At 70.1% G+C, this 114729-nt stretch carries 98 protein-coding genes (1 of these 98 only partly in view); 37 read left to right on the top strand and 61 right to left on the bottom strand.

The window, feature by feature from the left end; all coding sequences use genetic code 11:
- Positions 1-659 carry the end of an MMPL family transporter gene (locus ACZ60E_RS21500; RefSeq protein ID WP_469442411.1) on the top strand. It extends 1612 nt beyond the left edge of the window, so the window shows 659 of its 2271 coding nt (coding positions 1613-2271); its start codon lies off the left edge, out of view; it ends in the stop codon at positions 657-659.
- Positions 660-820: 161 nt separating this feature from the next.
- On the opposite strand, the gene ACZ60E_RS21495 is transcribed toward ACZ60E_RS21500, so the two are convergent.
- The 5 genes from ACZ60E_RS21495 to ACZ60E_RS21475 all read right to left on the bottom strand — a co-directional run bounded on the left by ACZ60E_RS21495 (position 821) and on the right by ACZ60E_RS21475 (position 6693).
- Positions 821-2032: an ABC transporter ATP-binding protein gene (locus ACZ60E_RS21495; RefSeq protein WP_469442408.1), complete on the bottom strand. Its 1212-nt coding sequence runs from the start codon at positions 2030-2032 to the stop codon at positions 821-823.
- Positions 2025-3008 (bottom strand): ABC transporter ATP-binding protein, encoded by a 984-nt coding sequence (locus tag ACZ60E_RS21490; RefSeq protein WP_453792324.1) that lies wholly within the window; start codon positions 3006-3008, stop codon positions 2025-2027. The genes ACZ60E_RS21495 and ACZ60E_RS21490 overlap by 8 nt, the downstream gene beginning before the upstream one ends.
- 5 nt (positions 3009-3013) lie before the next feature.
- Positions 3014-4057 carry an ABC transporter permease gene (locus ACZ60E_RS21485; protein ID WP_469442406.1) on the bottom strand — a complete coding sequence of 348 codons (1044 nt, stop codon included), beginning with the start codon at positions 4055-4057 and terminating at the stop codon, positions 3014-3016.
- Complete coding sequence (locus tag ACZ60E_RS21480; RefSeq protein WP_384804595.1) at positions 4050-4973, bottom strand: ABC transporter permease; 924 nt, start codon at positions 4971-4973, stop codon at positions 4050-4052. The genes ACZ60E_RS21485 and ACZ60E_RS21480 overlap by 8 nt, the downstream gene beginning before the upstream one ends.
- Positions 4974-5049: 76 nt before the next feature.
- Positions 5050-6693: a peptide ABC transporter substrate-binding protein gene (locus tag ACZ60E_RS21475; RefSeq protein ID WP_469442403.1), complete on the bottom strand. Its 1644-nt coding sequence runs from the start codon at positions 6691-6693 to the stop codon at positions 5050-5052.
- 265 nt (positions 6694-6958) lie between these two features.
- On the opposite strand from ACZ60E_RS21475, the gene ACZ60E_RS21470 reads away from it, so the two are divergent.
- Entirely contained in the window at positions 6959-7543 is a 585-nt protein-coding gene (locus ACZ60E_RS21470; protein ID WP_469442401.1) for a Uma2 family endonuclease, read from the top strand.
- 4 nt (positions 7544-7547) lie between these two features.
- Here the strand turns inward: ACZ60E_RS21470 and ACZ60E_RS21465 are convergent, their stop codons facing one another.
- Positions 7548-7925 carry a VOC family protein gene (locus ACZ60E_RS21465; protein ID WP_384804601.1) on the bottom strand — a complete coding sequence of 126 codons (378 nt, stop codon included), beginning with the start codon at positions 7923-7925 and terminating at the stop codon, positions 7548-7550.
- A 180-nt stretch (positions 7926-8105) separates the two neighbouring features.
- Between ACZ60E_RS21465 and ACZ60E_RS21460 the strand changes: the two genes are divergently transcribed.
- Both ACZ60E_RS21460 and ACZ60E_RS21455 read left to right on the top strand, forming a co-directional pair.
- On the top strand, positions 8106-9734 hold the full coding sequence (locus ACZ60E_RS21460) for a PLL family lectin (protein WP_469442399.1): 1629 nt from the start codon (positions 8106-8108) through the stop codon (positions 9732-9734).
- Positions 9735-9764: 30 nt separating this feature from the next.
- Positions 9765-10310 carry a hypothetical protein gene (locus ACZ60E_RS21455; RefSeq protein WP_384804603.1) on the top strand — a complete coding sequence of 182 codons (546 nt, stop codon included), beginning with the start codon at positions 9765-9767 and terminating at the stop codon, positions 10308-10310.
- A 138-nt stretch (positions 10311-10448) separates the two neighbouring features.
- On the opposite strand, the gene ACZ60E_RS21450 is transcribed toward ACZ60E_RS21455, so the two are convergent.
- The 7 genes from ACZ60E_RS21450 to ACZ60E_RS21420 form a co-directional block, all read right to left on the bottom strand.
- Positions 10449-11561, bottom strand: coding sequence for an ABC transporter ATP-binding protein (locus ACZ60E_RS21450; protein ID WP_384804605.1), 1113 nt, complete (start codon positions 11559-11561; stop codon positions 10449-10451).
- Between the two features lie 12 nt (positions 11562-11573).
- The gene (locus ACZ60E_RS21445; RefSeq protein WP_469442396.1) at positions 11574-12635 is read right to left on the bottom strand and encodes an ABC transporter ATP-binding protein; all 1062 of its coding nucleotides are present in this window, start codon (positions 12633-12635) and stop codon (positions 11574-11576) included.
- Positions 12636-12645: 10 nt separating this feature from the next.
- Positions 12646-13623, bottom strand: a complete 978-nt coding sequence (locus tag ACZ60E_RS21440) for an ABC transporter permease (protein ID WP_469442394.1) — start codon at positions 13621-13623, stop codon at positions 12646-12648.
- A 105-nt stretch (positions 13624-13728) separates the two neighbouring features.
- The gene (locus ACZ60E_RS21435) at positions 13729-15531 is read right to left on the bottom strand and encodes an ABC transporter substrate-binding protein (protein ID WP_469442392.1); all 1803 of its coding nucleotides are present in this window, start codon (positions 15529-15531) and stop codon (positions 13729-13731) included.
- Positions 15532-15631: 100 nt separating this feature from the next.
- A complete protein-coding gene (locus tag ACZ60E_RS21430) occupies positions 15632-16669 on the bottom strand; it encodes an ABC transporter permease (protein ID WP_384804613.1) in 1038 nt (345 codons plus the stop codon).
- Between the two features lie 464 nt (positions 16670-17133).
- Positions 17134-19041 (bottom strand): translational GTPase TypA, encoded by a 1908-nt coding sequence (gene typA / locus ACZ60E_RS21425; RefSeq protein ID WP_469442390.1) that lies wholly within the window; start codon positions 19039-19041, stop codon positions 17134-17136.
- A gap of 217 nt (positions 19042-19258) precedes the next feature.
- Positions 19259-21484, bottom strand: a complete 2226-nt coding sequence (locus ACZ60E_RS21420) for an ABC transporter family substrate-binding protein (protein ID WP_469442388.1) — start codon at positions 21482-21484, stop codon at positions 19259-19261.
- A 341-nt stretch (positions 21485-21825) separates the two neighbouring features.
- On the opposite strand from ACZ60E_RS21420, the gene ACZ60E_RS21415 reads away from it, so the two are divergent.
- The 4 genes from ACZ60E_RS21415 to ACZ60E_RS21400 are packed head-to-tail and all read left to right on the top strand — an operon-like array spanning position 21826 to position 25701.
- Positions 21826-22116, top strand: a complete 291-nt coding sequence (locus tag ACZ60E_RS21415; RefSeq protein WP_384804619.1) for a hypothetical protein — start codon at positions 21826-21828, stop codon at positions 22114-22116.
- Positions 22117-22134: 18 nt separating this feature from the next.
- Positions 22135-22956 (top strand): hypothetical protein, encoded by an 822-nt coding sequence (locus ACZ60E_RS21410; RefSeq protein ID WP_384804621.1) that lies wholly within the window; start codon positions 22135-22137, stop codon positions 22954-22956.
- A gap of 19 nt (positions 22957-22975) precedes the next feature.
- A complete protein-coding gene (locus ACZ60E_RS21405) occupies positions 22976-24928 on the top strand; it encodes a fumarate reductase/succinate dehydrogenase flavoprotein subunit (RefSeq protein ID WP_384804623.1) in 1953 nt (650 codons plus the stop codon).
- Entirely contained in the window at positions 24925-25701 is a 777-nt protein-coding gene (locus ACZ60E_RS21400) for a succinate dehydrogenase/fumarate reductase iron-sulfur subunit (RefSeq protein WP_384804625.1), read from the top strand. Before ACZ60E_RS21405 ends, ACZ60E_RS21400 begins: the two co-directional genes overlap by 4 nt.
- Positions 25702-25757: 56 nt before the next feature.
- Here ACZ60E_RS21400 and ACZ60E_RS21395 read toward each other — a convergent pair whose 3' ends face one another.
- The 7 genes from ACZ60E_RS21395 to ACZ60E_RS21365 all read right to left on the bottom strand — a co-directional run bounded on the left by ACZ60E_RS21395 (position 25758) and on the right by ACZ60E_RS21365 (position 34261).
- Positions 25758-28403, bottom strand: a complete 2646-nt coding sequence (locus tag ACZ60E_RS21395; RefSeq protein ID WP_384804627.1) for a SpoIIE family protein phosphatase — start codon at positions 28401-28403, stop codon at positions 25758-25760.
- 250 nt (positions 28404-28653) lie between these two features.
- Positions 28654-29052: an ATP-binding protein gene (locus tag ACZ60E_RS21390; RefSeq protein ID WP_453792331.1), complete on the bottom strand. Its 399-nt coding sequence runs from the start codon at positions 29050-29052 to the stop codon at positions 28654-28656.
- 260 nt (positions 29053-29312) lie between these two features.
- Positions 29313-29801, bottom strand: a complete 489-nt coding sequence (locus ACZ60E_RS21385; protein WP_469442380.1) for a (deoxy)nucleoside triphosphate pyrophosphohydrolase — start codon at positions 29799-29801, stop codon at positions 29313-29315.
- A gap of 89 nt (positions 29802-29890) precedes the next feature.
- Complete coding sequence (locus ACZ60E_RS21380; RefSeq protein ID WP_210880537.1) at positions 29891-30073, bottom strand: SPOR domain-containing protein; 183 nt, start codon at positions 30071-30073, stop codon at positions 29891-29893.
- A gap of 313 nt (positions 30074-30386) precedes the next feature.
- A complete protein-coding gene (locus ACZ60E_RS21375; RefSeq protein WP_384804630.1) occupies positions 30387-31139 on the bottom strand; it encodes a GntR family transcriptional regulator in 753 nt (250 codons plus the stop codon).
- A 146-nt stretch (positions 31140-31285) separates the two neighbouring features.
- The gene (locus tag ACZ60E_RS21370; RefSeq protein ID WP_469442377.1) at positions 31286-32506 is read right to left on the bottom strand and encodes a DUF4190 domain-containing protein; all 1221 of its coding nucleotides are present in this window, start codon (positions 32504-32506) and stop codon (positions 31286-31288) included.
- Between the two features lie 147 nt (positions 32507-32653).
- A complete protein-coding gene (locus ACZ60E_RS21365) occupies positions 32654-34261 on the bottom strand; it encodes a S8 family peptidase (protein ID WP_469442375.1) in 1608 nt (535 codons plus the stop codon).
- A 272-nt stretch (positions 34262-34533) separates the two neighbouring features.
- Between ACZ60E_RS21365 and ACZ60E_RS21360 the strand changes: the two genes are divergently transcribed.
- Complete coding sequence (locus tag ACZ60E_RS21360) at positions 34534-35643, top strand: threonine synthase (RefSeq protein ID WP_469442372.1); 1110 nt, start codon at positions 34534-34536, stop codon at positions 35641-35643.
- A gap of 23 nt (positions 35644-35666) precedes the next feature.
- On the opposite strand, the gene ACZ60E_RS21355 is transcribed toward ACZ60E_RS21360, so the two are convergent.
- The 3 genes from ACZ60E_RS21355 to ACZ60E_RS21345 all read right to left on the bottom strand — a co-directional run bounded on the left by ACZ60E_RS21355 (position 35667) and on the right by ACZ60E_RS21345 (position 40883).
- On the bottom strand, positions 35667-37910 hold the full coding sequence (locus ACZ60E_RS21355) for a DEAD/DEAH box helicase (RefSeq protein ID WP_469442370.1): 2244 nt from the start codon (positions 37908-37910) through the stop codon (positions 35667-35669).
- 121 nt (positions 37911-38031) lie between these two features.
- Positions 38032-39846, bottom strand: coding sequence for a helix-turn-helix domain-containing protein (locus ACZ60E_RS21350; RefSeq protein ID WP_469442368.1), 1815 nt, complete (start codon positions 39844-39846; stop codon positions 38032-38034).
- Between the two features lie 419 nt (positions 39847-40265).
- Positions 40266-40883, bottom strand: coding sequence for a rhomboid family intramembrane serine protease (locus ACZ60E_RS21345; RefSeq protein WP_469442366.1), 618 nt, complete (start codon positions 40881-40883; stop codon positions 40266-40268).
- A gap of 232 nt (positions 40884-41115) precedes the next feature.
- Between ACZ60E_RS21345 and ACZ60E_RS21340 the strand changes: the two genes are divergently transcribed.
- The 3 genes from ACZ60E_RS21340 to ACZ60E_RS21330 are packed head-to-tail and all read left to right on the top strand — an operon-like array spanning position 41116 to position 43837.
- Positions 41116-41952 (top strand): lysostaphin resistance A-like protein, encoded by an 837-nt coding sequence (locus tag ACZ60E_RS21340; protein WP_469442365.1) that lies wholly within the window; start codon positions 41116-41118, stop codon positions 41950-41952.
- Positions 41949-43166: a sensor histidine kinase gene (locus tag ACZ60E_RS21335; RefSeq protein WP_469442362.1), complete on the top strand. Its 1218-nt coding sequence runs from the start codon at positions 41949-41951 to the stop codon at positions 43164-43166. Before ACZ60E_RS21340 ends, ACZ60E_RS21335 begins: the two co-directional genes overlap by 4 nt.
- A gap of 8 nt (positions 43167-43174) precedes the next feature.
- Entirely contained in the window at positions 43175-43837 is a 663-nt protein-coding gene (locus tag ACZ60E_RS21330) for a response regulator (RefSeq protein WP_469442733.1), read from the top strand.
- Positions 43838-43953: 116 nt separating this feature from the next.
- Here the strand turns inward: ACZ60E_RS21330 and ACZ60E_RS21325 are convergent, their stop codons facing one another.
- Complete coding sequence (locus ACZ60E_RS21325) at positions 43954-44877, bottom strand: lysostaphin resistance A-like protein (RefSeq protein WP_469442360.1); 924 nt, start codon at positions 44875-44877, stop codon at positions 43954-43956.
- A gap of 151 nt (positions 44878-45028) precedes the next feature.
- The gene (locus tag ACZ60E_RS21320) at positions 45029-45814 is read right to left on the bottom strand and encodes an SDR family NAD(P)-dependent oxidoreductase (protein ID WP_469442358.1); all 786 of its coding nucleotides are present in this window, start codon (positions 45812-45814) and stop codon (positions 45029-45031) included.
- Positions 45815-45917: 103 nt separating this feature from the next.
- On the opposite strand from ACZ60E_RS21320, the gene ACZ60E_RS21315 reads away from it, so the two are divergent.
- Positions 45918-46547 (top strand): TetR/AcrR family transcriptional regulator, encoded by a 630-nt coding sequence (locus ACZ60E_RS21315; protein WP_469442357.1) that lies wholly within the window; start codon positions 45918-45920, stop codon positions 46545-46547.
- 39 nt (positions 46548-46586) lie between these two features.
- On the opposite strand, the gene ychF is transcribed toward ACZ60E_RS21315, so the two are convergent.
- The gene (gene ychF, locus ACZ60E_RS21310) at positions 46587-47675 is read right to left on the bottom strand and encodes a redox-regulated ATPase YchF (protein WP_385835658.1); all 1089 of its coding nucleotides are present in this window, start codon (positions 47673-47675) and stop codon (positions 46587-46589) included.
- A 184-nt stretch (positions 47676-47859) separates the two neighbouring features.
- Between ychF and ACZ60E_RS21305 the strand changes: the two genes are divergently transcribed.
- Positions 47860-48417: a DUF6542 domain-containing protein gene (locus tag ACZ60E_RS21305; RefSeq protein ID WP_384814509.1), complete on the top strand. Its 558-nt coding sequence runs from the start codon at positions 47860-47862 to the stop codon at positions 48415-48417.
- Positions 48418-48545: 128 nt separating this feature from the next.
- On the opposite strand, the gene ppgK is transcribed toward ACZ60E_RS21305, so the two are convergent.
- A complete protein-coding gene (ppgK, locus tag ACZ60E_RS21300; protein ID WP_384814512.1) occupies positions 48546-49292 on the bottom strand; it encodes a polyphosphate--glucose phosphotransferase in 747 nt (248 codons plus the stop codon).
- A gap of 29 nt (positions 49293-49321) precedes the next feature.
- Complete coding sequence (locus tag ACZ60E_RS21295) at positions 49322-50338, bottom strand: 4-hydroxy-3-methylbut-2-enyl diphosphate reductase (protein WP_469442354.1); 1017 nt, start codon at positions 50336-50338, stop codon at positions 49322-49324.
- A 105-nt stretch (positions 50339-50443) separates the two neighbouring features.
- On the opposite strand from ACZ60E_RS21295, the gene ACZ60E_RS21290 reads away from it, so the two are divergent.
- From ACZ60E_RS21290 to ACZ60E_RS21275, 4 genes are all read left to right on the top strand, one after another.
- Positions 50444-51814 carry an APC family permease gene (locus ACZ60E_RS21290; protein ID WP_469442352.1) on the top strand — a complete coding sequence of 457 codons (1371 nt, stop codon included), beginning with the start codon at positions 50444-50446 and terminating at the stop codon, positions 51812-51814.
- A 354-nt stretch (positions 51815-52168) separates the two neighbouring features.
- On the top strand, positions 52169-53377 hold the full coding sequence (xseA, locus tag ACZ60E_RS21285; protein WP_384814518.1) for an exodeoxyribonuclease VII large subunit: 1209 nt from the start codon (positions 52169-52171) through the stop codon (positions 53375-53377).
- Between the two features lie 21 nt (positions 53378-53398).
- Positions 53399-53659, top strand: a complete 261-nt coding sequence (locus ACZ60E_RS21280) for an exodeoxyribonuclease VII small subunit (protein WP_469442350.1) — start codon at positions 53399-53401, stop codon at positions 53657-53659.
- Between the two features lie 248 nt (positions 53660-53907).
- Complete coding sequence (locus ACZ60E_RS21275; protein ID WP_384814522.1) at positions 53908-54498, top strand: malonic semialdehyde reductase; 591 nt, start codon at positions 53908-53910, stop codon at positions 54496-54498.
- 113 nt (positions 54499-54611) lie between these two features.
- Here ACZ60E_RS21275 and ACZ60E_RS21270 read toward each other — a convergent pair whose 3' ends face one another.
- Positions 54612-55130 carry a DUF4245 domain-containing protein gene (locus ACZ60E_RS21270; protein ID WP_384814525.1) on the bottom strand — a complete coding sequence of 173 codons (519 nt, stop codon included), beginning with the start codon at positions 55128-55130 and terminating at the stop codon, positions 54612-54614.
- A gap of 125 nt (positions 55131-55255) precedes the next feature.
- On the opposite strand from ACZ60E_RS21270, the gene glpX reads away from it, so the two are divergent.
- Entirely contained in the window at positions 55256-56287 is a 1032-nt protein-coding gene (gene glpX, locus ACZ60E_RS21265) for a class II fructose-bisphosphatase (protein ID WP_107020245.1), read from the top strand.
- Positions 56288-56624: 337 nt separating this feature from the next.
- On the opposite strand, the gene ACZ60E_RS21260 is transcribed toward glpX, so the two are convergent.
- Positions 56625-57002, bottom strand: a complete 378-nt coding sequence (locus tag ACZ60E_RS21260) for a WhiB family transcriptional regulator (RefSeq protein WP_210880556.1) — start codon at positions 57000-57002, stop codon at positions 56625-56627.
- A gap of 172 nt (positions 57003-57174) precedes the next feature.
- Positions 57175-57870 (bottom strand): DUF1707 SHOCT-like domain-containing protein, encoded by a 696-nt coding sequence (locus ACZ60E_RS21255; RefSeq protein WP_384814528.1) that lies wholly within the window; start codon positions 57868-57870, stop codon positions 57175-57177.
- A gap of 167 nt (positions 57871-58037) precedes the next feature.
- Here ACZ60E_RS21255 and ACZ60E_RS21250 point away from each other — a divergent pair, with 167 nt between their 5' ends.
- The 5 genes from ACZ60E_RS21250 (at position 58038) to ACZ60E_RS21230 (ending at position 66230) form a co-directional block, all read left to right on the top strand.
- The gene (locus tag ACZ60E_RS21250) at positions 58038-59726 is read left to right on the top strand and encodes a fumarate hydratase (RefSeq protein WP_469442346.1); all 1689 of its coding nucleotides are present in this window, start codon (positions 58038-58040) and stop codon (positions 59724-59726) included.
- A gap of 207 nt (positions 59727-59933) precedes the next feature.
- Positions 59934-61319: a class II fumarate hydratase gene (locus ACZ60E_RS21245; protein ID WP_384812297.1), complete on the top strand. Its 1386-nt coding sequence runs from the start codon at positions 59934-59936 to the stop codon at positions 61317-61319.
- Between the two features lie 72 nt (positions 61320-61391).
- Positions 61392-62084, top strand: a complete 693-nt coding sequence (gene fomD / locus ACZ60E_RS21240; protein WP_384812294.1) for a cytidylyl-2-hydroxypropylphosphonate hydrolase — start codon at positions 61392-61394, stop codon at positions 62082-62084.
- Between the two features lie 372 nt (positions 62085-62456).
- On the top strand, positions 62457-64598 hold the full coding sequence (locus tag ACZ60E_RS21235; RefSeq protein WP_469442343.1) for a SpoIIE family protein phosphatase: 2142 nt from the start codon (positions 62457-62459) through the stop codon (positions 64596-64598).
- 168 nt (positions 64599-64766) lie between these two features.
- A complete protein-coding gene (locus ACZ60E_RS21230; RefSeq protein ID WP_469442341.1) occupies positions 64767-66230 on the top strand; it encodes a catalase in 1464 nt (487 codons plus the stop codon).
- Between the two features lie 178 nt (positions 66231-66408).
- On the opposite strand, the gene ACZ60E_RS21225 is transcribed toward ACZ60E_RS21230, so the two are convergent.
- Positions 66409-68700: a transglycosylase domain-containing protein gene (locus ACZ60E_RS21225; protein WP_469442339.1), complete on the bottom strand. Its 2292-nt coding sequence runs from the start codon at positions 68698-68700 to the stop codon at positions 66409-66411.
- A gap of 277 nt (positions 68701-68977) precedes the next feature.
- Between ACZ60E_RS21225 and ACZ60E_RS21220 the strand changes: the two genes are divergently transcribed.
- The 5 genes from ACZ60E_RS21220 (at position 68978) to ACZ60E_RS21200 (ending at position 74178) form a co-directional block, all read left to right on the top strand.
- Entirely contained in the window at positions 68978-69961 is a 984-nt protein-coding gene (locus tag ACZ60E_RS21220) for an SPFH domain-containing protein (RefSeq protein WP_469442338.1), read from the top strand.
- Positions 69958-70227 carry a type II toxin-antitoxin system antitoxin gene (locus ACZ60E_RS21215; RefSeq protein ID WP_384812282.1) on the top strand — a complete coding sequence of 90 codons (270 nt, stop codon included), beginning with the start codon at positions 69958-69960 and terminating at the stop codon, positions 70225-70227. The genes ACZ60E_RS21220 and ACZ60E_RS21215 overlap by 4 nt, the downstream gene beginning before the upstream one ends.
- A gap of 329 nt (positions 70228-70556) precedes the next feature.
- Complete coding sequence (locus ACZ60E_RS21210) at positions 70557-71081, top strand: PadR family transcriptional regulator (RefSeq protein WP_384812279.1); 525 nt, start codon at positions 70557-70559, stop codon at positions 71079-71081.
- Positions 71078-71764, top strand: a complete 687-nt coding sequence (locus tag ACZ60E_RS21205; RefSeq protein ID WP_384812276.1) for an ABC transporter ATP-binding protein — start codon at positions 71078-71080, stop codon at positions 71762-71764. Before ACZ60E_RS21210 ends, ACZ60E_RS21205 begins: the two co-directional genes overlap by 4 nt.
- 113 nt (positions 71765-71877) lie before the next feature.
- Positions 71878-74178: an ABC transporter permease gene (locus ACZ60E_RS21200; protein ID WP_469442731.1), complete on the top strand. Its 2301-nt coding sequence runs from the start codon at positions 71878-71880 to the stop codon at positions 74176-74178.
- An 81-nt stretch (positions 74179-74259) separates the two neighbouring features.
- Here the strand turns inward: ACZ60E_RS21200 and ACZ60E_RS21195 are convergent, their stop codons facing one another.
- A complete protein-coding gene (locus tag ACZ60E_RS21195; RefSeq protein WP_384812273.1) occupies positions 74260-75195 on the bottom strand; it encodes a LysR substrate-binding domain-containing protein in 936 nt (311 codons plus the stop codon).
- Positions 75196-75396: 201 nt separating this feature from the next.
- Between ACZ60E_RS21195 and ACZ60E_RS21190 the strand changes: the two genes are divergently transcribed.
- Both ACZ60E_RS21190 and ACZ60E_RS21185 read left to right on the top strand, forming a co-directional pair.
- The gene (locus ACZ60E_RS21190; protein WP_384812270.1) at positions 75397-75951 is read left to right on the top strand and encodes a peroxiredoxin; all 555 of its coding nucleotides are present in this window, start codon (positions 75397-75399) and stop codon (positions 75949-75951) included.
- 3 nt (positions 75952-75954) lie between these two features.
- Positions 75955-76488 carry an alkyl hydroperoxide reductase gene (locus ACZ60E_RS21185; RefSeq protein ID WP_366788400.1) on the top strand — a complete coding sequence of 178 codons (534 nt, stop codon included), beginning with the start codon at positions 75955-75957 and terminating at the stop codon, positions 76486-76488.
- Between the two features lie 143 nt (positions 76489-76631).
- Here the strand turns inward: ACZ60E_RS21185 and ACZ60E_RS21180 are convergent, their stop codons facing one another.
- The 4 genes from ACZ60E_RS21180 to ACZ60E_RS21165 all read right to left on the bottom strand — a co-directional run bounded on the left by ACZ60E_RS21180 (position 76632) and on the right by ACZ60E_RS21165 (position 81681).
- The gene (locus ACZ60E_RS21180; protein WP_469442334.1) at positions 76632-77972 is read right to left on the bottom strand and encodes an AI-2E family transporter; all 1341 of its coding nucleotides are present in this window, start codon (positions 77970-77972) and stop codon (positions 76632-76634) included.
- Positions 77973-78106: 134 nt separating this feature from the next.
- Complete coding sequence (locus ACZ60E_RS21175) at positions 78107-78805, bottom strand: aggregation-promoting factor C-terminal-like domain-containing protein (protein WP_453794152.1); 699 nt, start codon at positions 78803-78805, stop codon at positions 78107-78109.
- A 437-nt stretch (positions 78806-79242) separates the two neighbouring features.
- Positions 79243-80568: a PhoH family protein gene (locus ACZ60E_RS21170; RefSeq protein WP_107020261.1), complete on the bottom strand. Its 1326-nt coding sequence runs from the start codon at positions 80566-80568 to the stop codon at positions 79243-79245.
- A gap of 339 nt (positions 80569-80907) precedes the next feature.
- Positions 80908-81681, bottom strand: a complete 774-nt coding sequence (locus ACZ60E_RS21165) for an isoprenyl transferase (protein ID WP_384812259.1) — start codon at positions 81679-81681, stop codon at positions 80908-80910.
- 910 nt (positions 81682-82591) lie between these two features.
- Between ACZ60E_RS21165 and ACZ60E_RS21160 the strand changes: the two genes are divergently transcribed.
- The gene (locus ACZ60E_RS21160; RefSeq protein WP_469442332.1) at positions 82592-83749 is read left to right on the top strand and encodes a winged helix DNA-binding domain-containing protein; all 1158 of its coding nucleotides are present in this window, start codon (positions 82592-82594) and stop codon (positions 83747-83749) included.
- A 51-nt stretch (positions 83750-83800) separates the two neighbouring features.
- Here the strand turns inward: ACZ60E_RS21160 and ACZ60E_RS21155 are convergent, their stop codons facing one another.
- Positions 83801-85738 carry a heavy metal translocating P-type ATPase gene (locus ACZ60E_RS21155; RefSeq protein WP_469442330.1) on the bottom strand — a complete coding sequence of 646 codons (1938 nt, stop codon included), beginning with the start codon at positions 85736-85738 and terminating at the stop codon, positions 83801-83803.
- A 67-nt stretch (positions 85739-85805) separates the two neighbouring features.
- Between ACZ60E_RS21155 and ACZ60E_RS21150 the strand changes: the two genes are divergently transcribed.
- Positions 85806-86156, top strand: a complete 351-nt coding sequence (locus tag ACZ60E_RS21150) for an ArsR/SmtB family transcription factor (RefSeq protein ID WP_189769352.1) — start codon at positions 85806-85808, stop codon at positions 86154-86156.
- 46 nt (positions 86157-86202) lie between these two features.
- On the opposite strand, the gene ACZ60E_RS21145 is transcribed toward ACZ60E_RS21150, so the two are convergent.
- From ACZ60E_RS21145 to ACZ60E_RS21070, 16 genes are all read right to left on the bottom strand, one after another.
- Positions 86203-86973 (bottom strand): methyltransferase domain-containing protein, encoded by a 771-nt coding sequence (locus ACZ60E_RS21145; RefSeq protein ID WP_469442328.1) that lies wholly within the window; start codon positions 86971-86973, stop codon positions 86203-86205.
- A 52-nt stretch (positions 86974-87025) separates the two neighbouring features.
- Positions 87026-87550 carry a GNAT family N-acetyltransferase gene (locus ACZ60E_RS21140; RefSeq protein WP_469442326.1) on the bottom strand — a complete coding sequence of 175 codons (525 nt, stop codon included), beginning with the start codon at positions 87548-87550 and terminating at the stop codon, positions 87026-87028.
- Between the two features lie 52 nt (positions 87551-87602).
- Positions 87603-88478 (bottom strand): LLM class flavin-dependent oxidoreductase, encoded by an 876-nt coding sequence (locus ACZ60E_RS21135; RefSeq protein WP_469442324.1) that lies wholly within the window; start codon positions 88476-88478, stop codon positions 87603-87605.
- 41 nt (positions 88479-88519) lie between these two features.
- The gene (locus ACZ60E_RS21130; RefSeq protein WP_384812312.1) at positions 88520-89083 is read right to left on the bottom strand and encodes an OmpA family protein; all 564 of its coding nucleotides are present in this window, start codon (positions 89081-89083) and stop codon (positions 88520-88522) included.
- Between the two features lie 62 nt (positions 89084-89145).
- Complete coding sequence (locus ACZ60E_RS21125) at positions 89146-89739, bottom strand: hypothetical protein (protein ID WP_469442323.1); 594 nt, start codon at positions 89737-89739, stop codon at positions 89146-89148.
- A gap of 15 nt (positions 89740-89754) precedes the next feature.
- Positions 89755-90291: a pilus assembly protein TadG-related protein gene (locus ACZ60E_RS21120; RefSeq protein ID WP_384812309.1), complete on the bottom strand. Its 537-nt coding sequence runs from the start codon at positions 90289-90291 to the stop codon at positions 89755-89757.
- Between the two features lie 92 nt (positions 90292-90383).
- Positions 90384-90587 (bottom strand): hypothetical protein, encoded by a 204-nt coding sequence (locus tag ACZ60E_RS21115; protein WP_384812306.1) that lies wholly within the window; start codon positions 90585-90587, stop codon positions 90384-90386.
- 141 nt (positions 90588-90728) lie between these two features.
- Complete coding sequence (locus ACZ60E_RS21110; protein WP_469442321.1) at positions 90729-91481, bottom strand: response regulator; 753 nt, start codon at positions 91479-91481, stop codon at positions 90729-90731.
- Positions 91474-92931: a sensor histidine kinase gene (locus ACZ60E_RS21105; protein WP_469442319.1), complete on the bottom strand. Its 1458-nt coding sequence runs from the start codon at positions 92929-92931 to the stop codon at positions 91474-91476. Before ACZ60E_RS21105 ends, ACZ60E_RS21110 begins: the two co-directional genes overlap by 8 nt.
- 31 nt (positions 92932-92962) lie before the next feature.
- Positions 92963-93853, bottom strand: coding sequence for a DUF5936 domain-containing protein (locus ACZ60E_RS21100; RefSeq protein ID WP_469442316.1), 891 nt, complete (start codon positions 93851-93853; stop codon positions 92963-92965).
- 13 nt (positions 93854-93866) lie between these two features.
- The gene (locus tag ACZ60E_RS21095; RefSeq protein ID WP_384812304.1) at positions 93867-94772 is read right to left on the bottom strand and encodes a type II secretion system F family protein; all 906 of its coding nucleotides are present in this window, start codon (positions 94770-94772) and stop codon (positions 93867-93869) included.
- Positions 94773-94905: 133 nt separating this feature from the next.
- Positions 94906-96246 (bottom strand): CpaF family protein, encoded by a 1341-nt coding sequence (locus tag ACZ60E_RS21090; protein ID WP_453794144.1) that lies wholly within the window; start codon positions 96244-96246, stop codon positions 94906-94908.
- Positions 96247-96288: 42 nt separating this feature from the next.
- Complete coding sequence (locus ACZ60E_RS21085; RefSeq protein ID WP_469442313.1) at positions 96289-96663, bottom strand: TadE/TadG family type IV pilus assembly protein; 375 nt, start codon at positions 96661-96663, stop codon at positions 96289-96291.
- Positions 96663-98285 carry a CpaE/TadZ family protein gene (locus tag ACZ60E_RS21080; protein ID WP_453794143.1) on the bottom strand — a complete coding sequence of 541 codons (1623 nt, stop codon included), beginning with the start codon at positions 98283-98285 and terminating at the stop codon, positions 96663-96665. Before ACZ60E_RS21080 ends, ACZ60E_RS21085 begins: the two co-directional genes overlap by 1 nt.
- A gap of 68 nt (positions 98286-98353) precedes the next feature.
- On the bottom strand, positions 98354-99067 hold the full coding sequence (gene cpaB / locus ACZ60E_RS21075; protein WP_384812221.1) for a Flp pilus assembly protein CpaB: 714 nt from the start codon (positions 99065-99067) through the stop codon (positions 98354-98356).
- Positions 99068-99177: 110 nt separating this feature from the next.
- The gene (locus tag ACZ60E_RS21070) at positions 99178-100059 is read right to left on the bottom strand and encodes a hypothetical protein (RefSeq protein WP_469442310.1); all 882 of its coding nucleotides are present in this window, start codon (positions 100057-100059) and stop codon (positions 99178-99180) included.
- A gap of 479 nt (positions 100060-100538) precedes the next feature.
- Here ACZ60E_RS21070 and ACZ60E_RS21065 point away from each other — a divergent pair, with 479 nt between their 5' ends.
- Positions 100539-102227 carry a chitinase gene (locus tag ACZ60E_RS21065; RefSeq protein ID WP_469442309.1) on the top strand — a complete coding sequence of 563 codons (1689 nt, stop codon included), beginning with the start codon at positions 100539-100541 and terminating at the stop codon, positions 102225-102227.
- Positions 102228-102331: 104 nt separating this feature from the next.
- On the opposite strand, the gene ACZ60E_RS21060 is transcribed toward ACZ60E_RS21065, so the two are convergent.
- A complete protein-coding gene (locus ACZ60E_RS21060; protein ID WP_469442307.1) occupies positions 102332-103798 on the bottom strand; it encodes an Nramp family divalent metal transporter in 1467 nt (488 codons plus the stop codon).
- 268 nt (positions 103799-104066) lie between these two features.
- On the opposite strand from ACZ60E_RS21060, the gene ACZ60E_RS21055 reads away from it, so the two are divergent.
- Positions 104067-105404: a M14 family metallopeptidase gene (locus ACZ60E_RS21055; RefSeq protein WP_453794140.1), complete on the top strand. Its 1338-nt coding sequence runs from the start codon at positions 104067-104069 to the stop codon at positions 105402-105404.
- Between the two features lie 104 nt (positions 105405-105508).
- Here the strand turns inward: ACZ60E_RS21055 and ACZ60E_RS21050 are convergent, their stop codons facing one another.
- From ACZ60E_RS21050 to ACZ60E_RS21030, 5 genes are all read right to left on the bottom strand, one after another.
- Positions 105509-106141 carry a hypothetical protein gene (locus ACZ60E_RS21050; protein WP_469442304.1) on the bottom strand — a complete coding sequence of 211 codons (633 nt, stop codon included), beginning with the start codon at positions 106139-106141 and terminating at the stop codon, positions 105509-105511.
- 66 nt (positions 106142-106207) lie between these two features.
- Positions 106208-107767: a GntP family permease gene (locus ACZ60E_RS21045; RefSeq protein ID WP_384812205.1), complete on the bottom strand. Its 1560-nt coding sequence runs from the start codon at positions 107765-107767 to the stop codon at positions 106208-106210.
- 138 nt (positions 107768-107905) lie between these two features.
- Entirely contained in the window at positions 107906-108319 is a 414-nt protein-coding gene (locus tag ACZ60E_RS21040; protein ID WP_453794138.1) for a RidA family protein, read from the bottom strand.
- Complete coding sequence (locus ACZ60E_RS21035; protein WP_384812200.1) at positions 108316-109080, bottom strand: IclR family transcriptional regulator; 765 nt, start codon at positions 109078-109080, stop codon at positions 108316-108318. The genes ACZ60E_RS21040 and ACZ60E_RS21035 overlap by 4 nt, the downstream gene beginning before the upstream one ends.
- Entirely contained in the window at positions 109077-110270 is a 1194-nt protein-coding gene (locus ACZ60E_RS21030) for a sugar kinase (RefSeq protein ID WP_469442728.1), read from the bottom strand. The genes ACZ60E_RS21035 and ACZ60E_RS21030 overlap by 4 nt, the downstream gene beginning before the upstream one ends.
- A 222-nt stretch (positions 110271-110492) precedes the next feature.
- Here ACZ60E_RS21030 and ACZ60E_RS21025 point away from each other — a divergent pair, with 222 nt between their 5' ends.
- Both ACZ60E_RS21025 and ACZ60E_RS21020 read left to right on the top strand, forming a co-directional pair.
- A complete protein-coding gene (locus ACZ60E_RS21025) occupies positions 110493-111791 on the top strand; it encodes an amino acid deaminase (RefSeq protein WP_469442301.1) in 1299 nt (432 codons plus the stop codon).
- Between the two features lie 9 nt (positions 111792-111800).
- Entirely contained in the window at positions 111801-113435 is a 1635-nt protein-coding gene (locus ACZ60E_RS21020) for an N-acyl-D-amino-acid deacylase family protein (protein ID WP_469442299.1), read from the top strand.
- Between the two features lie 23 nt (positions 113436-113458).
- On the opposite strand, the gene ACZ60E_RS21015 is transcribed toward ACZ60E_RS21020, so the two are convergent.
- Positions 113459-114310 carry a S1 family peptidase gene (locus tag ACZ60E_RS21015; RefSeq protein WP_384812192.1) on the bottom strand — a complete coding sequence of 284 codons (852 nt, stop codon included), beginning with the start codon at positions 114308-114310 and terminating at the stop codon, positions 113459-113461.
- Positions 114311-114729: the final 419 nt, after the last annotated feature.

Raw genomic sequence — 114729 nt, 5'->3', positions numbered from 1 at the left:
CGTCCGGCCTCGTCATCTATCTGATCGCCGTGGTCGGGCTCTCCCTGCTCCTCCTCACCCTCGTGTTCCGTTCCGTCCTGGTGCCGCTGCTGGCCACCGCCGGGTTCCTCATGTCCCTGGCCGCCGGCCTCGGCGTGACGGTGGCGGTGTTCCAGTGGGGCTGGGCCGGCGTGCTGGTCGGCCTGGACGAGGCCCGGCCGCTGGCCAGTCTGACGCCGCTGATCGTGGTGGGCGTCCTGTTCGGGCTCGCCATGGACTACCAGGTGTTCCTGGTGGCCCGTATGCACGAGGCACACCGCAGCGGACTCCACACCCGGGCGGCCATCGTGCGGGGCTTCGGGCAGGCCTCCCCCGTCGTCGTCGCGGCAGCCGCGATCATGGGGGCGGTCTTCGCCGGCTTCGCGTTCAGCGGCGGTGACCAGATGGTCGCGTCCATCGGACTGGCCCTGACCGTCGGGGTCCTGGTCGACGCGCTCGTCGTCCGCATGGTCCTCGTACCGGCGGCCCTGCGGCTCTTCGGTGAGGCGAGCTGGTGGATACCTCGCGCGCTGGACCGGGCACTGCCGAACCTCGACACCGAGGGCTCGTCCCTGGAACAGGAGGGACCGCCGAAGGAGGACGGGCCGCGACAGGAACTCGCGGGGTCCGCCCGGGGCTAGAGATCCCGCGGGAATGGCGACCGGCCGGGGAGACATGGCGCTCCCCGGCCGGTCTACGGCACCCGCACGGCCGTACGCTGTTCAGAGTGCCGCGTCCGTATATCGGTGCCGGGTCGGCCAAGTTGCCTGCGTGTTAACGCAGTTGCTGCATGTTTGTCAGCCTATGTCGGCCCGTCCGGCGTATCGTCCGACACCTCCCCGGGCACCTCCGCCGCCGACTCCCCCTGGGGCTCCCCCGGCAGCTCTCCCGGTGCGGCCCGCACATCCAGCGCATCCCGCGCAGGCTCCCGCGGCGGCTCCTCCGGCGGGACGACTTGCTTCTCCTCCGCAAAGTGGCAGGCGGAGTCATGGGCGGCGGGACCGGCCTCGTACCGGAACTCCGCGGGGACCGCGAGCAGCGGGACCTCCATCGCGCAGCGCTCCGCGGCCTTCCAGCAGCGGGTGCGGAAGCGGCAGCCGGAGGGGATGTTCGCGGGCGAGGGCACATCACCGAAGAGGATGATCCGCTCCCGGTGCTCACGGGCCTCCGGGTCCGGGACGGGCACGGCGGACAGCAGCGCCTGGGTGTACGGGTGCGTCGGGTGGTCGTAGATCTCGGCGTCCCGGCCGGTCTCCACGATCCGCCCGAGGTACATCACCCCGACGCGGTCGGAGATGTGCCGCACGATCGACAGGTCGTGCGCGATGAAGACGTAACTGAGGGCGAACTCGCTCTGGAGACGGTCCATCAGGTTGATCACCTGCGCCTGCACGGACACGTCGAGGGCCGACACCGGCTCGTCCGCGACGATGATCTCGGGGCGCAGGGCGAGCCCGCGCGCGATGCCGATGCGCTGGCGCTGGCCGCCGGAGAACTGGTGCGGATAGCGGTTGATGTACTCCGGGTTGAGCCCGACCACGTCCAGCAGGTCCTGCACCTGCCGCCGCCGGTCCCCCTTCGGCGCGACCTCGGGGTGGATCTCGTACGGCTCCCCGATGATGTCGCCGACGGTCATCCGGGGGTTGAGCGAGGTGTACGGGTCCTGGAAGACCATCTGGATGTTGCGGCGGACGGCCTTGAGGGCGCGGCCGGACAGCTTGGTGATGTCGTCGCCCTTGTACCTGATCTCGCCCGCGGTCGGCTTCTCCAGGTTGACGAGCATCTTGGCGACCGTCGACTTGCCGCAGCCGGACTCGCCGACGATGCCGAGGGTTTCCCCCGCGCCGAGGTCGAAGTCGACGCCGTCGACGGCCTTCACCGCGCCCACCTGCTTGCGGAACAGGATTCCCTGGGTGAGCGGGTAGTGCTTGACGAGGCCGCGGACCTGGAGGATCGGCTCGCCGACCGGGGCGTTCAGGTGCTCGGCGACAGCGCCGTTCTTCCGCTCAGCCATTGAGGCACTCCCTCCAGAAGTGGCAGGCGCTCACGCGGTCCGCGCCCGCCTCGGTCACCTCGTACAGGGGCGGTTCGTCGGTGCGGCAGACGTCCTGGGCCATGGGGCAGCGCGGGTTGAAGGCGCAGCCCGGCGGGATGTTCATCAGGTTCGGCGGCAGGCCCTTGATCGCGTAGAGCTCCCGGCCCTTCTGGTCGAGCCGCGGGATCGACTCCAGCAGACCCTTCGTGTACGGGTGCGCGGGGGCCTTGTAGATGTCGTGGACCGGGGCGGACTCGACGATCCGGCCCGCGTACATCACGGCGATCCGGTCGGCGACGTCCGCGACCACGCCGAGGTCGTGGGTGATGAGGATGAGGCCCATGTTGAGCTCGCGCTGCAGCTCGGCGAGCAGGTCCATGACCTGGGCCTGGACGGTGACGTCGAGGGCCGTGGTGGGTTCGTCGGCGATGATCAGGGCCGGTTCGAGGGCCAGCGCCATCGCGATCATGATGCGCTGGCGCATCCCGCCGGAGAACTGGTGCGGATAGTCGCCCACGCGGGAGGCGGCGCCCGGGATGCGGACCCGGTCCATCAGCTCGACGGCCTTCGCCTTGGAGTCCTTGCGGGACAGGCCCCGGTGGACGGTGAACATCTCGCCGAGCTGGGCGCCGACGCTGAGCACCGGGTTCAGCGACGACAGCGCGTCCTGGAAGATCATCGCCATCTGGGCGCCGCGGACCTTGCGCCGCTCCTCCTCCTTGAACTTCAGGAGGTCCTGGCCCTTGAAGAGGATCTCGCCCGCGGTGATCTTCCCCGGCGGGGTGTCGAGGATGCCCATCACGGCCTGCGCGGTGACGGACTTGCCGGAGCCGGACTCGCCGAGCACGGCGAGCGTCTCGCCCTCGTCCACGCTGTAGGTGACCCCGTTGACGGCCTTGGCCACCCCGTCCCGGGTCCTGAACTCCACGTGCAGGTCGCGCACTTCGAGCAGCACGTCGGTCACCTCAGCTTCGGGTCGAGGGCGTCGCGCACCGCGTCGCCGAGCATGATGAACGCGAGGACGGTGACGGCCAGCGCCCCGGCCGGCCACAGCAGGGCGTGCGGCGCGGTGCGGATGTACTGGGACGCCGAGGAGATGTCGATGCCCCAGCTCACCGTGGGCGGCTTCAGCCCGACACCGAGGAACGACAGGGTCGCCTCCAGCGAGATGTACGTTCCCAGCGCGATGGTCGCCACGACGATGACCGGGGCGATCGCGTTCGGCGTGATGTGCCGCAGCAGCATCCGGGAGTTGGAGGCGCCGAGCGCGCGGGCGGCCTGCACGTAGTCGTTCTGCTTGGTGGTGATGACCGAACCGCGGGCGATCCGGGAGATCTGCGGCCAGCCCAGCAGCACCATGAAGCCGATCACGGGCCAGATGGTGGAGCTGGTGACGACGGACAGCAGCACCAGACCGCCGAGGACGACGGGGATCGCGAAGAAGATGTCGGTGATACGGGAGAGGACCGCGTCCCACGCCCCGCCGAAGAACCCGGCGAGCCCGCCGAGCACCGAGCCAAGGATCGCCACCCCGAGCGTGGCGCAGACGCCGACGGTGACGGAGACCCGGGCCCCGTACACCGTGCGCGTGTAGACGTCGCAGCCCTGGCCGTTGTAGCCGAAGGGATGGCCCGGCTGGGAGCCCTCCTGGGACTTGGCGAGGTCGCACTTGAGGGGGTTGCCGGAGGCGATCACCGAGGGCCACAGCGAGATGACGATCAGGAAGAGGATGACGAGCCCCGAGATGATGAAGACGGGGTTGCGCCGCAGATCGCGCCAGGCGTCGGACCACAGGGAACGGGGCTTGTCCTGCGGCCCCGTGCCGTCCGGCCCGCCGATCGGCTTCCGCAGGGAGTCGGCCTCCTGCGTGGCGAGGTCCATCGCGCCGCCCATGCCGGTCGCCGCGATGGCGCCGTCCTCGGGGGCACGGCCGCCGCCGGACAGGTGCGGCCCCGGCGGCATGGAGGGCAGGGGCCGCTCCGGCGGCGTCGGCTGCTCAGGCATAGCGGATCCTCGGGTCGAGTACGGCGTACAGGAGGTCGACCAGCAGGTTGGCCACCAGGAAGACGAGGACGAGGACGGTCACGAAGCCGACGACGGTCTGCGTGTTCTGGCGCAGGATGCCCTGGTAGAGCTGGAATCCGACGCCGTGGATGTTGAAGATCCGCTCGGTGACGATCGCGCCGCCCATCAGCGCGCCGATGTCGGTGCCGATGAAGGTGACCACCGGGATCAGCGAGTTGCGCAGCAGGTGCCGGGTGATGACCCGGCGCCGGGGCAGGCCCTTGGCGATGGCCGTACGGACGTAGTCGGCGCGCCGGTTCTCCGCGATGGACGTCCGGGTCAGCCGGGTCACATAGGCGAGGGAGACGGACGCGAGGACCAGGCCGGGCACGATCAGCTCGTCGAAGGGCGCCTCGGAGGACACGGACGGGCTGATCCAGCCCCACTTGACCCCGAGCAGCAGTTGCAGCAGCAGACCGGTGACGAAGGTGGGCACCGAGATGACGACGAGGGTGATCAGCAGGACACCGGTGTCGACGGGCCGGCCGCGGCGCAGTCCGGTGACGACACCGAGCGCGATACCGATGACGACCTCGAAGAGGATCGCGACGATCGTGAGCCGGATGGTGACCGGGAAGGCGGTCGACATCAGCTCGGTGACCTCCTGCCCGTTGAACGCGGTGCCGAAGTCGCCGGTGAAGACGTTGCCCATGTAGGTCGCGTACTGCTGCCACACGGGCTTGTCCAAGCCGAACTCCCTGCGCAGCTGGGTCGCCGTCGCGGGGTCGCACTGGCGGTCTCCGCAGAGGCCCGCGATGGGGTCGCCCATCACGTTCACCATCAGGAAGATCAACAGGGTGGCGCCGATGAAGACCGGGATCATCTGCAGCAGACGCCGGATCACATACCGTCCCATGAGGGCTCCGGAGGTAGGTGGGGGCAGGCGGCGGGGGCGCGCACCTGCTTCCTGCCGAAGTGCGCGCCCCCGTGGCTCAGTTGACCTTGATCTCGTTGTAGACGGGCAGGCTGAACGGGTTCAGCGCCACGTTCGAGATCCGGTCCGAGTAGCCGGCGCTGCCGTTCTGGTACCAGAGCGGAATGGCGCCCATCTCGTCCCGCAGGACCTCCTCGGCCTGCTGGAACAGGCTGACGGCCTTGGCCTGGTCGGTCTCCGCGTTCGCCTTGTCGACGAGGTCGTCGAACTTCTCGCTGGTCCACTTGCCGTCGTTGGACGAGGCGTTGGTGTAGTACAGCGGCTGCAGGAAGTTCTGGATCAGCGGGTAGTCCATCTGCCAGCCCGCCCGGAAGGGGCCCGACATCTTGGACTGGGTGATCTGGTTGCGGAAGTCGGCGAAGGTGCCGACCGGGTTGCCCACGCAGGCCTTGTCGTTGTCCAGCGCGTTGTTGATGGAGTTGCAGACGGCGTCCACCCACTCCTTGTGGGAGCCGGTGTCCGCGTTGTAGCTGATCTTGACCTGCCCGCCGGGCAGCCCGCCGCCGTCCTCGATCATCTTCTTGGCCTGGTCGGGGTCGTACTCGCAGGCGTCACCGCACAGCCCCTCCTTGAAGCCGCCGGCCTCACCGAGCACGGGCGACGTCCAGTCGCTGGCAGGGGTGCGCGTCTTCTGGAAGATGGTCTCGGTGATCTGCTTCCGGTTGATCGCCATGGACAGACCGGTGCGGACCTTCTCCATCCCGTCCTTGCCCCAGTTCTTGTCGTAGAACGGGAACGCGAGGGTCTGGATGATGCCGGCGGGGGTGTTGATGTACCGGTCGCCGAGGTCGCTCTTGGCGTTCTTGAGCTGCGCGGCGGGCACGTCGTCGACGAGGTCGAGGTTGCCGGCCATCAGGTCCGTGTAGGCGGTGTTGTTGTCGGTGTAGACCTTCAGGTCCACCCCGCCGTTCTGCGCCTTGTCGTCCCCCGGGTACTTGTCCCACGTGCGCATCTTCATCGCCGAGCCCTTGGCGTACGAGTCGATCGTGTACGGGCCGTTGCCGACCGGCTTCTTCAGCCAGGCGGCGTGGTCGTCGAAGAACGCCTTGGGCAGCGGCGCGAAGGCGGCGTAGCCGAGGGTGTCGGGGAAGGTCGAGAACTTCTGGTTGAGCTTGATCGTGAAGGTGTTGTCGCCGGTGACCTTGAGTCCGCTCAGGGTCTGGGCGGACTGCTTGCCGCCGTCCTCCGGGTGGACCTTGTCGTAGCCGTCGATGTACCCGAAGAAGTACGCGTTCTTCTGGTTGTTCTTGAGGCTGGCGCCGTAGTTCCAGGCGTCCACGAAGGACTTCGCGGAGACCGCCTCGCCGTTGCTGAACGTCCAGCCGCTCTTGACGGTGACGGTGAAGTTCTGCGAGTCCGAGGTGTCGATCTTCTCGGCCAGCATGTCCTTGGCCTCGCCGGTCTTCGCGTCGTAGCGCTTGAGACCGCGGAAGAGCATGTCGAGGACCTTGCCGCCCTGCACCTCGTTGGTGTTGGCGGGCTCCAGGGGGTTCTGCGGGTCGCCCCACGACGAACTGAGGATGCCGGAGCCGTCGCCGCTGCCGCCGCTGTCCCCGCCGTCCCCGCCTCCCCCACAGGCCGTCGCCGCGAGGGCTACCGCCGTCGCGCAAACGGCCCATCTGGCGTGTGTGGCTCCACGCATGGAGTGCCTCCTCATCGGTGCGCTGCGGCTCCGGCGCCGGAGCCAGTTCCTTTGCGCCCAATATCGGTGCAGAACTCACATAGCGCATATTCGGCGACCCACATGGGTGCATGGGGAGAGGGCTGCCATCCGTGACCTGCGGGCCGGTGGGGGCGGGCGACGCAGTTCCCCGCGCCCCTGACGGGGCACGAAGTGCCCTCTCTTGGGGGCGCGGGGAACTGCGCGGCCAGCCCCCACCGGCCCGTACGCCGCCTACCCTGGAGCCATGGACTACGCGAAGATGCGCGCGATCGCCGAGGAGCTCACGGGGTTCGCCGAGCACCTCGAGGGGGCGTGGAATGTGGAGATCGGGCCCTCGGGACCGTTCCTCGCCATGATGAGCCCGTCCAAGCGCCATGAGGGGACAGTGCGCCGCATCCGTAACCAGCTCAACAAACAGCTTCCCGCCACACACCCGGGCTACGTGTGCGAGAACGGCCCCGAGATCGAGCACCCGTCGATCGGCCGCATGCGGCGCCCGGACGCGGTCGTCATCCCCGAGGAGGTGCTCGACGAGGAAGGCCTCGCCGTCGACGCGACACGCGTGCTGGCCGTGGTCGAGATCGTCTCGCCGTCCAACCCGGACAACGACTACACGGAGAAGCTGGCCGACTATCCGGCGATGGGCATCGGCCACTACATGATCGTCGACCCTCGCACGGGGACCATCGAGGTGCACTCCGCCCCGTGCAAGGGCCGCTATCAGGACAAGAACGCGTACATCTTCGGGGACTCGGTGCCGTTCAGCGCCTGGAAGGTGGAGACCGGGGCCTTCCGCCGTTACGGCAAAGCCGGAGACAGCGTGAGCTGACGGGTCAGTCCGACTCCCCCCTCTCCACACAGAACTCGTTGCCCTCCGGGTCCGCCAGGAGGTACCAGCCTCCGCCGTCCGGGCGTGTTCGGTCCGACAGGAGGGTTGCGCCGAGCGCGAGCGCCCGTTCCACCTCCGCCGCCCTCGTACGTCCCGTCGGCCGCAGGTCGAAGTGGATGCGGTTCTTGGCCGTCTTGCCCTCCGGAACGCGGACGAAGAGCAGCCGCGGACCTCCCTCGGGGTCCGCGATCAACGCCTCCGGATCACCCGGTTTGTCGTCGTCGTCCAGCGGCCGGCCCAGCAGCTCGCTCCAGAACAGGCCGAGGTCGTACGGGTCGCCCGTGCAGTCGAACGTGATGCTGTGAAGAGCGGGGTTCGTCATGGCGGGGAGCTTCCCTGATGCCCTTGAGGAAGTCGAACCCTTTTCACTTCCTCCCGCCGGGTCCGTTCATCCGTTGGGGCGGAAGTGTCCGAAGCCCGGCCGGGACGACGGCGCGGCCCGCCAGGGTGGGCCCGAGAGAGCGACGGCACGTCACCCCACCTCATGCCAGGAGGCCACCGCATGCCCCCCACCGCACCGGACTTCGGTCCGGGTATCGACGACTACGCGCCCCACGAGGGGCAGCGGAACTGCGACCCGGACGCGAAACCGGGCCTCCTCGCCTTCCGCGACCTGGTCCTCGCCGCCTACCCGGACACCCGGAGCCTGGGCATCAGCAGGGAGTGCGGCAGGCCGGGGGTCAGTGAGCACAAGGAGGGCAGGGCCTGGGACTGGGGTGTCACCGCCGACGGCCGGTCCGCCGACGCCGACGACCTCATCGGCTGGCTGCTCGCCACCGACCGGCACGGCAACCCCCACGCCCTCGCCCGCCGCTTCGGAATCATGTACATGATCTGGAACCGGCGGATCTGGCAGGCCGCCCGCGCGGACGCCGGCTGGACCCCGTACACCGGTGCCAGCCCGCACACCGATCACGTCCACTTCAGCTTCGGGTGGGCGGGAGCGCGCAAGGAGACCACCTGGTGGACCGGGCGCGGGACGGCCGCGCCGCAGGTCGGCGTAGGGATCCCGTCCGTCGTGGACCACGGCTCGGGCATGGTCGTGTCCGGGGTCGACGGGACGGGCGACGTGGCGCACCGCTGGCAGAACCAGGCGGGCGGCGCGTGGTCGGGCTGGACGCCCCTGGGCCGTCCGTCCTCGGGTGCGGTGGGCCGGCCGTGGGCGCTGGTCGGCCGCTACGGCAAGCTCGCGGTGTTCGTCCGCGGGACCGACGGGGCGCTGTGGCACACCTGGCAGTCGGAGGCCGGCGCGTGGGCGCCGGAGTGGGTGTCCCTGGGCGGACGCCTCGCCGGTGACCCGGCCGTGGTACTCAGCCCGAACGGCGCACTGTCGGTGTTCGCCCGCGACCCCGAGGGGCACATCACCCACACCTGGCAGCGCGGCCCGGAACACGGTCACGCCTGGCACGACACCTGGGTCGACATGGGCGGAACCGCACAAGGACGACCCACCGTCCTCGTCGGCCGCGACGGAGGCATGGTCCTCTTCACCCGCGGCACCGACAACGCCCTCCACCACCGCTGGCAGACCGGCACCGGCGGCCCCTGGTCCGACTGGAACCCCCTCGGCGGACAACTCACCAGCGACCCGGCGGTCGTACTGAGCCCGAACGGCGCGCTGTCGGTGTTCGCCCGCGACCCCGAGGGGCACATCACCCACACCTGGCAGCGCGGTCCCGAGCACGGTCACGGCTGGCACGGCTCCTGGGTCGACATGGGCGGAACCGCACAAGGGCGCCCCACCGTGCTCGTCGGCCGCGACGGAGGCATGGTCCTCTTCACCCGCGGCACCGACCACGCCCTCCACCACCGCTGGCAGACCGGCACCGGCGGCCCCTGGTCCGACTGGAACCCCCTCGGCGGACAACTCACCAGCGACCCGGCGGTGGTCCTCAACCCCAGCGGTGATCTCTCCGTCTTCGGCCGGGACGCGCGCGGCCGGGTCACCCACACCTGGCAGCGCGGCCCCGGGCACGGCCATGCCTGGAACGACACCTGGGTCGACATGGAGGGCAGCCTCGCCGCCGATCCCGACGCGCCCGCGGTCACCGGCGCACTCGCGGTCACCGGCGTACTCGCGGCTCCCCGTACCCCGGCCGAGGCCCCGGCGACCGCCCGCCCCACCCCGTAAACCGTCCGCCCCAGGATCAGGAGCCCCAGGATGGCGTGCCACATCCCGCCCCACCACGATCTCGACGTGACCAGGGCCGTCTACCGCGTCGGCCGCGAACTCCAGGTCTCGGACAAGGTGATGCTCGCCGGTTTCGAGGCCGGCTGGGTCGAGTCGCACATGAACAACCTCGACTGCGGCGACCGCGACTCCCTCGGCGTCTTCCAGCAACGGCCCAGTCAGGGCTGGGGAACCCCGGAGCAGATCAGGCACGTACCGTACGCGGCCCGGCAGTTCTTCGTCCGCGCCGTACGGGTCGAGGAGCAGTCGCCGCAGCTCACCGCGGGGCAGACGGCCCAGAAGGTGCAGCGTTCGGCCTTCCCGGAGCGGTACGACCAGGTCGCGGACAAGGCCCGCGCTCTTCTCGACGAGGCCAGGGAGGCCGCGGGTACGCCCGCGCTGCCCGCCCCGCGTGTCAGCACCGGGGTTCCGTCGGTCGTGGACCACGGCTCGGGGATGGCCGTCTTCGGCGTCGACGACACGGGCGAGGTGGTCCACCGCTGGCAGAACGAGCCGGGCGGTCCGTGGTCGGGCTGAACTGCTGCGTCCGAAAACGCCGGACGGGCTGAAGAATCGCGGCCCGTCCGCGAAATCTTCAGCCCGTCTGGGGGCACCTCCCAGCGGTAGCTGGGGGAGTCTGAGGACCGGGGGTCCGGGGGCAGCGCCCCCGCCCTCCTACTCCCCTTCCTTCTCCAGCGCCGCCAGCGCCGGGTCCAGCACGATGTCCTCGTCCCGGGCCTCCGTCGTCGGGTCCTCCGGGAAGTGACAGGCCGTCAGATGGTTCTCACGGTTGCCGGAGATCTGCACGAGCGGCGGCTCGGTCGTCGCGCACTTGTCCTGCGCCTTCCAGCAGCGCGTACGGAAGCGGCAGCCGGACGGCGGGTGGATCGGCGAGGGGACGTCGCCGGAGAGCCGGATGCGCTCCCGGTCCTCGGTCTCGTCGTCGAGCGTCACCTCGGGGACGGCCGACAGCAGGGCGTGCGTGTACGGGTGCCGGGGCCGGTTGTAGATGGAGTCGCGGTCGCCGACCTCCACCACCTTGCCCAGGTACATCACCGCGAGGCGCTGCGAGAAGTGCCGGACGATCGCCAGGTCGTGGGCGATGAAGAGGAAGGCGATGCCCATCTCCTCCTGGACCTTCTGGAGAAGGTTCACGACCTGTGCCTGGATCGACACGTCCAGGGCCGACACCGGCTCGTCCGCGACGATCAGCTTCGGGTTCAGGGACAGCGCGCGGGCCACGCCGATGCGCTGGCGCTGGCCGCCGGAGAACTCGTGCGGGAAGCGGTTGTAGTGCTCGGGGTTGAGCCCGACCAGCTCCAGCAGCTCACGGACGCGCTTCTCGATGCCGCCCTTCGGGTTGATCCCGTTGACCTCCATCGGCGACTTGATGATGGTGCCGACGGTTTGCCGCGGGTTCAGCGAGGAGTACGGGTCCTGGAAGATCATCTGGATCTCGGACCGTACGGGGGCCATCTGCCGGCGCGAGGCGTGCGTGATGTCCTGGCCCGCGTACGTGACCTTGCCGGCCGTCGGCTCGAGGAGCCGGGTGATGAGCCGGCCGGTCGTCGACTTGCCGCAGCCGGACTCGCCGACCAGGCCGACGCTCTCGCCGACTCCGACGGTCAGGTCGACCCCGTCGACGGCCTGCACTGCTCCGACCTTGCGCTTGATCGGGAAGCCGCCGTAGATCGGGAAGTGCTTCGTCAGGCCCTCGACGGAGAGCAGCGTCTCGGCTGTTCCGTCCACCGGGCCCTGCGGCTTCGGCAGGGTGAGTTTGTCGCTCATGAGTCGTTCTCCCTAGCCCAGCCGGGGCTTGATCTGCTCGATGAAAAAGGTCGACTTCTGCGCGTCGTCCAGGTGACAGGCGGCGCCGCGGCCCGCGGCCAGCTCCGGCCGCTCGGTGGCGCAGCGGTTGCCGCCGACCTCGGACGTGAAGCCGCACCGGGGGTGGAACGGGCAGCCCGACGGCGGGTTGAGCAGGCTGGGCGGGGACCCCGGGATCGGGGTGAGCGCCTGCGCCGTGTCACCGCCGAGTCGCGGCATGGAGCTCAGCAGGCCCCAGGTGTACGGGTGCTGGGGGGCGCGCAGTACCTCGCGGACGCTGCCGCGTTCCACGGCCCGGCCCGAGTACATCACCAGCAGGTCGTCGGCCATCTTGGAGATGACGCCGAGGTCGTGGGTGATGAAGATGATCGCCGAGCCGAACTCCTGCTGGAGGTCCTTGAGCAGGTCCAGGATCTGGGCCTGCACGGTCACGTCCAGAGCCGTGGTCGGCTCGTCCGCGATGAGCAGGTCCGGGTTGCAGATCAGCGACATCGCGATCATCGCGCGCTGGCGCATACCGCCGGAGAACTGGTGCGGGTAGTCCTCGAAGCGCATCGCGGGCTGCGGGATGCCGACCTTGTCGAGCATCTCGATGGCGCGCAGCTTCGCCTCCTTCTTGGAGGCGCCGGTGTGCTTCATGAAGGGCTCCGCTATCTGCCGGCCCACCGTGTAGTACGGCGAGAGCGCGGTCAGCGGGTCCTGGAAGATCATCGCGACCTTGTTGCCGCGAAGCTTCTCCATCTCCTTCTCGGTCGCGGTGACCAGTTCCTTGCCGTCGAGGACGATCTCGCCCTCGACGGTGGCGGTCTTGGGGTTGTGCAGTCCGAGGACGGTCAGGTTGGTGACGGACTTGCCCGATCCCGACTCCCCCACGATGCCGAGCGTCTTGCCGCGCTCGACGTCGAAGGAGAGCCCGTCGACGGCCTTCACGATGCCGTCCTCTGTGGAGAACCGCACCCGCAGGTCGCGGACCGAGAGGAAGGCCTCCGGCCCGCTCGGGGCCCTCTCGCCTTCGGTCTTGGTCAGTGTGGTCACGGTATTTCTCCTAGGCGAGGCGCACGCGCGGGTCGATGTAGGCGTAGGCGAGGTCCACGACGATGTTCAGGATCAGGATGAAGAAGGCGCCGAACAGCATGACGCCCATCGTCAGCGGAAGGTCCTTGGTCAGCGAGCCCTCGACCGCGAGACGCCCGATACCGGCGAGGTCGAAGGTGAACTCCGTGACCACGGCGCCCGACAGGAGCGCGCTGAGGTCCATGCCGATGATCGTGACGATCGGGATGAGTGAACCGCGCCAGGCGTAGCGGAAGAAGACGTAGCGCTGCCGCATGCCCTTGGCTCGCGCGGTTCTGACGTGCTCCTCCTGGAGCTGCTCGATCATCGTCGAGCGTGCCATACGGGTGTACTGGGCGGTGAAGATGGTGGCCATCACGGCCCACGGGATCAGCATTCCCATGAACCAGCTGCCGGGGTTGTCCGTGAAGGACACGTACTTGGGGCTCTCCAGCCAGCCGGTGTTGTAGACGAGGAGGCTGAGGACGATGGGGCCCAGGAAGTAGATCTGGAACGAGCTGAGCACCATCGAGGAGCCGCTGACCACCTTGTCGAGGGCGGTACCGCGCTTCCAGGCCGCCATCAGACCCGTACCGAGGCCGAACAGCAGGAAGATCACCAGGCCGCCGATGGTCAGCGAGAGCGTCAGCGGGAAGCGGTCCATGATGGAGTCCCACACGAAGTCGCCGCTGTCGAACGAGACACCCAGGCACGGGGCGGCGCAGTGTCCCTGCGGGAAGTCCCGGCCGGACACGATGCCCATCATGAATTCCCAGAACTGGGTGGTGATGGGCTTGTCCAGGCCGAGGTTCTCGCGGATGACCGCGATGTTCTCGGGGGAGCAGTTCTTGCCGCAGGACAGCTGCGCGAAGTCCTGGGGGATCGTATAGAACAGGAAGAACGTGAAGGCGCCGATCAGGAACATGATCACGACGGCGCCGCTCAGCCTGCGGATGAGGAACTGAAGCATGGCGGGTGGGTGCTCTCTTCGAAACGCGGCGGCAGGAGGGGGATACCGACCGCGGGGGTGCGCTCCGCCTGGCGCACACCCCCGCGGATCAGCCGAGCATGGGTGTTACGGCTGCTTCAGGAACAGGTCGTTGATGTCGATGTAGCTCGACTCCGTGCTGAACCGGGCGCCACCGATGTTCGAACCGTAGAGCTGCATCTGCTTCGAGTAGTAGACCGGGGCGCTGGGGTTGGTGTCCTCCACGATGCGGTGGTGGGCCTCTTCCCAGGTCTTGGCGGCGGCCTCGGGCTCCTCGGTCACGGCCTTCTTGATGAGGTCGTTGACCTTCGGGTCGTTGATGTGCGAGTAGTTCGGCGCACCGTCGGCGATCAGGTCACCGTCGTAGACGGGCGTGATGACCGTGGACGGCGACGGCCAGTCCTGGCCCCAGCCGGTCATGTACAGGTCGTACGGGTTCTTGAGCTTGCCGACCTGCTCGTAGAAGGTCGCGCGGTCGATCTCCTTGGCCTGGACATCGAAGCCGAGCTTGTTCAGCGCGTCCTTGATGATGACCATCTGGGCCTGGCCGCGGGGGGTGTTGGAGTAGGCGTAGCTGAGCTTGGTGCCCTCCTTGAAGCCCGCTTCCTTCAGCAGCTCCTTGGCCTTCGCCGGGTCACCGTTGGGCTTCTTCAGCTTGCCGAACGGGTCGTACTTCGGGTCGAAGCCGGGCAGGGTCGGGGCCAGCAGACCACCCGCGACCTCACCGCCGTACCGGCCGCCGTCCGCCTGCACCATGGACTGGTTCGGGATCGCGTAGGTGATCGCGTCCCGGATCTTCTTGTCCTTCATCTGCGCGCTGTCGAGGTTGAAGCTCAGGGCCCAGACGTAGACCTGGTAGCCCTGGATGGTGCGCTTCTTGGCGTCGGCGTTACCGATGACCGTCGACAGCTGCGCCGGGTCCACCGAGTCGGTGAACTGGATGGCGTTGGCGGCCTCGCCCTTGTCGGCGATCAGACGCTTGGTCTGGCTGGCCTGGTCGATGGTGTTGGTGAAGTTGTAGCCGTCGACGTACTGGTGGCGCACCGAGTCCGTCTTCTCGTCCCACTGCTCGTTCTTGACGAGCTTGAGGGACTTGCCGGCCTTGTACTCGGCGATCTTGTACGGGCCGAGGGAGGCGGGGGCCTTGTCGTACTTCTCCTTCGTGTCCTGCTTCTCGGGCACGATGGCGTAACCGGCCATGGCCAGGGCCTGCGGGAGGTCCGGCTGGGCGGTCTTGAAGTGGAAGACGACCGTTTTGTCGTCCGGGGTCTCGAGGACCGAGTCCGGCAGGTGCTTGCCCTTGTACGGGCCGTCCGGCAGCGCCTTGCGGTAGTCGGAGCCCGAGAGCCAGGTCTGGACGTAGGTCGGACCGTCGAAGATCACCTTCGAGTACTGCCGCTCGATGGTGTGCCGGATGTCCTTGGACGTGATGACGTTGCCGTCCTCGTCCTTCACGTCGTCCTTCAGCGTGTACGTCCAGGTCTTGCCGCCCTCGGACGACTTGCCCGAGTCGGTGGCGATGTCGCCGACGACGGTCAGGTTGCCCTTCGCGTCCTCCTGGAAGTTCGTCAGACCGCGGTGGATCAGGTTGGCGAACTGGCCGGCGTCACTGACGTAGATCTGACCCGGGTCCATGTGGGACAGGTCGGACTGCTGGTAGACGTTGATCGTGCCACCGGACTTGGCCCCGGCCACCGCCTCGGCCGGACCGGTCGACGCCTGCGCGTCACCGTAGGCGACGGGCTTCGACTGCGCCTTGGCGTCCTCCTTGGACTTGGAGTCGTCCTTGCCGCTGTCCTTGCCGCTGTCGCTGCAGCCGGTCAGTGCCAGCGATCCCGCCGCGACCGCGACGGTTATGGCGCGGACGGTGCGCATTCTTATCGGGTTCATGATTCCGATGACCTACCTGTCGATAGTTGTCCACGAGTGCTGCCTGACGGTCCGGACGAGCCGGAACGGGGGTGGCAGCCCCCCCACCACCAATGGACGTTTAGCGTCCGGTCTTGGGGTCGAATGCGTCCCGGACGGAGTCGCCGAGAAGATTGAAGGCGAGCACGAAGACCACCATCGCGATGCCCGGGAAGAACATGAACATCGGGTCCTGCTCGTAGATCCCGGCGCCGATGGCGAACATCCGGCCCCAGTCCGGTGTCGGCTCGACGAAGCCCACACCGACGTAGCTGAGGAACGCGATCGAGAGGATCGCGCTGGGCAGCATGTACGTGCCCTGCACCAGGATCGGCGTGACGATGTTGGGCAGGATCTCCTTGCGCACGATACGCGCCGGAGAGGCACCCGAGACCTTCGCCGCCTCCACGAACTCCCGCTCCCGCAGGGAGAGTACGGAGCTGCGCACCAGACGGGCCATGCCCATCCAGCCGAGGAACCACATCACCAGGATGATCGCCACCGCACGCAGATAGGTGGGGGTCTCGTCCGTCGGGGAGACGAACATCGCGGTGACGACCGGCATGAAGGCGATGAAGAACAGCTGCTGCGGGAAGGCCAGGAAGAAGTCGGTGATCCGGCCCAGCCAGTAGTCGACCTTGCCGCCGAAGTAGCCGCTGATCATGCCGAGGACGACACCCGTGACCACGCTGAACACCGTGACGAGCACGGCCATGTAGAGCGAGGTGCGCATGCCGTACAGCAGCATGGTGAACACGTCGCGGCCCAGCTTGGGCTCGACGCCGAACCAGAAGTCGGACGACATGCCGCCGAAGGATCCGGTGGGCATGGCGAAGTCGTCGAGCAGGAAGGGGTAGTCGGGCTCCTGCGCGTACAGCGTGTAGGGGTCCTTGCCGTACAGGGACGAGATGACCGGGGCGAGGGCGGCGACCGCGAAGAAAAAAATCACCACGCACGCGGAGATGACTCCGGTACGGTCTCGCTTGAAGCGATGCCACATCAGCTGCCCGGGGGAACGGCCTTCGAGCTGCTCGGCCTCGGCGGGCTCGGCGTTCGACGCGAGCTCGGGGTCCAAGGCCGCCGACGGCCCGGAGCCCTCGGCCTTGGTTGGACTGGTCATCTTTGTTCTTCCCCCGGGGGATGGAGAGTTGAGCGCAGCACAGATACCGGCAGGTTCTGTGGTTTCAGGGAACTTTCACCAAGTGGGTCAACGCGCGTCAAGGGCGGAAGACATAGGGATCTCCCTACCGTCGAAATTTTGAGCAAAAATTGCAGAGAATGACACCTACACGCGCTTGACAGGTGAGATGAGATTCCGGCGAATCGGTCATCTACTGCGAAAATTTCGTTTACGTGTCCGAAACTTGATTGGGCATTGACCGATATGCGAACGCCGCCGCATCCTTTACGCCGTTGTCCGAACTGAGGCGTTTTTTCGGCCCGCGGACAGGCACGTATCCGGGTACGCCGAAGGCCCGGCTCCCCGCCGTGCGGAGGGCCGGGCTCTTCTCGAACCGTCGGCGGGACCCCTGAAGGGCCCTCAGAGGCCCCGGAAGCGTGCTTCCGGGGCCCGCGGGGGCAGGGTCAGCCGTGCTTGGCGCGGCTCGCGGCGCGACCGCGCTCACGGGCGTCCAGGTTGACCTTGCGGATGCGCACGGCCTCCGGGGTCACCTCGACGCACTCGTCGTCGCGGCAGAACTCCAGCGACTGCTCGAGCGAGAGCTTGCGCGGCGGGACGATCGCCTCGAAGGAGTCGGCCGCGGCCGACCGCATGTTGGTGAGCTTCTTCTCCTTGGTGATGTTCACGTCCATGTCGTCGGCGCGCGAGTTCTCACCGACGATCATGCCCTCGTACACCTCGGTGCCGGGCTCGGTGAAGAGCACACCGCGCTCCTGGAGGTTCGTCATCGCGAACGCGGTGACGGCGCCGGAGCGGTCGGCGACCAGCGAACCGTTGTTACGGGTCGTCAGCGTGCCGAACCACGGCTCGTGGCCCTCGTGGATCGAGTGGGCGATGCCCGTGCCGCGCGTCCCGGTCAGGAACTCCGTACGGAAGCCGATGAGACCGCGGGACGGCACGACGAACTCCAGCCGGACCCAGCCCGAGCCGTGGTTCGACATGTTGTCCATGCGGCCCTTGCGGACGCCCATGAGCTGCGTGACCGCGCCCATGTGCTCCTCGGGCACGTCGATCGTCATGCGCTCGACCGGCTCGTGGGTCTTGCCGTCGATCTGCTGCGTGACCACCTGCGGCTTGCCGATGGTCAGCTCGAAGCCCTCACGGCGCATCTGCTCGACCAGGATGGCCAGCGCCAGCTCACCGCGGCCCTGCACCTCCCAGGCGTCGGGGCGCTCGGTGTCGAGGACCCGCAGCGAGACGTTACCGATCAGCTCGCGGTCCAGCCGGTCCTTGACCTGCCGGGCGGTGACCTTGCGGTCCTTGACCGCGGCCTTGTTGTCCGCGCCCTTGCCGGTCGCGCCGCGGCCGACCATCGGGGAGGTGTTCGTGCCGATGGTCATCGAGATGGCCGGCTCGTCCACCGTGATGAGCGGCAGCGCGATCGGGTTCTCGGGGTCGGCGAGGGTCTCGCCGATCATGATGTCCGGGATACCGGCGACGGCACAGATGTCACCGGGGCCCGCCTTCTCGGCGGGCTTGCGGGTGAGCGCCTCGGTCATCAGCAGCTCGGTGATGCGGACGTTCGACATGGAGCCGTCACGCTTGATCCACGTGACCGTCTGGCCCTTGCGCAGCTCGCCCTGCTCGACGCGGAGCAACGCGATACGGCCGAGGAAGTTGTCCGCGTCCAGGTTGGTGACGTGCGCCTGGAGCGGGGCCTCCTCGTCGTAGGACGGGGCCGGGACGTGCGACAGGATCGTGGAGAAGAAGGGCTCCAGGCTGTCGCTGTCGGCCGGGACCGTGCCGTTCTCCGGCTTGGTCAGCGACGCGACGCCGTCACGGGCGCACGCGTAGACGATCGGGAACTCGATCTGCTCCTCGTCGGCGTCCAGGTCGAGGAAGAGGTCGTACGCCTCGTTCACGACCTCGTCGATACGCGAGTCGGGGCGGTCCGTCTTGTTGATGCACAGGATGACGGGCAGGCGGGCCTGCAGCGCCTTGCGCAGCACGAAGCGGGTCTGGGGCAGCGGGCCCTCGGAGGCGTCGACCAGGAGGACGACCGCGTCCACCATCGACAGACCGCGCTCGACCTCACCACCGAAGTCGGCGTGGCCGGGGGTGTCGATGATGTTGATGGTGATGACGTCGCCGCCATCCTTCGGGTGGTACTTCACCGCCGTGTTCTTGGCCAGGATCGTGATGCCCTTCTCACGTTCCAGGTCGTTCGAGTCCATCATGCGGTCGTCGAGCGACTCGGCGGCGTGCGCGGCGAAGGCACCGGCCTGCTTGAGCATGGCGTCGACCAGGGTGGTCTTGCCGTGGTCGACGTGGGCGACGATGGCGACGTTGCGGATGTCGTGGCGCGTGGCCATATTGAGGCGCTTCTCCCGGAGTGAGGTTACGGCCATCCGCTTCGCGGGGCCCTGCCGGGCTGAAACGTGCCACGGCCTTACCCCCATGGTACGTGGCCGCTGCCGCTGGGGCTTCGCGGGCTGGATCGGTCGGCTCTCACAGCGCGGGCCGTGGGGGCCGGCCGCGCAGTTCCCCGCGCCCCTCACGGGGCACAGGGCAGCGGCCTCACCTGCAGGATCAGGACTTCTTCAGGAAACCCATGTCCTCGTAGAACGGGGTCTGGAAACCGAAGGCTCCTGCGTTGGCCAGACCGTTGCGGGACGCCGTCAGCTGGGGGCGCTGGTAGAGGGGGATCGAGGCCGCGGCGGCCCAGATACGGGCGTCCGCCTTGCGGACCAGGGAGCGGGACTCGTCCGCGTCCAGTTCGCCGATGGCCTGGTCGAAGAGCTGGTCCACCTGGTCGGTGCCGACCCGGGTGAAGTTCTGCTCGACGTTCAGGGAGCCGTCCGCCGCCGGTACCGGCTTGGCGTAGATCGGGCGGGCGTCGGTCGCGGGGAACGCGGACGCGGGCCAGGAGTACAGCGCCAGGTCGTACTGGCCCGAGGCGATGTGATCCTTGAAATAGCTGTCGTCGGCGACCTTGGAGATCTCCGTACGGATGCCGACGCGGTCCAGCATCCGGGCGATCCGCTCCCCGACCGCCCGCAGCGACTGGGAGCCGGGGCCCGAGGGGAGCACGAACCGCAGCGACAGCGGCTTGCCGTTCCTGGCGAGCGGCCCCACGGCCGCCGGACCGGGGGCGCGGGTGCCCCTGGGCGCGTACGCTCCCGGGGCGCCGCCTGGCTTGAGCTGCTGCTTCCCGTCCTGGGCGAGGTGCTTCTCCGCCGCGCTCGCCCCGTCCCGCTTCCTGGGCGCGAGCACGGTGGGGCTCTCGTCGTCCGCGGGCTTGTCGTCCGTCCCGCCGACGATGTACGTGCCGTCGTCCCCGGTGCCGTCCGCCTCGTCCGTGTCCTTGGCGTCCTTGGAGTCCTTGGCCTTCTTGTCCTTGGCCGACTTCGAGGCCTCGGCGCCCGCCCCCTTCTTGGGCTTCTTCTCCTTGACGGAGCCGCCCACCACCCATCCGGCGTCGGAGAGCAGGGCCTGCGCCTCCCCGGTGTCCTGGTCGCCGAGCGCTCCGCTGTTGTCGGCGTACGCCTGCTGTCCGGCGAGCGCGAGGTGGCTGCCGACCGGCTCGGCCGGCAGGCCGAGCGGCTCAAGGACGGCCTTGGCCAGCTCCTTGCGGTCGAGGGCGCGGGCCACGGCCCGGCGGACGCGTTCGTCGGCGAGCGGGCCCTCGGAGCCGTTCAACGCGAGCTGGGTGAAGGCCGGTTCGAGGGACTTGCGGACCACGTAACCGCGCAGGGCGGACTGCTGGCCGGTGTACTTCGCCACGGCCTTGGCGCGCTTCTTGCGGGCCGTGGTCTCCTTGTCGGCCGCCTCCTCGTCGGAACCGTGCGCGATCGCCCAGGAACGCAGCGCCCGGCCCGGGGTGAGGGCGGCGCCGGGTCCATGGGTGAGGGGCGCGCCTTGGCCGCCCTTCGTCTCCCGGGCGGCGGACGTGATCCGGTGGGCCTCGGTCGCGTCGATCTCGGCCAGGTCGAGCCGGCCGCCGGCGAGCGCCGCGGCACGCTTCTCCCGGGGCACGGCCCGCAGGACCAGTTCGGAGAGCTTGGCGGGCCGCCCCCACCAGCGGGGGTTGCGCTTGAGGGTGATGTCGCCCGACTTGCGGTCGACCGTGTCGACGGCGAAGGGGCCCGCGGTGACCTTCAGCCTGCGGCGGGCGCTGTCGTTGAAGGTGTCCGGGGTGCCCATGACGTCCTTCGGGTACAGCGGCGAGAAGAGGGACTGCCAGTCCGCGTACGGCTTCTTGAAGGTGACCCGCACCTCCAGGTCGTTCTTGCCGCGTTCGATCTTCTCGATGCGGTCGTAGCCGGCGTTGCGGGCGGTCCAGTACGCGGTGTCCTTGCCGGACAGGGCGCGCCACTGCGCGGCGAAGTCCGCGGCGCCGATCTCGCGGCCGTCGCTCCAGACGGCCTGCTGGTTGAGCTTGTAGAGCACGACCTGCCGGGGCTCGCGCTCGACGATCTTCGCGCTCTCCAGGTAGTCGGGGTTGCGCCGGGGGTGGCCGTTCGCGTCGAGCCGGTACAGGGAGGGCAGTACGGCGCCGGCGACCCGGGAGGTGGCGGCGTCCGCGTCCGCCTGGAAGGTGTTGAGGGTCTCGGGGACGTTGTCCACGGCCCAGTGCAGGGTGCCGCCGTCGGCGATCCGATCGCGCTGCGCGGACGCGATGTCCTGGGCGGCGGCGGGCCTGCCCGCCTCGTCCTGCTCACTGCACCCGGCGAGAGCGGGCACCGCGAGGACGCCCGCCGTGAGGAACGCTACCGAGCGCGTCACCGCGCGCAGTCCGACGCCGTCGTGGGACATGACTGGTACCTCCGGGGGGCCGCTCCACGGGTGAACACGGGTGGTCTGATCACGTATGGCGGTATTTGGAGTTGATCAGATCTATGCGGCCACTGAAGAGGAAAGGTTCCGGCACCGGGCGGCGACACGGCGACGGGCCGGGGGAAGCCCACCCGTGCGGCGCAATGCTCCGGGCCCGCGCGCCGGAGCGGGCCCGGTACCCGCACGCCCCCGGAGGGCTTCTGCCGGATCTTCCCAATCCATGCACGTCCCTTCCCACCAGCCGGTGTGACGCGCGACACTCGCAGGCGCATGAACGTTGCCGCCTTGGGCCGATGGGTCCGCGGAAGTGAGGGCAAGTCATGTCCGTGCACGACGAACTGACGTCAGTCCAGCGCTGCCTCGACGACCTGGTGAGGTCCGTGAAGCGCCTGGAACAGCAGGTGGACGGTGGCGGCCTGGAGATGCGCAGGGTGCGCACCGACGCCGATCACCTGCGCGAGAGCGTGGCACTGCTGCGCGAGGCCGCACCCGGTCTCGTCAGGCCCAAGCGCCCCGACCTCGTGTCCATCCCCGACACCCCGTACGACACGACCCTGTGGACGGACTCCGACGACGAGGGTCTCGGCGCCCGCGACCGCCACGCACCCTGATCCCGACCGGAGCTCTCCTTGGCCACTGGTACGGAACCCCAAATGAACAGCGGCGGCGTACGCAACGGTACGCGCGCCGCGATCACCGCCCCGCATCTGCGGACCGACCGCTGGTGGCTGGCGCCCGCCGCGACGGCGGCCGGGCTGCTGGCCTTCGTCGTCTACTCGACATGGCGGGCGTTCTCGAACAGCGACTACTACGCCGCCCCGTACGTCTCGCCGTTCTACTCGCCTTGTCTGGCGGAGAACTGCGTGCCGATGAGGAACGGGCCCAACTGGGAGATCTTCGGCAGCTGGTGGGGCCTGTCCCCCGCTCTGCTCGTGCTGATCTTCCCGCTCGGCTTCCGGCTGACCTGCTACTACTACCGCAAGGCCTACTACCGGGGCTTCTGGGCCTCGCCGCCGGCCTGCGCGGTCGCCGAGCCGCACAAGAAGTACTCCGGTGAGACGCGTTTCCCGCTGATCTTCCAGAACATCCACCGCTACTTCTTCTACGCGGCGGTGCCGGTCGCCGGGATCCTCACGTACGACACGGTCCTCGCCTTCCGGAACGAGGACTACGAGTGGGGCCACATGGGGCTCGGCACGCTCGTGTTCCTGGTCAACATCACGCTGATCTGGGCGTACACCGTCTCCTGCCACTCCTGTCGGCACATCGTCGGCGGCAAGCTCAAGCACTTCTCCAAGCATCCCGTGCGCTACCGGGCCTGGCAGCTGGTGGGCCGGCTGAACGCACGTCACATGCAGCTCGCCTGGGCGTCGCTGGTGAGCGTGGCGCTCGCCGACTTCTACGTGTACCTGGTCGCGTCCGGCGTCTTCGACGACCCGACCTTCTTCTAACCGACAAAAGGTGCTTCAGATGTCCGTGGTCGACCGGCAGGAGTGGGACGTCGTCGTGGTCGGTGCCGGAGGAGCCGGCCTGCGTGCGGCGATCGCGGCGCGGGAACGCGGCGCGCGTACGGCCGTCATCTGCAAGTCGCTGTTCGGCAAGGCGCACACCGTGATGGCCGAGGGCGGCATCGCCGCGGCCATGGGCAACGTCAACTCGGGCGACAACTGGCAGGTCCACTTCCGCGACACCATGCGCGGCGGCAAGTTCCTCAACCAGTGGCGGATGGCCGAGCTGCACGCCCAGGAGGCCCCCGACCGCGTGTGGGAGCTGGAGACCTGGGGCGCCCTCTTCGACCGTACGCACGACGGGCGCATCTCCCAGCGCAACTTCGGCGGGCACGAGTACCCGCGGCTCGCGCACGTCGGCGACCGTACGGGCCTGGAGCTGATCCGCACGCTCCAGCAGAAGATCGTGTCGCTCCAGCAGGAGGACTTCAAGGAGACCGGCGACTACGAGTCGCGTCTGAAGGTCTTCCAGGAGTGCACGGTCACCCGGATCCTGAAGGACGGGAGCAGGGTCGCCGGGACCTTCTGCTACCAGCGGGAGTCCGGCCGCTTCTTCGTCCTGGAGGCACCCTCGGTCGTGGTCGCCACCGGCGGCATCGGCAAGTCCTTCAAGGTGACGTCGAACTCGTGGGAGTACACGGGCGACGGGCACGCGCTGGCGCTGCTCGCCGGGGCGCCGCTGCTCAACATGGAGTTCGTGCAGTTCCACCCGACGGGCATGGTCTGGCCGCCGTCCGTGAAGGGCATCCTCGTCACGGAGTCGGTGCGCGGCGACGGCGGGGTGCTCAGGAACTCCGAGGGCAAGCGGTTCATGTTCGAGTACATCCCGGACGTCTTCAAGGAGAAGTACGCCCAGTCCGAGGAGGAGGGCGACCGCTGGTACGAGGACCCGGACCACAACCGGCGCCCGCCCGAACTGCTCCCCCGGGACGAGGTGGCACGGGCCATCAACTCCGAGGTCAAGGCGGGCCGCGGCTCCCCGCACGGCGGGGTCTTCCTCGACGTCTCCACCCGGATGCCCGCCGAGGTGATCAGGCGCCGGCTGCCGTCCATGTACCACCAGTTCAAGGAACTCGCCGACGTCGACATCACCGCCGAGGCGATGGAGGTCGGGCCGACCTGCCACTACGTGATGGGCGGCATCGCGGTCGAGTCGGACACCGCGGCGGCCCGCGGGGTGCCGGGGCTGTTCGCGGCCGGTGAGGTCGCGGGCGGGATGCACGGCTCCAACCGGCTCGGCGGGAACTCGCTCTCCGACCTGCTGGTCTTCGGACGGCGGGCCGGACTGCACGCGGCGGAGTACGCCACCGGCCTCACCGGACCCGCCGGCGGGCGCCCCCTCGTGGACGACGTCCAGGTCGACGCCGCCGCCGCGGAGGCGCTGCGGCCCTTCTCCGCCGAGGGCCCCGCGCCCGGCGAGGAGGACGGCCGGCCGCCGGAGAACCCGTACACCCTCCATCAGGAGCTCCAGCAGGCGATGAACGACCTCGTCGGCATCATCCGCCGGGAGGCGGAGATGGAGGCGGCCCTGGAGAAACTGGCGGACCTGCGGGTACGGGCCCGGCGGGCCGGGGTCGAGGGGCACCGGCAGTTCAACCCGGGCTGGCACCTCGCGCTCGACCTGCGCAACATGCTGCTCGTCAGCGAGTGCGTGGCCCGGGCCGCGCTGGAACGCACCGAGTCGCGCGGCGGCCACACCCGTGAGGACCATCCGGCGATGGACCGGGCCTGGCGGCGCGTGAACCTGCTCTGTCAGCTGACCGATCCCACCGGCGGCCTGGCGGCGACGGACCCGGTGCACGGCCAGATCGACCTAGTCCGGGAGACCACCGAACCCATCCGACCCGACCTGCTCGCTCTCTTCGAGAAGGAAGAGCTGGTCAAGTACCTCGCCGAAGAGGAGCTCTACGAGTGAGCAGCTATGAGGCCCGCTTCAAGGTGTGGCGCGGGGACGTCGGCGGCGGCGGCCTGGAGGACTTCGGGGTCGAGGTGAACGACGGCGAGGTGGTCCTCGACATCATCCACCGGCTCCAGGCGACCCAGGCCCCGGATCTCGCCGTGCGCTGGAACTGCAAGGCCGGCAAGTGCGGTTCGTGTTCGGCGGAGGTCAACGGCCGGCCGCGGCTGCTGTGCATGACCCGGATGTCGGTGTTCACCCGCGAGGAGACGATCACCGTCACCCCCCTGCGGGCGTTCCCGGTGGTCCGCGACCTCGTCACCGACGTCGGCTTCAACTACACGAAGGCGCGGGAGGTGCCCGCGTTCGTGCCGCCGGACGGGCTGGCGGCCGGTGAGTACCGGATGATGCAGGAGGACGTGGACCGGTCGCAGGAGTTCCGCAAGTGCATCGAGTGCTTCCTGTGCCAGGACACCTGCCATGTGGTGCGCGACCACGAGGAGAACAAGACGGCCTTCGCCGGGCCGCGCTTCCTGATGCGGGTGGCGGAGCTGGACATGCATCCGCTGGACGCGGCGGACGACAGCGGCCTGGACCGCAAGAAGACCGCGCAGGACGAGCACGGGCTCGGCTACTGCAACATCACCAAGTGCTGCACCGAGGTCTGCCCCGAGGGCATCAAGATCACGGACAACGCCCTGATCCCCCTCAAGGAACGCGCGGTCGACCGCAAGTACGACCCACTGGTCTGGCTGGGGTCGAAGATCGGCAGGCGCACCTCGAAGGGGTGAGGTCCACGGGTGAGGGATGAGGTCCACGCGGCTCCGGCGGTCCTGCGCAGGCCCGGTCAGAACAGGCTCAGCAGGGCCTCCGCCGGGTCCGCGAGGCTGGTTCCGCCGTTGGGCAGGGGCAGTTCGAACCACACCGTCTTGCCCCGGGGCGTGCGGCGCGAGCCCCAGGCGGCGCTGAGGAGCCCCACGAGCTGGAGCCCCCGGCCGCCCTCGTCGGTGTCGCGGGCCCGGCGGCGGCGCGGCTGGACGAGACCGGCGTCCCAGACCTCGCAGACCAGCGTGCGGTCGAGGAGGAGCCGCAGCCGGATCTCGCCCTCGCCGTAGCGCAGGGCGTTGGTGACCAGCTCGCTGACGAGCAGTTCGGCCGTGTCGACGAGCGGCTCCAGGTCCCAGCCGACCAGCTGGTTGCGGGCGAACTCACGGGCGCGGCCCACGCTCCGGGGCTCGCGCGGCAGCGTCCAGTCGCCGACCGACTCGGCGGGCAGCCCCTGGACACGTGCCATCAGCAGCGCGATGTCGTCCTCGCCGTGATGCGTGTCGAGGGTGCTGAGGACGTGGTCGCAGACGTCCTCCAGCGGGGCCGAGGGGTCCGTCAGGGCGCCCACGAAGGCCTGCAGGCCCTCGTCCAGGGGGTGGTCGCGGGATTCGACGAGACCGTCCGTGTAGAGCGCCAGGAGGGCGCCCTCGGGGAGTTCGACCTCCACCTCCTCGAACGGCTCGCCGCCGACCCCCAGCGGCATGCCCGGCGGTACGTCGAGCATGAGCGCGCTCTCGCCGGGCTCGACCAGGACCGGCGGGAGATGGCCGGCGTTGGCGAACGTACAGCGGCGGGTCACGGAGTCGTAGACCGCGTACACACAGGTGGCGAGGTACACCTCGGAGAGGTCGGCGTCCCGGGACTGGCGGGCACCGCGCGTAGATTGCTGGGTGCCGCCGGGTGTACCGAGTCCGCGGGCGATCTCGTCCAACGCGGAGAGCACTTCGGCCGGTTCGAGGTCGAGCAGGGCCAGCGTGCGTACGGCCGTGCGCAGTTCGCCCATCGCGACGGCCGCCCGCAGGCCGCGGCCCATGACGTCGCCGACGACCAGCGCCGTGCGGTGACCGGGCAGTTCGATGACGTCGAACCAGTCGCCGCCGACCTCCGTCGCCGCGTTCCCCGGAAGGTAGCGGCAGGCGATGTCCAGGCCGGAGGCCTCCGGGTCGCCCGGGGGCAGCAGGGAGCGCTGGAGGATCAGGGCGCGTTCGTGCTCACGGCGGTACAGGCGCGCGTTGTCCATGCAGACGGCGGCCCGCGCGGCCAGTTCGACCGCCAGCGCCCGGTCGCGCTCCCCGAACGGCTCGCTGCCCTTCGTCCGGGAGAACTGGACGATGCCGACGACCGTGTCGTGGGCGACCATCGGCACCGCGAGCGTGGACTGGATCAGTTCGCCCTCCTCGGCCGCGACGAACTGCGGCTTGGCGGTGCGCAGGGCGTCCGCGCAGGCGGAGTTGAAGGCGAAGCGGTGGACCGCTCCGACGCTCACGAGCTTGCGGCCACCGAGGAAGGGCGCGTCGGACACGGCGCTGGCATAGGCCACCCGGCGCAGTTCGGCACTGCCGTCGGCGAGGCCCGGCGGGGTCTCGTCACCGGCGAGCAGGCCTTGGTAGAGGTCGACGGAGGCCAGGTCGCAGAAGCCGGGGACGGCCACGTCGAGGAGTTCGCGGGCCGTGGTCTCCAGATCGAGCGAATTCCCTATACGCGCTCCCGCCTCGTTCAGGAGGGCGAGATTGCGCCGGGCCTGCGCGGCCTCGCGGGCGGCCGCGCGGCGCGCGGTGATGTCGGTACCCAGCCACGCGATCCCGATCGCACGGCCCGAACCGCCGTGTACGCGATAGAGGTTGATGGACCAGTGGCGGCGCTCGGTGGAACCGGGCACGGTGCCCGTGACCAGCATCTCGGTGACGGAGTCGCCCGTCTCCAGGACCCGGCGCAGTATCGCCGAGACACGGTCGGTCTCGCCCGGCGACAGATAGTCCTTGACCGTACGGCCGCGGTGGTCGTCGACGGTGCCGCCGAAGGTCGAGGCGAACCGCTGGTTGGCGCGGCGAATCCGCAGGTCCGGGTCGATCAGGAGGAAGCCGAAGGGAGATTGGCCGAAAATTGCCTGCGAGGCGGCGAGGTCGGTTTCGATGCTGCGGAGCGTGCGCACGTCCACCACGATGCACACGGCGGCCCGTTCGCCCTCCTCGGTGCGCGTCGGCATGACGTACACCTCGGCGAGCCCCTCGACGATCCGGCCACTGCCCCCCGGGTCGGGCAGCCGGAAGGGGACCACACCGGTCCACTCCCTGCCGTCGAGGACTTCGGCCATCTTCCGCTGGCCGAAGTCACGCCTGTCCTCGGCCACGAAGGCCTCGATGGGGTCCATGCCCACGGCACGGTCGGTCGAGATGCCGAAGAGCTGCTCGGCGCGCAGGCTCCACTGGTCGACGAGACCGTCGGGGCCGATCGAGAAGGAGGCGACCTTGATGTAGTCGTAGATCGATCCGGGCGGACTGCTCTGCCACACGACCTCGCCGGACGAGTCGCCCGACGCCCCGTCCGGCACGCGGGCCGCCGTCCTGCCCGCCGCGGGCGTGGCGTCATCGCCTGTCGTCGCATCAGCCATCGCGCCGCCCGACGGATCCTCGGACTCCGTGGCCTTCGCTGGTATCTCGCTCACGCGAACCGTCCCCTCCAGCTCACCGCGCCCGGCACCGGTCACCGAAAGCGGCTGCCCGCAGTATCCAGCACTACGGAGCCGCACAACACGGTGTTCACGATCACAGCACGGTCCCGATGCTTTTAGGACCGGCTGCGACAAACACTCCCAGTCTTCTAACCACGTGGCACCCCGTCGAACCACCTACTCGTCCCGTCTCTCCACCCGAGACGGGCCGGACCGCCCGCGGACCGTGCCGAAGGGCCGGCGATCAGCCGGGGAGGGCCAGCTCGAACCACACCGTCTTGCCCGTTTCGCCTGGTCTGGTGCCCCAGCGGCGCGCGGCGTCCGCCACCAGTTGCAGCCCCCGGCCGGTCTCGTCGTCGGGTTGGGCGGAGCGCTCCCGGGGCGGGTCGGGCAGCGGGTCGGAAACCTCCACGAGCAGGGCGTCGAGAAGACCCGAGGGACGTACGAGGCGGACGCCGATGGGGCCGGTCGCGTGCCGCAGTGAATTGGTCACCAGCTCGCTGACCAGCAGCGTCGTCACATCGCTCAGGGCGTCGAGGCCCCAGGAGCGCAGTTGGCCGCGGACCACGGCCCGGGCGGTCCTGACGGCGCCCGGCTCCGCGGGGAAGGTCCACTCGGCGACTTCGCCCTCGGTGTGAATCACGCAGCTCACTCCCAGGCCCACGTCGGACCATGTCCGATTTCATCGGGTTTATTGGCACATACCCGATATCCCGGGCGAAGTACCGCGCGCGGGGGCGTGCCGTGCCACGAACGGCGTACCCCGAGCCCGCATCACTCTCCACACGCGCCCCGCGAGGGCGAGCGTCCCACGTACGACGCGTGTATCGCATCCCCCGGGGACTCCGCCCCCGGACCCCCTGTCGCGCTCGTCCTCAAACGCCGGACGGGCTGAAGAGCCTTTCAGCCGTCCGGCGTTTGAGGACCGGGGGTTCGGGGGCGGAGCCCCTGAGTACGTGACGGGACGGGTAGGGGCGGCGGGGGCGAGGAAACCCCCCACACCACCCGCGCGACCTCGGCGACAGCCGGCACGTCCTGGTCAAGCCAGTCGACGTCCCACACCTCGTCCGCCGTCAACCAGCGCAACTCGTCATGATCCTGAAGGGCCCGAGGATCGGGCGACCCCGGCAGCAGCCGAACCGTCCACACCCGCAACACGTACGGCGCCCGCAGGGCGAACTCCCCCGGCACGCGCCGCACGACCTCCGCCGAAACCCCCAGCTCCTCCCGGAGCTCCCGCACAAGAGCCTGTTCGGAGCCCTCCCCCGGCTCGACCTTCCCCCCGGGAAGCTCCCAGCGCCCGGCCAACTCCACAGGCGCACTGCGACGCGCGGCGAGCAGACGCCCGTCGCTCAGCACGGCGGCCCCCACCACCACGATCAGTTCGGTCATGCGCGGGAGCCTACGGGAGCTGCGGGAACCGTCCGCCGCCGCTCACGGACCGCTCACGCGCCGCCTGTCCCACGCTCACCCGACGGCCGTCACCTCGCGCCGTTCTGCGCGATCCGCTCGACCCAGTACAGCTGCTTGTGTCCCCGGCCGTCGAGGCTGTCCGCGATCTTCTGGGCCTCGGCCCTGGTCGCATACCTGCCGACGCGATAGCGATTGCCGTTGTCGTCCTGTCGGACGACAAGCCAGGGAAGTGTGATCGTGCCGTCATTCATCGCGCCCCTCCACTCCCCGCCCCCGGTTCGCGCCCAACCCCGTTCCATAAGGAAACCGCAATCCGCATATGCCGGAGCCTACGCCTAACCTTCACGCAGCGAATACGGCTTTTCACAAAGAGGTACGCACGACGTAAGCAACCGGCCAGTGCAAAGAGGGCGCATCCTCATGGATACGCCCTCCGGCACCCCTCGCCACCCCAGGCGGGTCCCGCCGACGGGACCAGGACCGGCCCCGGCGCCGCCCGGAGGAGGCTGCGAGAACGACCGGAATGCACCGTCGGGCCGCCCCTCGGGCCGCCGCCGGCGGCCCCTACTTCACCGGCAGGTGATACGCGATCCGGTACCGGTCCGCCGGTACGACCACGTCCGCCGTCTCCACCGGCCGGCCCGACGCGTAGTACGTGCGCTGGATGACGAGCACGACATGGCCCGGCACTCCCCCCAGCGCCGACAACTCCTCGGCGAGACCGGGGCGGGCGCCCACCTCCTCCGTGACGTTGTCCACGACCACGTCGATGGCGGCCATGCGCTCGACCACGCCCATCCCGCCGAGGGGGCCCTCCTCGGGGAGCATCACCGGAGTGCGGCCCGTGACGGCGAGAGGCTCCCAGGAGGTGGAGAGCATCATCGCCTCGCCCGCGTCCCGGAAGACGTACTTCGTGCACATCACCCGCTCGCCGGCCTCGATGCCGAGCCGCTCGGCGACGGCGCCGCTCGCCTCCGTCTGCGCGCTGTGCGACTCCCACGTACCGCGCGCGGCCAGGTCGGCCTGCTCCTGGCGGAACGGGGTCGAGCCGCTGTCCGACCGGTATCCGGAGCGGGCGATACGGCGGGGCACCGGGCGCGCCCGCACATACGTACCGGACCCGGAGCGGCCCTCGACCAGCCCCTCGGCCATCAGCACCTTGCGGGCCTCCAGGGCGACCGTGTCCGAGACCCCGTACTCCTCGCGGATTCTGGCCTGCGACGGGAGTCTGGTGTGCGGTGGCAGCGATCCGTCGACGATCTTCTTGCGAAGATCGCCGGCGACGCGCAGATACGCCGGCTGCTCACCGAATGTCACTGGCCACTCCCTCAGGTTGTACAGACAGCTACAGGGTGGCAACCGTGGGTTGGACCAGGCAAGTAAAGGCCAAAGAATCACTCGATGTGATGACGTAGAGCCTTCGGGGGCTTTACGCAGGCACTTTCTTTCCGCTACGGGCGGCTCTACACCTCGGCGTCACCGGCGCTGCCGCCATCGCTGCCGTCGTCGCCCCCGTCCTCGTACGCGGGCGGCGGGGTCGATTCAAGGCCCAGGGCCTTGCGGGTCGTGACGGACTTCTTCGCGTCGGTGAGGTCCAGCGCCTTGCCGTAGTGCTCGTAGAAGGTGTCCACATCGGAGGTCCTCGCCGCGTCGGCCCACTCGTCCTTCGCGGACTCCAGGTGCTCGACGAGCGCGGCGACGGGCTTCTCCGCGTCGGCGGGCCACCGGTGGCCGCGCAGCAGGCCGACCTGCTCGGTGAGGGCACCCGAGACCCGGGTCGCCCACGCCTTGTGACCGGGCAGGTCGTCCTCGACGTACTCCTCCTCGGGCGCCGAGTCCATCGCCTGGTTCAGGACCTCGGCCGCCTCCAGATAGGCGACCTGGTCGGCGTCGAGGGTCGTGGCGTCCTGACGCAGGGAGCCGGTCAGGTTGCCCTTCGCGTCCGTGTTGCCGAAGACGCAGGTGATCTCGCGGTCCCCGTAGGTCCAACTGTCGCTCGTGGGCGTGAAGTAGTAGATGTCGACGTCGTCCGGGACGGCCCAGGAGTCCATCGCGTAGGCGTACTGGAGCGAGTAGCACTTGTCGTCGGCGGCCTCGGTGACGGCGTCGCCGCCGGGGTAACGGCCGTCCGGCATCGGGAAGTTCGCGAAGACCTCGCCGTCGTGCTCGCCCTCGCAGGACACCGTGTCGACGTCGTAGGCCATGCCCTCCAGGAAACCGCCCTGCGTGTCGAAGCACTGGCCCTTCTCCAGGGAGAAGACGGCGCCGCTGCCGCTCGCGTCGCGCGCGCCTTCCTTGAAGCCCTCCCAGAAGCCGGCCGCGCCGCCGGTGGCGAGCGCGATCACGAGGATCACGGTGCCGAGTCCCGACAGGACGATCCCGGCGATCGCCATGCCCTTGCCGCGCTCGCCCTTCCGCCGGATCTGCCCCAGCGCGACGATCCCGAGCACCATCCCGACCAGCGGCAGGAAGCAGAGGATGCCGAGCACCAGCGCGGAGATGGCGAGGCCGTTGACGGGCGCCGGGCTGTTGTACGGGGAGTAGCCGTGCCCCCAGGGCTGGTACCCGTACGGGGCGGGCCCCTGCGGCGGGTACGGCCCCTGGCCCGGGTACGCGCCGTACGGACCCTGCGGCTGCTGCCCCTGCGGCGGCTGCGGTGGCCCGGCGGGCGGGGGTATCTCCACGTGTGCTGTGCTCCTCGTCCGAGTGATGCGCTGCGTGCCGCCGATACGGAACTGTGTGCGACAAAGCGCATGGTAAGCGGCGTACGAGCGGGGACGGAACAACGTTTCCTCGCCCCCGCCGCCCCTACCCGTCCCGTCACTGTGTCCTCAAACGCCGGACGGGCTAGGGATCAGCCTCTCCGGCGTTTGAGGAGCGGGGGTTCGGGGGCTGGCCCCCGAGTCAGTGACGGGACGGGTAGGGGCGGCGGGGGCGAGGAATGCTGGGCCCGGGTCAGAACTGCAGGCCCCACCCACCCCGTACGCCTTCAGCGTGTACACACTCCCGTCGGGAGCGACCAACTGCACCTGGAGGTCACCGATGTACGTGTGGACGATGTTCACCGGCACGCTGAGAGCCGCGGGCGCGTTCCCGGAGACCCCGCTCACCACGACCGGCGAGTTCACCGTGGAGTTGTCGGCGATCGCATGGTCCGCGGTGTTCTCGAAGTACGAACCCGGCGGCGGAGTCGTCCCCCCGCCACCGACCCGCAGCAGCCGGTTCGGCGACCCGCTGCCGGGACTGGTGACGACCCCGCTCGTGGCAGCGGCGACCAGCGCACTCTGTACGGCGGCCGGCCCGGCGGTCGGGTTGTCCGCCAGATAGAGCGCCGCGGCCCCGGTGACATGCGGCGTCGCCATCGACGTACCGGAGATGGTGTTGGTCGCGCTGTCGCCCGTGCCCCAGGCGGAGGTGATGGACGAGCCGGGGGCGAAGAGGTCGAGGACGGCGCCGTGGTTGGAGTAGCTCGCCTTGGCGTCGGTGCTGGTGGTGGCGCCGACCGTGATCGCCTCGGTGACCCGGGCGGGCGAGCGGGTGGAGGCGTTGGTCGTCTCGTTGCCGGCCGCGACGGCGTAGGTGACGCCGGAGGCGATGGAGTTGCGTACGGCGGTGTCGATGGCCGTGTCGGCGGTGCCGCCGAGGCTCATGTTGGCGACGGCCGGCTTGACCGCGTGGGAGGTCACCCAGTCGATGCCCGCGACGACCTGGGCGGTGGTCCCGGAGCCGGAGTTGTTGAGCACCCGCACGCCGACGATCTTCGCCTTCTTGGCGACGCCGTACGACGTGCCGCCGACCGTGCCGGCGACGTGCGTGCCGTGGCCGTGGCCGTCCTGGGCGGTGTTGTCGTTGTCGACGGCGTCGTAGCCGTAGGAGGCCCGGCCGCCGAAGTCGGTGTGGGTGATACGGACCCCGGTGTCGATGATGTAGGCGGTGACGCCCTCGCCCGCGGTGTCGTCGTAGGTGTAGCTCCGGTTCGGCGGAAGGGCCGCCTGGTCGATGCGGTCCAGGCCCCAGGAGGGCGGGGTGGGCTGGGTCGTCCTGATCGAGAAGACCCGGTTCTGGACGACGGAGGCGACGGCCGGATCGGCGGCGAACCGCCGCGCCTCGGCCGCGCTCGCCTCGACGGCGTACCCGTTCAGCGCCTTCCTGTACGTACGCTCGACGGTCGCGCCGTACTCCTCGGCCAGGGCCCTGCCCTCGGCCGAACCGGCCTGCGCGGCGTCCGCGTGGAGCGTCACGATGTAGCTGTCCGCGATCGCGCCGGGCGCGCCCGCGTACTGGACGAGACCTTCGGGGCCCGCGGCCCGGGCCGGGAGCGCGCAGACGAGGCCGCCGACGAGAGCCGCCGAGCCGATACCGAGAGCGATACCGGCGAATCGTCCACCGGTGAATCTGCCACCGGCCAGTCTTCGCCGGGCATGACGCGTCACTGCCATCTGAGGGATCCTCCTCAATCGGTGGTGCGCTGGTGGTGCGCTGGTAATGCGGTGGTGAGAGGGGTGCGGTCGGGCACGCACAAGGTGGTGCGGGTCGCACGGGCGCGCCGGAGGCAGGTTCACTCCGGGTGTCCGGCGGGACGAAGCACACGCTCAGCCAGAAAGATGGCGGCTCTCACAGGCACTGCACAAGAGCCCTGCACGCAGGCAACGCAACTGCCGTCCGACGGCCATGACACCCCGTCATCAACCGGGGCATCTAACCTGCGGGAATGACTCCCTTGCCGGATTGTTTCTGCCCGGTGGACGGCACGCGCGTCCCCACGGACTCCCTCGCGTGGTGCTGCCCGGTCTGCCGCGGCCCGCTCGACCTGGACTTCGCACCGACGCCCGCGCCCCTCAAGTCCCTGACGGGCAGGGTCAATTCACTCTGGCGGTACACGGAGTGCCTGCCGCTGCCGGCCCCCTCGGTGTCGCTGGGCGAGGGCCGCACCCCGCTGGTCACGCTCCGGGAGGGCGTCTCGGCGAAACTGGACTTCCTCATGCCGACGCTCTCCTTCAAGGACCGCGGGGCCGTCATGCTCGCCGAGCTGGCCCTGCGGCTGCGGCCCCGGCGGGTCGTCGCGGACAGCAGCGGCAACGCGGGCACGGCCGTCGCCGCGTACTGCGCGCGGGCCCGGCTGTCGTGCACGGTGTACGTCCCCGAGGGCACGTCCGCCAAGAAGCTGGAGCAGATCGCGGCGCACGGGGCCCGGCTGGAAGTGGTGCCGGGCGACCGTGAGGCGACCGCGTGGGCGGCCCGGAGGGCGGCGGACGAGGAGGGCACGTTCTACGCCTCGCACGTCTTCAACCCGTACTTCCTGCACGGCACGAAGACCTACGTCCACGAGGTGTGGGAGGAGCTCGGCGGCCGGCTCCCCGAGGTGCTGGTCCTGCCCGTCGGGAACGGCACGCTCCTGCTCGGCGCGGCACTCGCCGTCGCCGAACTGCACGCGGCGGGCCTGATCGACCGCAGACCCGCGCTGTACGCGGTCCAGTCCGCGGCGGTCGCCCCGCTCGCCCGCGCCTGGCACGACGGGGCGGACGACCTGGTCGGGGTCACCCCGGCGGCCCCCACGTTCGCCGAGGGCATCGCGATCCCCCGTCCGCCGAGGGCCCGCCAGATCCTGCGGGCGGTACGCGAGTCGGGCGGCACGTTCCTCACCGTGACGGAGGACCAGATCCGCCACGCCCAGACCGACCTGGCCTCCCAGGGCCTGTACGTGGAATCCACGGGAGCGGCGTGCTGGGCAGCAACGAGAGAAACCCCCCTGACCCCCCGCACCGCAGTAGTCCCCCTATGCGGAGCAGGCCTGAAATCAGGCCCGGCAAACCCCATTTAGGGGCGCGGGGAACTGCGCAATCCTTATCGCGCGCCAGGAACGACGCGGCCCGTCAGAGCCAACCGCTCCTGCTCCTCCTCGACGATCCGCCGAGCAATCGCCCCATCGGAAACATCCACCGCGTCCGGCGAGGCCTCAGCCACATCACTACGCCGGGCGTACGCATCGAAAAGCCGCGCCTTGCTCTCAAGAATGCGCAACAACCGATCGTCCACACTGTCCGTCGCCAGCAACCGGTGCACCTGGACCGACCGCACCTGCCCCATCCGATGCGCCCGCGCGACAGCCTGATGCTCCAGCGTCGGCTTGACCTGTGGCTCGCACAGGATCACCACGGACGCGGCCTGCAGATTCAGCCCGATCCCACCCGCCTCGATCTGGCAGAGCAGCACCGCGTGCCCGGCCGCGTCCGCGAACTCGTCGACGAGCTGCTGCCGGCGCGCGGCGGGCACTCCCCCGGCCAGCGGCCCCAGCACGACCCCACCTCCAGCGTCACCGCCCCTCTCACCCAGAGCCCCCTGCACAGCAGCGAGCACATCGCGGAAGTACGAGAAGACGACGACCTTCACCTCGTTCGCCGCCGCCTCGGTCACCAGTTCACGCAAGCGCTGAAGCTTCGCCGACTTCTCCGCGTGCGCGTACGCGGCCCGGCGCATCGCCATGAAATTCCCCGCGGCGACCGCGAGCCGGTAGGCGTCCTGGTCGGCCGCGCTGAACTCCTCCCATTCGTCGACCTGGACCAGCGCGGGCAGTTCGGTCAGCACGTCCTGCTGGTTGCGCCGCAGATAGGCGGGGGCGACGGACCTGCGAAAGGTGTGCGGACCGGCGACCGCGTCGCTGCCCTGGATCCTCGGCACCAGATCGGGCTGGAGATAGCGGACGAGCGTACGGAATTCCTCCACCCGGTTCTCCATGGGCGTACCCGTGAGGAACAGGACCCGCTCGCAGCGGTTCGTCCAGCGTGCGACGGCCCGGGACCGGCGGGCCTCGGGGTTCTTCACGTAGTGGGCCTCGTCGACGACGAGCGCGGCGGGCGCGTCCAGCGGATGCTGTTCGGCCTTCTTCGGGTCCGGCAGGCTGTGCAGCACGTCGAAGGTGGTGACCGCGACCCCACCGCGCTCACGCCACTCGGCGTACGCGTCCAGCCGGTCCGGGCCGTGCACGGGCACCGCGCGCAGGGTGCTGCGGGAGCCGATCTCCCGCGTCCAGTTGATCAGTACGCTCGCCGGGCACACCACCAGGAAGTGCCGGTGCCCGTCGGCGGCGAGGTGCGCGAGGACCGCGATGGCCTGGATCGTCTTGCCGAGCCCCATCTCGTCACCGAGGACCACCCGCCGCTGGGCCAGCGCGAACCGCGCGCCGAAGGACTGGTAGCCGCGCAGCGAGACCCTGCGGTGGGTGTCGTCGAGCCCCTGCGCGTGCACCCGCTCGGCGACCTCCGCGGGCAGAAAGCCCTCGGACGCCTCGACGTCGGGTGCGCTGCCGGCGATCTCGGCGAGCTGGCTGTAGTACTCCGCGGACCGCAGTTCGAAGTCCACCCACGCCCCGGCGTCGGAGGAGGACTCCCGCAGCAGATCGGTGGAGGCCTGCGTGAGCAGCATCGGTACGCCCTTGGAGACGGCGTCGGCGACCAGGCCGCGCAGTTCGGTCGCCGCCGCGAGGGCGCTCTCCCGCCCGGCCCTGCCGAGGAGGGCCATCCGCAGACGTCCGCCGGCCGGCCGCGCCGCCGCCAGGAGCCCGGCGAGCTGTCGCTCAAGTCCCTGGGCCGCGTCCACGGCTCTGCGCAGGTCGGGCCCCGCCTCGACGATCCGCCGCAGCGCGATGACCAGGGCGGTGGTCCGCGGCTCGGGGTGGTCCACGTCGATCCGTACGGACACGGTCTCTTCCAGGGCGCGGGCGATCTGCCGGGCGGCGGCGAGCGCCTGGTCGGCGGTCTGCGCGCCGACGCCCGGAATCTGCCGCAGCTCGTACCGGCTCGCCTCGAACACCGGCCGTACGCTGCCGAATCCGGCGGTCTCCAGGGCACCGAGCCGCAGCCGCCCCTCGGTGACGTCCTTCAGCCGGGAGACGGGGATGCCCTCCAGCTCCTGGGCGACCAGTTCGGCGAGGAGCGGGGCGAGGGCGGCCCGTACCTGCTCCACCGCGCGGACGTGGTCGGCGAGCACGTTCCGGGCGAGCCCGGCCAGCCGCTCGCCGCGCGCGACGACCTCACGCGCCTTGCGCCCCACCGCCACGGGGCTGCCGCCGGCCCTCTCGCCCTCCGCCATGAAGCCCCTCATACCCCGCCGTACCCCGCAGACCCCGATCGAGCGGTCATCCTTGCACGGGGGTACGACAACCGGCCCGGACGCACGTTCCGGACCGTGGGCCCGCGGTCCGGCACCCGCGTCAGGGCCGGTCGGTGTCCGCCGGATCAGCCAGCAGCCGCCCGCACTGTGCCGCGAGCCCCGCCATGCCGTAGGCCCGTGCGCTGCGCAGTGCCTCCTGCAGCAGGCTCTGTGCCTGGGCCTCGTTGCCCGCACCGCCGACACCGCGCAGCGCACGGGCTCGGGCCAGCCGGAGCCGCGCCAGTTCCGGCTGCGACGAACGGGCCGGTACGGCGCCCTGCCGGAAGTGGCCGAGCGCGGTCTCCGGCTCCCCGGCGGCCAGCGCCAGCAGACCCCGGGCCCGCGCGGTCGAGCCGACCAGCACGGTGGGCCAGCCGGCCAGCGCGATCTGCTGTCCGTCGTGCGGCGCCAACCGCTCCCGCAGTCCCGGCACCAGCTCCCCCAGCGGGCTCTCGTACCCGCCTTGGATGTCCAGCGCCGCGCAGGCCTCGGCGAGGACGACGAGGGTGGGCACCGCCCAGCCGGAGGGCGGGAACCGGCTGAAGTCGACGGTGTCGGCGGCGAAGCCCGTCAGCAGGTCCGCCGCCTCGGCGTGCTGTCCCGTCTCGCAGAGGGCCAGCGCGAGGCCGGCCCGCCAGATGGGGAAGTAGGCGTGCCGTTCGACGTCCTCGGCCAGGTCCGAGGTGAACAGCTCCGCCATCCGGCCCTGTTCGCGCAGCAGCCAGAAGGCCTGGCCGAGGCGGGTCTGGCGCAGGGCGTCGGCGGGGACCGCGAGATCGGCGTGCAGTCCTTCGATGTACTTCGGCGACTCGCCGAGGATCCAGGCCGCCGCCGCGTCGAACCTGCCGTGCCACAGGTCGAGCAGGGCGTCCAGGGTGTGCCGCTGCCAGGTGGCGAGGACGCTGCGGGTGTCGGCGGCGTACTTGCGGTACTGGCTCGTGGTGGCCAGTGCGCTGTAGACCCTGCCGGTGCGCAACTGGTCGATGACGAGGGCCATCAGCGCCTCGCCGTGGAAGTAGGGGGAGTCGAGCCGGACCGCGGCGTCGTGCAGTTGCTGGGACAGTGCCAGGGCATCGGCCGCCGGGGTGAAGTCGTAGCGCGCCCAGCGGCATTCGGTGAGCACTTCGCAGCGCACCTCGTCGTCCCGGACGTCTTTGCCGTGGTCAACGCCGTCTCTGCCGTGCGCCGATAATCGGCTCAGTGTGTCGTCGGCGAGTCCGGCCCCCTCCTCGGGGCCCACCCGGCCGACCGCGGTGTCCTCGCTGACCGCCATGGACACCTTCTTCGCCAGGTGTGCGGTGAGGCGCAGCCGCAGGCCCACGGCCTCGGCCCCGCCGTCGCCCTGTAACTCGGCGAGGCTGTTCCTGATGAGGTGCAGCACTTCGTGGTCGACCTGCCCGGGGTCCGACCAGCGCCGGGCCATCCGGATCACGGCCTCGGCCTGCGCCCTGGGGTCCCCGGCGGCGCCGTGCAGCGCGGCCCGGTAGAGCCGGTCGGCCTCCCGCATGTCACCGGTGGTGTGGCTCAGGTCGCCGCGTCTGAGCAGTCGGTCGAACTCGTGGCGCCGCTGGGCGACGGCCCCCACCGGACGACCTCCGCCGGCCGGTCCCGCCGTCCGTCTCGCGGACCCGGTCCTGACCGGCCTCGGTAAGGAGTCGAGGCTCGGCGGAGCCAGGGCCGTCAACACCCCCTTGGCGTCCAGCACCTGGTCACACAGCTGTGCCAGCTCCACGGACGCCCGCCGCTGACCGGTCTCGACCCGGCTCAGGAAGCTGCGGCTGCAGTGCACCTTGTGGGCCAGTTCACTGAGCGACAGCCCTGCCGCGACGCGGCGGCGGCGCAGCTCGGAGCCCAAGGCGTTGTCCTCGATCGTCATCCCCCCAACAGTTCGCTGTCCGCCCCGTGTTGCCAAAAAAACGCTGGCAACAGCAGACCACTCCACATCGCCGCGGATACGAACGAACCTGTCCGTGCGGAGCTTATCGGGAGCAAGGGCTTGGTCACCGGCAGACAGGAGCACTGGCCACCCGCGGCACCAACGTGCCCGCACGGTGTCGCCCCGGCCTTGTCGAACGGTGCCGGTGACCCGCACAGGTGCGGCCTGCCCGGACGGGCCGCCCGAGTTCGTCGCCGACGGGCACTCTTTGGGGGAAGAGGCTCGTCGGCGACGTCCTGTCCACCCTGGGGCCGGAGTCGGGGCAGGGCGCATTCGGTCCGGGGCGCACGGGGGGCGCTCCGGACCGGCTCGTAGGCCTGGCCCGGATGCCCGACCTGTAGGCCCGGCCCGTACTCCGGCTAGGCGCGTATTCGGGCGTCGTCGCGGGGGCGGCGGAACGCGAAGGCCGCGGCCACTCCGCCCAGCAGCCCGAAGAGGTGCCCCTGCCAGCTGACCCCGGTCGCCGTCGGCAGGACGCCCCACAGGATCGAGCCGTACACCGCGCCGACGAGGAGTCCCACGACCACGTCACCGATGCGGCGGTCCACGAACCCCCGTACCAGCAGGTGGCCGAAGAGGCCGAACACGACGCCGGACGCGCCCGCGGTCAGGGAGTGGGCGGGCGCGGTGAGCCAGACGCCCAGGCCGCTGACGAGGATCGTCACGGTGACGACGGCGAGGAAGCGGCGGGTGCCGGACAGCGCGGTGAGGAAGCCGAGGACGAGCAGCGGCACGCTGTTCGCCGCGAGATGGTCGAAGCCGAAGTGCAGGAAGGCGGCGGGCACGATGTCGCGCAGCTCGCCGAACTCGCGCGGGGTGATGCCGAACGTGTCCAGCGCATGGCCGCTCACCGCGTCGATGCCTTCGAGCACCCAGAGCAGGGCGACCCAGCCGCCGGTCAGCACGGCCGCGCTCCTGGCCCGCTCACCGCGCGACTGCGGAGCGGGAAGGCCCACGCCCTGCCGTTCGTACGTCATCGCAGCCCCCTGCCGGTCCCTTTTCGGTCCCTCTGTACCGCTCAACGCACGGAGGGCTCGGGCCGGTTCCCGTCGCGGGGCGGAAAAAGGCGCGTACGCCCGCCGCCCGGGTCTGTCCCCCGTCCGAGCTACGCGCAGGTGTCCACCGGGCGGTGACGATTCCCGGCCGCCGGATCCATAGCTTTCTGCACAGCCCGCGGCGCTCGGCCGCGGCTCTGGTGCAGGAGTCCTCATGAGGTTCGTCTGGCAGCTCGTGGCTGTCGTCGCGGTCGCTTTCGTCGGTGGTCAGGGCATCACGGCGGCGGAGGGCAGTCCGTGGCTCCAGCTGCTCGTCGGCGTACCGGCGGCCGTGCTCGCGGTGTTCGTCTACCGGTGGGTGGTGGGGCGGACCGAGCGGCGCCCGGTCACCGAACTGGCCCTGGAGGAAGCCCCCACCGCGCTGGGCCGCGGAACCCTGATCGGCGTCGCGCTGTTCAGTGCCGTCATCGTCAACCTCTTCACCTCCGGGTACTACGAGGTCGACGGCATCGACTCGCGGTCGGGCGCGATGGGCCTGCTCGGCTTCATGGCCGCCGCCGCGGTGACGGAGGAACTGATGTTCCGCGGCGTCCTGTTCCGTATCGCCGAGGAGCGCATCGGCACCTGGATCGCGCTGGTGCTGACCGGCGCGCTGTTCGGCCTGTCGCACCTGCTGAACCCGAACGCCAGCCTGTGGGGCGCCGCCGCCATCGCCGTCGAGGCGGGCGGCATGCTCACCGCCGCGTATGTCGCCACCCGCTCGCTGTGGCTGCCCATCGGCCTGCACTTCGGCTGGAACTACGCCGCGTCCGGCGTCTTCAGTACCGAAGTCTCCGGCAACGACACCCCTCCGGGGCTGCTGGACTCCTCGATGTCGGGCCCGTCGCTGCTCACCGGCGGCGACTTCGGCCCGGAGGGAAGCGTGTACTCGGTGCTGTTCTGCGTGCTGGCGACGATCGTGTTCATGTGGCTGGCCCACCGGCGCGGCCGGGTGGTGCCGCGCGGCGGCCGTGCCGAGCGTGCCGGCGCCACCGCTACACTCCCCCGATGATCGGGATGGTCAGTCTTCGGCGGGCCCGTGACCGGTGGCCCGCCCTGGTGCGGCGGCGGGTTCCGCAGTGGTGGCGCCGCTCCGACGTCACCGTCCGGGACCTTCCGCTGGGGCTGCTGCTTCTCGCGGTCTCGTTCCTGCCGGAGGCCCACGGGACACAGATCGGCGGCCTGCCGAACCGTCCCCTCGACGCCCTGGCTCTTCCGTTGATCGCCCTCCAGAGCCTCCCGCTCGCCGTGCGCCGCCGCTGGCCGGCCGTCTGTCTGGCCCTGGTGTCGGTGGGGTTCGCCGTCGACCAGCTCCGCGGCTACCACTCGTTCGCGGGCACCGCCCTGCCGATCGCGCTGCTGAGCGTGGGGGCCCACCTGGTACGGCATCGGCGTACGGCCGCGCTCGTCTTCTCCGTGGCGTACGTGCCGTTGGCGGTGGGGTTCGCCCGGCTCGATCCGGGTGAGCCGCCGAGCGAACTCGTGACGTTCTATCTGGCGATGGTCCTGGCGTGGGGCCTCGGGGCGTGGCTGCGCTCGACGCGGGTCGCGGACGCCGAGCACCGGCTCCGGATCGCCGAGGACACCCGGACCGCCGAACGCACCCGTATCGCCCGGGAGTTGCACGACGTCGTGACCCATCACGTGACGGCGATGGTCGTGCAGGCCGAGGCGGCGCGCTATCTCACCGCCTCACCCGACCGACTCGACCAGTCCCTGACCGCCGTCACCGACACCGGCCGGCGGGCCATCGCCGATCTGCGGCACCTGCTCGACCTGCTCAACCCGGACCACGGCACGGGCCACGGCACCGACCGGGGCACCGAGCCGCGGACGCCGTCCGGCGGGGGGCTGCTCGCGCTCGTGGAGCGGACGCGGCTGGCCGGGCAGCCGGTGGAGTTCACCGAGGAGGGCACCCCGGCGCAGCCCGCCGGCAGCGCCGAACTCGTGGCCTACCGGGTCGTGCAGGAGGCGCTGACCAACGCCCTCAAATACGCTCACGGCAGCCGCACCTCGGTTCAGGTGCGGCACGCCGAAAGGGAGATCACTGTGGAGGTCGGTACGGACGGTTCCGGCTCGGCGGCCGGTTCCCCGGGCGGGAGCGGGCGGGGTCTCGCCGGTCTCCGCGAGCGGGTCGACATCCTGGGCGGCGACTTCAGCGCGGGCCCGCGGACGGAGGGCGGCTTCGTCGTCCGGGCGCGCATACCCGCCGGGAGCCCTTCGTGAGCGCACCCGTGGCCTCCCCGATCCGGGTCCTGGTCTGCGACGACCAGGTACTGATCCGCACCGGCCTGGTGACGATCATCGGCGCCCAGCCCGACCTGGAGGTGGCGGGCGAGTGCGGGGACGGGCGGGCCGCGGTCGATCTCGCCGCCCAGGTGCGCCCGGACGTCGTGGTGATGGACGTACGCATGCCGGTGCTCGACGGCATCGAGGCCACCCGCCTGCTGGCCGGCGCCGGGGTGCCGCATCCCGTCAAGGTGCTCGTGGTGACCACGTTCAACCTCGACGAGTACGTGTACGAGGCGCTGCGCGCGGGGGCGAGCGGTTTCCTGCTCAAGGACGCGCCCCCGGCCCAACTCCTGCACGGCATCAGGACCGTGGGCGCGGGCGCGGCCCTGCTGGACCCCGAGGTGACCCGCAAGCTGGTCGGCCGTTACGCCGCCCGCATCCGCCCCGCCGACAGCACCGCTCCGCGGGACATCCCGCTGACGCCACGCGAGTTGGAGGTCCTGCGCCTCATCGCGAACGGCTTCTCCAACAGCGAGATCGCCGCGACCCTCGTGATCAGCCCGGAGACGGTCAAGACCTTCGTCTCCCGCATCCTGGCGAAGCTCAATCTGCGCGACCGGGTGCAGGCGGTGGTGTACGCGTACCGCCAGGGGCTGGTGACCTGACCCGGACGCGCACGGACAGGGACGCGCACGGGCGAGGACGCGCACGGACGAAGAGCGCCTACGGATCTCCGTAGGCGCTCTTCGTCCGGCGGGGCCGGTCGTCCCGGCCCTCGCGGTCAGGACGAGGCGGTCGTCCCCGCGGACCGGAGCTGCTGCCGGGTGTAGAGGCGGCCCCGGCGCTTGGCGAGGCGCAGGAACACGACCGTGGGGACCGTGCAGACGAGGATGGCGAAGATGCTGGCCTCCGGGCCGAAGCCGCCGCCGGTGATCGCCTCGGGGCCCGACAGCACACCGTGGAGCAGGCCGGTGGGCTGGTCCTCGTTGCCGGAGACCGTGACGCCGAAGATGCCGCTCAGGGCGAAGTTCCAGCCGAAGTGCAGGCCGATCGGCATCCACAGGGAGCGGGTGGCCGCGTAGACGGCGCCGAGCATCAGACCGGCCTCGACGGCGATGGCGAGCGCGCCCCACACGGTGGCACCGGAGTTGACCAGGTGCAGGCCTCCGAACAGCACTCCCGAGATCACCATCGCGCCCCGGGTACCGGTGAGTTCCTCGACGAGGCGGAAGATGATGCCGCGGAAGAGGATCTCCTCGACGACCGCGACCCCGGCCATGATCCCGAGGACGGTCAGGGCGCCGCCGACGGACACCCCGCCCTCCGTGCCGTATCCGCCGAACAGGGCGATCAGCGCGAGCGTCGCGACGAAGAGTCCGAGGCCGGCGGCGGTACCGACGCGCAGACCGGATGCGGCGTCGGCGGGGTCCAGTTCGGGCACGGAGCGCTGTTCGAGGAACCGTACGGCCGCCGCGTAGACCGTCAGGGCGATCACGGCGGTCGCCGCGCCGAACAGCAGGGACAGCACCGGGTTGTCGCCCGCCACGCTCCTCATCCCCGCCGCGAGCCCCGTGACCAGGACGAACAGCACCACCATCACCGCGAGGCGCACCCCGGCCGGCCACACCCGGCGGGTGGGCTCGACGTGCGACTGCGTGTACTGGTCCTTGACCCATCGCACGGCCTGCGTGTTCCAGAGCGACATGACATCTTCCCCTTCTCGACCGGCGGCCCGGCCGCCCCTGCACTGAGAGGAACGCTATGAGGAGGGGGTACCTCGGAACGTCCCGCCGGGGTGGGCATTGCTTGTCGCTCGCGTGGGGGACAACGGGGTGTACGGGCGTTGCGGCGATCCGTCAGAGCTGGTTCTCTCCGCCGTCGACGTAGAGGTTGGCCCCGAGGACGAAGCTGCTCTGCTCGGAGGCGAGGAAGGCCACGGCGTCGGCGACCTCGTCCGCCCGCCCGATCCGGCCGAGCGGGACGGCCGCGGCGAACTGCGCCTTGGTGAGGGGCGGACCCGCGACGGCTGACGCCTCCGGCTCATCTGGCGTACCTCGTGTGGCGACCACGGCGTCAAGGCCGGGAGTGTCGATCGTGCCGGGAGAGATCGCGTTGACCCGGACACCGCGGTCCTTGAGCTCGTTGGCCCAGGTCCGGGCGAAGGACCGGATCGCCGCCTTGGAGGCCGCGTACGCACCGAACGCGGCGACGCCGTCGTCGGCGCGCACCGAGGAGTTGAGGATGACCGAGGCGCGGTCGTTGAGCAGCGGCAGCGCCTTCTGGACGGTGAACACCGTGCCCCGGACGTTGACACCGAAGATCCGGTCGACGTGTTCCTCGGTGATCTCCTCCAACGTGGCGAACGACGCGGTGCCGGCGTTGGCGAAGAGCACGTCCAGGCCCCGGCCCCGGGCGCGGACCGCATCGTACAGCCGGTCCAGGTCGGCCGGGTCGGAGATGTCGCCCGCCACCGCGGTGGCCCTCTCCGGACCGATGGCCTCGACGGCCCTGTCCAGCTCGGCCTCGCGCCGGCCGGTGATGAACACGTGCGCGCCCTCGGCCGCCAGCCGTACGGCGGCGGCCAGGCCGATCCCGGTGCCGCCGCCGGTGACGACGGCGGTCCTGCCTTCGACCTGTCCCATTCGGATGACCTCCGTAAACATCAGTATCGATCGGTACCGATTGACATCGAGAGGGACCGTAACACATCCGCACCGACCGGTACGGAAAGGTAGGATGGGTCGCATGGAGACGCGACAGAAGGCACCGATCGGCCGGCCGAGGGGCTTCGACACCGAAGAGGCCCTGGAGCGCGCCATGCGGGTCTTCTGGGAGCAGGGCTACGAGGGCGCCAGCCTCACCGACCTGACCAGCGCCATGGGCATCACGCGTACGAGCATGTACGCGGCCTTCGGCAACAAGGAGGACCTGTTCCGCAAGGCCCTGGAGCGCTACACCGAGGGGCCCGCCTCCTACAGTGTCCGGGCCACGCGGGAGCCGACCGCACGGCAGGTGGCCACGGCGTTCCTCAACGGCTCCGTCCGGGCGAGCACCCAGCCCGGCGGCCCCGCCGGCTGCCTCGGAGTCCAGGGCGCCCTGGCCGCCGGCGAGCCGGGACGCACCGCCCGGGACACCCTGGTGACCTGGCGCAACGAGGGCATGGACCTCCTCCACGACCGCTTCCGGCAGGCCGCGGCCGAAGGCGACCTGCCACCGGACCTGGACCCCGCCCTGCTCGCCCGCTACCTCATGACCGTCGCGAACGGCATCGCGGTCCAGGCCGCGGGCGGCGCGCCCCGCGAGGACCTGCAACTGGTGGCGGACATGGCGATGCGCAACTGGCCCTCGGCCGGAACACAGCAAACCGCCCCCTGACCCGCACGGACGCGGGTCGGGGGGCGGTTCGGGGCGGAACTAGACGTTGAAGCGGAACTCCACCACGTCGCCGTCCTGCATCACATAGTCCTTGCCCTCCATGCGTGCCTTGCCCTTGGCGCGGGACTCCGCCACCGAGCCCGTCTCGACGAGGTCCTCGAAGGAGATGACCTCCGCCTTGATGAAGCCCTTCTGGAAGTCGGTGTGGATGACTCCGGCGGCCTCGGGGGCGGTGGCGCCCTTCTTGATCGTCCAGGCGCGGGACTCCTTCGGGCCGGCCGTGAGGTAGGTCTGCAGGCCGAGGGTGTTGAAGCCGACGTGCGCGAGCCTGGCGAGGCCCGGCTCCTCGACGCCGACCGACTGGAGGAGTTCCATGGCCTCCTCGTCGTCGAGTTCCGCGAGGTCCGACTCCAGCTTGGCGTTGAGGAAGATCGCCTCGGCGGGGGCGACCAGCGCGCTCTGCTCGGCCTTGAACGCGTCGTCGGTCAGTTCGTCCTCGTCGACATTGAAGACGTACAGGAACGGCTTGACCGTGAGCAGGTGCAGGTCGTGGAGCATGGCCTCCTGGTCGGAGCCCTGGGTGATGCCCGCCGCGAACAGCGTCTGCCCCGCGTCCAGGATGTCCTTCGCCGCCTCGATCGCGGTCACCTTCGCCACGACGTCCTTCTTGATGCGCGACTCCCGCTGGAGGCGCGGCAGGACCTTCTCGATGGTCTGCAGGTCCGCGAGGATCAGCTCGGTGTTGATCGTCTCGATGTCGTCCTTGGGCGAGACCTTGCCGTCCACGTGCACGACGTTCTCGTCCTTGAAGGCGCGGATGACCTGGCAGATCGCGTCCGACTCGCGGATGTTCGCGAGGAACTTGTTGCCCAGGCCCTCGCCCTCGCTCGCGCCGCGCACGATGCCCGCGATGTCGACGAAGTCCACGGTCGCGGGCAGGATCTTCTGCGAGCCGAAGATCTCCGCCAGCTTGGTCAGCCGGGCGTCCGGGACACCGACCACGCCCACGTTCGGCTCGATCGTGGCGAACGGGTAGTTGGCCGCCAGCACGTCGTTCTTGGTCAGGGCGTTGAAAAGGGTCGACTTGCCGACATTCGGCAGACCGACGATTCCGATCGTGAGCGACACGTTGCGACTTCCCGTACGTGAGGGTGTGGGGCGATGACTGGGGCCCGGAGGGGTGCTCAGGCCGATTCATCAGTCTACGGCGTGCCGCGCCTCGCACCGGCGACGTATCGAACGCTTGGCCAAGGTCGGCCAAAGCGCGTGTCTAGGGGGTCATTCCACACATAACCCGACCTAAGTTGGACCAGTGGAGCAACACAGGACACGTCCTCCCCAGTCACAGCCGTCGCGAGGCGGCTCGCCCCTTCCCCCGCAGGCCGGACGGGGCGGTGCCCGTACGGCCCGGCAGGCCGGGGCCGGTGTCCCGCGTACCGCGAAGTCCGTCTCGCCGCTCGTGCAGGCGGTACGCCGGTTTCCCAACCCCCGGCTCACCGGACTGGGCAGCGGCCTGTTCTGCGCCGCGTCGATGTTCGCGCTGGCCTGTCTGATCCAACTGCTGTTCGGGGCGTCGCTCGTCGTCTACGGAGTGCTGTTCCTGCCGGTCTGCGTGCTGACCGCGGTGTGGGTCCGGCGGGCCGACCTCGTCACGGCGGTCGTCGCCGTACCGATCGCCTTCGCCGTCGGCCTCCTGCCCATCGCGGACAGCGAGGGCGGTTTCGGCGGCCGGGTGATGGGCCTCGTCACCGCCCTCGCGATGCACGCGGGGTGGTTGTACGGGGGGACGCTGCTGGCCGGGGTCATCGTGACCGTGCGCAAGGCTCGGATGATGACCCGGAAGGCCGCGCAGCGTCGCCGGATGGCCTGAACGGCCGGCCGGGGCCCTCCTGGCTGTCCGGCCGGCCGTCGGCACCTCGGCTGCGGGCCGGTGCGGGATGGCCGCGCAGTTCCCCGCGCCCCTGACGAAGCGGGGGTGGGGGCGGGGCGGCCGGGCGCTCAGTCCGTCTGGGCCGCGCGCATCGCCGCGCCCACGATCCCCGCGTTGTTCTGCAGTTGCGCCGGCACGATCTCCGCCTTGATGCCCTCGATCAGCGGCAGGAACTTCTGCGACTTGCGGCTGACCCCGCCGCCGATGATGAACAGCTCGGGCGAGAAGAGCATCTCCACATGGGCGAGGTACTTCTGGACGCGGTGCGCCCAGTGCTCCCAGGAGAGGTCGTGGTCCTCCTTGGCCTTCGTGGAGGCGTGCTTCTCGGCGTCGTGACCGTTCAGTTCGAGATGGCCCAGCTCCGTGTTCGGGACGAGGGTGCCGTCCACGAAGAGGGCGCTGCCGATCCCCGTACCGAACGTGAGCAGGAAGACCGTGCCCTTGCGGTCCTTGCCCGCGCCGAACTGCATCTCGGCGACGCCCGCCGCGTCCGCGTCGTTCAGGACGGTCACCGGCAGCCCGCCCAGCCGGTCGCCGAGCAGGGCGCGCGCGTCGGTGTCGATCCAGTCCTTGTCCACGTTGGCCGCCGTGCGGATGGTGGAACCACCGGTGACCACGCCCGGGAAGGTGATGCCGACCGGGCCCGTCCAGCCGAAGTGACCGACGACCTCCTTCACACCGTCCGCCACCGCGTCGGGTGTCGCCGGATGCGGCGTGAGCACCTTGTAGCGCTCCTCCGCCAGGTCGCCCTTGTCCAGGTCCACGGGAGCGCCCTTGATCCCTGAACCACCGATGTCCACGCCGAAGATCTGCATGGCTCTACGTTACGTCGTGGGACGGACAGTCACTCGGCCGAGGGGGTGGTTCCGGTGCGCTGCGCCACCAGGGCCGCCGCCTCCGCGCGCAGGTCGCGGCGCAGCTCCTTGGGCAGCGAGAACGTGATGGACTCCTCGGCCGCCTTCACGAGCTCGACGTCCTCGTAACCGTGCGTGGTGAGGTACTCCAGGACCTGCTCCACGAGGATCTCCGGCACCGAGGCCCCGGAGGTGACGCCGACCGTCGAGACGCCCTCGAACCAGCTGTCGTCGATCTCGTCGGCGAAGTCCACGAGGTACGCCTCCTTGGCGCCCGCGAGCTTGGCGACCTCGACGAGCCGTACGGAGTTGGAGGAGTTGCGCGAGCCGACCACGATGACGAGATCGGCCTGCTCGCCCATCTGCTTCACCGCGAGCTGGCGGTTCTGCGTGGCATAGCAGATGTCGTCGCTCGGCGGGGAGATGAGCTGCGGGAACTTCCCCTTGAGGGCGTCCACCGTCTCCATGGTCTCGTCGACCGACAGCGTCGTCTGGGACAGCCAGACGACCCGGGAGGGGTCGCGGACCTCGACCTTCGCCACGTCACCGGGGCCGTCGACCAGCGTGATGTGGTCGGGCGCCTCCCCGGACGTGCCGATGACCTCCTCGTGGCCCTCGTGGCCGATGAGGAGGATGTCGTAGTCGTCGTCCGCGAACCGGACGGCTTCCTTGTGGACCTTGGTGACCAGCGGGCACGTCGCGTCGATGGTGGCGAGCTTCCCGGCCGCGGCCTCGTCGTGGACCACGGGGGCGACGCCGTGCGCCGAGAACATGACGATGGACCCCTCGGGGACCTCCGCGGTCCGCTCGACGAAGATCGCGCCCTTCTTCTCCAGGGTCTGCACGACGTACTTGTTGTGGACGATCTCGTGACGGACATAGATCGGGGCCCCGTACTGCTCCAGGGCTTTCTCGACGGCGATCACGGCACGGTCGACACCCGCGCAGTAGCCACGGGGGGCGGCGAGCAGGACACGGCGGCCAGTCGAAGCAGTCATGCATCCCATCGTAAGGGTGCGCCCGACAGGTCAAAGATCACGTCCACGGAGAGACTGGTCGGGGGCCGGGGAGCGGAGCGGGGGCGGAGGCGTCACGACTCTCGGGAGGCATGGATGTCCGGTACGGATTCACCGGCCCGCACGACCGGCGGCGAACAGGGCCTGCGGCGCAGTCTCGGCTTCCGCGACCTGGTCGTGTACGGGCTGCTGTTCATCGCCCCCATGGCGCCGGTCGGTGTCTACGGGACCCTCGACGCCAGGTCGCACGGCGCGGTCGCGCTGGTCTACGTGGTCGCCACGGTCGCGATGGCGTTCACCGCGTTCAGCTACGCGCAGATGGTGCGGGTCGTCCCCCAGGTGGGTTCGGTGTTCGCCTACGCGCGCGCGGGGCTCGGAAAAGAGGCCGGGTTCATCGCCGGGTGGATGGCGATGCTGGACTATCTCCTCATCCCGGCGGTGGCGTACCTCTTCTCCGGGATCGCGATGAACTCCCTGGTCCCGGACGTCTCACGCTGGGTGTGGACGGCGCTCGCGGTCGTCGTGACGACGCTGCTGAACCTGCGGGGCGTACGGGTCGCCGCGCGCGTGGGTTTCCTGGTGCTCGCGATGGAGATCGTGGTCCTCCTCGTCTTCTTCGTGTCGGCGATCGTCGTCCTCGCGCGCGACGGGGCGCAGCGGGGCTGGCTGTCGCCGTTCTCCGGAGACGGCTCGCAGGGGGCGTTCGCGCTGTCCGCGGTCCTCGGAGCGGTGTCGATCGCAGTGCTGTCGTACCTCGGCTTCGACGCGATCGCCTCCTTCGCGGAGGAGGTCACCGGCAGCTCGGAGAAGGTCGCCAGGGCGGTGCTGTTCTGTCTCGCGCTCGCCGGGGTGCTGTTCATCGCGCAGACCTACCTCGTCGCGTTGCTGGAGCCGATGTCGTCGGCGCAGCTCGCCGACGATCCGGTGAAACAGGGATCGGCCTTCTACGACGCCGTGGACGCGTCCGTCGGCACGTGGCTGCATGACCTGGTGGCCGTCAGCAAGGCGATCGGGGCGGCGTTCGCGGCGCTGGCCGGGCAGGCGGCGGCCGGGCGGCTGCTGTTCGCGATGTCCCGGGAGCGGCGGCTGCCGCGGGCCCTGTCGCGGACGGACTCCGGGGTGCCGCGGGTCGCGCTGCTCTGCGCGGCCGTCATCACGCTGGTGGCCGCGGTGTGGGCGGCGCGGCGCGACGACGGGATGGACCATCTGGTGTCGGTGGTCGACGTGGGTGCGCTGACGGCGTTCACGCTGCTGCACGCGAGCGTGGTGGGGTGGTTCGCCGTGCGGCGACGGGGAGTGAGCGGGGCGGTTGTGTGGTGGCGGCATGTGGTGGTGCCCGTGGTGGGGGCGGGGGTCACCGTACTGGTGATCTTTGAGGCGTCTGGGGCGGCGCAGGTGGTGGGGGCGGTGTGGCTTTTGGTGGGGGCCGGGGTGCTGGTCGCCCAGCGGGCGACTGCGTCCGGCTGAACGCGCGCGCTGCCCCTGCGGGGTGGCGGGGGTGTGGGGTGGGTGCGGGTGGGTGGGGGCTGATCGCGCCGTTCCCCGCGCCCCCGAAGACCACGTTCGCCTGCGGGCCGGTGGGGGTTGCCCGCGCCGTTCCCCGCGCCCCTCAAGACCACGTTCGCCTGCGGGCCGGTGGGGGTTGCCCGCGCAGTTCCCCGCGCCCCTCGGGGAGGGGCTGCGCCCCGTCCTGCCCAGGGGCGCGGGGAACTGCGCAGTCTTTTGGCTTTGGGGGCGCGGGGAACTGCGCGATCAACCCCCCGCCGGGCGCACCCGGGCACAAGCTTCGGCTGTGTCAGAGGGTGCGGCTACGCTCGGCTCATGGCTCTCAATACGTCCGCCGACGCCCCCCTCCCCGTCGGCGAGGTGTCGCGGCTCATCGGGGGATGGATCGACCGGCTGGGCGCGGTGTGGGTCGAGGGACAGATCACCCAGCTGTCGCGCCGCCCGGGCGCCGGCGTCGTCTTCCTGACGCTGCGCGACCCGTCGCACGACATCTCCGTGGGCGTGACCTGCTACCGGCAGGTGTTCGACGCCATCGCCGACGTCGTGAGCGAGGGCGCCCGCGTCGTCGTCCACGCGAAACCCGAGTGGTACGCGCCGCGCGGACAGCTGTCGCTGAGAGCCGTCGAGATCAAACCGGTCGGCGTCGGCGAACTGCTCGCCCGCCTGGAGCAGTTGAAGAAGTCCCTGGCCGCGGAAGGGCTGTTCGCCGCCGAGCGCAAGAAGCCGCTCCCGTTCCTGCCCCAGCTCGTCGGACTGGTCACCGGCCGCGCCTCCGCCGCCGAGCGGGACGTCCTGGAGAACGCGCGCCACCGCTGGCCGGCCGTCCGCTTCGAGGTGCGCAATGTCGCCGTACAGGGCGTTCACGCGGTTCCGCAGGTCGTGCAGGCGGTCAAGGACCTGGACGCGCTCGAGGACGTCGACGTGATCATCGTGGCGCGCGGCGGCGGCAGCGTGGAGGACCTGCTCCCGTTCTCGGACGAGCAGCTCGTCCGGGCGGTCGCGGCCTGCCGTACGCCCGTCGTGTCGGCCATCGGCCACGAGCCCGACAACCCGCTCCTGGACCACGTGGCCGACCTGCGCGCCTCCACCCCGACCGACGCCGCGAAGAAGGTCGTACCGGACGTCGGGGAGGAGTACGAGCGGGTCCGGTTCCTGCGGGACCGTGCCCGCCGGTGCGTCGGGTCCTTCATCGAGCGTGAGGAGCGGGGGCTCGCGCACGCGCTGGCCCGTCCCTCGATAGAGGATCCGCACCGGATGGTGGACGAGCGCGCCGACCACGTGGCCGCACTCCTGGACCGCGGTCGCCGCACGCTCGGCCATCTCCTGGACCGCGCCGACTCGGAGCTGACCCACACCCACGCGCGCGTGGTGGCCCTCTCCCCCGCCGCGACCCTGAAGCGGGGGTACGCGGTCCTGCAGAAGTCCGACGGCCACGCCGTCCGGTCCCCGGACGAGGTGACGGCGGACGAGAGCCTGCGGGCGCGGGTCGCCGAGGGCGAGTTCACGGTACGAGTCGATGTCTGAGGCAGACCCTAGGGTGGACGCATGACCAGCAGGACCGGCACGGCCGGCACGACGGACGAGGCGCTCGGGTACGAGCAGGCGCGCGACGAACTCATCGAGGTCGTACGACGTCTGGAGACGGGCGGTACGACGCTTGAGGAGTCGCTCGCCCTGTGGGAGCGGGGCGAGGAGCTGGCGAAGGTGTGCCGGCGATGGCTCGACGGGGCCCGCGCCCGCCTCGACGCGGCGCTGGCGGAGGAAGAAGAGGAAGAGAAGGACAAGGCTGCGGCGGGCAACGGCTGACTCCGCAGCGGGTACCGGCCGGCTCCGAGCAGACGCTTACCAGGAGCAGGCAGGGCAGGCAGGGCAGGCAGGGGCGGCACGAAGGTGGTGTCGCCCTTTTCTTCCGTCAGGTAATTGGCCCGGCCATGTATATGTGAAGCGGATCACCCTGGTCCACTTTTGGTTGAAACTTAAACCTACTCGGCGTACGGTCACACGTGTCAGCCGATCCCCCGGATCCGACGCACGCTCCGAGAAGGTTTTGTTTCATGTCTCTCGTTCTTGACCCCGCCGCCCAGGACCTGCTGTTCCGCGAGGCCCGCACCGCCAACGCCTTCACCGACGAGCCGGTGACCGACGAGCAGGTGCAGGCGATCTACGACCTGGTCAAGTACGGGCCGACCGCCTTCAACCAGTCGCCGCTGCGCATCACCCTGGTCCGCTCCGCCGAGGCCCGCGAGCGCCTGGTGCAGCACATGGCCGAGGGCAACCAGCCGAAGACCGCCTCCGCCCCGCTCGTCGCGATCCTCTCCGCGGACAACGAGTTCCACGAGGAGCTGCCGGCCCTTCTCCCGCACTTCCCGCAGGCCAAGGACCTCTTCTTCGCCGAGCGCCCGGCCCGTGAGGGTGCCGCCGCGCTCAACGCCGCGCTGCAGGCCGCGTACTTCATCATCGGCGTCCGTGCCGCCGGCCTGTCCGCCGGTCCGATGACGGGCTTCGACTTCGCGGGCGTCCAGAAGGAGTTCCTCGACGGCGACCACACCCCGCTGATGGTGGTCAACATCGGCCGGCCCGCCGAGGACGCCTGGTTCCCGCGCTCCCCGCGCCTTGAGGCCGACCAGGTCATCACGACGGTCTGAGCCGAACGGCATCCCGGACAGGACCCCGGGACCCCCGGACATGCGAGAGGCCCCCAGCATCGCTGGGGGCCTCTCGCATGTCCGTCCACTGTCCGTCCGCTGTCCATCCGTGCTCACGACGTCCTGAGCGACTCCGCCATCTTCGCCAGCTTCGCGAACGACGCCGTGCCCGTGACCACGGTCGTGGAGTTCTTCTCCCGGAGCACGAGGGCGTCGTACTTCTCGCCCTTGTACCGCTTCCAGGACTTCTCGCCGATGCGCTGGGTGACGTTCGTCTCCTCGGCGCCCTGCGTGGTGTCGTCGATGAACGTGACGGGCTTCTGAGTGGACTGCTCGATCGCCACGTACTCCCCGTCGGGATCGTGGAAGCCGAGGTGCCACGCGTCGAAGTCGGCTCCACGGAACCGCACCGAGGTCGCCTTCCACTCCGTGGACAGGCCCTCGGGCGCCGCCACCGGATAGGTGGCCGCACGGCGTGCCGTGAGGAGCTCCACGCGGTAGTCGACCCGTTCGAGAGGGGGCTCCGAGTCGTCCTTCGGAATGAAGAGGTAGATGAAGCCCGCGACGATGCCGATCAGGCCCAGGGACAACACCATGTCCCGGACCGACTGCTTACCTTTTCTGCCTGCCACTCCCCCATCGTCGCAGGTGCACTGCCCCGCTCATCCGTGGGGCCCCCTGCTCATTTTGTCGGACTGAGGATAGAGTCGGTGGAAACCCTCATCCGGCCGTCGCCGTATCAGAAAGGTGCGCTCCGATGACCGAGCATCACTTGCCGTCCGAACTAGAGGTCCCCTCCGAGGCCCCCGACCGCAACCTCGCCCTTGAGCTCGTCCGGGTCACCGAGGCCGCCGCGATGGCCGCGGGCCGCTGGGTCGGCCGCGGCGACAAGAACGGCGCCGACGGCGCGGCCGTACGGGCCATGCGGACCCTCGTCTCCACCGTCTCGATGAACGGCGTCGTCGTCATCGGGGAGGGCGAGAAGGACGAGGCCCCGATGCTCTTCAACGGGGAGAACGTCGGCGACGGGACGGGTCCCGCGTGCGACATCGCCGTCGACCCGATCGACGGGACGACCCTCGCCGCGGCGGGCATGACCAACGCGATCGCCGTGCTGGCCGCCGCCGACCGCGGCACGATGTTCGACCCGTCCGCGGTCTTCTACATGGACAAGCTGGTCACCGGGCCCGAGGCCGCCGACTTCGTCGACATCAACGCGCCGGTGTCCGTGAACATCCGGCGGGTCGCCAAGGCCAAGCGCGTCACGCCCGAGGACGTCACCGTCGTCATCCTCGACCGGCCGCGGCACGACGGCATCATCAAGGAGATCCGGGAGACCGGGGCGCGCATCAAGCTCATCTCCGACGGGGATGTCGCCGGCTCGATCCTGGCGTTGCGCGAGGGCACGGGGATCGATCTGCTGCTCGGTATCGGTGGTACGCCCGAGGGGATCATCTCCGCCTGTGCGGTGAAGTGCCTCGGTGGCACCATCCAGGGGAAGTTGTGGCCCAAGGACGACGAGGAGCGGGCGCGCGCGGTCGATGCGGGGCATGACCTGGACCGGGTGCTGCTCACGGATGACCTGGTGTCCGGGGAGAACGTGTTCTTCGTGGCCACCGGGATCACTGACGGGGAGTTGTTGCGGGGGGTTCGGTATCGGCCCGAGACCGCGACGACCGATTCGATCGTGATGCGGTCGAAGTCGGGGACGGTTCGGCAGATCAGCTCCGAGCATCGGCTGGCGAAGCTGCGGGCGTACAGCGCGATCGACTTCGACCGGGCGAAGTAGCTCCGCCGGTTTTGGTCTGCGCGCGGGCCGTTGTCGGCTGCGGGCCGTGTTGCGCAGTTCCCCGCGCCCCTTATCGGGCCGGTGGGTGGCTGCGGGATCGTCGTGGCTGAGCGCGCCGTTCCCCGCGCCCCTATCGGGGACGTCGTCGGGTGCCGGATCGTCGTGGCTTGTCGCGCCGTTCCCCGCGCCCCTTGGCGGGCCGGTGGGTGGCTGCGGGATCGTCGTGGCTGAGCGCGCCGTTCCCCGCGCCCCTGTCGGGGGCGTCGTCGGGTGCGGGTGCGTCGTGGCTGAGCGCGCCGTTCCCCGCGCCCCTTGGGGCGCGGGGTTGTTTGTCCGGTTAGCCTGCTGCGGCTATCGGGCCGGGGGTTCGGGCTGTTTTCTGGAGGTCCAGGTCTCGGCGGCGGCGTCGGGCCAGGACCACTCGGCGCTCGGCGGCGGTGAGGCCGCCCCAGACCCCGTACGGCTCGGGTTGCAGCAGTGCGTGTTCCCGGCACTCGATCATCACCGGACAGCGCGCGCAGACCCGCTTCGCCGCTTCCTCGCGGGACAGCCGGGCCGCGGTGGGTTCCTTCGAGGGTGCGAAGAACAGCCCGGCCTCGTCGCGGCGGCACACGGCCTCCGTGTGCCAGGGGGCGTCCTGGTCCCTCTCGCGCACCGGCACCGGCTGGGGCGGAACGGCAGCGACCTGCAGGGACTGATGCGGCGGATGCAGCACGGTCTACTCCTGACGACGGCTTCGCGAGCGAGAGACGATGCAGCAAGGCCTACCCGCTGTACGCGCGCCTATGCACTCAGTTCGCAAGCGCCGAAGATCCCGGCAAGTGCCGGACCGGGCACGGGGCTTCGTCCCGGACCGTGCTCCTCCGGTCGTCGTGGATTCGCGACCGTCAATGTCCCAGATGTTTGCGCAACTTGGCGTTCACCTTGTCGGTGACCCGGTCGAGGATGTCCTCGATCAACTTGCCCCGCTTCGGCTTCGCCTCGATGCTCCCCAGCACCGCCAGCCCGTCCACGTAGACCACGGGGGCGTCCTGTTCGCCCGAGTCCAGCGTGTCCACCTCGAAGCTGCCGAGGACTCCCCCGCCGCTGCCGCGCAGCGACACGTTCTCCGGGACGCGGACCTCGACGCTGCCGAACACCGATATCGCCTTGATCACGACCTGCTGGTGCTCGAAGATCGCCTCGCTGAGGTCTATCTCCACGCTGCCGAAGATCGCGTACGCGTGCGTGCGGCGGCCCACGCGCCAGCGGCCTCTGCGCACGGCCGCGCTGAACACCGCCACCACGTTCTCGTCGGCGACCGGCGGGATCGCGCCCGGGGCGGGCCGGTTGGGGGCCGCCGCGAACGCGGCCGACGGGCGGGGGCGGTGGGCCGCGGGCAGGTCCCGCACCAGCGGTTCCAGTTCACCCACGGTCTTCGCGCGGAAGACCTCCTCGACCCGCTCCGCGTGCTCCTCCGCGGTGAGGCGGCCCTCGGCGTGGGCGTCGCGCAGCATGTCCGCGATCCGGTCGCGGTCCGCGTCGGACGCGCGGAGGTCGGTGTGCTTCCGAAGGTCGGGCTCGGTGTGCTTCTGAAGGTCCACGGCAGCAGCGTACCCAAACGCGATAGATCGCGACTAGAGGGTGTGGACAGCGGGTGTGGACGACCTACTGAGCCTTACCTCACAAGCTCGATGTCCGAGGCAGGTTCTACGCTGGTGGCGCCGCCAACGGAGGCCGGCCGCTGTCTGTCGATGAAGGATTTGGCGAGATGCCGCATAATTCCCCCCCGCCCAGCCCGGCGTTCGCGTACACCGATCTGCTCCCCCAGGGAGAGGACACCACCCCGTACCGGCTGGTGACCTCCGAGGGTGTGTCCACCTTCGAGGCCGACGAGCGCACGTTCCTCAAGGTGGAGCCGGAGGCGCTGCGCACGCTCGCCGCCGAGGCGATCCACGACATCCAGCACTATCTGCGGCCCGCGCACCTCGCTCAGCTGCGGCGCATCATCGACGACCCCGAGGCGTCGAGCAACGACAAGTTCGTCGCGCTGGACCTCCTGAAGAACGCGAACATCGCGGCGGCCGGCGTGCTGCCCATGTGCCAGGACACCGGCACGGCGATCGTGATGGGCAAGCGCGGCCAGAACGTGCTGACGACGGGCGGCGACGAGGCGGCCCTGTCCCACGGCATCTACGACGCGTACCTGAACCTGAACCTGCGGTACTCGCAGATGGCCCCGCTGACCATGTGGGACGAGAAGAACACCGGCTCGAACCTCCCGGCCCAGATCGAGCTGTACGCGGCCGACGGCGGCGCCTACAAGTTCCTCTTCATGGCCAAGGGCGGCGGCTCGGCCAACAAGTCGTTCCTCTACCAGGAGACGAAGGCCGTCCTGAACGAGGCCTCCATGATGAAGTTCCTGGAGGAGAAGATCCGCTCGCTCGGCACGGCCGCCTGCCCGCCGTACCACCTGGCGATCGTCGTCGGCGGTACGAGCGCGGAGTACGCCCTGAAGACCGCGAAGTACGCGTCCGCGCACTACCTGGACGAGATTCCGGACGAGGGGTCCGAGCTGGGCCACGGCTTCCGGGACAAGGACCTGGAGGAGAAGGTCTTCGAGCTGACGCAGAAGATCGGGATCGGCGCGCAGTTCGGCGGCAAGTACTTCTGCCACGACGTGCGCGTGGTGCGGCTGCCCCGGCACGGCGCGTCCTGCCCGGTCGCCATCGCCGTCTCCTGCTCGGCCGACCGCCAGGCCGTCGCGAAGATCACCGCGGAGGGCGTCTTCCTGGAGCAGTTGGAGACCGACCCGGCGCGGTTCCTGCCCGACACGACGGACGAGCACCTGGACGAGGCCGGTGACGTCGTGCGCATCGACCTGAACCGGCCGATGGACGACATCCTCGCCGAGCTGACGAAGTACCCCGTCAAGACCCGGCTGTCCCTCTCCGGGCCGCTCGTCGTGGCGCGTGACATCGCGCACGCGAAGATCAAGGAGCGGCTCGACGCGGGCGAGGAGATGCCGCAGTACCTGAAGGACCACCCCGTGTACTACGCGGGGCCCGCGAAGACCCCCGAGGGGTACGCGTCCGGGTCGTTCGGGCCGACCACGGCCGGGCGCATGGACTCGTACGTGGAGCAGTTCCAGGCGGCGGGCGGGTCTCGGGTGATGCTGGCCAAGGGGAACCGGTCGCAGCAGGTCACCGACGCGTGCGGGGCGCACGGGGGGTTCTATCTCGGGTCCATCGGGGGGCCTGCCGCGCGGCTCGCGCAGGACTGCATCAAGAAGGTCGAGGTCGTCGAGTACGAGGAGCTCGGCATGGAGGCCGTGTGGAAGATCGAGGTGGAGGACTTCCCGGCGTTCGTCGTCGTCGACGACAAGGGCAACGACTTCTTCAAGGACCCGGCGCCGGCGCCTACGTTCACGTCGATTCCCGTGCGGGGTCCTGGGCTCTAGGTTTCCGCCCCCGCCGCCCCTACCCGTTCCCGTCCACGCATGGGGCTGCGCCCCTCGCCCCCGTATCGCGCTGCGCGCTCGTCCTCAAACGCCGGACGGGCTGAAGAGCTTTCAGCCCGTCCGGCGTTTGAGGACCGGGGGTTCGGGGGCAGCGCCCCCGAGTCAGTGACGGGAATGGTTACGGGCGGCGGGGGCGATATACCTGCTATGACCGACTACCGCATCGAACACGACTCCATGGGCGAGGTCCGCGTCCCCGCGGACGCGAAGTGGCGGGCCCAGACCCAGCGCGCCGTCGAGAACTTCCCCATCTCCGGGCAGCATCTGGAGCGCGCCCACATCGAGGCCCTGGCCAGGATCAAGGCGGCGGCGGCCAAGGTGAACGCGGGCCTCGGGGTGCTGGACAAGGACGTCGCGGAGGCGATCCAGGAGGCGGCGGCCGAGGTCGCGGACGGGAAGTGGGACGCGGAGTTCCCCGTGGACGTCTTCCAGACGGGGTCGGGGACCTCGTCCAACATGAACACCAACGAGGTCCTCGCCACGCTGGCGACGGAACGGCTCGGCAGGGACGTACACCCGAACGACCACGTGAACGCCTCACAGTCCAGCAACGACGTCTTCCCGTCGTCCCTCCACATCGCCGCGACCGCCGCCGTCACCCGTGATCTCGTCCCGGCGCTCGACCACCTCGCCGCCGCGCTGTCCAGGAAGTCCGAGGAGTTCGCCGATGTGGTGAAGTCCGGCCGGACCCATCTGATGGACGCCACGCCGGTGACGCTGGGCCAGGAGTTCGGCGGGTACGCGGCCCAGGTGCGGTACGGGATCGAGCGGCTGGAGGCCTCCCTGCCGCGGCTCGCCGAGCTGCCGCTCGGGGGAACGGCCGTCGGGACCGGGATCAACACGCCGCCCGGGTTCTCCGGCGCGGTGATCGCCGAGGTCGCGCGCACCACCGGGCTGCCGCTGACCGAGGCGCGCGACCACTTCGAGGCGCAGGGCGCGCGGGACGGGATCGTCGAGACCAGCGGGCAGCTGCGGACCATCGCCGTGGGGCTCACGAAGATCGCGAACGATCTGCGGTGGATGGCCTCCGGACCGCGTACGGGGCTCGCGGAGATCAATCTGCCCGATCTGCAGCCGGGGTCCTCGATCATGCCCGGCAAGGTGAATCCGGTGATTCCCGAGGCCGTGCTGATGGTGGCCGCGCAGGTGGTCGGGAACGACGCCACGATCGGTGTCGCCGGAGCCTCCGGCAACTTCGAGCTGAACGTCATGCTGCCGGTCATCGCGAAGAACGTCCTTGAGTCCGTGCGGCTGCTCGCCAACGTCTCCCGGCTGCTCGCCGACCGGACCGTGGACGGCATCACGGCCAACCGCGAGCGGGCCCGCGAGTACGCCGAGTCGTCGCCGTCGGTCGTGACCCCGCTGAACAAGTACATCGGGTACGAGGAGGCCGCCAAGGTCGCCAAGAAGGCGCTGGCCGAGCGGAGGACCATCCGCGAGGTCGTGCTCGAATCGGGGTACGTGGAGCGCGGCGACCTCACCCGGGAGCAACTGGACGAGGCCCTGGATGTCCTGCGGATGACAAGGCCGTAACGTCGTCCGGCGAGCAGGCGAACCATGGCGCTTACCGCAGCATCGTATGCCCTGGGCACCTAATATCTGTTCATGGCAGAGGGTGGAGCGGTGACACACGTGGAAGCGGGCGGTTCGGCGGCGTACTGGAACCCCGGGAGTCAGATCCTGTGGCGGTACCGGGAGAACGCCGGCGATCACGTCCACATCGCGCGTCCCGTGACCGTCGTGCGGGACGACGGCGACCTGCTCGCCGTGTGGCTGGCCCCGGGGACGGAGTGCGTGAAACCCGTCCTGACGGACGGCACGTCCGTGCACGCGGAGCCGCTGGAGTCCCGCTACACCAAGCCGCGGACCGTGCAGCGCGACCGCTGGTTCGGCACGGGCGTCCTGAAGCTGGCGCGGCCCGGCGAGCCCTGGTCGGTGTGGCTGTTCTGGGAGCCGGGCTGGCAGTTCAAGAACTGGTACGTCAACTTGGAGGAACCGCTGGCCAGATGGGCCGGCGGGGTCGATTCCGAGGACCACTTCCTGGACATCTCGGTACATCCGGACCGGACTTGGGGCTGGCGCGACGAGGACGAGTTCGCGCAGGCCCAGCGGGACGGCCTGATGGACGAACGGCTGGCCGCGCGCGTGGGCGAGGCCGGACGCGCCGCGGTGGAGGTGATCCGCCGCTGGGGCCCGCCGTTCTCGGACGGCTGGCAGCACTGGCGGCCCGATCCCGCCTGGTCCGTGCCGTCCCTGCCCGACGACTGGGATCGCACACCGGCGCACGTGTCCACGTGAGACCCTTGATACGCCCCCGTGGTAGAACCGTAGGATCGTCCTCCGCAACGCGAACGAACAGTCAGGGTCGGTGCTCGACACCGTCGTTGAGGAGTGATGGTCGGGCGGCGGGCGGGTGCGCCACGGCAACTCCCGCACAAAGCGCTGGGCTTGACCGAACGTCACCGAGGGGCGGCAGGACGTGAGCGTGGGGTACGAGGGTCACAGCGGTACGGCCCGGCGCCGGCGAATCAGACCGTTCCCGCCGGTGTCCGAAGGTCATTCTTCTGAGAGGCTGTCTGATCACGCGGGGATTCCGTTCCTGGGGCACGCATTCCGGGTATCGGGCTCTCTGCGGGACGAACTGCACGCACGGCGCGCAGCACCGGACGGATGGATTCGACACGCGTGACGGAGCACCCCACCTCCCATGAGCGCCGACAGCCAAGCGCTGCCAGGCCCACGGCCCCCGCGGACCCTCGCGGGGCGCTTCTGCGCACCCCGGAGCCGCCCGCACAGGGCTCACCCGGTTTACCGGCGCAGGGACGGCCTGACGACACCCCCGACACCCCGGGGGCCGTCGGCATGCCCGTTCCCGACGGCCAGGGCCCGATCGGCGCACCCGTGACCGCGGACGCACAGTCCGCCGCCACGGGCGCGCCCGCCGGTTCCGGGCCCGAGCACTCCCAGCCGTCGGCCACCGAACCGGCCGGCGAACCCGATCCGCACCGGCCGCGGCCCGAGTCCCTGGGCGGCGGGTCCGGCACGGAGGCCGCCGTCCACCTGGGCGGCAAGGACCGGCGTACGGGACAGAGCCCGGCGCCCGGCGCACCCATGCCCATGCGCCGGGACGGCGACCGGCTGCGCTTCGTGGGCGCCGCCACCCGGCGGATCGCCCGAGGCATCGACCTCGACGAGATCGTGATGGGCCTGTGCCGGGCCACCGTGCCGACCTTCTCGGACGCGATCCTCGTCTATCTGCGCGATCCGCTGCCGGTGGGCGACGAGCGGCCCACCGGGCCCGTCGTGCTGCGGCTGCGGCGCACGGACCGGATCCCCGAGGACCGGGACACCGAGGGCTTCCTGCTGCCCGCGCTGCAGCCCGAGCCGGACCTCGGCATCACCGCCGAGCTGTGCACCGTACGGCCCGGTGGCGCCCTGAACGAGGTGCTGCGCGGGGTACGGCCCGTCTTCGCGGACGCGCCCGCCGCCAGGGCCGCGCTGCCCGAGCTGATCGGCGACGACCTGAGCGTGCCCGGCGGGCAGCGCGCGATCCTCGCGCCGCTGCGCGGCCGGCGGCGCGTGATCGGGGCCGCGCTGTTCCTGCGCCGCCCCGACCGGCCCGCCTTCGAGACGGACGACCTGCTGGTCGCGGCGCAGCTCGCCACGCACAGCGCGCTCGGCATCGACAAGGCGGTGCTGTACGGGCGCGAGGCGTACATCGCGGACGAACTGCAGCGCACGATGCTGCCCGAGACCCTGCCCCGGCCGACCGGTGTGCGGCTGGCGTCCCGGTATCTGCCGGCCGCCGAGACCGCGCGGGTCGGCGGCGACTGGTACGACGCGATCCCCCTGCCCGGCAGCCGGGTCGCCCTCGTCGTGGGTGACGTCATGGGCCACTCCATGACCTCCGCGGCGATCATGGGCCAGCTGCGCACGACCGCGCAGACCCTCGCCGGGCTCGACCTGCCGCCGCAGGAGGTCCTGCACCACCTGGACGAGCAGGCCCAGCGCCTGGGCACCGACCGCATGGCGACCTGCCTGTACGCGGTGTACGACCCGGTCGCGCACCGCATCACCATCGCCAACGCGGGCCATCCCCCGCCCGTACTGCTGCATCTGGGCGGGCGCGCCGAGGTACTGCGCGTACCGCCCGGTGCTCCCATCGGCGTAGGGGGCGTGGACTTCGAGGCGGTCGAGCTGGACGCGCCCGCGGGCGCCACGCTGCTGCTGTACACCGACGGGCTCGTGGAGTCGCGGCTGCGTGACGTGTGGACCGGGATAGAGCAGCTGCGCGAGCGGATCGCCGCCACCGCCCAGCTGACCGGACCGGACCATCCGCCGCCCCTGGAAGCCCTGTGCGACGAGGTGCTCGACATGCTCGGCCCGGGTGACCGGGACGACGACATCGCGCTGCTCGCCGCCCGCTTCGACGGGATCGCGCCGAGCGATGTCGCGCTGTGGCACCTCGACCCCGAGGACGCGGCGCCCGGCCGGGCCCGCCGGCTGGCCCGCAAGGCGCTGTCCCGCTGGGACCTGGAGGAGCTCACGGACTCCGTGGAGCTGCTCGTCAGCGAGGTCGTCACCAACGCCGTGCGGTACGCGTCACGGCCCGTGACGCTGCGGCTGCTGCGTACCGACGTGCTGCGCTGCGAGGTCGGCGACGACGTCCCGCAGCTGCCCCGGCTGCGGCAGGCGCGCGCCACGGACGAGGGCGGACGCGGTCTCTACCTGGTGAACAAGCTGGCCAGGCGGTGGGGTGCGACCCGGCTCAGTGCGGGAAAGGTCGTCTGGTTCGAGTTGAACCACAGCTGAGGGGTACCCAGGCGGCACTCACCCCGGCAGTGACCCGGCGAGCCCGAAAGCGAGCCGGAACACCACCGGAATTGGACCCCGTCCAAATGTTGCCGACATCCCGTCGGCGGAGTTGACTGCTGGGTGAGCGAAGCGATCAATCGACTCTTCTCGAACGGGAGGACGCTCGTGACGCAGGCACCCGACCAGGCTCCGTACACCACGAACAACGTCGGGATTCCGGTGGAGAGCGACGAACACTCGCTCACCGTCGGACCCGACGGCCCGATCCTGCTCCAGGACCATTACCTCATCGAGAAGATGGCCCAGTTCAACCGGGAGCGGGTACCGGAGCGGGTGGTGCACGCCAAGGGCAGTGGCGCGTACGGCTTCTTCGAAGTCACCAACGACGTCAGCCAGTTCACCCGGGCCGACCTCTTCCAGCCCGGGAAGCGCACGGACATGCTGGCGCGCTTCTCCACCGTCGCGGGTGAGCAGGGCTCCCCCGACACCTGGCGCGACCCACGCGGTTTCGCGCTGAAGTTCTACACCGAGCACGGCAACTACGACATGGTCGGCAACAACACGCCGGTCTTCTTCGTCCGTGACACGATCAAGTTCCAGGACTTCATCCGCTCGCAGAAGCGCCACCCGGCGACCGGGCTGCGCAGCAACGACATGCAGTGGGACTTCTGGACACTCTCGCCCGAGTCCGCGCACCAGGTGACGTGGCTGATGGGCGACCGGGGCATCCCGAAGACGTACCGCCACATGAACGGCTACTCGTCCCACACCTATATGTGGATCAACGGCGGCGGTGAGCGGTTCTGGGTGAAGTACCACTTCAAGACCGATCAGGGCATCGAGTTCCTCCCCCAGGCCGAGGCCGACGAGCTGGCCGGTGCGGACGCGGACAAGCACCGCCGTGACCTGTACGAGTCGATCGATTCCGGGAACGCGCCGAGCTGGACCCTCAAGGTCCAGGTCATGCCGTTCGAGGACGCGGCGGACTACCGCTTCAACCCCTTCGACCTGACGAAGGTGTGGCCGCACAGCGACTACCCGCTGATCGACGTCGGCCGGATGGTCCTCGACAAGAACCCCGAGGACTACTTCGTCCACATCGAGCAGGCCGCCTTCGAGCCGTCCAACCTGGTGCCGGGCATCGGGCCCTCGCCGGACAAGATGCTGCTCGGCCGGCTCTTCTCGTACCCGGACACCCACCGGTACCGGATCGGGCCGAACTACGCGCAGCTGCCGCCCAACCGGCCGCACTCGGCGGTGAACTCGTACGCCAAGGACGGGCCGATGCGGTACGTGCCGTCCAGTGCGGCGCGGCCGTACGCGCCCAACTCGTACGGCGGGCCCGCGGCCGACTTCGGGCGGTTCGGTGAGCCGGCGAGCTGGCAGACCGCGGGTGAGCTGGTGCGCGAGGCGACGAAGCGGCATCGTGAGGACGACGATTTCGGGCAGGCCGGGACGATGGTTCGGCAGGTGCTCGATGATGCTCAGCGTGAGCGGCTCGTGGCGAACGTCAGCGGGCATCTGTTGGCCGATGTTTCACAGCCTGTGCTTGAACGGGCGTTCCAGTACTGGCGGAACGTCGACAAGGGGATCGGCGATCGGATCGCCCAGGCGGTCAGGGGGGCGTGAACGCCGGTGGAGAGCTGCGGGTCCGCTGTGGCCGGCCGCGCAGTTCCCCGCGCCCCTAAAGGCAAAAGACTGCGCAGTTCCCCGCGCCCCTGGGTGGGACGGGGCGCAGCCCCTCCCCGAGGGGCGCGGGGAACTGCGCGGCCCGCCCCCACCGGGGCCGCAGGTCACTGGACGCGGGTCAGTCGTCTGATTGGGGGTCGTCGGGGTCCGGGGGGAGTTCTATGCCGCCCGAGGACGACGGGGCGCTCGTCGTCGGGGTGGGGTCCTCTTCCGTGGGGGTCTCCTCGGGGGAGGACTCCGGCGGCGAGGTGCTCGTCGGCGGTTTCGTCGTCGGGTCCTCGGTGGAGGGCTCCACGGACGGGGCAGTCGTCGTGGGCGTGACCGTCGGCGTAAGGGTCGGCTTGACCGCCGCACCCTGCTTCGTGTCCAGGTCGAACTTGGTCACGTCACCCATCGCGTCGAAGGTGTACGCCGCCCAGATCTGCGCGGGATAGCCACCTCCGTTGACGCGGCCCTTGCCCGGCAGGAGGCCGGTGGCCCCCTGCATCGTCACCTGCGCGTGGGACTTCGCGTCCTCGCCGAACATCCCGACCGAGGTGACCAGGTCCGGCGTGTAACCGGTGAACCAGGCCGACCTGTTGAAGTCGGACGTACCCGTCTTGCCCGCGACCTGCTGCCCGTCCCGGGACGGGTTGTCGCGCACGGACGTCCGGGCCGTACCGTCGTCGACCACACCCGTCAGCACCGAGGTGACGGTGTCGGCGGCCTCGCGGCTGACGACCTGATCGCCGATCGGGTCCGGGAACTTGACCGCGCGGTCCTTGTGCTCGACCTTCTTGATGACGGCCGGGGTGACCTTCTTGCCGTGGTTGTCGAGGGTCGCGTAGACCCCGGCCATCTCCAGCGGGCTCGCGCCCATCGTGCCGAGGGTCTGGGCGGGCACCGACTTGACGCCCTCGACGTCCATGCCCAGCTCGCCCGCGGTCTTCATGACCTGGTCCATGCCGACGTCCACGCCCATCTGCGCGAAGACGGAGTTGATGGACTTGTTCATCGCGGTCTGGACGTCGACGTCGCCGTAGTCGACGTCGTCCTCGTTCGGCGGGGAGAACCCGACCTTCGTACCGTCGTCGAGGACGGGACGCTTGCTGGTGCCGTCGTAGATCGTGTTCGCCGCGATCGGGTCGTCGTCCTGGGTCGTGGCGTCCTTGTCGACGGCCGCGGCCAGGATGACCGGCTTGAAGGTGGAGGCGGGCTGGTAGTCGCGGCGCGTGGCGTTGTTCGTGAAGTGCTTCACGTAGTCCACACCGCCGTACATCGCCAGGACCCGGCCCGTCTTCGGGTCGACGGAGGCGGCGCCGGCCTGGATGTCGGCGTCGACGTCCCGCTTCTTCCCGTCCAGCTTGCTGGTGAGCCTGGCCTTGACGGCCTTCTCCAGCTGGGCCTGCTTCTTCTTGTCGATGTTCAGCGTGATGGTCCAGCCACCCGCCTTGACCATCGTCGCGGCCTCGTCCATGTCGGAGGCGGTGCCCTCCTCGACGAGCTGCTTCTCCAGCGTCGAGTTGGCGGCCTCCACCAGGTAGCCCGCCTGGCCCTCCAGGCCGGGTGCGCCCTTGGGGTCCTTCGGTACGGGGAACGTCATGGCGTCGCGCTTGGCGGAGTCCAGCCAGCCCTCCTCGACCATGTTGTCGAGGACGTAGTTCCAGCGGTTCTTGACGAGCTTCTTGCTGGTGTCGCTCGCCACCGCCCAGTCGTACTGGCTCGGGGCCTGGAGCAGGGCGGCGAGATACGCGCTCTGGGCGACGCTGAGCCTGTCCGCGTCGACCCGGTAGTACGCCTGCGCGGCGGCCTGGATGCCCCAGGCGTTGCGGCCGTAGTAGCTGGTGTTGATGTAGCCCGCGAGGATGGCGTCCTTGGACTGCTGGCGGTCCACCTTCAGCGAGATGACCAGTTCCTTCAGCTTGCGCGTGACGGTCTGGTCCTGCGTGAGGTAGTAGTTCTTGACGTACTGCTGGGTGATCGTCGAACCGCCCTGCTTGCCCTTGCCGGACAGGGTGTTCAGCAGACCGCGGGCGGTGCCCCTCAGGTCGACGCCGGAGTCCTTGTAGAAGGACTTGTTCTCGGCGGCGACGAAGGTCATCCGGACGCCCTTGGAGACCTGGTCCAGGTCGACCAGCTCGCGGTTGACCTCACCGTCGCGGGCGAGCGTGTCGCCGTTGGCGTACTTGTAGATGTTGCTCTGCTGCACCGCCGCCGCGTTCCCCTTGGGGACGTCGATCATCAGGTAGAGCCCGACGAAGGCGGCCATGCCGAGCAGGCAGAGACCGAAGAACGTGCCGAGGATCTTCTTCCAGGTGAAGAGCCGGCGTATGCCGCTCTTGCCGGTCTTGCCCTCCGCCTTGGACGAGCGTTTCGGCGCGCCGCGGTGTCCACCGCGCTGCCGCGCTCGTCTCTCATCCGCTCGTCCCATGGATACGTCCGCTCCGCTTCCGTCTCTCGTGTCTCACAGGTTCATCGCTCAGGTCAGCTCAGCAAACTAACACCGCAGCTGAGGACAAACGCCTGCCGATCCGGCCTTTTACGGACGTGAGAATCAGCACCCACCCCTATGGAACCGACGATTCACGGGAGTGGAAGGTTGCCGTGCCGGGTAAAGTGATATCACTTAGATAGGCATTGATGGATCGAGCCGAGCGTCCGCACACGGGACGACGACGCCGAAAGCACCACGAAACGGGGGACCACCCATGTCCACACACGACTCTCCGGACACAGGCTCAGGAACAGGGGCAGGAACGGGCGCGGGAACGGGGGCGGGCATGGCCGACGTACCCGCGATGCCCGCCCCGCGCGTACGGGAGGTCTCCGCGCACAGCATCGGCGGCGGGCTCGCGCTGCTGCTCGGGCTCCTCGGACTGCTGCTGGGCGCCGCGCTGGTGGTCTCCGCCACCGCCGTGGACGCCACCGGCGGCAAGGCCGTGCTCATCGTGGCCGGCATCCTGATCGGCCTCGCCGCCTTCATCGCCATGTGCGGGCTGAACATGGTGGCGCCCGGCGAGGCCCGCGTCGTCCAGCTCTTCGGCCGCTACCGCGGCACGATCCGCGAGGACGGGCTGCGCTGGGTGAACCCGCTCACGTCCCGTACGAAGATCTCGACGCGCGTACGCAATCACGAGACGGCCGTCCTCAAGGTCAACGACGCCTACGGCAACCCGATCGAACTCGCCGCCGTCGTGGTGTGGCGCGTCGAGGACACCGCGCAGGCGAGCTTCGAGGTGGACGACTTCCTGGAGTTCGTCTCCACGCAGACCGAGGCGGCCGTGCGGCACATCGCCATCGAGTACCCGTACGACGCCCACGACGAGGAGGGCCTGTCCCTGCGGGGCAACGCGGAGGAGATCACCGAGAAGCTCGCGGTCGAGCTGCGGGCGCGGGTGGACGCCGCGGGCGTGCAGATCATCGAGTCCCGCTTCACGCATCTCGCGTACGCGCCCGAGATCGCCTCGGCGATGCTCCAGCGGCAGCAGGCGGGGGCGGTCGTCGCCGCGCGGCGCCAGATCGTGGACGGGGCGGTCGGCATGGTGGAGGCCGCGCTCGCGCGGATCTCCGAGCGGGACATCGTGGAGCTGGATTCCGAGCGGAAGGCGGCGATGGTGTCCAATCTGATGGTGGTGCTGTGCGGGGACCGGGCGCCGCAGCCCGTCCTGAACACGGGGTCCCTCTACCAGTGAGTTCGTCTCCGGAGGGGGCCCCTCCGACTCCCCCCGATCCGCCTCGGCGACGGCCGCAGCAGCAGCGCAAGCAGGTGCTGTTGCGGCTGGATCCGCTGGTGTACGAGGCGTTGGCGCGGTGGGCCGGGGACGAGCTGCGCTCCGCCAACGCGCAGATCGAGTTCCTGCTGCGGCGAGCACTGGGCGAGGCGGGCCGCCTCCCCGGCGGCACGGGCCCCCTCCCCCGCCGAGGCCGCCCTCCCCTCTCCGAGGAGGGTGAGGAGTAGGCGGGTCCGTTGTCGGGTGCGGCCCGGTGGGGGCCCGGCCGCGCAGTTCCCCGCGCCCCTTCGTCCGGGTGCGGGCCCGGTGGGGGTTGCTCGCGCCGTTCCTCGCGCCCCTAAAGGCGAAAAGCTGGGGCGCAGCCCCGCTTTTCAGGGGCGCGGGGAACTGCGCGGCCCGCCCCCACCGGCCCGCACCCGAAGCAGTGCGATCGACGGCGGTGCCGCGGTCGCAGAACCGTGACAATCGGTCCTGACCTGCGAGGACGCACCCTCTGGAAGAGGGTCTACACAGTGCGTATACACGGTGTGTATACGCACTGTGTAGAGTGCTCCGCATGTCCATCGGTCACACCCTTCTAGGGCTCCTGGAGTCCGGCCCCCGTCACGGTTACGACCTGAAGCGGGCCTTCGACGAGAAGTTCGGTCACGACCGGCCGCTCCACTACGGCCAGGTCTATTCGACGATGTCCCGGCTGTTGAAGAACGGCCTCGTGGAGGTCGACGGGATAGAGGCGGGCGACGGCCCCGAGCGCAAGCGGTACGCGATCACCGAGGCGGGCGTCACCGACGTCCAGCAGTGGCTCGCGACGCCGGAGAAGCCGGAGCCGTATCTCCAGTCGACCCTCTACACGAAGGTCGTCCTCGCCCTCCTGACGCACCGCGACGCGTCCGAGATCCTCGACACCCAGCGCTCGGAACACCTGCGCATGATGCGCATCCTCACCGACCGCAAACGCAAGGGCGATCTCGCCGACCAGCTGATCTGCGACCACGCTCTCTTCCATCTCGAGGCCGACCTGCGGTGGCTCGAACTCACCGCGGCCCGCCTCGGCAAACTCGCTGAGGCGGTGACCCGATGACCCCCGCAGGCTCCCTGCTCGTGGCCCACGACCTGCGCAAGGCGTACGGCCCCACCAACGCCCTCGACGGCGCCGAGTTCTCCATCCACCCGGGCGAGGTCGTCGCCGTGATGGGCCCCTCCGGCTCCGGCAAGTCGACCCTCCTGCACTGTCTCGCCGGCATCGTGACGCCCGACTCGGGCTCGATCACGTACAACGGCCGTGAGATGGCGACCATGAACGACTCCCAGCGCAGCGCGCTGCGGCGCTCGCAGTTCGGGTTCGTCTTCCAGTTCGGCCAGCTGGTGCCGGAGCTGACCTGCGTCGAGAACGTGGCCCTGCCGCTGCGCCTCAACGGCACCTCCCGCAAGGAGGCCGAGCGCACCGCGCTGGCCTGGATGGAGCGCCTGGAGGTCGACGACCTGGCGGGCAAGCGCCCCGGCGAGGTCTCCGGCGGTCAGGGCCAGCGCGTCGCCGTGGCCCGTTCCCTGGTCACCAGCCCTCGGGTGCTGTTCGCGGACGAGCCCACCGGCGCCCTCGACTCGCTCAACGGCGAGCGCGTGATGGAGCTGCTCACGGACGCCGCCCGGTCCGCGAACGCCGCCGTCGTCCTCGTCACGCACGAGACCCGGGTGGCCGCCTACTCGGACCGCGAGATCGTCGTACGCGACGGGAAGTCCCGGGACATGGAGCGCGCCGTATGAGCGCCCGCCCGTCGACGACCGCCGCCCCGCCCGAGGCTCCCCCGGAGCTGCCCGCCTGGGACGACCCGCGCCACGCGACCCCGATGCTGCGGCAGTGGTCCAGGGACCTCGCCATGGGCATCAAGTTCGCGTTCACCGGCGGTCGCGAGGGCTGGGTACGGGTCCTGCTCACCGGTGTCGGGGTAGGGCTCGGTGTGGCGCTGCTGCTGCTCACCACCGCCATCCCGAGCGCGATGCAGGCACGGTCCGACCGCGAGTACGCCCGCATGGACCTGGCGATGAACGGCGTCGAGCCGGCGAAGTCCGACAACACGGTGCTCGTCGCGAACGTCGACACCGAGTTCCGCGGCCTGGACGTACGCGGCCGTCAGCTGGAGCCGGAGGGCCTGCGGGCGCCGCTGCCGCCGGGCATCGAGAAGTTCCCCGCGCCGGGCGAGATGATCGTGTCCCCCGCGCTGAAGGAACTGCTGGACTCCAAGGACGCCAAGCTGCTGCACGACCGGCTGCCGTACCGCGTCACGGGAACCATCGGTGAGAGCGGCCTGATCGGCTCGGCCGAACTCGCCTACTACGCGGGCGGCCAGGACCTGGCGAAGTTCGACGAAGGCTCCCGCATCGTGCGCCTCGACACCTTCGGCGCGCGGAAGGGGCCCGCGGAGGAGATGGACCCGGTCCTTCTCCTGCTCGTCCTCACGGTCTTCGTGGTGCTGCTGATGCCGGTCGGCGTCTTCATCGCCGCGGCCGTACGCTTCGGCGGCGAGCGGCGCGACCGCAGGCTGGCCGCGTTGCGGCTGGTCGGCGCCGACGGCCGGATGACCCGCCGGATCGCCGCGGGCGAGGCACTCGCCGGAGCCTTCCTCGGGCTGGCCTTCGGTGTCGGTTTCTTCCTGATCGGCCGCCAGATCGCCGGTTCCCTGGAGCTCTTCGGGATCAGCGTCTTCCCGAGCTACCTCGACCCGACGCCCGTCCTCGCCGTCCTGATCGCCGTCGCCGTCCCGGCCGCCGCGGTGGCGGTGACGCTCCTCGCCCTGCGCGGCGTGGTCATCGAACCGCTCGGCGTGGTGCGTACGGCCAGGCCCGCGCGGCGCCGGCTGTGGTGGCGGCTGCTGCTGCCGCTGGGCGGCCTCGGCCTGCTCGCCCCGATGATCGGGAAGGGCAACGAGAACGGCGACTTCAACGAGTACATGGTGACCGGCGGTGTCGTCCTGCTCCTCGTCGGCATCACCGCGCTGCTGCCGTGGGTCGTGGAGGCCGTCGTGGCCCGGCTGAACTCGGGCTCGGTCTCCTGGCAGCTGGCCGTCCGCAGGCTCCAGTTGAGCAGTGGCACCGCGGCCCGCATGGTCAACGGCATCGCGGTGGCGGTGGCCGGCGCGATCGCCCTGCAGATGCTGTTCTCCGGTGTCGAGAGCGACTACACGAAGTCCACGGGCGAGGACCTCTCGCGCGCCCAGATGCAGGTCTCCGTACCGAAGTCCGTCTCCCTCGCGGACGCCCGGACCGAGCTCGCGGACACCCGCGGTGTGCGCGGCGCGGTCGCGCTGTCCGACCTCTCGCTGAGCGAGCGCGCGAAGAACCCCGACACGTCCTCGGGGATCACGGTCGGCGACTGCACCGCCCTGCGCGAGGTGGCGAAGCTGTCCTCGTGCCGCGAGGGCGATGTGTTCGCCGTGCAGGGCGCCGAGTACGACTCGGAGACCGCGAAGTTCGCGAAGCCCGGCCGCAAGCTCGTCATCGACCCCACCTACGACGATGTCGTGAAGGGCGCGGAGGTGGCCTGGACCGTGCCGAAGGGCATCAAGAAGGCCGATCCGCGCAAGGACCCGACGGGCTGGGAGCGGGGCGGTTTCCTGTTCACCACGAGCGCGTTGCCCGCCGCGGCGGTTCCGGCGAGCAGCGGGGTGATCTACCTCAAGCTCGACGGGACGGTCCCGGACGGACAGGAGATCGTGCGCAACACCGCGGCGAAGATCAACCCGCTCACCGAGCCCATGACGTTCACGGGAAGTCAGCGCTCGGACCGCTTCGACTCCATCCGCACCGGGCTGTTCGTCGGCGCCGCCTGCGTCCTCGCGCTGATCGGGGCGAGCCTGCTGGTCTCCCAGCTGGAGCAGTTGCGCGAGCGCAAGAAGCTGCTCTCGGCGCTGGTCGCCTTCGGCACCCGGCGCCGCACTCTGAGCCTGTCGGTCCTGTGGCAGACCGCGATCCCGGTCGCGCTGGGCCTGCTCCTCGCCTCGGTGGTGGGCCTCACGCTGGGCGCGGTCCTCCTGAAGATGACGGCCACGCCGGTGACGGTGGACTGGCTGAGCGTGCTGGCCATGACGGGCATCGGCGCGGTGGTGGTCCTGGCCGTGACGGCCCTGAGCGTCCCACCGCTCCTGCGCCTGATGCGCCCGGACGGCCTGCGCACGGAGTAGCCCCCGGAGGGGTCCGTCATCGCCGGTCGCGCCGTTCCCCGCGCCCCTTCAGGGGTGGCCGCGCCGTTGCCGGTGCGGGTGTCACAACACCCGTACCGGCAACGGCTTCAGCTCTTCCCGGAGCGCCCCCGCCAGCTCCCCGTACTCCCCCGCCCGCGCAGCCCCACCCCGCATCGCCAGCGCGATCCGCCGAGTGGGAGCCGGCTCCGCGAAATACCCGGTGAGCAGCTGACTGCTCCGAGCGGTCTCGACCGTGACGGCCGTACGGGGCAGCAGCGTCACCCCCAGACCACCCGCGACCAGTTGCACCAGCGTGGAGAGCCCCGCCGCGGTCGTCGTGACCGGCGCGTCCGCCCGCCCGGCCTCCCGGCAGATGTCGAGCGCCTGGTCCCGCAGACAGTGCCCCTCGTCCAGCAGCAGCAGATTCAGCTCGCGCAGCGCCTCACGCGGAATGCCCTCCCTGCCGCCCAGCCGGTGGTCCAACGGTGTGACCAGCACGAAGTCCTCGTCGAACAGCGGAAGTTCCACGACCCCGGGCACTCCGAGGGGCACCGCGAGCAGCAGCAGGTCGAGCCGGCCCGTGGTGAGCCCGTCGAGGAGGTTCGACGTCTGCTCCTCGTGGACCTGGAGGTCGAGCGCCGGATAGCGGTCGTGGACGAGTCGCAGGACGGTCGGCAGCAGATACGGCGCCACCGTCGGGATCACCCCGAGCCGCAGCACCCCGGTGAACGGCGCCCGTACCGCCTCGGCCTCCTCCATCAGCGCGCCCACCTCGTCGAGCACCGCCCTGGCCCGTACGACCAGCCGCTCGCCCGCCGGTGACAGGATCACCTTGCGGGTCGTACGCTCCAGCAGCGTCACACCGAGGGTCTCCTCCAGCGCCGAGACCGCGCCGGACAGCGCGGGCTGGCTCATGCCGAGGGCGGCGGCCGCGTCCCTGAAGTGCAGATGCTCGGCCACCGCGGCGAAGGCGCGCAGCTGCGAGAGGCTGGGCTGCCTCTTCCTGACGGGGGGCAACGGGGGTCCTCTCGCTCGTCTGTCCACTCACGCGTACCGGCGCACGCGCCTGCACCGCTCACGTGCACTGATAGCTGTTTCCGATCAACACGACCGAGTGTAGCTATTTCCCTAATCAATGCACTCTGTGCCACGATCATGGACGTCCAACCCATGGGAAAACCCCGCAAAATAGGGTTTTCTTCGTTACAAGGAGAGCGCGTGCTCACTGTCGGTGACAAGTTCCCCCCGTTCGATCTGACTGCCTGTGTCTCGCTGGAGAAGGGCGAGGAGTTCGAGCAGATCAACCACAAGACGTACGAAGGTCAGTGGAAGATCGTCTTCGCGTGGCCCAAGGACTTCACCTTCGTGTGCCCGACCGAGATCGCCGCCTTCGGAAAGCTGAACGACGAGTTCGCCGACCGTGACGCCCAGGTCCTCGGCTTCTCCGGTGACTCCGAGTTCGTGCACCACGCCTGGCGCAAGGACCACCCGGACCTGACCGACCTGCCGTTCCCGATGATGGCCGACTCGAAGCACGAGCTGATGCGTGACCTCGGCATCGAGGGCGAGGACGGCTTCGCCAAGCGCGCCGTCTTCATCGTCGACCAGAACAACGAGATCCAGTTCTCCATGGTGACCGCCGGCTCCGTCGGCCGTAACCCCAAGGAGGTCCTGCGGGTCCTGGACGCGCTCCAGACCGACGAGCTGTGCCCCTGCAACTGGACCAAGGGCGAGACCACGCTCGACCCGGTCAAGCTCCTGGCCGGTGAGTGACCCATGTCCCTCGACGCGCTGAAGTCCGCGATTCCGGACTACGCGAAGGACCTCCGGCTGAACCTCGGTTCCGTCATCGGCAACTCCGACCTTCCGCAGCAGCAGCTGTGGGGCACGGTCCTCGCGTGCGCCATCGCCTCGCGGTCGCCGCGGGTGCTGCGCGAGCTGGAGGAGGAGGCCAACGCGAAGCTCTCGCCCGAGGCGTACACGGCGGCGAAGTCCGCGGCGGCGGTCATGGCGATGAACAACGTCTTCTACCGGACGCGGCATCTGCTCTCCGATCCGGAGTACGGGACGCTGCGGGCCGGACTGCGGATGAACGTCATCGGCAACCCGGGTGTGGAGAAGGTCGACTTCGAGCTGTGGTCGTTGGCCGTTTCCGCGATCAATGGGTGCGGGCAGTGTCTTGACTCGCACGAGCAGGTGCTTCGCAGGGCGGGTGTGGACCGGGAGACGATTCAGGAAGCGTTCAAGATCGCGGCGGTTGTGCAGGCGGTCGGGGTGACGCTGGACTCCGAGGCGGTCCTGGCGGAGTAGCTCCGCGGGGTCACTGTGTCCTCAAACGCCGGACGGGCTGAAATGCTTTCAGCCCGTCCGGCGTTTGAGGACAACGGGGGCGAGGGGGCGCAGCCCCCATACGTGGACGGGAACGGGTAGGGGCGGCGGGGGCGAAAAACCCTCTACGCCTGCGGCGATGGCGTGTCCTCCGGAGGCGGGGGCGCGGCTGTCGCCGCCGTCGAGCCGTGCGGCCCCGGCGCATACCGCAGCGCCGACTCACGCGAGTGGGACCGCAAGTACCCCACCACCGTGTTGGTGACCGCGACGAGCGGCACGGCGACCACCGCTCCGCCGATCCCCGCGACCATCCCTCCCGCCGCCACGGACAGTACGACGGCCAGCGGATGCACCCGCACCGCCCGCCCGAGGATGAAGGGCTGCAGGATGTGGCCCTCGATCTGCTGGACGGCCAGCACCACGGCCAGGGTCATGACCGCCGTGAAGACGCCCTGCGTGACGAGGGCGACGACGACCGCCAGCGCCCCGGAGATGACCGCACCGACCAGCGGGATGAACGCGCCGAGGAAGATGAAGACGGCGAGCGGGACGGCCATCGGGACGTCGAGGAAGAAGATGCCGAGTCCGATGAAGATGGCGTCGATCAGAGCGACTATCACCGTGCCGCGGACGTACGCGGTGAGGGTGCGCCAGGCCCGCGGCCCCGCTCCCGCCACTCCTGGACGTGCCGCCGCCGGGACGAGTTTGAGCGTCCACTCCCAGATGCGCTTGCCGTCGTAGAGCAGGAAGAGCGTGGAGAACATCGTCAGGAGGATGCCGGTGAGCGCCTCGACGATGACGGTGACGCCTTCGAGCCCGGCGGACGTGATCTCCTCGGTGTTCGCCCCGACCGCCTCGCGCAGGCTCTTGGCGATGTCCTTGATCTGGTCCTCGGTGACATGGAACGGGCTGTTCAGCAGCCAGCGCTGCAGCTCGTCGATGCCGTCCTGGATCTGGTCGGCGAGGTTGTTGATGTTCTCCATGACCTGCCAGACCACGAACCATCCGACCAGCCCCATGATGACGAAGCCGAGGATCGCGGTGAGCGCGGTGGCGAGGCCGCGCGGGAAGCCGTATCCGCGCAGCCGGGCGACCGTGGGCTGGAGGAGGGCGGTGATGAGCAGCGCGGCGACGAAGGCCAGGACGACCAGTTGTACGGCGCTGATGACGCGCATCAGCACCCAGACGGTGCCTGCGAGGACCAGCAGCCGCCAGCCCGCTTCGGCCGCGACCCGCATCCCCCAGGGGACGGCGGTCGCGGGATCGGGGCGGACGTGGACGACCGGGCCGTCGGGGGACGCCCCCGACAGGGACGAGGACGAGGTGTCCGTACCGACGGCTTCGTCCTTGTCGATCTCGTCGATCTCGTCCGCCTTCTCGGCTGCCGCGCGACGCGCGTCCAGCCGCTCTCCCACTTCGGTGAGTCCGGCACCGATCCGGCCGAACCAACCTGGCACTCGCGACATGAACCGTCCTCTTCCCCCGTTGCTCCCCACCACTCCTCCCTGGAGTCCCTGGAGACGTCGGCATCGACCGTACATGGCAGAAGCCCCTCACCGTAGGACGGTGAAGGGCTCCGCGAGGTTGAGCCGCCGGCGGCTCAGTAGTAGTTGTTGGCCTGCCAGAAGTCCCAGGCGCCGCACGGGCTGCCGTAGCGGCCGTCCATGTAGCTCAGGCCCCACTTGATCTGCGTCGCCGGGTTGGTCGCCCAGTCGGCACCGGCCGAGGACATCTTCGAACCCGGCAGGGCCTGCATGAGGCCGTACGCGTCGGAGGTGGGGTTGTCGGCCTGGTAGTTCCAGCTGGACTCGTGGTCGACGATCCGGCTGAAGCACGCGAACTGGTCCGCCGGGACGAGCTGGCGGGCCATCTCCTGGACCTCGGCGGCGGTGTACGACGCCTTGACCGTGAAGCTGGCGGCATCACGCGTGGCGGAACGGCTGGCGACCTTCTCGGCCTCCTTGCGCTCCTTCGCCTCTTTCTCGGCCTTCTCGGCGGCCTGCTGCTTGGCGACCGCGTCCTTGGCCGCCTGCTTGCGCGCGGCTGCTTCGGCGTCCTTCTTGGCTGTCGCGTCAGCCGCGATGGCCTGGGAGTCGGCCTGCTGAGTCAGAGAGGCGGTCTGCACCTGCGCCTGCGCGCCCGCGGGTATGTCCGCGAGGAGCGTGGCGCCGCTCGCCGTTGCCTCGGCGTCATCGCTCGCCGGTGCGGTGCTGCCCGAGGCAACACCCGTTACAGCGCCGACAGCGGTGACTGCGGTGGCCGAGGCCACTGCGAGCCCACGGACCGAAATCCGGCTCACACGGTTTCCTTCCAGCATCGACCGCTACAGGTGACCCTCGCGGACGCAATCTTGCCCCCTGACACTGGCCTCCCAACTGCGGGGTCACGGGAGGCACGGGCCCGGTGGGCAACTCCCCTGCGGGGAGCGCCGCTTGGTGCGCGGGCGGCATACGACGGCGTTATGGAGTTCTGAGGTTCTTGCTGTGCTGTGCCGCTGGGGGTACAGCTGTGTCGCATGCGGGGCCTGACAGGAGTGAGACTCTGCCGTACCCCGGCGCCGGGAGGCAATTCTGTGCCGGGTGTGAAAGCTCACACCTCGTTTGCCTCAGAAGTTTTTCGGAAACGAGCGCGCACGACGACGCCGCCCGGCTAGGCTCTTCGCCTTTGCCGGACGGCGCCAACTGCCGTGCAGCCACCACCCGTCGGACAGACCCGGACGGGTGGGGGCAGCCGGGATCAGATCTGTCCGTCCTCCAGCATTTCGGTCACAAGGGCGGCAATCTGGGACCGCTCGGACCGGGTGAGTGTGACGTGCGCGAAGAGCGGATGCCCCTTCAGTTTCTCGACGACGGCCACCACTCCGTCGTACCGGCCGACCCTGAGGTTGTCCCGCTGGGCCACGTCATGGGTGAGGATCACCCGTGAATTCGAGCCGATTCGGGACAGAACGGTCAACAGGACGTTCCGCTCCAGGGATTGCGCCTCGTCGACGATCACGAACGCGTCGTGGAGGGAGCGGCCCCGGATGTGCGTGAGCGGCAGGACCTCCAGCATGCCGCGCGCGGTGATCTCCTCGATGACCTCGCGGCTGGTGACCGCGGAGAGCGTGTCGAAGACCGCCTGCGCCCAGGGGCCCATCTTCTCGGACTCGGAACCGGGCAGATATCCCAGCTCCTGCCCGCCGACCGCGTACAGCGGCCGGAAGACCATCACCTTCTGGTGCTGGCGCCGTTCGAGCACGGCCTCCAGGCCCGCGCACAGGGCGAGCGCCGACTTTCCGGTGCCGGCCCGGCCGCCCATCGACACGATCCCGATGTCCGGGTCGAGGAGCAGATCCAGCGCGATGCGCTGCTCCGCACTGCGGCCCTTGATGCCGAAGGCCTCCCTGTCACCGCGTACGAGCCGGACGTTGCCCTCGGCCGTCACACGTCCCAGCGCCTTGCCGCGCTCGGACTGGATCATCAGACCCGTGTGGACGGGGAAGTCGGACGCCTCGGGGACGTACAGGCTCTCCTGGTCGAAGAGGAGGTCCACCTGCTCGCCGGAGAGCGTCAGTTCGGACATTCCGGTCCAGCCGGAGGAGCCTGTGATGGCGAGTTCCGCCCGGTACTCCTCGGCGAGGAGCCCGACCGAGGAGGCCTTGATCCGCAGCGGGAGGTCCTTCGACACGACCGTGACGTCGAAACCCTCCGCCTGCAGATTGCGGGCGACCGCGAGGATGCGGGAGTCGTTGTCCCCCAGGCGATAGCCGCTCGGCAGCACGCTGGGGTCCGAGTGATTGAGCTCGACACGGACCGTCCCGCCCAACTCCCCCGTGGGGATGGGGGCGTCGAGACGGCCATATTTCACCCGGAATTCGTCGAGCAGGCGCAGGGCCTGCCGGGCGAAGTAGCCGAGTTCGGGATGGTGCCGCTTGGCCTCCAATTCCGTGACCACGACGATCGGCAGCACTACTTCGTGCTCGTCGAAGCGGTTCATGGCGTGCGGGTCGGCCAGCAGGACGCTGGTGTCGAGAACATAGGTGCGCCGGTCTGGCATACGGCGCTTTGTGCTGGTCACCACGGAAGGACGTACCCCCTCGGATGAGGTCGGGGAGCGACGGAGGAGAGGTGGACCGGTTTCCGGCACCGATGCACGGGCCATGAACCGGCCCTCCGCCTCGTCCGTACTGACCGCACGGTCGCGCTGGTGCAAAGGGCCTCCCGGGCGGACGGCCCCGTGCCGTCCGCTGAGATCCGACACCCGTGATTCGGGCGTCGACCTGGAGGCTTTATGCCCTCGATCGAGCCATGCCATGCCAGCACACATGACGGCGCCCTGGTGAACTCCTCATTACTTCCACCCCAAAGGACCAATCCCCGGTCCCGCGGCAGCCCCTGGCGGCGGGGCCGCCTCAGTCCCTCATCCGCCGTAGCGCCGGTGGCGGGCCGCGTAGTCGCGCAGGGCACGCAGGAAGTCGACCTTGCGGAAGGCCGGCCAGAAGACCTCACAGAAGTAGTACTCGGAGTGGGCCGTCTGCCAGAGCATGAATCCGGACAGCCGCTGCTCGCCGCTCGTACGGATCACGAGATCGGGGTCGGGCTGGTCGCTGGTGTAGAGGTGCTTGCCGATCATGTCGACGGTGACGTCCTCGGCGAGTTTCTCCAACGAGGTGCCCTTGTCGGCATGGTCGAGGATCATCGAGCGCACGGCGTCGGCGATCTCCTGCCGGCCGCCGTAGCCGATCGCGACATTGACGAGTATTCCGCCGACGTGCGCGGTGGACTCCTCGGCCTCCTTCAGGACGCCCTGCATCCGCGAGGGCAGGATGTCGGGCGTGCCGACGTGGTGCACGCGCCAGCGGCCGTCGGCGGCGAGGGAACTCACGACGTTCTCGATGATGCCGAGCAGCGGTACGAGTTCTTCCTCCGGGCGGTCGAAGTTGTCCGTGGACAACAGCCAGAGGGTGACGACCTCGACGTCGGTCTCGGAGCACCAGCCGAGGAATTCCTCGATCTTGTGCGCTCCGGCCCGGTGCCCCTGGGCGGCGGTGCTGCCGGCGGCCTTCGCCCAGCGCCGGTTGCCGTCCATGATGACCCCGATGTGCTTGGGCACCTGGTCGTGGTCAAGGTGGCCTTCCACCCTGCGTGCATAGAACCTGACCAGCAAGCGGCGCAGGTTGTCGCGCAGGTTCACGTTTTCGTCAGCCCCTCCGTGCAGATGGCAGTCCCCGAGGCCGACACCCTACCCCCGCCGGAGCGCCTCTCCCCCTAGGGGTACAAGGGCTCCCCGGCCGAAGGACGGACCGGGAGCGGACCGCGCGAGGACCGTGCGGGGACCGCGTGCGGACCGGGAGCGGACGGGGGGTGGGCCGGGAGCGAGGGCGCCCGGCTCGGCACGGCGGCGGCCCTGGGGCGTACGCCCGGCGCGTGTCGGCGCACAAAAAAACGGGCCGGTCCGTGGGGGGGAGACGGACCGGCCCGAGGGGGGGTTTCCACCATAACCCTTCGTAAGTGATGTCGCGCGCATCGGCGTGCCACAACTACTCTCCGGAGTCGGCTGACGTCGTCTGCGTGGGAGTGGAAGCGTTCATTCAGTGGCAGATCATGGCCGATTCACAGCGAATTCGAAGGAGATCGAGGAGAATTCGAAGAGAACCAGGGGGTTCGCACGAGGATATGGCGCGTTGACCCATCCGCCTCGGACGTACGCCCCAAGAGTGACGCGGCCGGGTGGCGACCGCCTCCGCCCCCGGGAATCAAGGGGTGTGGCGGGCACCGCGCAGCCCCCTCCGCAGCGCGGTGCCGTCCCGCGCAGCTTTGCTGGCGCGAATTGCCTTGGACCGAACTTACGGGACCCGCGAGAGCGGAATGAGCCAATCGGCATAACGATGTGGAAACTCTGTGTGCGTTTCAGGGATTTTTGCAGCCGACCCGCCCGACCCCCGGAAGGAGTTGACGCTATTTGCTCCCTCTTGAGTCTTTACAGCAGGTAATTTCCGTCACTCGTCGATTGATTACCATTTGACCGCATGTGGACGTCAGGTTGTGCGGCCGTCGGCCTCAGCGGCCAGGATCTGACCTAGTTCCCCTCTAGCGTCCCCGCCATGACATCGAAGTTCACGAGGGTCACCTGGGACGAGGCGAGCGCGCGGCGCCACGGGCGTCAACTGCTGTCCCGGCCCGCGCGGTCCGGCACCTCCGTCGCCGCGGTCGCGTCCACGCTGCTCGCCGTGCACGCGCAGGTCCTGTCGGCGGCCGAGCTCTCCCTGGCCCTGCGGCTCGGCGGCGCGACCCGCCAGGACGTGCGGGCGGCGCTGTGGGAGGACCGGAGCCTGGTGAAGACGTACGGCCCGCGGGGCACGATCCATCTCCTCGCCACCGACGAACTCCCCTTCTGGACCGCCGCCCTGACCGCCGTGCCGCACGGCACGAGCCCGAACCCGGCGGTGCGCATGACCCCCGCGCAGGAGGAACAGGTCGTCGCCGCGGTCGGCGACGCCCTCGAAGGACGGCAGCTGACCATCGACGAGCTGTCCGAGGAGGTCGTGGCCCGCACCGGACCGTGGGCCGGGGACCTGGTGATGGAGGCGTTCCAGGGCAAGTGGCCGCGCTGGCGCCAGGTGATGCACCGCACGGGCCAGTCCGGCGCCCTGTGCTTCGCCCCCGACCGGGGCCGCAAGGCGACGTACACCCGCCCGCCGCACTTCGACCCGCTCCCCGCCGACGAGGCTCTCGCCCTCCTCGTACGCCACTATCTGCGCGCGTACGGTCCGGCGGCGCCGCAGCACTTCGCCAAGTGGGCCGCCGCGCCGCGGGGTTGGGCCGCCGCCCTCTTCTCGTCACTGGCCGCGTCCGGCGGGATCGAGGAGGTCGACTTCGAGGGGACACCGGCCTGGGTGGTGGCGGGCGACAAGGACTTCCCCACCGAGCCCGTACGGGGCGTGCGGCTCCTCCCCTACTTCGACGCGTACGCCGTCGCCGCCCAGCCGCGCGAGCGGATGTTCCCCGGCGCCGCCTACCGGCGGGCCCTGGCCGGCGGACAGGCGGGGAACTTTCCCGTGCTGCTCGTCGACGGGGTGGTCGCGGGGGTCTGGCACCAGCGGCGGCAGGGGAAGCGGACGACGGTGACGGTGGAGCCGCTGGGACGGCTGACCGGCGCGCAGGAGAAGGAACTGGGTGAACAGGTCGAGCGGGTGGGCGAGATCCTGGAGGCGAGGCCGGAACTGGTGGTGGGGAAGGTGACGGCCGGGGCGCACGCCTGACCGGACGAGAAGTGCGCGAGGACGAGTGCCCAGGGACGAGTGCTCGGGGACCTACTCGCGCCAGGCGCTCTCCCGCAGCAGCCGCAGGCCGTTGAGCCCGACCAGGATCGTGGAGCCCTCGTGGCCCGCGACGCCGAGGGGCAGCGGCAGATGGCCCGCGAGGTCCCAGACGACCAGGACGCCGATGAACGCCCCCGCCAGGCACAGGTTCTGCACGACCAGGCGCCGGGCACGGCGGGAGAGGGCGACCGCCTTCGGGACGGCGGTGAGGTCGTCGTGGACGAGTACGGCGTCCGCGGTCTCCAGGGCCAGGTCCGAGCCCGCGCGGCCCATCGCGATGCCGGTGTGGGCGGCGGCCAGGGCGGGGGCGTCGTTCACCCCGTCGCCGACGAAGAGCACCCGGCCGCCCAGATCCCGTACCGCTTCGGCCTTCTCGTGCGGGAGCAGACCGGCGCGTACGCCGTCGGAGGGGATGCCGGTCCGCTCGGCGATGGAGTGCGCGGCCCGGGAGTTGTCGCCGGTGAGGAGGGTGGGCGGGGCGGTGGTGAGGCGGTTCAGCGCGGTGACGGCTTCGGGGGCGCCGGGGCGGAGCCGGTCGGCGAGGAGCAGCCAGCCCGCGCGTACGCCGTCCACGCGCACCACGACCGCCGTGCCGTCGGTGTCGGGGACCGCCGCCCCCTCGCCGAGACGCTCGGGCGAACCGACCGCCACCTCGCGTCCGGCGACGGTCGCGGTGACTCCGCAGCCGGGCGCGGACCGGAAGTCGTACACCTGCTCGTACGCCTGCTCGCGGGTCCCGCCGTGTGCCTCCTCGCGCGGGAGGTCGTGCGCGGCGGCCACGATCGCGCGGGCCAGCGGGTGCTCGCTGCGGCGCTCGGCGGAAGCCGCGAGGGAGAGCAGCTCGTTCTCCGAGAAGCCGGACTCGGGGAGGATCTTGACGAGGTGCGGGGTGCCCTCGGTGAGCGTGCCGGTCTTGTCGTAGGCGACCCGGTCGCTCTGCCCGAGGCGTTCCATCACGACGGCGGACTTGATGAGCACGCCGTGGCGGCCCGCGGTGGCGATGGCCGACAGGAGCGGCGGCATCGTCGCCAGGACCACCGCGCACGGCGAGGCGACGATCATGAAGGTCATGGCGCGCAGGAGCGCCCCGGTGAGGTCGGCGCCGAGGGCGAGCGGAATCGTGAAGACGAGGACGGTGGCGGCCACCATGCCGAGCGCGTAGCGGTGTTCGATCCGCTCGACGAAGAGCTGGGTGGGGGCCTTCGTGCGGGACGCCTCCTCGACGAGGGCGACGACCCGCGCGATGACCGTGTCGGAGGGGTCGCGCTCGACGCGGACGCGCAGGGCGCCGGTCCCGTTCAGTGTCCCGGCGAAGACCTCGTCGCCGACCGCCTTCGGTACGGGCAGGGGTTCGCCGGTGATGGTCGCCTGGTCGATGTCGCTCGTACCGTCGAGAACGCGGCCGTCGGCCCCGACGCGCTCACCGGGCCGTACGAGGATCACGTCGCCGACGGCGAGCGCGGACGCCTCGACGGTTTCCTCCCTCTCCCCCTCGTCCGCCGCGCCCCCCACGGAGTGCAGCCGGGTGGCCGTCGGGGGCGCAAGACCGAGGAGGCCGCGGACGCTGTCCTCGGTGCGGGCGGTGGCCAGTGCCTCCATCGCGCCCGAGGTGGCGAAGATGACGATGAGCAGCGCGCCGTCCATGACCTGCCCGATCGAGGCCGCGCCGAGCGCCGCGACGATCATCAGCAGGTCGACGTCGAGGGTCTTCCCGCGCAGCGCCCTGAGCCCTTCGAGCGCGGGCTCCCAGCCGCCCGCCAGATAGGCGGCGGCGTAGAGCGGGCCCCACAGCCAGGGGGTCGCGCCCAGCAGTTGGAGCGGGAGCGCGACCAGGAAGGCCGCCGTGGAGACGGCGGCCCAGCGGGCTTCGGGCAGGGCGAGGAGACGGGTGTCGGAGGGCTGCACGAGCGCCACCATACAGGAACACATGAATACATCTTCATCTATGCCTGATGGATTTCGATGGTCGGCGCGGTCGTCTCGCTACGATGTCGGCATGGGTCATGGAGTCGATGCGAAGAGCAGCATCCGCGACCGTCTGGACGCCGTCGGCGCCGCGGACGTCGCGGCGACGCTCCAGGCCCTGGCCACGCCGTCCCGGCTGCGCATCCTGGCGCGCCTGCGGGAGGGCCCGTGCGCGGTAGGCGAACTCGCCGAGGCGGCGGACCTGGAACAGTCGGCGTGCTCCCACCAGCTGCGGCTGCTGCGGAACCTGGGACTCGTCACGGGAGAGCGGCGCGGCCGGTCGATCGTGTACGCGCTGTACGACCACCACGTGGCGGAACTGCTGGAGCAGGCGCTGCACCACGTGGAGCATCTGCGGCTGGGGCTGCGGGACGAGGCGTGACCGTCCTGACGTGACCGTCTCGGTGTGCGGGCCGGGGCGGGGCTGGTCAGGCTTCGGGCTTGCGGGCCTCGATGAGGTGGCGGGTGCTGTGGGCCACGAACGGGCCCTCCGTCTCGATCTGCTCGTGCAGGCGCAGTAGTTGCCGCCGGTACCGGTCGACGGTGAAGTCCGGCACCATCCACACCACCTTCCGCAGGAAGTGCACGACGGCCCCGATGTCGTGGAACTCCATCCGCAGCCGCGCCGCCTTCAGGTCGACGATCCGCAGACCGGCCGCCTCGGCGCCGGCGCGCTCGCGGTCGGGGTGGCGGGTGCCGCGGCCTGTTTCCGGATCACCGGCCCGCGGGCCGAGGAAGTACTCGACGATCTCGAAAGCGCTGCGGGGGCCCACGTGCTGGGCGAAGTACGTACCGCCCGGTGTGAGGACGCGGGCGATCTCCGTCCAGTGCGGCGTCACCGGGTGCCGGCTCACGACGAGGTCGAAGGCCCGGTCACCGAACGGCAGCGGGGCGTCCTCCGCGGCGGCCACGACGACCGCACCGAGCGGATGGAGCAGGGCGGTGGCCTTGGCGACGTTCGGGGGCCAGCCCTCGGTGGCGACCGTGAGCGCGGGCAACTTCCCCGCGGAGGCCAGGACTTCCCCGCCGCCGGTCTGGATGTCGAGAGCGGCGTCCGCGTGGGCGAGGCGCTCTCCCATGGCGCGCGCGTACCCCCAGGAGGGCCGTTCCTCGGTGGCCCGCCCCTCGAACCACGAGAAGTCCCACCCCTCGGTGGGGGCGGCCTCGGCTTCGGCGACGAGTTCTTGGAAGGGCCTCATCGGGCGATGGTGACAGGAGGTGCGTGCGGGGCGCGACAGGTTTCCTGCGGGGCTACTCCCGTGTCGGGGACCCGTCGGGTACCGGCTCCTCGTCGAGTACGAGGAGGGCGTGGACGTCCTCCCCGTGGCGGACCGTGCCGGTGTGGCGGAAGCCGTGGTGTTCCAGCAGGCGGACCGAGGCGGTGTTCTCGGTGAAGGGGTCGGCGTAGAGGGGGCGGTTGCTCTCCTCGCGGAGGAACAGGGCGAGGGCCCGGGTGCCGATGCCCCTACCCCAGTAGGGCCGCCCGAGCCAGTACCCGACGAAGCGCCGGTCCTCCTTCCCGTCTCCGCCCGCCTCCCACCAGGCGACGATGTGACCGGCCGGGGCGCCGGCCACGTCGACCGTCCGTACGAGGACGGTGTCGTCGCCGAGGATGCGGGTGGCCCAGTGGGTCATGAAGCGCCCGCGCGGCCGGGCGGGGAATCTCGACCGGCGGGTCGCCTCGGGGTCCTGCTCCTGTTCGAAGAACGCCTCCAGGTCGGCTTCCGCCACGGGTCTCAGCCGTACGTCCGCTTGGGTGTGCGCGTGTTCGGTCATACCTGGGGAGTCTGGCAGGGGGCACTGACAGTCGCCGTGCCGTGGCCGTCACTCAGGGCACAAGAGGGCGTACCTCTTCGGCGGTGAAGCGGATGAAGCCCTCGGGGTCCGGTTCGTCCGCGGTGGGCTGGAGGACGACCGTATCGGCGCCCGCCTCCGTGAGGCGCTGCACGGCCTTCGCGACGGCGCCGGCGTCCCCGGCGACACCGAGGTCCGGGACCGATGCCACGCCCTCGGCTTCCAGTTCGGCCTGGAGACGGGCGGCGGCGCCGGGGCCGGTGGCGGTGAGGAGGTAGACGACGACGGTGTGCGGGGCGTCGGTACGGGAGGCCGACGCGCGCCCCTCGTCGATGAGCTGACGGGCCTTGCGTACACCGTCGGGTGGCGTACCGGCGGTGAGGATCGTGCCGTCCGCGGCCTCTCCGGAGAGCTTGAGCGAGCGGGGGCCGGTGGCTCCCGCGAGGATCGGCACGGGCGCGGGCGGGGGCCAGTCGAGGGCGACGCCGTCGAGCTTCACGTACCGGCCGTCGGTGGTGACGCGCTCACCGGCGAGCAGGGCGCGCAGGGCGGCGAGGTACTCGCGCAGGAGCGTCACGGGCGACTCGGCCCGTGCGCCGACCTGCCCCATCCAGCTCTGCACGCCGTGGCCGACGCCCAGGACGGGCCGGCCCGGGAAGAGCCGGTGCAGGGTGGCGGCCTCCATGGCGGTGACGGCCACGTTGCGCAGGGGCACGGGGAGGAGGCCGACTCCGACGCGGAGCCGTTCGGTCCAGGCGAGGGCTGCCGCCGCGGCGGAGATGCCCCCTTCCAGGAAGCAGTCCTCCCACAGCCAGAGCTCCTCCAGCCCGGCGTCGTCCGCGGCGCGGGCCAGCTCCCGCAGACGTTCTGGTGGCAGTTGAGGCCGAAAGACAGCACCGAGTGAGGTCATGGCCTGTTCCTACCCGGGGGGTGGGCGGGGCCCACACCGTTTCAGCCCTCCTTCGGGAACGTGACCTCCACTCGGCGGTTCTTTCTGCGGCCCTGTTCCGAGGTGTTGTCGGCGATCGGGTAGTCCTCGCTGTAGCCGCGGACCACGAAGGTGACGTTCATGCCGCCCAGGTTCGAGGCCAGTCGCTCGTGCACGACCTCCGCCCGCCGCTTGGAGAGGGTGAGGCCGTGGGCGTACGAGCCGAGGTTGTCCGTGAAGCCGAAGACGCGGACGTTCGTGGCCTTCTGGGACTTGATCTCGTTCGCGATCGCCGCGATGCGGGCGTTCCCCTCCGGGTTCAGCTTCGAGCTGTCCTTCGGGAAGAGGACCTCCGCCTGGAGCGCGAACGTCACGTTCTCGTTCGTGTCCTCGCGCCGCTCCTCCCCGCCGAGGTCCTCGACGACCGACTTGATGTCGAGCACCCGGGCGCCGGCGAGCGTCGCGCCGTCGGCCAGCTTCAGCCCCGGGCTGTTCGCGTCCACCTCCGGTGGCGGGGACGTGCTGACGCTGCCCGGCGGGGCGCTCGGGTCCTCGTCCTCCGCCTGGGCCGCGGTCAGCGGCGTCATGAAGACGAGGGTCGTGAGGGCGGTGAGGGTGATCGACGTGGTGCGGAGGGTGAGGGGCATGGTCACTCGCCCTCGGAGATCTCGACGGCGGCCGGGGGCATCGAGCCGACCTGGAAGGAGACCTTGGTGGTGTCTTCGGGTGGGGCGGGGAACTGGGCGAACCACTCCGTGGTCTCGCCCGACCGGACGCCACCGGTGAACCTGGTGCAGAGGCAGCGTCCCTCCGTGTCGCGCAGCACGAGGTACTTCTTCTTGCCGGTCTGGTCGACCAGGCTGGCCCCCGCGATGGACCCGCCGTTCCCGGCCAGCTCCCGCTCGTCGCCCCGCCAGTCCGCCGCCACCCACGACTTTCCGCTGTTGTTGGTCACCGTTCCCTCGACGGTGACGAAGCCGCCGTCGTCCCTGTTCGCCGAGGTGACGGCCAGTGTCAGGCCGCCGCTCTTCACTTCGGCCAGGATCTGCTGCTCGGAGGGCGACTCGGACTTCTCCTTGTCGTCACCCCCGTCGTTCTTCGCCGGTGAGGAGGACGACGTGTTCTTGTCCGAGCCCTCGTCGTCGCCACCTCCGCCGCAGCCGGCCACCGTGAGGACCAGCCCAGTCGTGATCGCCACGGCGGTCAGTACCGTGCGGCCCTTCGTGGTGCGCCGAATGTTCATCGGTACGGCTTCCTTTCACTCGGCCAGTTGCACAGAGAACAGCACGGACGCGTCGGGAAGGTCGTCCAAATCGAAATCTTCGGGGTCGATATCCAAAATGTCGCCGTCACAATCCAGTTCGACGACGTCCTTCGGATCGTCGGGCACGTCGAAGTCGCAGCGGGGTTTGATGACGGCCGCCGCGTCGGCGGTCGCGTGCATGCCCTCCGTGCCCGGAATGATCGAGTCCCCGACCGTGTAGTTGGTCTCGATCTGCACCTCGAAGCCGGGGAACCCGGCCGCGGCATAGGGTGCGAACCCCGTCACGCTCGCGTCGTTCTGGGCGGCCAGCTCACCGGCCGCGCCCGCGGCTCCGGCGCCGTCGAACCCGTCGCCGTCCAGCCAGTCCAGCCACTTGTCGTCCACGCCGATGGCGCCTTCCAGGCCTTCCATCAGCTCGTCCCTGGCGTCCTGCGCGGCCGCCAACGCGGCGGCGTCCGCCGCGGACTGTGCTCCGTTCCGGGCGGACGCCGCCTGGGCGAACGCGAAGAAGGCGAACGCGGCGAAGAGCAGAATCCCCGTCAGCCAGATGGAGACCGGGAGAGTCGAACCCCGGTCGCCGCGCGGCCGGCGGGGAGTTGCGGGACGTGCGGGAGCAACGGGAGTCAGCCGCCGATGACCTGATTGACCGCGTCCAGGATCGCGCCGGAGATCAGTCCGTCGAGACCCAGGCCGTCGATCAGGGTGAAGATCCCGGCGATCAGGATCATCAGACCCGCGTACTCCACGAAGCCCGCTCCCGCGTCCCGGTCCCGTCCGCGCATCCGGGAGGCCACGGTCCGGACCCGTCCGTGAAGCGCTCGCTTCAGCCCCGTGGACGTCTCCGGCTCCAGGTTGTTGGTCACAGTGATCCCTTCCCTCCCACCCAAAACCACTACCTTCCCGCGCACCGTACGTGAGAATCCGCCTACTGCGGGTGGGTCCAGGGGCCCAACTTCCGCTCGTCGGAGTCACCGGTTCCACCCCCCGTGGGCGGTGCCCAGCCAGCAGGCGATCGCTTCGCTGCGCGAAGAACTGTGCAGCTTTGCGAAGATGCGGTTGATGTGATTCTTCACCGTCTTCTCGCTGATGAAGCACGTGGCGGCGATCTGCTGGTTGCTCATGCCGGCCGCAATGAGATCCATGACCTCCACCTCCCGTGAACTCAGGTTGTGATCCAGGCGGTTGTGGCCGCGACGGTGGAGTCCCGTCGCGTAGCCGGGGCGAGCCTTCCACGACTGTGCCACAACCGATTGCAGCTGCGAAGAGGTTTGGTTCGGTTCGTACGAAACACCGAGCGAATCCGAGACACCGACGGAGGACGAGGTGAAGGTCGCCGTCCCGTCGCCCAGGTCCCGTACCGCCGTGATCAGTTCATCCGCCGTGAACTCCCCGTGCACGAGATAGCCGACCGCGCCCCGGCGCAACGCCTCGGCCACCACCTCGGGTTCACGGCTGTACGTCAGCATCATCACCGGGGCCAGCCGCGCCAGCCGGGGAAGCGCGGTCAGGCCGTCGGTGCCGGGCATGCGCACGTCCAGCAGGGTCACGTCGGGGCGGTGACAGGTCGCGGCGGCGACCGCCTCCGCGCCGTCGGCCGCCTGGGCCACCACCCGGATGTCGGGATGGACGTTCAGCAGGGCCGCGAGACCGGCCCGGACGACCGGATTGTCGTCGGCCACCAGCACGCGCAGGAGCGGGCCGGGAAGTGCCTGGTCAGGCATGAGCGGCCTCCTCTTGGGGAGAGCGTGGGAGAGGTGCGGGGACGGTGGGGGCGCAGAGGAGGGTCAGCGTGACCTCCGTGCCTCCGTGTGCGGTGCTGTGCAGGTGGAGCTCCGCGGCCACCGATGCCGCGCGCTCCAGCATTCCGAGCAGGCCGAAATGGCCGGTATTCGCCAGGACTCGTACGTCGTCCAGGGAGACGGCCGTGCCCTCGCCGTCGTCCCGCATCGTCAGGCGCAGGGCGGACCGCGAACACTCCAGCGTCACGCGTACGTGCGTCGCGTTCGCATGGCGGTGGGTGTTCTCCAGTGCCTCCGAGGCGATCGCCAGGAGTTGGCGGGGCGCGCCCGGAGGGAGGGCGAGGGCCGGGCCCGGCCGGTGGGGGCCCGGCCGGTGGACGAAGGTCGCCGCGATGCCCGTACGGGACTCGAACTCCGCGACCCTCGCGGCCAGTTCCGTCACCATGTCCATCGGCGGGTGGGACATCGCCGTGTGGGCCCGCAGATCCGTCAGGAGTTCCCTGGACTCCGTCGCCGCCCTGCGTGCCGCTCCCGCCACCGCGGTCGCCTGGGACTTGAGGGTCCGGGGGTTCGTCTCGTTGTCCGCCGCCACCGCCAGGGCCTCCGCCGACAGGGCGAGGCCGTGCAGGGTCTTCGCCACCGAGTCGTGCATCTCCCGGGCCAGGCGGGCGCGCTCGGACTCCACCGCCTCCGCCACCGCCAGGCGGGAGTTCGCCTCCGCGAGCGCCTGGCTGGCCGTGCCGAAGCGGAACATCAGGTTGCGCAGGGTGACGCCGATGACGCCCGCCGCGACGCAGAAGCCCGCGATCAGGAGGGTGCTCGCGCCGGCGCCCGGACGGTGGTCCCACGCCCTGAACACCGTCAGCAGGACCACCAGCTGGAGTCCCGTGAAGACTCCGGAGCCGCGCCAGCCGTAGAGGAGGCCCGAGAGGAGCGGGGTACAGACCGCGGCGTACGCGAGGGGGGACGCGGGGGACGCCGTGAGCAGGAGTATCGCGCCGAAGACCAGGTCCACCGCCATGAGGGTGGGGTGGGCGAGGAGTTGGGGGGCGCATCTGTCCCAGTCCCTGAGCATGGCGTACGAGCCCATCACTCCCAGGACCGCGGCGGTGAGGACCGCGTGGCGGGGGAAGCCGTCCGCGGCGTTCGCCGTCGCGAAGGGGGCGCCTATCACGATCAGGGTGAGGCGGATCGCGAATGCCTGGCGGCAGAGGGCCTGGAGGGCGTTGAGTTGGAGGCGGATGCTGCCCGGTGCTGCCGCGTCGTCCGCGAAGTAGCCTGTGGCCCACTTGGCGGAGCCGCCGGGGAGAAGGGGCGTTCGTCGGCTGCGGGCCGGTCGTGGCTGGGCGCGCCCCGCGGCGGAGCCGCCAAATGTCACAGCCCCGCGCCCCTTGAAGGGCCCCTGGCGGGGCGCCTTCGCGGGGCGCCTCATCGACGCGGACTTCCAGTTGCCGGCCCCCATCTCAACGCCCCAGGATCGAGCCGAAGTTCGTTCCCGAGCCCAGGAACATGCCCGTGGCGATGAGGATCATCGTGGCCGGGAGCATGAAGACCAGCGTGACCATCGTCGCCTTGGGGATCGTCTTCGCCGCCCGGCGGCGGGAGTTCTGGGCGTCGGTGCGGCGCATGTCCGTGGCGAGCTGGATCAGGGTGTCCGCGATCGGGGAGCCCAGCTCCTCGCCCTGCTGGAGCGCCGACACGAACTGGGCGACCTGCTCGGAGGAGTTGCGCCTGCGCAGTTCGTCGAAGGCCTGGCGGCGGCTGACGCCCATGTCCATCTGGCGCAGGGTGATGCGCAGCTCGTCCGCCCACGGGCCCTCGTAGCGGTCCGCGACCCGTTCCAGGGCCTGGCGGAAGCCGAGGCCCGCCGACACCACGACCGCCAGGACGTCCAGGAAGTCGGGGAGGGTCCGGTCGATGACCTCCTTGCGATCGCGGACCGCCTGCCAGATCAGGACGTCGGCGGCCAGCAGGCCGAACGCCAGCGCCATCACGGCGAAGAGGGGCCGGCCGTTGGAGAGGAAGATCAGGAAGAGCAGGACGCCGAAGACGCCGTACACCGCGCGGCGGGCCGCGTAGCGGTTGAGGGTCAGGCCGCCGGGGTTGCCCGCCATGTCGATGCGGCGGCGTTTGGCGTCCACGCGGCGGGGGCCCATCAGGCGCAGGACGAGCGGGGCGAAGCGCATGCCGAGGCGGTCGACGGCCGAGTCCGCCTTCGAGACGCGGGTCCCGCCGACCTCCAGCGCGAGGGCCATGTCGCCGGGGAGCTTGGCCTCCGCGCGGTACAGGCGGATGCCGAGGAGGAAGCCTCCGACGGCCAGTCCCATCAGCGCGGCGAGCAGCAGAGCCATCATCCTGGTTCCCTCCTCACACTTCGATCTTGCCGAGGCGGCGGATCACGAAGAAGCCGATCGTGTAGAGGCCCATGGCGATCAGGACCAGGGTCTGGCCCAGCGGGGAGCCGGTCACCTTGGCCAGGGCGCCCTCGTTCGAGGAGTTGATGAGGAGGAGGGAGCCGAGGCCGAGGAGGGGCACGGTGAAGGCCGTCGCGTTGACCTCGGAGAGCATCGTGCGGACCTCGCGGCGGGTCTCCTTGCGGTCCTCCAGGGTCTTGGTGAGGTTCCGCAGGGAGTTGACGACCGTGCCGCCCGCCTTGTTGGACAGGACCAGCGTGGTGACGAGGACGACGAGTTCGCGGGACGGAAGGCGTTCGGCCAGTTCACCGAGCGCGTCGTCGACCGAGCGGCCCATGGTCAGCTGGTCCGCGACCCGGGCCAGCTCCTCCCCCGCCGGGGCCTCCAGTTCCTCCGCCGCCATCGCCAGGGCCGTGCGCAGGGCGAGGCCCGCCGCCGCCGCGTTGGCCAGCAGGCGGGCCACGTCCGGGAGCTGGTTGATGAAGGCCTCGATGCGTTTCTGGCGCTGCCAGTTGAGGAAGATCGCGGCGCTCCACACGCCGACCAGGCCCGCGATGGGGCCGAAGAACGGGGCCAGGGCCGCCGCCGCGATCAGCCAGAGCGCGACGACCACGGCGGCCACGTAGGTGAAGAACTCGCCGGCCGTCAGGTCGAGTCCCGTCGCCGACAGGCGCAGCTGGATCGTGCGGCCCAGCCGGGTGCGGCGCAGCCGGCGGTCGACGGCGGCGAAGCGGCGGGCCCGGCCGGCGGCGGTGCGCAGGGGGCCGCCGCCGGAGAGTCGGTCGACGAGGGCCTGGCGCTGGGCGCGGCCGGACGCGTACGTGTGGACGCCCGCGACGGCCAGCGTGCCGCACAGCATGGTGGCGCCGAGGGCGAGGGGGACCGCGTTGTTCACGGCTCGCTCCTCTCGGTCGGGACTGCGGCGACACCGACGACAGCGGCGACAGCGGCTGCGGCTGCTGCGGCGGCGGATTCGAAGGTTCCGGTGGGTGTCATCCGATCGCCTGCCGGGTGTTGAGGACGTCGATCGCCTCCGCCACCCCGAAGGCGGGCGGCAGCGGCTCGTTGGCGACGTACAGCTTCTCCGCGACCGAGCGGGGCAGCGGGAGGTGTTCGAAGTGGCCGTGGACGACCCGGTCGGGGCCGGTGGGGCGCGGGACGAACCGGGTGACGGGCACGATGCGGAACTGTTCGCGGCCGTGCGAGACCAGCAGCGCGATCTCGGTGACCTTGCGGGAGCCGTCGGCGTGCCGGGTGAGCTGGACGACGACGTCGACCGCGGAGTTGATCTGGTCCTTGAGCGCCTCGAAGGGGATCTGCACCTCGGACATCGAGCCCAGTGTCTGGAGGCGCATCAGGGCGTCCTCCGCGGAGTTCGAGTGGACGGTCGCGAGGGAGCCGTCGTGGCCCGTCGACATGGCCTGGAGCATGTCGAGCGTCTCGCCGCCGCGGACCTCACCGACGATGATGCGGTCGGGGCGCATGCGCAGGGAGTTGCGGACCAGGTCACGGATGGTGATCTGGCCCTTGCCCTCCACGTTCGGGGGGCGGGATTCGAGGCGGATCACATGCTCCTGCTGGAGCTGCAGTTCCGCGGAGTCCTCGATGGTGATGATGCGCTCGTGGGACGGCACGAGTCCGGAGAGCGCGTTGAGGAGCGTGGTCTTGCCCGAGCCCGTACCGCCGCTGACGATGACGTTGAAACGGGCGCGGACGAACGCCGCGAGCAGCATCAGCATCTGCTCGTCGAGCGAGCCGAGACCGATCAGCTCCGGGAGCGTGTACGCGCGGGGGAAGCGGCGGATCGTGAGGGTGGGCCCGGTGAGGGCGAGCGGCGGGATGATGACGTTGACGCGTTCCCCGGTGGGGAGGCGGGCGTCGACCATCGGGTTCGACTCGTCCACGCGGCGGTTGACCGTGGAGACGATGCGCTCGATGGTCTGCATCAGCTGCTCGTTCGAGGCGAAGCGGAGCGGGAGCTGTTCCACGCGTCCGGCGCGCTCCACGAAGATGGAGTCCGGGCCGTTGACCATGATCTCGGTGATCGACGGGTCGGCGAGGAGGGGTTCGAGGACGCCCAGGCCCAGGGCCTCGTCGACGACCCTGCGGATCAGCTGGGAGCGCTCGGTGGTCGACAGGACCGGGCCCTCGCGGCTGATGATGTGCCCGAGGACGCGCTCCAGGCGTATGCGCCGTTCGGCGGCCGCGAGGCTCGACATCTCCGCGAGGTCGATCTCCTCCAGCAGCTTGGCACGGTAGACGGCGACGAGGTGTCCGTCCTCGCGGCCGGCTCCGCCCTCTTCGGGGGCGGCGATACGGGCTCGCAGGCTCATGTCTTCAACTCCTCTCGGTCGTGCGGCGGGTCGGTCGTGCGGTCAGTCGTCGGTGGGCATCGTGGCCTGGCGTTCCACCGTCACGCTCGGCAGGAGGGGGATGACGGCGGGGACCTGGAGGGTGACCGTCGCGGTGGTGAGGTCGGCGCCCTCGTCGGCCGACACGTCCGGGTTGAGCCAGCCGCTCACCGCCGCCGTCCCCGCCGCTCCCCCGTCGTCGCCCTGCGAGGCGGCCCGTGCCGCGGCCCGCGCCGCCGAACCTGCCTGGTTGATGCCGTAGCCGATCAGGCCGAGCTGGATGGCGGCCATCCCGACGAGCAGCAGGATCGGCAGGAATCCGGCGAACTCCAGCATGGAGACGCCCCGGTCGTCCCGGTCCCGTAACCGCCGCCGCAGGCGCTGCGCGAGGCGCTTCATCAGTCGTCCCCCTCCAGTGCGGCTCCGGCCGTGCCCTCGACCGTCCAGCCCGCGTCGAAGCCCGGGAAGAACAGGGGCACCTGAGCGGTCACCGTGGCCTTCATGACGGGACCCGCGACGGTGCAGTCGATCCCGGCGCCGTCCCAGGCACCCGGCAGGTGCTTCCCTCCGGCGGCGCTGCAGGCACCGCCGACGTCCCCGTCGATCGCGTACGCGGCGGTCGCGGCCCGTGCCGCCTCGTCCGCCGCGTTCCCGGCGAGGGAGTACGTGTAGCCGTACAGGGCGCACTGCCACAGGATCGTCATCACGACCAGCAGGATCGGGAACATGCCGGCGAATTCGAGGGTGACCGCGCCCCGGTCGCCGCCCTTGCGGCGCAGGGAGAGGGAGCCCCTGTCCTTGTCCGCGGAGGCCTTGCGGCGCCGGCCGCCACCGCCGCCCGCGGGCTGCTCGGCCATCAGGCCCAGCTCGCCCGCCAGCGCCCACAGGGCCTGCTTGACCGTCGAGCGGGCGTCCAGGTCCTGCATCCGGCCCGCGTCCACGACGGACTGGAGTTCCTTGAAGGCGGCGGGGACCGTGGTGCGGACGACCTTGGTGCCGGTGACGCGTTCGACCAGGGACGGCTGTATCTCCGTACCGCGGGCGAAGCGGTTGACGACCGTGCGGGTCTCCTCCGCCTTGCGGATCTGGAGGCGGTCCCACATGCGGACCATGCGTTTGGCGGCGCGGACGGCCACGACGTCGGGGGTGACCAGGAGCAGGGCCTGGTCGGCGAGTTCGACGGCGGCGGCGTTCGCGGCGTTCAGCTGGGCGCCGCAGTCGACGACGACGAGGTCGTAGCGGGAGCGCAGGGCGCCCAGGACCTGCCGGGCGACGCGGTCGGTGATCTCCTCGCCGCGTTCGCCCTCGGCGGGGGCCAGGAGCAGGCCGAGGCCGGTGTCGTGGGCGTAGACGGCGTCCTGGAGGACGCGCGGGTTGATGTCGCTGATCGCGGCGAGGTCGGCGATGGAGCGGCGGAACTGCACGTCCAGGTACGAGGCCACGTCGCCGGACTGGAGGTCCAGGTCGAGCAGGGCGACGGAGCGGCCCGAGGCCTGGGCGGCCAGGGCGAGCTGGACGGCGGTGACGGTCGCGCCGACGCCGCCCTTCGCGCCGGTCACCGTGACGATCGAGCCGCCCGGTCCCGTGTACAGCTCGGGGGTGGCGCTGCCCAGGTGGCGGCGCATGCCGGTGGACCAGGCCGCGGCGGCCTGGACGCGTTCGGCGAGGGCGTCGTAGCCGAGCGGCAGGCCGACGATGCCGCGCGCGCCGGAGTCCATGGCCGCGGTGAGGACGCCGGTGCTGGTGTCGGCGGTGATGAGGACGACGCCGACGGCCGGGAAGCGCATGACCACGTCGCGGATGACGTCGAGCGCGGGGACCGGGCCGATCCGCTCGTGGACCAGGACGACTTCGGGCAGTTCGTCGAGGGACTCGGCGGCCAGCCGGGCCAGGGTGTCCAGCAGAGCCGTGGTGTCGGGCACCGGCGGGGCGGGTTCGGCGTCGGCGAGCTGGCTCAGGAGGGTGCTGAGGGCACGGGCCGAGTCGATGTCGCCGACGGCGGGCAGGATGCGGATGGTCATCGGCCCGACCTCGCGTGTGACGGCCTCGGGGGGACTGGGAGCACAGGCTCTGAGCGCATCATGGCCTCCTACTTGTCCTCGTCGAGGGTGTACGAGCGGTCGCCGGGGGCGACGGTGGCGTCGGCGCCGCCCGCGATCAGGGCGAGGCGGACGTGTTCGGCGAACGACTCGGCGTACGCGACGCGCTGGGCGTCCGCGGTGTCGAGGGCGAACGTGATCGGGACGGCCTCACTGGCGGTGCGGCGGCGGTCGTTGCTGGACTGGCCGGGGTCGAGCGCGGTCAGTTTGCCGACGTCGATGACGCGGGCGTTCTGCACGATGACCTTCGACTGGTCCTTGCCGTTGTCGCTCTCGTCCTTGAACGTGGCGTAGATGTTGACCCGCGAGCCCGGGTTGATCTTGCCCGCCACCCCGGTCGCCGCGTCGATCAGGATCGCGATCTCCTGCTGGCCGGCCTGCAGGGCGGGCCGGTCGACGATCATGTCCGTCTGGAGCAGCGAGCCCTTCTTCAGCTGCGTGACGGCGATCTTGCCGCGGACCTGGGAGAGCCGGGTGACCGCGGTGGCCGACAGCCACCGCTCGGGCATCGAGACCTTCTCGAACTGGTCGGCCGACAGCTCCTTGTAGGGCGCGATGTCGTCCTTCAGGCGGTACGCCGCGACCTCGGGGCCGACCTTCGAGTTCACGTCGCGGATCACCGAGAGCACTCCGGCGAAGGCGCCCACGGCGCACAGGACCGAGAGGACCAGCAGGATGACGCCGCGGCGCTGGCGCGAGTTCACTACATCTCACCTCGTGGGGACAATGCCGAGTTCAAGGGGTATTCACCGGTAACAGGGGGTGCTGCAAGGTATTCACCGTTATTCAGGTGTACGTGCCTGCCGTGCGGGACTCACGTAGCCCCTCGGGGCAGGGCGCGTACCGAAGAGGCTGCCCGCGCGACGGCCGTCGGAAGCTCGTTCGACGAGGGCGGCGCCAACGGCGCCGCACAGAAACCGCAGCGGTCCCCGATGAGTTCGAGACCGCACCAGTGGCATTCCTCGCGCCGCACGGACGAGACCAGTTGGTAGAGCACGGACACGTCGTAGAGGCCTGCGGCGAACTCGGCGACCTTGCCCGTGCCCCACCAGCGGGCCGACTCGGCGGGCAGCGGCACGGTCGCGACCCCCTGCACGTGCCAGGCGGGGGCGAGCGTCCCGGTGAGCCAGTCGGCGGGCAGCTGCCCGGCCGCGACGAGCATCCGCGTCCCGAACTCGGGCCCGGTCAGCTCCTCCTGCCCGACACGCACCAGCTGGGGCCGCGGCGTGGCCAGTACGGCGAACTGGGCTCCCGGCACCCACGACTTGGCGTGGGACTTGAGCGAGACCGGGATCCGGTCGAGTCTGGCGACCGAGTTCAGCAGGGCGCCCGAGTAGATGTAGTGGGCGAGCAGCCGCGCGGAGGAGGCGAGCACTCCGGGGCTGAAGTCGCAGACGGAGAGCTGGCGCAGCTGCTGGGCGAGCAGGGCGAGACCGAGCGGCGGCAGGTCGAGGGGAAGCAGCGCGATGCGGTCGCTCTCCAGGACGGAGCGCACGGCGTGCAGCCGCCGGGTCACACCGGCCGGCGAGGAGGACGGGTAGAGCGCGATCACATAGCCGTGCTGCTCGATGAGCGCGTGCATGGCCGTGAGGGAGGCTTCGAGGCCGTCGAGGGGCTGGACGGCGGCGGGCGGGGTCTGCCGGTCGTGCGGCGGGAGCACCAGATCGGAACTGGTGACGGCTATCGCGGTCGGCACGCTGCACACCACCCCGTTCACTGGGACGGAGTGGTCAACCGCGTCCCAGATCGCCCCTGTATCGCCCGAATGACGTCATGAATAACGCCATCAATCCCTCACGGACGGACACAACTTGCCACTGTGGCGCCCTTCCGCAACTGCACCTTATCCACGGCATGCGCCCCTCAACACCGGATCCTTGAGATCAATTCACGCAACGTGCGACGTGATCCACACAGAGTGATCCGCATCCGCCTCAACTCTGCGGCGCGGCAGGCGCGTTGGCCTCGCCAAGGGTCTTGACAACCTGATTGGTCTGGACCAGTTTGGAAAGGCGACGGTGGCCACCGTGTCAGGACCTGTTCAGCAGGTCCAGGTCCTGTCGTCACATTCCCGACGTCCGCCCGAAGGGCAGGCGGGAATGCGACGACAGGACCTGAGTCCCCTCCCGCTCCCCCACTCCCCCACCGGAGGCCCCAGTGGACCGCGTATCAGGCATGCCCAGACGCAGACGGACATGGGCCGGCGCCCTCGCCGCCGTACTCGCCGCGTCCGCCCTCTCCCTCGCCGGTGCCGGCCAGGCCTCGGCCGCGGACGTCAACAACACGAAGAACGCCGGCTACGAGTCGGGGCTCACCGGCTGGACCTGTTCGGCGGCCAGCGGCGCCACCGTCTCCTCCCCCGTGCACGGGGGCGCGGCGGCCCTGAAGGCCACCCCGGCCGGGCAGGACAACGCCCGCTGCAGCCAGACCGTCGCGGTGAAGGCCAACTCGACGTACACGCTGAGCGCCTGGGTGCAGGGCGGCTACGCGTACCTCGGCGCGAGCGGCACGGGCACGACCGACGTGTCGACCTGGACCCCGGACTCCTCGTCCTGGAAGCAGCTGACGACGTCCTTCACGACGGGCGCCAACACCACGTCCGTGACGGTCTACACCCACGGCTGGTACGGGCAGGCGGCCTACTTCGCCGACGACGTGTCCGTGTTCGGACCCGACGGGGGTGGCGGCGGTGACCCCGACCCGGTGGTCCCCGCGACCCCCGCAGGCCTGAACGTGGCCTCCACGACCTCCTCCTCCGTCTCCCTCGCCTGGAACCCGGTGTCGGGCGCGAGCGGCTACACCATCTACCGCAGCGGTACGAAGGTCTCGGCCGTCACCGGCACCTCGGCGACCGTCACCGGGCTGGCCGCCTCCACCGCCTACTCCTTCCAGGTCACCGCGACGAACACGGCCGGCGAGTCGGCGAAGTCGACCGCGGTCACCGGGACCACCAAGGCCTCCTCGGGCAACGGCGGCAACCTGCCCAAGCACGCCGTGACCGGCTACTGGCAGAACTTCAACAACGGCGCGACCGTCCAGAAGATCTCCGACGTCCCGTCCCAGTACGACATCATCGCGGTGTCCTTCGCGGACGCCACCTCCACGCCGGGGGCCGTCGCCTTCAACCTCGACTCGGCCGGGCTCGGCGGCTACACCGTCGACCAGTTCAAGGCCGACGTCCAGGCCAAGAAGGCCGCGGGCAAGAAGGTCATCATCTCGATCGGCGGCGAGCGCGGCACGGTCGCGGTGAACGACTCCGCCTCGGCGACGAACTTCGCGAACTCCGTCCACTCGCTGATGCAGACGTACGGGTTCGACGGCGTCGACATCGACCTGGAGAACGGGCTCAACGCCACGTACATGACGCAGGCGCTGCGGTCGCTGTCCTCGAAGGCCGGCTCCTCGCTGATCATCACGATGGCACCGCAGACCATCGACATGCAGTCCACGTCGAACACGTACTTCCAGACGGCCCTGAACATCAAGGACATCCTCACGGTCGTCAACATGCAGTACTACAACAGCGGTTCGATGCTCGGCTGCGACGGCAAGGTGTACTCGCAGGGCTCGGTGGACTTCCTGACCGCCCTCGCCTGCATCCAGCTGGAGGGCGGCCTCGCCCCGTCCCAGGTCGGCCTCGGCGTCCCGGCGTCGACGCGCGGCGCGGGCAGCGGATACGTCTCCCCGGCCATCGTGAACAACGCCCTGGACTGCCTCGCCAAGGGCACCAGCTGCGGCTCCTTCAAGCCGTCCAGGACCTACCCGGACCTGCGCGGCGCGATGACCTGGTCCACGAACTGGGACGCCACGGCGGGCAACGCGTGGTCGAACGCGGTGGGACCGCACGTGCACGCGCTGCCGTAGCGGCGGACGGCTTCACATTTTCGGCGCCGCACCGGTGTGTAGGCACCGGTGCGGCGCCGAGTCGTGTTCCGGCTCGTGCTGCGGCTGCGGCTGCGGCTGCGGGATCAGAAGAAGTCCGCCCACGGCTGGTCCCAGATCTGCTTCACGCACAGGACGACGAAGAGCAGGCCCGCGATCGTCAGCATGGCGTTGCTCAGGAGGCCGTTGCGCCACTCGGGGGGTGTGCGGTCGGAGTTGAGGAGCCAGACCAGGGTGAGGGCCAGGAAGGGGAGGAAGGCCGCGCCCAGGACTCCGTACAGGATGATCAGGCGGAAGGGCTGGCCCTCGAAGAGCAGGACCATGGGCGGGAAGGTCAGCCAGAGGAGGTAGGCGCGGAACGGCCATGATTTCTCGTGGGCGCCCGATGCGACTTCCTCGCCGGAGGCGGGGACGGGGGCGGAGGCAGGGGCGGGGGTTGTGGTGTCCGGGGTGTTCGGGGTGGTGCTCCGGCGGTTCGTGCGCTGTGCGGCGGATGCCGCCCTGTCCTTGCGGAAGCGTTCGACGAAGTCCGCGAACATCAGGCTCACGCCGTGCCAGACGCCGATCAGCGAGGTGAACGACGTGGCGAAGAAGCCGATCAGGAAGAACTTGGCGGTCGCCGTGCCGTACTCGTCCTCCAGGATGTCCCCGAGCTGGATCAGGCCCTTGTCGCCGCTCGCGATCGCGATGTTGGACGAGTGCAGGATCTCCGCCCCCACGAACAGCATGGCGATGACGAAGACGCCCGTCGTGATGTAGGCGACGCGGTTGTCGAGCCGCATCACCTTCATCCAGCCGGTGTTCGTCCAGCCCTTCGCGTTGACCCAGTAGCCGTACGCGGCGAGCGTGATCGTGCCGCCGACTCCGCCGATCAGGCCGAGCGTGTTGAGGATCGAGTCCTTCTCGTCGGGGAGCACCGGGAGCAGGCCCGCGAACGCCTTGCCCAGGTTCGGGGTGACGCGGATCGCCAGGTAGACCGTGACGACGAACATGACGCCCACCAGGACCGTCATGACCTTCTCGAAGACCGCGTACTTGTTGAACCAGACGAAGACCAGACCCACCAGGCCGGTCAGGATCGCCCACCACTTGAGGTCCATCACGTCCGGGAACAGCGCCTGCAGGGGCAGGCCCGACGAGGACATGGCCGCCGCGCCGTAGACGAAGCCCCAGATCACGACGTACGCCACGAAGAACCATGACGTCCAGCGGCCCAGGCTCGCCCAGCCGTCGAAGAGCGTCCGGCCGGTGGACAGGTGCCAGCGGCCCGCCGCCTCGGCGAGGGAGATCTTGACGAGGCAGCCGATCACGGCGGCCCACAGGAGGGTGTAGCCGAAGTTCGAGCCCGCGATCAGGGTGGCGACCAGGTCGCCGGCGCCCACGCCGGTCGCGGCGACCACGATTCCGGGGCCGATGTATTTCCAACTTGATTTACGAGGAGCCGGGGCGTCGTCCGGTTTCCTCACCGATGGTCCTGGTCCCGTTGTGCCGGCAGAGGGGTCAGCCGTACCGCCCGAGCCCCTGGTGTCCGCGTGTCCCGAGGTGTCCGCCATGCCGATCAAGAAAGCGTAAAGAGATCCTGGGCACAAGAGGGCGTGCGCCGATCCCCACCTGATGTGCACAGCGTGAACTGCCTGTTCGAAGGGTGGTCGAGTGGCGGGAGCGGTTCGTTTTCGGCCTGATTCCGGTGTCGGATTCCGGGCCGAGCTTGACCCGGACATGCCATGGCTCCACGATGAGCGCCACACCGCACAGCCATCCCCCGCTCCAATCCCCACATTTCCGGTGATCCCGGATTCCATGGAGAAAACAGGAGGATCCATGCGTTTTCGTGACAGACGTGGGCGGCGCTCCGCTGCTCTCGCCACGCTCCTCGCGCTGGCTCTCGCGGCGCCCGTCGCCGCCATGACCGACGCGGGAGCCGCCCCCGGCAGGGCTCCCGCCTCCGACACGGACGAGATCCGCCAGTACGAGATCCATGTGCACGGCAGCACCTCCGCCGTCCGTACGGCGATCGCGCGGACCGGCGTCTCCATCGACGAGGCCGACGAAGAGACGGTCGTCGTCTCGGGGCGCGCGTCCCAGGCGAAGGAACTGCGGCGGCTCGGGTACGAGGTCTCGTCCCTCGGCGCCGCGCCCGACCGGTCCAGCGCCGCCGACGTCGGAGTTCTCGACTTCCCCTCCGCCGACTCGCGCTACCACAACTACGCCGAGATGAACACGGAGATCAACCAGCGGCTGGCCGCCTACCCGAGCATCATGAGCAAGCGCGTGATCGGGAAGTCGTACCAGGGCCGGGACATCGTCGCCATCAAGATCAGCGACAACGTCGCCACCGACGAGTCCGAGCCCGAAGTGCTGTTCACCCACCACCAGCACGCGCGCGAGCACCTCACCGTGGAGATGGCGCTCTACCTGCTGCGAGAGCTGGGCGCCGGGTACGGATCGGACTCCCGCATCACCAACATGGTGAACAACCGGGAGATCTGGATCGTGCCGGACCTGAACCCCGACGGCGGCGAGTACGACATCGCCACCGGGGCGTACCGGTCCTGGCGGAAGAACCGGCAGCCCAACAGCGGGAGTTCCGCCGTGGGGACCGACCTCAATCGCAACTGGAACTACCGGTGGGGGTGCTGTGGCGGGTCCTCCGGGTCCACCTCGTCCGAGACCTACCGGGGCGCCTCGGCCGAGTCCGCGCCCGAGGTGAAGGTCGTCGCCGACTTCGTACGCAGCCGGGTCGTCGGCGGCACTCAGCAGATCAAGGCGGGCGTGGACTTCCACACGTACAGCGAGCTGGTGCTGTGGCCCTTCGGGTACACCACCGCGGACACCACGACCGGCATGACGCTCGACGACCGCAACGCGTTCGCCGCGGTCGGGCAGAAGATGGCCGCGAGCAACGGGTACACGGCGGAGCAGGCGAGCGACCTGTACATCACCGACGGGTCGATCGACGACTACCTCTGGGGCAGCCACAAGATCTTCTCGTACACCTTCGAGATGTATCCGTCGTCCAGTGGCGGGGGCGGGTTCTATCCGCCCGACGAGGTCATCGAACGGGAGACCTCGCGGAACCGGGACGCGGTGCTGCAGCTCCTGGAGAACTCCGACTGCATGTATCGGTCCATCGGCAAGGAGGCGCAGTACTGCGCCTGACCCGTGCCTGATCCGTGCCTGACCTGCGGTCGGCTCTGACGGAGGGAGCGGAGGTGTGGGGAACTGCGCGTTCGTTGTGGCTGGGTGCGCAGTTCCCCGCGCCCCTAGGGGGTGGGTTCCGCTGTCTTGGATTCTTCGGGTTCGGCTTCGGCTGCGGGTTCGGCCTCGGCTTCCTCGAAGTACGTGTCCAGGACCTCGTCCAGGTCCGTTTCCCACGCCTTGAAGTCGGCGCGTGACTTCGCCTCGATCTCCAGCGGGTACCAGCGGCGGTCGGGCGTGTGCACCGTGATGGTGAAACGCTTCCCGAAGCGCGGAGACTCCGTCTCCACCGCGCCGATCTCGTCCCAGCGGAACTCGGCCTCCTGGTCGTCCAGGGTCAGCCGTACGCCCTTGTGGTCCGCGATGATCTTCGCGCGGCGGTCGGAGGCCTCGAAGACCGGGGCGCCGTCGGGGGCCGGGGTCTCCTCGGGCTCACCGGACTCACCGGACTCGCCGGACTCGACCGGCTCGTCGGGCTCGGGCTTGTGCTGCTTGTCGCGCCCGGGCTTGCTGGAGGGTTCCTGTTCCTCCTTCGTCGCCACGTCGTCGGACGCCGTCCCGGAAGAGACGGCGTCCGACGGCTCCGGCTTCGCGGCGGCGGGCTCGGCGGGGCGCGGGCCCGTGATGCCGGGCACGGCCGCCGGGTCGACCGCGGCACCTTGCAGGGGCTGGATGTTGGGTCCTATGCGCTGCTCCACAGCGGGCAGTATGGTCGACGATCCTGTGTCAGGAACAGTCGGACTCCGGTTCGTCCCGCTACATCGTTATATGAAGACGCTCAGTGCCGCCGCCATCGCGAAGCCCGCCACCGACAGCACCGTCTCCAGGACCGTCCACGACTTGAGGGTGTCTCGTTCGGAGATGCCGAAGTACTTGGCGACGATCCAGAAGCCGCCGTCGTTGACGTGCGAGGCGAAGATCGAGCCGGCCGAGATCGCCATGATGATCAGTGCCAGGTGCGCCTGGGAGAGATCCTGGCCCTCCACCAGCGGGACCACGATGCCCGCCGTGGTGACGATGGCCACCGTCGCCGAACCCTGGGCGACGCGCAGGACCACCGAGATCAGGTAGGCCAGCACGATCACCGGCAGGCCCACGTCGTTGAACGTGTCCGCGAGTGCGTCCGCGATGCCCGAACCCTTGAGTACCGCGCCGAAGACACCGCCCGCGCCCACCACCAGCAGGATGTTGCCCACCGGCTTGAGGGACGACGTGGAGACCGTTTCGAGGGACTTGCGGGACCAGCCCCGCCTGATGCCCAGCAGGTAGTACGCCATCAGCAGCGCGATCGTCAGCGCGACGAAGGGGTGGCCGAAGAACTCGATGACCGAGCGGAAGGTCGACGGGTCCAGCGCGATCGAGGAGAACGTCGCGGCAAGGATCAGCAGCAGGGGTGTGCCGATGATGAGGAAGACCGTGGGGAGGGGGACCGGCTCTTCCGCGTAGTCGTCGGGGGTCGTGGTGGTGGCTACGGCTCCTGTTTCGCCTGCGGCTGCGTTGCCGGGCGTTCCCGTGGAGCGCGCTGCCGCTCGGCGGGCCGCGCGCTCCTCCGCCACGGCGGCCTTCGCCTCGTCCGCCGCCTCCAGCATGTCCTGCGGTACGGGGACGAAGAGGCGCTTGCCGATCCAGGCCGCGTACGCCCACGCTGCGAGGACGGCCGGGATGCCCACGACGATGCCCATCAGGATGACCCAGCCGAGGTCCACCTTGAACAGGCCCGCGGCGGCCACCGGGCCGGGGTGCGGGGGCAGGAACGCGTGCGTCATCGACAGGCCCGCGAGCAGGGGCATGCAGTAGAGCAGAATCGACTTGCCCGAGCGCTTGGCGGCTGCGTAGACGATCGGCGCCAGGACGAAGATGCCCACGTCGAAGAAGACCGGGATGCCGAAGATCAGGCCGGTGAGGCCCATGGCGAGCGGGGCTCGCTTCTCGCCGAAGAGGTTCAGGAGGCGGGTGGAGAGTGCCTCGGCTCCGCCCGACACCTCCAGGATCGCGCCCAGCATCGTGCCCAGGCCGATGATGATCGCCACGTGGCCGAGGATGCCGCCCATGCCCGACTCGATCATCGAGACGGACGCCGATCTCTGGACCGTGCCGAAGAGTTCCGTGACGGAGAGGCCGGCGGAGAGGCCCACGGCTATGGAGACCGCCAGCAGGGCCACGAACGGCTGGAGCCTGACCTTGATGATCAGGACCAGCAGAAGAACGATGCCCAGGGCCGCGACGGTCAGGAGTCCTGCCGTGCCGTCCAGGAGGAGGAGCAGGCCTCCCGTGTGGGGTGGGGTTTCTGGGGCTGGTGGGGCTGCTGCGAGGAGCGGTGTCATGGGGAGGGCCTCTTCTTCGGGGCAGGGTGTGGGGTGGGGCTGGGGCTTGGGGCGGGGGGTTGGGTGGGGTTTGGAGCATGTTTTTGGGCAGGGGGTATCGCCGTACGTCGTGCGGGGGTTTGTGGGGCGGCGCGCGCTCTACGCGGTCAGGACCGCCAAGGCGTCGATCTCGACCAGGAGTCCCGCGGGCAGGCCCACGTAGACCGTGGTGCGGGCCGCCGGGGGTGCGGTGAGCTTCTGGTCCTCGAAGTACTCGTTGTAGATCGCGTTCATCTCTGCGAAGTGGTCCACGTCCGTGAGGTAGACGCGGATCATCATCGCGTCGTCCCAGGAGGCGCCGCCCTCTTCGAGAATGGCCTTGACGTTGGCGAGCGTCTGGAGCGTCTGCTCACGCAGGGTCGGCCCCGCGGGCGTCGGCGGCTGGCCCTCCACCGCGGGCAGGAAGCCGACCTGGCCCGCGACCTGGAGGATGTTGCCCTTCCTGACGCCGTGCGAGAACTTGGCGGGCGGGGTGGTGTGGGTCTTGGGGGTGAGGGCGGTCTTGTCGGTCATGAGCTGTGTTCCTTCGTCGGGTTCTTGCCTGAGTACTCGGCGCTGATGGCCTCCGCGGTGCGGCGGACCAGGGGGAGCAGTGTGAGGAGTTCGTCCGCCGTGACCACTACGTTCGGGGCCGAGACGGACATGGCTGCCACTACGCGTCCGTCGGTGCCCCGGATGGGGGCGCCCACGCAGTTGATGGACTCCTCGTGGCCTCCGAGGTCGGTGGCCCAGCCCTGTTCTCTGACCTTGTCCAGTTCCCGCAGGAAGGCGGGGGCGCTGGGGGTCGAACGGGCCGTGTACATGGGGTAGTCGAGTTTCTCCGCGAAGGCTCGGCGCTCGGGGTCGGGGAGGTCCGCGAGGAGGAGCTTCGCCACGGCGGCCACCGTGATCGCTACCGGTTTGCCGATGCGGGAGTACATGCGGACCGGGTAGCGGCTGTCGACCTTGTCGATGTAGAGGACTTCGCCGTCCTCGTGGACCGCCAGGTGGACCGTGTGGCCGATATTTTCGTTGAGGCGTACGAGGTGGGGGTGGGCGATCTCGCGGACATCCAGGTTCTCCACGGCTTCCTGGGCCAGCGCGAAGAGGCGGGCGCCCAGGCGGTAGCGCTGGTCGGACTGGCGGTAGACCAGGCCGTGTTCGTGGAGGGTGCGCAGGAGCCGTAGGGCGGTGGACTTGTGGACGTCCAGGCGGTCGGCGACCTGTCCTAGGTCGGCGGGGCCCTCGGCGAGCAGCGGCAGGATGCTCAGCGCTCGGTCGACTGTCTGGCTCATGGGGTCGGTACCTCCTCCTGGGCCCGGTCTGCGGTGTTCGTCCAGCCGGGGGCGAGTCGAAGTCTCCCCCACGCGGTGTCGTCCAGTGCGGCGAGGCGGTCGGCGTGGGCGCGGGAGGGGGGTGCGGCCAGGTCTCCGGGGGTGGTGAGGGCTGCGGCGGCCATGAGGTGGCCGTGGCGGAGGCGGTGTTTCGGGGGGAGGCCGCGGAGGGTCGCCGAGAGGAAGCCCGCCGCGAAGGCGTCGCCTGCTCCCACGGGGGCTACTACGTCCACGTGGAGGGCGGGGGCCTCGGTCACGGTGTCGCCCTCGCCTGTCGGGTGGGGCGGGGGCGTACCGGGGGGTGTCCGTCCTCGGTCCGGTGCGGAACAGGGGGCTTTGGAGGGGAGGGCGGTTGACGCACCGGCGCCTGCGGGCGAACACCCCCCGGTACGCCCCCTCGCGTCCGTGGGTGGGTGCGGGTGCGGGTGCGTGGAGACTTTCGACTCGAAGACTGTGGCGCCTTGGCTGCCGTTCTTGATCACCAGGGTCCGGGGTTCCGGGAGTGCCTCTCGGATGGCTGTCGGGCCGCCTGTGATGCCCCACGCCTCCTCGGCCTCGTCCTCGCCCACGAAGACCAGGTCCGCGCCTCGGGCCAGGGTGAGGAGGGTGTCGCCCGCCGTGGTGGCGTCCGGCCAGAGCCCCTCCCGGTAGTTCACGTCGAAGGAGATCAACGGGCGGGGGGTGGCGTGGCTTGGGTGGGTGGGTTGGGCCGGGTGAGGGGCCGTGAGGGATTTCAGGAGGCTCAGGCAGGTGGTGGAGAGGGCTGCTGTGATGCCGGAGAGGTGGAGGATGTCCGTCGCTTGGAGGGTCCTGAGGTCGACCGTGGTGGGGGACATGGCTGAAGCTGCGGAGCCTGTGCGGTAGTACGCCACCTCGTGGGCGTCTGTCGCTCTGTCGCCGGCCGTGCGGAAGTAGATGCCCGTGGGGCGGGTGGGGTCGCGTTGCACGGCGGAGGTGTCCACGCCGTAGGACGCGATCGTCTCCACGAGGTGGTCGCCGAAGCCGTCCGCGCCGACCCTGCTGACCCATTTGGTGGTGTGTCCGGCGGCAGCCAGGACGCACGCCACGTTGGATTCCGCGCCGCCGATCGCGCGCTCGAACGTCGGTACGTCGGCGAGGCGGCCCGGGCGGGAAGGGAGGAACGTGACCATGGACTCGCCGAGGGTGACGACCTCCGCTGCGGCCGGAGGGCGCTGGGTGTCGTCGCGTTCGGGCGGTCCGGTGCGGGTCACGGTGGTGGGGGCTCCTGTCTCTGCCGTGGGTCTGGGCGGCTCCGTTGACCCGGCGTTGGCCGAGATGTTAGACAGCAGTAAGCGTGATACGCAATGGTCGTTGCGGAGGATGCAATGGCCTTTATCAGGGAGGCTCGCTCTATGGCCGCCGACTCCTTCTCTGCCCGTGGCAGGGAACGTCTTGCTTCGCTCGCCGATGAACCTGTCGACCATCGGTTCAAAGGTCTTCCGCCCGACGCCGAGGGGCTGACCGTCGGCGAGCTGGCCCGTGAGCGCCGCAACCTGTTCAGCGGTGGGTTCACCACGCCGTTGCTCGCCCTCTCCGCCGAGCGGCTTGAGCACAATCTGCGGCTCATGGAGACGTACGCGGAGCGGCATGGTCTTGTCTTCGCTCCGCACGGCAAGACGTCCATGGCTCCTCAGCTTTTCTGGCGGCAGATCGAGCACGGGGCCTGGGGCATCACGCTTGCCGTGCCGCATCAGGTGCGGGTGGCCCGCGCCTTCGGTGTCCAGCGGGTCTTTCTCGCGAATGAGCTGGTCGATGCGGCTGCGCTGGTGTGGGTTGCCGCCCAGTTGGACGCCGACCCCTCGTTCCGGTTCGTCTGTTACGTCGACTCCGTGCGGGGGGTCGAGTTGATGGATGCCGCGCTGCGCGGGGTCTCCTCGCGGCCCGTGGATGTCGTCGTCGAGCTTGCGGCCGGTGAGGGTGCTCGGACCGGGGTGCGGACCGAGGCCGAGTGCGGGGTCGTCGCCGACGCCGTGGCCGGTGTGTACACGCTTCGGCTGGTGGGGGTCGCGGGGTACGAGGGTGAGGTGCCGGACGCCGACCCCGAGCGGGTACGGGCCTGGCTGCGGCGGCTCACCGCCCTGGTCGTGGACTTCGACAAGGCCGGGCGGTTCGCGGGGGCGGGGCTCGACGAGATCGTGGTGAGTGCGGGTGGCAGTGCCTGGTTCGATGCCGTGGCTGATGTTTTTGCCGAGTTGCCCGAGTTGTCGTTGCCTGCGCTGAAGGTGCTGCGATCGGGTGCCTATGTCTCGCACGATGACGGGCACTACCGGGAAGTGACGCCCTTCGTACGGGTTCCTGAGGAGGGTGCTCTGCTGCCCGCCTTCCGGCTCTGGGCGCAGGTCGTCTCCCGGCCCTCGGCCGGGCAGGCCTTCGCCAACGCCGGCAAGCGCGATGCCGCGTACGACCTCGATCTGCCCGTCGTGCAGGTCGTGCGGGGGGAAGGGGGTGAGCGGCCGGCCGATGGTGTTCGTGTCGTCTCCCTGTCCGATCAGCATGCCTGGATGCGGACCGACGAGGGCGCCGCGCTGGAGGTCGGTGACTGGGTCGGGATGGGGCTCTCGCATCCCTGTACCTCGTTCGACAAGTGGCAGTTGATTCCTGTGGTGGAGCAGGACGGCACCGTCGTCGACTACGTCCGCACCTACTTCTAGGAGCTCGCCATGCTGGATCTCGTCATCCGTGACGTGGACGTCGTCGACGGCAGCGGAGGCCCGTCCTTCCGGGCCGACGTGGGGATCGAGGGCGGCAGGATCACGACCGTGGTGCAGGAGGCGGCTGCCGCCGGGTGTCTGCGGCCCGTCGCCCGGCGGGTGGTGGACGCCGAGGGGCTCGTACTGGCTCCGGGGTTCATCGACATGCACGCCCACAGCGATCTCGCCCTGCTGCGGGACCCCGATCACAGCGCCAAGGTGGCCCAGGGGGTCACGCTGGAGGTCATCGGGCAGGACGGGCTGTCGTACGCCCCCGTGGACGACCGCACGCTCGCCGAGGTGCGCCGCGCGATCACCGGCTGGAACGGCAGCGGGGACGACATCGACTTCAGCTGGCGCTCGGTGGGGGAATATCTCGACCGCCTGGACCATGGGTTCGGGGGTGAGGGGATCGCCGTCAACGCCGCCTATCTGATTCCCCAAGGTGCTGTGCGGATGCTCGCCGTCGGCTGGGACGACCGGGAGGCTACGCCCGAAGAGCTACGGCGGATGCGTCAGTTGGTCGCCGACGGGATGCGCGAGGGCGCGGTCGGCATGTCGTCGGGGCTCACGTACACCCCCGGCATGTACGCCAAGGACGCCGAGCTGACCGAACTGTGCCGGGTCGTCGCCGAGTACGGCGGCTACTACTGCCCGCACCACAGGTCGTACGGCGCCGGCGCCCTGGACGCCTACCGGGAGATGGTGGAGCTGACCCGTGAGGCCGGATGCTCACTCCATCTCGCCCACGCCACCATGAACTTCGGCGTCAACAAGGGGAAGGGGGGTGACCTGTTGGCGCTGCTCGATGAGGCGCTGGCCGGTGGGGCGGACATCAGTCTTGATACGTATCCGTACACGCCCGGGTGTACGACTCTTGTGGCGATGCTGCCCAGTTGGGCGAGTGAGGGCGGGCCGGAAGCCATCCTGGCCCGGCTGAGGGATGAGGGGGCGGGCGGGGCGGCCGAGCGGATCCGGCACCACATGGAGGTGGTGGGGGCGGACGGGTGTCATGGCGTGCCCATCGAATGGGACACCATTGAGATTTCGGGTGTCGCCGATCCGGCACTCGGGTCCTACGTGGGGCGGACCATCCAGGAATCCGCGGACGCGCGGGGCGAGGCGCCGTGGACGACCGCGCGTCGGCTGCTGCTCGACGACGGCCTCGGGTCGACGATCCTCCAGCACGTGGGCCACGAGGAGAACGTGCGGACGATCATGCGGCATCGCGTGCACACCGGTGGTTCGGACGGCATCCTGCGCGGTGACAAGCCGCATCCGCGGGCGTACGGCACCTTCCCGCAGTACCTCGGGCGGTATGTGCGGGAGTTGGGTGTGCTGAGTCTGGAGGAGTGTGTCGCCCATCTGACGTCGCGTCCGGCGGCGCGGCTGCGGCTGCCCGACCGCGGGCTCGTGCGGGAGGGGTACCGGGCGGACCTGGTTCTCTTCGACCCGCAGACGGTGGCCGCCGGTTCGACCTTCGAGGTCCCGCGTGCGCTGCCGACCGGTATCCCGCACGTGCTGATCGACGGGCGGTTCGTCGTCGAGGACGGGCGGCGGACGGATGTACTGGCGGGGCGGGCGGTCCGCCGTACCACTGGCTGACCGCCCGCTCGTCGGCCGACCGGTTACGGCTTGGGCAGGGTGCAGCCGCTGGCGTTCAGGTCGAGTTTGCTGTCCAGGCCGAAGCAGGCGGGTATCTGGTAGGTCTCCTGGCCGTAGTTGATGCCCGCGCGGACGGTGACGGTGCCGTTCTCGTCCACCTCGCAAGGGTTGTTGTCGGTGCAGCGTCCGCCGTCCTCGTTGCCGGTGTTGTTGACGGCGACGACGTTGCCGGTGGCGTTGTCGACCACGGGTGAGCCCGAGGTGCCGCCGATGGTCTGGCAGGCGGAGGTGTAGCGGACCGAGTCCTTCCAGGTCCAGGCACCCTCCTTCAGGCGGTAGGCGAAGCCGTCGACGTTGCAGGCGTACGTGCGCTTCCAGTAGCCGGAGACGACCGTGATGGCGGTACCGGCGACCGGGTGCGTGTCGTTGAGGGTCAGCGGGCTGATGCCGTACGAGGTCTTGATCGCCCCGTAGGTGGTGGTGAGCTGGTAGAGCGAGACGTCCGTGTCGGTCATGGTGGCGTATGCGATCTTGCTGGCGCGCAGGGTGGCGACGCGGGTGCCGGCGGAGTTCAGCAGGCCGAAGGTGCGGGTGGAGGCCTGGTCGACGATGACTTCGCCGGCCGCGGGGAAACCGGTCTCCAGGCAGTGGCCGTTCGACATCACCAGCGCCGGGTCGTCGTCCTCGGAGTCGGGGAAGCGCACGACGGAGCCGGAGCAGTTGCTGAGCGAGACGGTGCCGGCGAAGGTGACGGCCTGGATGGCCGCGGGCGCCTTGGTTTCGGTCGTCGTCTCCGTGGCGGCCACCGCCGGTGCTGCCAGTCCGGTCCCTGTGATCATCAGGGCGCCGAGCGCGGCAAGGAGAGGCTTTTTCATGTGGGGGGTCCCCTCTTGTGACGTGAGCGGCCGAAGATCTTCCGGCCACTTCCCGTTTTTGTCATGCGCATTCTTAGCGCCCACCCCCACCCCGACAAGAACCCATTTCCAGCCGCCGAGTGTGCGCACCGGGGCCCGCGTCCTGCGGGTGGGTGGAGGCCGGCCCCGGGCGCTTTTCAGGGGCGCGGGGAACGGCGCGGGCGACGCCAACCGGGCCAAGGGTGAAAACAGACGCGCACCCCCACCCCCCAAGGGGCGCGGGGAACGGCGCGGCCCACCCCCACCGACCCGCACCCGACATACGACAGCCACCTCCACCCCCTAAGGGCTCGTAAAGAATCAACACGTTGCTTCACGGTCTCTGCGTCGTTGGTGTGGTATGCGCATACCGAGCGAGGTCCGCAATCAACTCGCCCTGA

Source organism: Streptomyces sp. NPDC102514, from assembly GCF_055584525.1.
This window is presented reverse-complemented; position numbering and strand designations above follow the sequence as displayed.

Excerpts from the sequence above, each read along its gene's own strand:
- ACZ60E_RS21040 (WP_453794138.1), bottom strand. The coding sequence starts at position 108,319 with ATGACCGACAAGACCGCCCTCACCCCCAAGACCCACACCACCCCGCCC.
- ACZ60E_RS21290 (WP_469442352.1), top strand. The coding sequence starts at position 50,444 with ATGTCCGGTACGGATTCACCGGCCCGCACGACCGGCGGCGAACAGGGC.
- ACZ60E_RS21470 (WP_469442401.1), top strand. The coding sequence starts at position 6,959 with ATGGACTACGCGAAGATGCGCGCGATCGCCGAGGAGCTCACGGGGTTC.
- ACZ60E_RS21015 (WP_384812192.1), bottom strand. The coding sequence starts at position 114,310 with ATGAAAAAGCCTCTCCTTGCCGCGCTCGGCGCCCTGATGATCACAGGG.
- ACZ60E_RS21320 (WP_469442358.1), bottom strand. The coding sequence starts at position 45,814 with ATGGGACAGGTCGAAGGCAGGACCGCCGTCGTCACCGGCGGCGGCACC.
- ACZ60E_RS21350 (WP_469442368.1), bottom strand. The coding sequence starts at position 39,846 with ATGACGATCGAGGACAACGCCTTGGGCTCCGAGCTGCGCCGCCGCCGC.
- ACZ60E_RS21380 (WP_210880537.1), bottom strand. The coding sequence starts at position 30,073 with ATGAATGACGGCACGATCACACTTCCCTGGCTTGTCGTCCGACAGGAC.
- ACZ60E_RS21420 (WP_469442388.1), bottom strand. The coding sequence starts at position 21,484 with ATGTCCCACGACGGCGTCGGACTGCGCGCGGTGACGCGCTCGGTAGCG.
- ACZ60E_RS21430 (WP_384804613.1), bottom strand. The coding sequence starts at position 16,669 with ATGACCAGTCCAACCAAGGCCGAGGGCTCCGGGCCGTCGGCGGCCTTG.
- ACZ60E_RS21485 (WP_469442406.1), bottom strand. The coding sequence starts at position 4,057 with ATGCCTGAGCAGCCGACGCCGCCGGAGCGGCCCCTGCCCTCCATGCCG.
- ACZ60E_RS21250 (WP_469442346.1), top strand. The coding sequence starts at position 58,038 with ATGCCGCATAATTCCCCCCCGCCCAGCCCGGCGTTCGCGTACACCGAT.
- ACZ60E_RS21180 (WP_469442334.1), bottom strand. The coding sequence starts at position 77,972 with ATGTCGCGAGTGCCAGGTTGGTTCGGCCGGATCGGTGCCGGACTCACC.
- ACZ60E_RS21020 (WP_469442299.1), top strand. The coding sequence starts at position 111,801 with ATGCTGGATCTCGTCATCCGTGACGTGGACGTCGTCGACGGCAGCGGA.
- ACZ60E_RS21455 (WP_384804603.1), top strand. The coding sequence starts at position 9,765 with ATGGCGTGCCACATCCCGCCCCACCACGATCTCGACGTGACCAGGGCC.
- ACZ60E_RS21245 (WP_384812297.1), top strand. The coding sequence starts at position 59,934 with ATGACCGACTACCGCATCGAACACGACTCCATGGGCGAGGTCCGCGTC.
- ACZ60E_RS21205 (WP_384812276.1), top strand. The coding sequence starts at position 71,078 with ATGACCCCCGCAGGCTCCCTGCTCGTGGCCCACGACCTGCGCAAGGCG.
- ACZ60E_RS21125 (WP_469442323.1), bottom strand. The coding sequence starts at position 89,739 with ATGAACATTCGGCGCACCACGAAGGGCCGCACGGTACTGACCGCCGTG.
- ACZ60E_RS21355 (WP_469442370.1), bottom strand. The coding sequence starts at position 37,910 with ATGGCGGAGGGCGAGAGGGCCGGCGGCAGCCCCGTGGCGGTGGGGCGC.
- xseA (WP_384814518.1), top strand. The coding sequence starts at position 52,169 with ATGGCTCTCAATACGTCCGCCGACGCCCCCCTCCCCGTCGGCGAGGTG.
- ACZ60E_RS21110 (WP_469442321.1), bottom strand. The coding sequence starts at position 91,481 with ATGCCTGACCAGGCACTTCCCGGCCCGCTCCTGCGCGTGCTGGTGGCC.
- ACZ60E_RS21145 (WP_469442328.1), bottom strand. The coding sequence starts at position 86,973 with ATGAGGCCCTTCCAAGAACTCGTCGCCGAAGCCGAGGCCGCCCCCACC.
- ACZ60E_RS21465 (WP_384804601.1), bottom strand. The coding sequence starts at position 7,925 with ATGACGAACCCCGCTCTTCACAGCATCACGTTCGACTGCACGGGCGAC.
- ACZ60E_RS21360 (WP_469442372.1), top strand. The coding sequence starts at position 34,534 with ATGACTCCCTTGCCGGATTGTTTCTGCCCGGTGGACGGCACGCGCGTC.
- ACZ60E_RS21135 (WP_469442324.1), bottom strand. The coding sequence starts at position 88,478 with ATGACCTCACTCGGTGCTGTCTTTCGGCCTCAACTGCCACCAGAACGT.
- ACZ60E_RS21280 (WP_469442350.1), top strand. The coding sequence starts at position 53,399 with ATGACCAGCAGGACCGGCACGGCCGGCACGACGGACGAGGCGCTCGGG.
- ACZ60E_RS21160 (WP_469442332.1), top strand. The coding sequence starts at position 82,592 with ATGACATCGAAGTTCACGAGGGTCACCTGGGACGAGGCGAGCGCGCGG.
- ACZ60E_RS21200 (WP_469442731.1), top strand. The coding sequence starts at position 71,878 with ATGGGCATCAAGTTCGCGTTCACCGGCGGTCGCGAGGGCTGGGTACGG.
- ACZ60E_RS21140 (WP_469442326.1), bottom strand. The coding sequence starts at position 87,550 with ATGACCGAACACGCGCACACCCAAGCGGACGTACGGCTGAGACCCGTG.
- glpX (WP_107020245.1), top strand. The coding sequence starts at position 55,256 with ATGACCGAGCATCACTTGCCGTCCGAACTAGAGGTCCCCTCCGAGGCC.
- ACZ60E_RS21060 (WP_469442307.1), bottom strand. The coding sequence starts at position 103,798 with ATGGCGGACACCTCGGGACACGCGGACACCAGGGGCTCGGGCGGTACG.
- ACZ60E_RS21150 (WP_189769352.1), top strand. The coding sequence starts at position 85,806 with ATGGGTCATGGAGTCGATGCGAAGAGCAGCATCCGCGACCGTCTGGAC.
- ACZ60E_RS21345 (WP_469442366.1), bottom strand. The coding sequence starts at position 40,883 with ATGACGTACGAACGGCAGGGCGTGGGCCTTCCCGCTCCGCAGTCGCGC.
- ACZ60E_RS21210 (WP_384812279.1), top strand. The coding sequence starts at position 70,557 with ATGTCCATCGGTCACACCCTTCTAGGGCTCCTGGAGTCCGGCCCCCGT.
- ACZ60E_RS21085 (WP_469442313.1), bottom strand. The coding sequence starts at position 96,663 with ATGAAGCGCCTCGCGCAGCGCCTGCGGCGGCGGTTACGGGACCGGGAC.
- ACZ60E_RS21185 (WP_366788400.1), top strand. The coding sequence starts at position 75,955 with ATGTCCCTCGACGCGCTGAAGTCCGCGATTCCGGACTACGCGAAGGAC.
- ACZ60E_RS21235 (WP_469442343.1), top strand. The coding sequence starts at position 62,457 with ATGGATTCGACACGCGTGACGGAGCACCCCACCTCCCATGAGCGCCGA.
- ACZ60E_RS21435 (WP_469442392.1), bottom strand. The coding sequence starts at position 15,531 with ATGAACCCGATAAGAATGCGCACCGTCCGCGCCATAACCGTCGCGGTC.
- ACZ60E_RS21100 (WP_469442316.1), bottom strand. The coding sequence starts at position 93,853 with ATGATGGCTCTGCTGCTCGCCGCGCTGATGGGACTGGCCGTCGGAGGC.
- ACZ60E_RS21295 (WP_469442354.1), bottom strand. The coding sequence starts at position 50,338 with ATGGGATGCATGACTGCTTCGACTGGCCGCCGTGTCCTGCTCGCCGCC.
- ACZ60E_RS21315 (WP_469442357.1), top strand. The coding sequence starts at position 45,918 with ATGGAGACGCGACAGAAGGCACCGATCGGCCGGCCGAGGGGCTTCGAC.
- ACZ60E_RS21325 (WP_469442360.1), bottom strand. The coding sequence starts at position 44,877 with ATGTCGCTCTGGAACACGCAGGCCGTGCGATGGGTCAAGGACCAGTAC.
- ACZ60E_RS21055 (WP_453794140.1), top strand. The coding sequence starts at position 104,067 with ATGCGTTTTCGTGACAGACGTGGGCGGCGCTCCGCTGCTCTCGCCACG.
- ACZ60E_RS21155 (WP_469442330.1), bottom strand. The coding sequence starts at position 85,738 with ATGTGTTCCTGTATGGTGGCGCTCGTGCAGCCCTCCGACACCCGTCTC.
- ACZ60E_RS21225 (WP_469442339.1), bottom strand. The coding sequence starts at position 68,700 with ATGGGACGAGCGGATGAGAGACGAGCGCGGCAGCGCGGTGGACACCGC.
- fomD (WP_384812294.1), top strand. The coding sequence starts at position 61,392 with ATGGCAGAGGGTGGAGCGGTGACACACGTGGAAGCGGGCGGTTCGGCG.
- ACZ60E_RS21475 (WP_469442403.1), bottom strand. The coding sequence starts at position 6,693 with ATGCGTGGAGCCACACACGCCAGATGGGCCGTTTGCGCGACGGCGGTA.
- ACZ60E_RS21405 (WP_384804623.1), top strand. The coding sequence starts at position 22,976 with ATGTCCGTGGTCGACCGGCAGGAGTGGGACGTCGTCGTGGTCGGTGCC.
- ACZ60E_RS21095 (WP_384812304.1), bottom strand. The coding sequence starts at position 94,772 with ATGCTGTGCGGCACGCTGGCCGTCGCGGGCGTCCACACGTACGCGTCC.
- ACZ60E_RS21130 (WP_384812312.1), bottom strand. The coding sequence starts at position 89,083 with ATGACGCCGCTGACCGCGGCCCAGGCGGAGGACGAGGACCCGAGCGCC.
- ACZ60E_RS21460 (WP_469442399.1), top strand. The coding sequence starts at position 8,106 with ATGCCCCCCACCGCACCGGACTTCGGTCCGGGTATCGACGACTACGCG.
- ACZ60E_RS21450 (WP_384804605.1), bottom strand. The coding sequence starts at position 11,561 with ATGAGCGACAAACTCACCCTGCCGAAGCCGCAGGGCCCGGTGGACGGA.
- ACZ60E_RS21275 (WP_384814522.1), top strand. The coding sequence starts at position 53,908 with ATGTCTCTCGTTCTTGACCCCGCCGCCCAGGACCTGCTGTTCCGCGAG.
- ACZ60E_RS21045 (WP_384812205.1), bottom strand. The coding sequence starts at position 107,767 with ATGACACCGCTCCTCGCAGCAGCCCCACCAGCCCCAGAAACCCCACCC.
- ACZ60E_RS21105 (WP_469442319.1), bottom strand. The coding sequence starts at position 92,931 with ATGAGGCGCCCCGCGAAGGCGCCCCGCCAGGGGCCCTTCAAGGGGCGC.
- ACZ60E_RS21090 (WP_453794144.1), bottom strand. The coding sequence starts at position 96,246 with ATGAGCCTGCGAGCCCGTATCGCCGCCCCCGAAGAGGGCGGAGCCGGC.
- ACZ60E_RS21415 (WP_384804619.1), top strand. The coding sequence starts at position 21,826 with ATGTCCGTGCACGACGAACTGACGTCAGTCCAGCGCTGCCTCGACGAC.
- ACZ60E_RS21440 (WP_469442394.1), bottom strand. The coding sequence starts at position 13,623 with ATGCTTCAGTTCCTCATCCGCAGGCTGAGCGGCGCCGTCGTGATCATG.
- ACZ60E_RS21480 (WP_384804595.1), bottom strand. The coding sequence starts at position 4,973 with ATGGGACGGTATGTGATCCGGCGTCTGCTGCAGATGATCCCGGTCTTC.
- ACZ60E_RS21495 (WP_469442408.1), bottom strand. The coding sequence starts at position 2,032 with ATGGCTGAGCGGAAGAACGGCGCTGTCGCCGAGCACCTGAACGCCCCG.
- ACZ60E_RS21385 (WP_469442380.1), bottom strand. The coding sequence starts at position 29,801 with ATGACCGAACTGATCGTGGTGGTGGGGGCCGCCGTGCTGAGCGACGGG.
- ACZ60E_RS21030 (WP_469442728.1), bottom strand. The coding sequence starts at position 110,270 with ATGGTCACGTTCCTCCCTTCCCGCCCGGGCCGCCTCGCCGACGTACCG.
- ACZ60E_RS21065 (WP_469442309.1), top strand. The coding sequence starts at position 100,539 with ATGCCCAGACGCAGACGGACATGGGCCGGCGCCCTCGCCGCCGTACTC.
- ACZ60E_RS21340 (WP_469442365.1), top strand. The coding sequence starts at position 41,116 with ATGAGGTTCGTCTGGCAGCTCGTGGCTGTCGTCGCGGTCGCTTTCGTC.
- ACZ60E_RS21080 (WP_453794143.1), bottom strand. The coding sequence starts at position 98,285 with ATGACCATCCGCATCCTGCCCGCCGTCGGCGACATCGACTCGGCCCGT.
- ACZ60E_RS21025 (WP_469442301.1), top strand. The coding sequence starts at position 110,493 with ATGGCCGCCGACTCCTTCTCTGCCCGTGGCAGGGAACGTCTTGCTTCG.
- ACZ60E_RS21220 (WP_469442338.1), top strand. The coding sequence starts at position 68,978 with ATGTCCACACACGACTCTCCGGACACAGGCTCAGGAACAGGGGCAGGA.
- ACZ60E_RS21335 (WP_469442362.1), top strand. The coding sequence starts at position 41,949 with ATGATCGGGATGGTCAGTCTTCGGCGGGCCCGTGACCGGTGGCCCGCC.
- ACZ60E_RS21365 (WP_469442375.1), bottom strand. The coding sequence starts at position 34,261 with ATGGCAGTGACGCGTCATGCCCGGCGAAGACTGGCCGGTGGCAGATTC.
- ppgK (WP_384814512.1), bottom strand. The coding sequence starts at position 49,292 with ATGCAGATCTTCGGCGTGGACATCGGTGGTTCAGGGATCAAGGGCGCT.
- typA (WP_469442390.1), bottom strand. The coding sequence starts at position 19,041 with ATGGCCACGCGCCACGACATCCGCAACGTCGCCATCGTCGCCCACGTC.
- ACZ60E_RS21035 (WP_384812200.1), bottom strand. The coding sequence starts at position 109,080 with ATGAGCCAGACAGTCGACCGAGCGCTGAGCATCCTGCCGCTGCTCGCC.